The organism is Hydrogenophilus thiooxidans (assembly GCF_019049855.1).
GTDB lineage: Bacteria > Pseudomonadota > Gammaproteobacteria > Burkholderiales > Rhodocyclaceae > Hydrogenophilus > Hydrogenophilus thiooxidans.
This window is the reverse complement of sequence record NZ_JAHLSY010000002.1, coordinates 1-114,471: the sequence shown is the minus strand read 5'-3', so window position 1 is coordinate 114,471 and position 114,471 is coordinate 1. Positions and strand designations below refer to the sequence as shown.

At 63.1% G+C, this 114,471-nt stretch carries 99 protein-coding genes, 4 tRNA genes, 1 other RNA gene, 1 pseudogene and 1 riboswitch (1 of these 106 only partly in view); of the genes and pseudogenes, 59 read left to right on the top strand and 46 right to left on the bottom strand.

Annotated elements, in window-relative coordinates:
* The 8 genes in view from KUL93_RS01485 to KUL93_RS01450 are tightly spaced (at most 55 nt apart) and all read left to right on the top strand, a layout consistent with a single transcriptional unit that may run on beyond the window.
* Nucleotides 1–89, top strand: partial view of a DUF2237 family protein gene (locus tag KUL93_RS01485; RefSeq protein WP_217125356.1) — the final stretch only. The gene continues 322 nt to the left of window position 1, outside the view; only the last 89 of its 411 coding nucleotides appear in the window; its start codon lies off the left edge, out of view; its stop codon occupies nt 87–89.
* A 55-nt stretch (nt 90–144) separates the two neighbouring features.
* Nucleotides 145–864, top strand: coding sequence for a dienelactone hydrolase family protein (locus KUL93_RS01480; protein ID WP_217125355.1), 720 nt, complete (start codon nt 145–147; stop codon nt 862–864).
* Nucleotides 865–911: 47 nt separating this feature from the next.
* Nucleotides 912–1,673: a uracil-DNA glycosylase family protein gene (locus tag KUL93_RS01475; RefSeq protein ID WP_346731612.1), complete on the top strand. Its 762-nt coding sequence runs from the start codon at nt 912–914 to the stop codon at nt 1,671–1,673.
* A gap of 2 nt (nt 1,674–1,675) precedes the next feature.
* Complete coding sequence (locus tag KUL93_RS01470; RefSeq protein WP_217125353.1) at nt 1,676–2,932, top strand: CaiB/BaiF CoA transferase family protein; 1,257 nt, start codon at nt 1,676–1,678, stop codon at nt 2,930–2,932.
* 51 nt (nt 2,933–2,983) lie between these two features.
* The gene (locus KUL93_RS01465) at nt 2,984–3,943 is read left to right on the top strand and encodes a TAXI family TRAP transporter solute-binding subunit (RefSeq protein ID WP_217125352.1); all 960 of its coding nucleotides are present in this window, start codon (nt 2,984–2,986) and stop codon (nt 3,941–3,943) included.
* 32 nt (nt 3,944–3,975) lie between these two features.
* Nucleotides 3,976–6,099 (top strand): TRAP transporter permease, encoded by a 2,124-nt coding sequence (locus tag KUL93_RS01460; RefSeq protein ID WP_217125351.1) that lies wholly within the window; start codon nt 3,976–3,978, stop codon nt 6,097–6,099.
* A 1-nt stretch (nt 6,100) separates the two neighbouring features.
* Nucleotides 6,101–6,571, top strand: coding sequence for a DUF1850 domain-containing protein (locus KUL93_RS01455; RefSeq protein ID WP_217125350.1), 471 nt, complete (start codon nt 6,101–6,103; stop codon nt 6,569–6,571).
* Between the two features lie 13 nt (nt 6,572–6,584).
* Nucleotides 6,585–7,760, top strand: a complete 1,176-nt coding sequence (locus tag KUL93_RS01450; protein WP_217125349.1) for an acyl-CoA dehydrogenase — start codon at nt 6,585–6,587, stop codon at nt 7,758–7,760.
* Between the two features lie 27 nt (nt 7,761–7,787).
* Here KUL93_RS01450 and KUL93_RS01445 read toward each other — a convergent pair whose 3' ends face one another.
* The 6 genes from KUL93_RS01445 to metK form a co-directional block, all read right to left on the bottom strand.
* Nucleotides 7,788–8,933 (bottom strand): C40 family peptidase, encoded by a 1,146-nt coding sequence (locus KUL93_RS01445; protein WP_217125348.1) that lies wholly within the window; start codon nt 8,931–8,933, stop codon nt 7,788–7,790.
* A 39-nt stretch (nt 8,934–8,972) separates the two neighbouring features.
* A complete protein-coding gene (locus KUL93_RS01440; protein WP_217125347.1) occupies nt 8,973–9,782 on the bottom strand; it encodes a methylenetetrahydrofolate reductase in 810 nt (269 codons plus the stop codon).
* A gap of 100 nt (nt 9,783–9,882) precedes the next feature.
* Nucleotides 9,883–10,848: a TlyA family RNA methyltransferase gene (locus KUL93_RS01435; RefSeq protein WP_217125346.1), complete on the bottom strand. Its 966-nt coding sequence runs from the start codon at nt 10,846–10,848 to the stop codon at nt 9,883–9,885.
* Nucleotides 10,849–10,863: 15 nt separating this feature from the next.
* Complete coding sequence (gene ahcY, locus KUL93_RS01430) at nt 10,864–12,294, bottom strand: adenosylhomocysteinase (protein ID WP_217125345.1); 1,431 nt, start codon at nt 12,292–12,294, stop codon at nt 10,864–10,866.
* A 70-nt stretch (nt 12,295–12,364) separates the two neighbouring features.
* A riboswitch (S-adenosyl-L-homocysteine riboswitch) is annotated at nt 12,365–12,431 on the bottom strand.
* Between the two features lie 25 nt (nt 12,432–12,456).
* Nucleotides 12,457–13,548 (bottom strand): calcium/sodium antiporter, encoded by a 1,092-nt coding sequence (locus tag KUL93_RS01425; RefSeq protein WP_217125344.1) that lies wholly within the window; start codon nt 13,546–13,548, stop codon nt 12,457–12,459.
* A 17-nt stretch (nt 13,549–13,565) separates the two neighbouring features.
* Nucleotides 13,566–14,732, bottom strand: a complete 1,167-nt coding sequence (gene metK / locus KUL93_RS01420; RefSeq protein WP_217125343.1) for a methionine adenosyltransferase — start codon at nt 14,730–14,732, stop codon at nt 13,566–13,568.
* 167 nt (nt 14,733–14,899) lie between these two features.
* Here metK and KUL93_RS01415 point away from each other — a divergent pair, with 167 nt between their 5' ends.
* The 5 genes from KUL93_RS01415 to KUL93_RS01395 all read left to right on the top strand — a co-directional run bounded on the left by KUL93_RS01415 (nt 14,900) and on the right by KUL93_RS01395 (nt 17,040).
* Entirely contained in the window at nt 14,900–15,784 is an 885-nt protein-coding gene (locus KUL93_RS01415) for a lysophospholipid acyltransferase family protein (protein WP_217125342.1), read from the top strand.
* A complete protein-coding gene (locus KUL93_RS01410; RefSeq protein ID WP_217125341.1) occupies nt 15,777–16,718 on the top strand; it encodes a lysophospholipid acyltransferase family protein in 942 nt (313 codons plus the stop codon). The genes KUL93_RS01415 and KUL93_RS01410 overlap by 8 nt, the downstream gene beginning before the upstream one ends.
* 73 nt (nt 16,719–16,791) lie before the next feature.
* Nucleotides 16,792–16,867, top strand: a tRNA-Gly gene (locus tag KUL93_RS01405).
* Nucleotides 16,868–16,869: 2 nt separating this feature from the next.
* Nucleotides 16,870–16,943: transfer RNA gene (locus KUL93_RS01400), tRNA-Cys, on the top strand.
* Between the two features lie 21 nt (nt 16,944–16,964).
* Nucleotides 16,965–17,040 (top strand) — tRNA-Gly (locus tag KUL93_RS01395).
* 20 nt (nt 17,041–17,060) lie between these two features.
* Here KUL93_RS01395 and KUL93_RS01390 read toward each other — a convergent pair.
* The gene (locus KUL93_RS01390) at nt 17,061–17,504 is read right to left on the bottom strand and encodes a DUF1178 family protein (protein ID WP_217125340.1); all 444 of its coding nucleotides are present in this window, start codon (nt 17,502–17,504) and stop codon (nt 17,061–17,063) included.
* An 11-nt stretch (nt 17,505–17,515) separates the two neighbouring features.
* On the bottom strand, nt 17,516–18,520 hold the full coding sequence (locus tag KUL93_RS01385; RefSeq protein WP_217125339.1) for a peptidoglycan-binding domain-containing protein: 1,005 nt from the start codon (nt 18,518–18,520) through the stop codon (nt 17,516–17,518).
* Between the two features lie 209 nt (nt 18,521–18,729).
* Between KUL93_RS01385 and KUL93_RS01380 the strand changes: the two genes are divergently transcribed.
* Nucleotides 18,730–19,476 (top strand): hypothetical protein, encoded by a 747-nt coding sequence (locus KUL93_RS01380; RefSeq protein ID WP_217125338.1) that lies wholly within the window; start codon nt 18,730–18,732, stop codon nt 19,474–19,476.
* A gap of 9 nt (nt 19,477–19,485) precedes the next feature.
* On the opposite strand, the gene KUL93_RS01375 is transcribed toward KUL93_RS01380, so the two are convergent.
* The 5 genes from KUL93_RS01375 to KUL93_RS01355 all read right to left on the bottom strand — a co-directional run bounded on the left by KUL93_RS01375 (nt 19,486) and on the right by KUL93_RS01355 (nt 23,011).
* Nucleotides 19,486–19,561: transfer RNA gene (locus tag KUL93_RS01375), tRNA-Phe, on the bottom strand.
* Nucleotides 19,562–19,620: 59 nt separating this feature from the next.
* Nucleotides 19,621–19,994: a transfer-messenger RNA gene (gene ssrA / locus KUL93_RS01370) on the bottom strand.
* Between the two features lie 102 nt (nt 19,995–20,096).
* Nucleotides 20,097–20,804 carry a bifunctional 2-polyprenyl-6-hydroxyphenol methylase/3-demethylubiquinol 3-O-methyltransferase UbiG gene (gene ubiG / locus KUL93_RS01365; RefSeq protein ID WP_217125337.1) on the bottom strand — a complete coding sequence of 236 codons (708 nt, stop codon included), beginning with the start codon at nt 20,802–20,804 and terminating at the stop codon, nt 20,097–20,099.
* Between the two features lie 64 nt (nt 20,805–20,868).
* Nucleotides 20,869–21,558 carry an OmpA family protein gene (locus KUL93_RS01360; protein WP_217125336.1) on the bottom strand — a complete coding sequence of 230 codons (690 nt, stop codon included), beginning with the start codon at nt 21,556–21,558 and terminating at the stop codon, nt 20,869–20,871.
* Between the two features lie 79 nt (nt 21,559–21,637).
* Nucleotides 21,638–23,011 carry a TRZ/ATZ family hydrolase gene (locus tag KUL93_RS01355; RefSeq protein ID WP_217125335.1) on the bottom strand — a complete coding sequence of 458 codons (1,374 nt, stop codon included), beginning with the start codon at nt 23,009–23,011 and terminating at the stop codon, nt 21,638–21,640.
* A gap of 58 nt (nt 23,012–23,069) precedes the next feature.
* On the opposite strand from KUL93_RS01355, the gene gyrA reads away from it, so the two are divergent.
* The 22 genes from gyrA (at nt 23,070) to KUL93_RS01245 (ending at nt 50,623) form a co-directional block, all read left to right on the top strand.
* Entirely contained in the window at nt 23,070–25,649 is a 2,580-nt protein-coding gene (gene gyrA / locus KUL93_RS01350; protein ID WP_217125334.1) for a DNA gyrase subunit A, read from the top strand.
* A 51-nt stretch (nt 25,650–25,700) separates the two neighbouring features.
* A complete protein-coding gene (serC, locus tag KUL93_RS01345; RefSeq protein ID WP_217125333.1) occupies nt 25,701–26,801 on the top strand; it encodes a 3-phosphoserine/phosphohydroxythreonine transaminase in 1,101 nt (366 codons plus the stop codon).
* A gap of 30 nt (nt 26,802–26,831) precedes the next feature.
* On the top strand, nt 26,832–27,938 hold the full coding sequence (gene pheA / locus KUL93_RS01340; RefSeq protein WP_217125332.1) for a prephenate dehydratase: 1,107 nt from the start codon (nt 26,832–26,834) through the stop codon (nt 27,936–27,938).
* A 70-nt stretch (nt 27,939–28,008) separates the two neighbouring features.
* Entirely contained in the window at nt 28,009–29,139 is a 1,131-nt protein-coding gene (gene hisC, locus KUL93_RS01335) for a histidinol-phosphate transaminase (protein WP_430408192.1), read from the top strand.
* Nucleotides 29,136–30,053: a prephenate dehydrogenase gene (locus tag KUL93_RS01330; RefSeq protein ID WP_217125330.1), complete on the top strand. Its 918-nt coding sequence runs from the start codon at nt 29,136–29,138 to the stop codon at nt 30,051–30,053. The genes hisC and KUL93_RS01330 overlap by 4 nt, the downstream gene beginning before the upstream one ends.
* Nucleotides 30,054–30,061: 8 nt before the next feature.
* A complete protein-coding gene (gene aroA, locus KUL93_RS11330) occupies nt 30,062–32,053 on the top strand; it encodes a 3-phosphoshikimate 1-carboxyvinyltransferase (RefSeq protein WP_346731610.1) in 1,992 nt (663 codons plus the stop codon).
* Nucleotides 32,054–32,087: 34 nt separating this feature from the next.
* A complete protein-coding gene (gene rpsA, locus KUL93_RS01320) occupies nt 32,088–33,794 on the top strand; it encodes a 30S ribosomal protein S1 (RefSeq protein ID WP_217125329.1) in 1,707 nt (568 codons plus the stop codon).
* A gap of 12 nt (nt 33,795–33,806) precedes the next feature.
* Nucleotides 33,807–34,103: an integration host factor subunit beta gene (locus KUL93_RS01315; protein ID WP_217125328.1), complete on the top strand. Its 297-nt coding sequence runs from the start codon at nt 33,807–33,809 to the stop codon at nt 34,101–34,103.
* A gap of 9 nt (nt 34,104–34,112) precedes the next feature.
* Complete coding sequence (locus tag KUL93_RS01310) at nt 34,113–34,391, top strand: LapA family protein (RefSeq protein ID WP_217125327.1); 279 nt, start codon at nt 34,113–34,115, stop codon at nt 34,389–34,391.
* Nucleotides 34,392–34,394: 3 nt separating this feature from the next.
* Nucleotides 34,395–35,579, top strand: coding sequence for a hypothetical protein (locus KUL93_RS01305; protein ID WP_217125326.1), 1,185 nt, complete (start codon nt 34,395–34,397; stop codon nt 35,577–35,579).
* A 17-nt stretch (nt 35,580–35,596) separates the two neighbouring features.
* Nucleotides 35,597–36,487 (top strand): cysteine synthase CysM, encoded by an 891-nt coding sequence (gene cysM, locus KUL93_RS01300; protein WP_217125325.1) that lies wholly within the window; start codon nt 35,597–35,599, stop codon nt 36,485–36,487.
* A 66-nt stretch (nt 36,488–36,553) separates the two neighbouring features.
* The gene (locus KUL93_RS01295; protein WP_217125324.1) at nt 36,554–41,236 is read left to right on the top strand and encodes a glutamate synthase-related protein; all 4,683 of its coding nucleotides are present in this window, start codon (nt 36,554–36,556) and stop codon (nt 41,234–41,236) included.
* A 19-nt stretch (nt 41,237–41,255) separates the two neighbouring features.
* Nucleotides 41,256–42,722: a glutamate synthase subunit beta gene (locus KUL93_RS01290; protein WP_217125323.1), complete on the top strand. Its 1,467-nt coding sequence runs from the start codon at nt 41,256–41,258 to the stop codon at nt 42,720–42,722.
* A 79-nt stretch (nt 42,723–42,801) separates the two neighbouring features.
* On the top strand, nt 42,802–44,037 hold the full coding sequence (locus KUL93_RS01285; RefSeq protein ID WP_217125322.1) for an MFS transporter: 1,236 nt from the start codon (nt 42,802–42,804) through the stop codon (nt 44,035–44,037).
* The gene (gene ssb / locus KUL93_RS01280; protein ID WP_217125321.1) at nt 44,021–44,482 is read left to right on the top strand and encodes a single-stranded DNA-binding protein; all 462 of its coding nucleotides are present in this window, start codon (nt 44,021–44,023) and stop codon (nt 44,480–44,482) included. The genes KUL93_RS01285 and ssb overlap by 17 nt, the downstream gene beginning before the upstream one ends.
* Before the next feature lie 5 nt (nt 44,483–44,487).
* Nucleotides 44,488–45,444 (top strand): MBL fold metallo-hydrolase, encoded by a 957-nt coding sequence (locus tag KUL93_RS01275; protein WP_217125320.1) that lies wholly within the window; start codon nt 44,488–44,490, stop codon nt 45,442–45,444.
* The gene (locus tag KUL93_RS01270) at nt 45,414–46,160 is read left to right on the top strand and encodes a tRNA threonylcarbamoyladenosine dehydratase (RefSeq protein ID WP_217125319.1); all 747 of its coding nucleotides are present in this window, start codon (nt 45,414–45,416) and stop codon (nt 46,158–46,160) included. Before KUL93_RS01275 ends, KUL93_RS01270 begins: the two co-directional genes overlap by 31 nt.
* Nucleotides 46,161–46,214: 54 nt before the next feature.
* Entirely contained in the window at nt 46,215–46,952 is a 738-nt protein-coding gene (gene surE, locus KUL93_RS01265) for a 5'/3'-nucleotidase SurE (protein WP_217125318.1), read from the top strand.
* Nucleotides 46,953–46,962: 10 nt separating this feature from the next.
* Entirely contained in the window at nt 46,963–47,646 is a 684-nt protein-coding gene (locus KUL93_RS01260) for a protein-L-isoaspartate(D-aspartate) O-methyltransferase (protein ID WP_217125317.1), read from the top strand.
* Between the two features lie 10 nt (nt 47,647–47,656).
* The gene (locus KUL93_RS01255) at nt 47,657–48,568 is read left to right on the top strand and encodes a M23 family metallopeptidase (RefSeq protein WP_217125316.1); all 912 of its coding nucleotides are present in this window, start codon (nt 47,657–47,659) and stop codon (nt 48,566–48,568) included.
* 38 nt (nt 48,569–48,606) lie between these two features.
* Entirely contained in the window at nt 48,607–49,641 is a 1,035-nt protein-coding gene (locus KUL93_RS01250; RefSeq protein ID WP_217125315.1) for a sigma-70 family RNA polymerase sigma factor, read from the top strand.
* A 49-nt stretch (nt 49,642–49,690) separates the two neighbouring features.
* Nucleotides 49,691–50,623, top strand: a complete 933-nt coding sequence (locus KUL93_RS01245) for a histone deacetylase family protein (RefSeq protein WP_217125314.1) — start codon at nt 49,691–49,693, stop codon at nt 50,621–50,623.
* 14 nt (nt 50,624–50,637) lie between these two features.
* On the opposite strand, the gene KUL93_RS01240 is transcribed toward KUL93_RS01245, so the two are convergent.
* From KUL93_RS01240 to KUL93_RS01230, 3 genes are read right to left on the bottom strand one after another with little or no spacing between them, the layout of a single operon-like run.
* Nucleotides 50,638–51,711, bottom strand: a complete 1,074-nt coding sequence (locus KUL93_RS01240) for a glucokinase (protein WP_217125313.1) — start codon at nt 51,709–51,711, stop codon at nt 50,638–50,640.
* Nucleotides 51,708–52,778, bottom strand: coding sequence for an asparaginase domain-containing protein (locus tag KUL93_RS01235; RefSeq protein WP_170141328.1), 1,071 nt, complete (start codon nt 52,776–52,778; stop codon nt 51,708–51,710). Before KUL93_RS01235 ends, KUL93_RS01240 begins: the two co-directional genes overlap by 4 nt.
* Entirely contained in the window at nt 52,775–54,331 is a 1,557-nt protein-coding gene (locus KUL93_RS01230; protein ID WP_217125312.1) for an alpha-amylase family glycosyl hydrolase, read from the bottom strand. Before KUL93_RS01230 ends, KUL93_RS01235 begins: the two co-directional genes overlap by 4 nt.
* A 65-nt stretch (nt 54,332–54,396) precedes the next feature.
* Between KUL93_RS01230 and KUL93_RS01225 the strand changes: the two genes are divergently transcribed.
* Entirely contained in the window at nt 54,397–55,515 is a 1,119-nt protein-coding gene (locus tag KUL93_RS01225; RefSeq protein WP_217125311.1) for a glycoside hydrolase family 5 protein, read from the top strand.
* Here the strand turns inward: KUL93_RS01225 and KUL93_RS01220 are convergent.
* The 8 genes from KUL93_RS01220 to KUL93_RS01185 are packed head-to-tail and all read right to left on the bottom strand — an operon-like array spanning nt 55,497 to nt 68,239.
* The gene (locus tag KUL93_RS01220; RefSeq protein ID WP_217125310.1) at nt 55,497–57,224 is read right to left on the bottom strand and encodes an ABC transporter ATP-binding protein/permease; all 1,728 of its coding nucleotides are present in this window, start codon (nt 57,222–57,224) and stop codon (nt 55,497–55,499) included. The two genes, KUL93_RS01225 and KUL93_RS01220, sit on opposite strands and share 19 nt — an antisense overlap.
* Nucleotides 57,221–59,059, bottom strand: coding sequence for an ABCB family ABC transporter ATP-binding protein/permease (locus tag KUL93_RS01215; RefSeq protein ID WP_346731608.1), 1,839 nt, complete (start codon nt 59,057–59,059; stop codon nt 57,221–57,223). The genes KUL93_RS01220 and KUL93_RS01215 overlap by 4 nt, the downstream gene beginning before the upstream one ends.
* Before the next feature lies 1 nt (nt 59,060).
* Nucleotides 59,061–64,325 carry an Hpt domain-containing protein gene (locus tag KUL93_RS11325; protein ID WP_217125308.1) on the bottom strand — a complete coding sequence of 1,755 codons (5,265 nt, stop codon included), beginning with the start codon at nt 64,323–64,325 and terminating at the stop codon, nt 59,061–59,063.
* A gap of 18 nt (nt 64,326–64,343) precedes the next feature.
* Nucleotides 64,344–66,413: a methyl-accepting chemotaxis protein gene (locus KUL93_RS01205; RefSeq protein WP_217125307.1), complete on the bottom strand. Its 2,070-nt coding sequence runs from the start codon at nt 66,411–66,413 to the stop codon at nt 64,344–64,346.
* Between the two features lie 27 nt (nt 66,414–66,440).
* Nucleotides 66,441–66,959, bottom strand: a complete 519-nt coding sequence (locus KUL93_RS01200) for a rhodanese-like domain-containing protein (protein WP_217125306.1) — start codon at nt 66,957–66,959, stop codon at nt 66,441–66,443.
* Nucleotides 66,956–67,492, bottom strand: coding sequence for a chemotaxis protein CheW (locus KUL93_RS01195; RefSeq protein WP_217125305.1), 537 nt, complete (start codon nt 67,490–67,492; stop codon nt 66,956–66,958). The genes KUL93_RS01200 and KUL93_RS01195 overlap by 4 nt, the downstream gene beginning before the upstream one ends.
* A gap of 4 nt (nt 67,493–67,496) precedes the next feature.
* Nucleotides 67,497–67,862 (bottom strand): response regulator, encoded by a 366-nt coding sequence (locus KUL93_RS01190; RefSeq protein WP_217125304.1) that lies wholly within the window; start codon nt 67,860–67,862, stop codon nt 67,497–67,499.
* A gap of 14 nt (nt 67,863–67,876) precedes the next feature.
* Nucleotides 67,877–68,239: a response regulator gene (locus KUL93_RS01185; RefSeq protein ID WP_283249531.1), complete on the bottom strand. Its 363-nt coding sequence runs from the start codon at nt 68,237–68,239 to the stop codon at nt 67,877–67,879.
* A gap of 81 nt (nt 68,240–68,320) precedes the next feature.
* On the opposite strand from KUL93_RS01185, the gene KUL93_RS01180 reads away from it, so the two are divergent.
* The gene (locus KUL93_RS01180; protein WP_217125303.1) at nt 68,321–68,998 is read left to right on the top strand and encodes a thiamine phosphate synthase; all 678 of its coding nucleotides are present in this window, start codon (nt 68,321–68,323) and stop codon (nt 68,996–68,998) included.
* 3 nt (nt 68,999–69,001) lie between these two features.
* Entirely contained in the window at nt 69,002–70,288 is a 1,287-nt protein-coding gene (gene hemL, locus KUL93_RS01175) for a glutamate-1-semialdehyde 2,1-aminomutase (RefSeq protein ID WP_217125302.1), read from the top strand.
* On the opposite strand, the gene aroE is transcribed toward hemL, so the two are convergent.
* The 4 genes from aroE to KUL93_RS01155 are packed head-to-tail and all read right to left on the bottom strand — an operon-like array spanning nt 70,274 to nt 74,507.
* Complete coding sequence (gene aroE, locus KUL93_RS01170) at nt 70,274–71,140, bottom strand: shikimate dehydrogenase (RefSeq protein WP_217125301.1); 867 nt, start codon at nt 71,138–71,140, stop codon at nt 70,274–70,276. The two genes, hemL and aroE, sit on opposite strands and share 15 nt — an antisense overlap.
* Before the next feature lie 23 nt (nt 71,141–71,163).
* Entirely contained in the window at nt 71,164–72,093 is a 930-nt protein-coding gene (locus tag KUL93_RS01165) for an energy transducer TonB (protein WP_217125300.1), read from the bottom strand.
* A complete protein-coding gene (locus tag KUL93_RS01160) occupies nt 72,090–73,952 on the bottom strand; it encodes a ribonuclease catalytic domain-containing protein (protein ID WP_217125299.1) in 1,863 nt (620 codons plus the stop codon). Before KUL93_RS01160 ends, KUL93_RS01165 begins: the two co-directional genes overlap by 4 nt.
* A 33-nt stretch (nt 73,953–73,985) precedes the next feature.
* Nucleotides 73,986–74,507, bottom strand: coding sequence for a DUF2478 domain-containing protein (locus KUL93_RS01155; protein ID WP_217125298.1), 522 nt, complete (start codon nt 74,505–74,507; stop codon nt 73,986–73,988).
* Nucleotides 74,508–74,589: 82 nt separating this feature from the next.
* On the opposite strand from KUL93_RS01155, the gene KUL93_RS01150 reads away from it, so the two are divergent.
* A complete protein-coding gene (locus tag KUL93_RS01150) occupies nt 74,590–76,245 on the top strand; it encodes a surface-adhesin E family protein (protein WP_217125297.1) in 1,656 nt (551 codons plus the stop codon).
* A 97-nt stretch (nt 76,246–76,342) separates the two neighbouring features.
* On the opposite strand, the gene KUL93_RS01145 is transcribed toward KUL93_RS01150, so the two are convergent.
* From KUL93_RS01145 to KUL93_RS01120, 6 genes and pseudogenes are all read right to left on the bottom strand, one after another.
* Entirely contained in the window at nt 76,343–77,947 is a 1,605-nt protein-coding gene (locus tag KUL93_RS01145) for a RecQ family ATP-dependent DNA helicase (protein WP_217125296.1), read from the bottom strand.
* A complete protein-coding gene (thiC, locus tag KUL93_RS01140) occupies nt 77,944–79,869 on the bottom strand; it encodes a phosphomethylpyrimidine synthase ThiC (protein ID WP_217125295.1) in 1,926 nt (641 codons plus the stop codon). Before thiC ends, KUL93_RS01145 begins: the two co-directional genes overlap by 4 nt.
* 41 nt (nt 79,870–79,910) lie before the next feature.
* Nucleotides 79,911–81,029 carry an alanine racemase gene (gene alr, locus KUL93_RS01135; RefSeq protein WP_217125294.1) on the bottom strand — a complete coding sequence of 373 codons (1,119 nt, stop codon included), beginning with the start codon at nt 81,027–81,029 and terminating at the stop codon, nt 79,911–79,913.
* Between the two features lie 16 nt (nt 81,030–81,045).
* Complete coding sequence (locus KUL93_RS01130; protein WP_217125293.1) at nt 81,046–82,521, bottom strand: high affinity choline transporter 1; 1,476 nt, start codon at nt 82,519–82,521, stop codon at nt 81,046–81,048.
* Nucleotides 82,522–82,531: 10 nt separating this feature from the next.
* Nucleotides 82,532–82,768 (bottom strand): annotated as a pseudogene (locus tag KUL93_RS11565) (type I phosphoribosyltransferase); the annotation flags it as partial.
* Between the two features lie 94 nt (nt 82,769–82,862).
* Nucleotides 82,863–84,161: an NCS2 family permease gene (locus tag KUL93_RS01120; protein WP_217125291.1), complete on the bottom strand. Its 1,299-nt coding sequence runs from the start codon at nt 84,159–84,161 to the stop codon at nt 82,863–82,865.
* 109 nt (nt 84,162–84,270) lie between these two features.
* On the opposite strand from KUL93_RS01120, the gene KUL93_RS01115 reads away from it, so the two are divergent.
* Nucleotides 84,271–84,813, top strand: a complete 543-nt coding sequence (locus KUL93_RS01115) for a putative metalloprotease CJM1_0395 family protein (RefSeq protein WP_217125290.1) — start codon at nt 84,271–84,273, stop codon at nt 84,811–84,813.
* On the opposite strand, the gene KUL93_RS01110 is transcribed toward KUL93_RS01115, so the two are convergent.
* Nucleotides 84,792–85,331 carry a disulfide bond formation protein B gene (locus KUL93_RS01110; RefSeq protein ID WP_217125289.1) on the bottom strand — a complete coding sequence of 180 codons (540 nt, stop codon included), beginning with the start codon at nt 85,329–85,331 and terminating at the stop codon, nt 84,792–84,794. The genes KUL93_RS01115 and KUL93_RS01110 overlap by 22 nt on opposite strands.
* Nucleotides 85,332–85,399: 68 nt before the next feature.
* Between KUL93_RS01110 and KUL93_RS01105 the strand changes: the two genes are divergently transcribed.
* On the top strand, nt 85,400–86,281 hold the full coding sequence (locus KUL93_RS01105; protein ID WP_217125288.1) for a DNA/RNA non-specific endonuclease: 882 nt from the start codon (nt 85,400–85,402) through the stop codon (nt 86,279–86,281).
* A gap of 38 nt (nt 86,282–86,319) precedes the next feature.
* Here the strand turns inward: KUL93_RS01105 and KUL93_RS01100 are convergent, their stop codons facing one another.
* The 10 genes from KUL93_RS01100 to KUL93_RS01055 all read right to left on the bottom strand — a co-directional run bounded on the left by KUL93_RS01100 (nt 86,320) and on the right by KUL93_RS01055 (nt 94,386).
* On the bottom strand, nt 86,320–86,994 hold the full coding sequence (locus tag KUL93_RS01100) for an MBL fold metallo-hydrolase (RefSeq protein WP_249419167.1): 675 nt from the start codon (nt 86,992–86,994) through the stop codon (nt 86,320–86,322).
* Complete coding sequence (locus tag KUL93_RS01095) at nt 86,991–87,539, bottom strand: FlgO family outer membrane protein (protein ID WP_217125287.1); 549 nt, start codon at nt 87,537–87,539, stop codon at nt 86,991–86,993. The genes KUL93_RS01100 and KUL93_RS01095 overlap by 4 nt, the downstream gene beginning before the upstream one ends.
* 3 nt (nt 87,540–87,542) lie before the next feature.
* A complete protein-coding gene (locus KUL93_RS01090) occupies nt 87,543–88,277 on the bottom strand; it encodes a hypothetical protein (RefSeq protein ID WP_217125286.1) in 735 nt (244 codons plus the stop codon).
* A 79-nt stretch (nt 88,278–88,356) separates the two neighbouring features.
* Nucleotides 88,357–89,046 carry a nucleotide-binding protein gene (locus tag KUL93_RS01085; RefSeq protein WP_217125285.1) on the bottom strand — a complete coding sequence of 230 codons (690 nt, stop codon included), beginning with the start codon at nt 89,044–89,046 and terminating at the stop codon, nt 88,357–88,359.
* Between the two features lie 99 nt (nt 89,047–89,145).
* On the bottom strand, nt 89,146–89,910 hold the full coding sequence (locus tag KUL93_RS01080; RefSeq protein WP_217125284.1) for a class I SAM-dependent methyltransferase: 765 nt from the start codon (nt 89,908–89,910) through the stop codon (nt 89,146–89,148).
* 49 nt (nt 89,911–89,959) lie between these two features.
* On the bottom strand, nt 89,960–90,334 hold the full coding sequence (locus tag KUL93_RS01075) for a hypothetical protein (protein ID WP_217125283.1): 375 nt from the start codon (nt 90,332–90,334) through the stop codon (nt 89,960–89,962).
* A gap of 69 nt (nt 90,335–90,403) precedes the next feature.
* A complete protein-coding gene (locus KUL93_RS01070) occupies nt 90,404–91,303 on the bottom strand; it encodes an AEC family transporter (protein WP_217125282.1) in 900 nt (299 codons plus the stop codon).
* A gap of 47 nt (nt 91,304–91,350) precedes the next feature.
* Nucleotides 91,351–92,733, bottom strand: a complete 1,383-nt coding sequence (hslU, locus tag KUL93_RS01065; protein WP_217125281.1) for an ATP-dependent protease ATPase subunit HslU — start codon at nt 92,731–92,733, stop codon at nt 91,351–91,353.
* Nucleotides 92,730–93,269 carry an ATP-dependent protease subunit HslV gene (gene hslV / locus KUL93_RS01060; RefSeq protein WP_217125280.1) on the bottom strand — a complete coding sequence of 180 codons (540 nt, stop codon included), beginning with the start codon at nt 93,267–93,269 and terminating at the stop codon, nt 92,730–92,732. The genes hslU and hslV overlap by 4 nt, the downstream gene beginning before the upstream one ends.
* Before the next feature lie 19 nt (nt 93,270–93,288).
* Entirely contained in the window at nt 93,289–94,386 is a 1,098-nt protein-coding gene (locus KUL93_RS01055; RefSeq protein ID WP_217125279.1) for a hypothetical protein, read from the bottom strand.
* A gap of 104 nt (nt 94,387–94,490) precedes the next feature.
* Between KUL93_RS01055 and tolQ the strand changes: the two genes are divergently transcribed.
* From tolQ to KUL93_RS00970, 17 genes are all read left to right on the top strand, one after another.
* Nucleotides 94,491–95,156 (top strand): protein TolQ, encoded by a 666-nt coding sequence (gene tolQ, locus KUL93_RS01050; RefSeq protein ID WP_217125278.1) that lies wholly within the window; start codon nt 94,491–94,493, stop codon nt 95,154–95,156.
* A 23-nt stretch (nt 95,157–95,179) separates the two neighbouring features.
* Nucleotides 95,180–95,617 (top strand): ExbD/TolR family protein, encoded by a 438-nt coding sequence (locus KUL93_RS01045; protein WP_217125277.1) that lies wholly within the window; start codon nt 95,180–95,182, stop codon nt 95,615–95,617.
* Nucleotides 95,583–96,443: an energy transducer TonB gene (locus KUL93_RS01040; protein ID WP_217125276.1), complete on the top strand. Its 861-nt coding sequence runs from the start codon at nt 95,583–95,585 to the stop codon at nt 96,441–96,443. The genes KUL93_RS01045 and KUL93_RS01040 overlap by 35 nt, the downstream gene beginning before the upstream one ends.
* A gap of 69 nt (nt 96,444–96,512) precedes the next feature.
* Entirely contained in the window at nt 96,513–97,781 is a 1,269-nt protein-coding gene (gene tolB / locus KUL93_RS01035) for a Tol-Pal system beta propeller repeat protein TolB (RefSeq protein WP_217125275.1), read from the top strand.
* A 38-nt stretch (nt 97,782–97,819) separates the two neighbouring features.
* Nucleotides 97,820–98,344: a peptidoglycan-associated lipoprotein Pal gene (pal, locus tag KUL93_RS01030; RefSeq protein ID WP_217125274.1), complete on the top strand. Its 525-nt coding sequence runs from the start codon at nt 97,820–97,822 to the stop codon at nt 98,342–98,344.
* 19 nt (nt 98,345–98,363) lie between these two features.
* Nucleotides 98,364–99,209 carry a tol-pal system protein YbgF gene (gene ybgF, locus KUL93_RS01025; RefSeq protein WP_217125273.1) on the top strand — a complete coding sequence of 282 codons (846 nt, stop codon included), beginning with the start codon at nt 98,364–98,366 and terminating at the stop codon, nt 99,207–99,209.
* On the top strand, nt 99,206–99,853 hold the full coding sequence (gene queE / locus KUL93_RS01020; RefSeq protein ID WP_217125272.1) for a 7-carboxy-7-deazaguanine synthase QueE: 648 nt from the start codon (nt 99,206–99,208) through the stop codon (nt 99,851–99,853). The genes ybgF and queE overlap by 4 nt, the downstream gene beginning before the upstream one ends.
* Complete coding sequence (queC, locus tag KUL93_RS01015) at nt 99,850–100,563, top strand: 7-cyano-7-deazaguanine synthase QueC (RefSeq protein ID WP_217125271.1); 714 nt, start codon at nt 99,850–99,852, stop codon at nt 100,561–100,563. The genes queE and queC overlap by 4 nt, the downstream gene beginning before the upstream one ends.
* A gap of 6 nt (nt 100,564–100,569) precedes the next feature.
* The gene (locus KUL93_RS01010) at nt 100,570–102,624 is read left to right on the top strand and encodes a PAS-domain containing protein (protein WP_217125270.1); all 2,055 of its coding nucleotides are present in this window, start codon (nt 100,570–100,572) and stop codon (nt 102,622–102,624) included.
* Complete coding sequence (locus KUL93_RS01005) at nt 102,621–103,373, top strand: response regulator transcription factor (RefSeq protein ID WP_217125269.1); 753 nt, start codon at nt 102,621–102,623, stop codon at nt 103,371–103,373. The genes KUL93_RS01010 and KUL93_RS01005 overlap by 4 nt, the downstream gene beginning before the upstream one ends.
* Nucleotides 103,374–103,397: 24 nt before the next feature.
* Nucleotides 103,398–103,895, top strand: a complete 498-nt coding sequence (locus KUL93_RS01000) for a VOC family protein (protein WP_217125268.1) — start codon at nt 103,398–103,400, stop codon at nt 103,893–103,895.
* Between the two features lie 16 nt (nt 103,896–103,911).
* Nucleotides 103,912–105,462, top strand: coding sequence for a class I SAM-dependent DNA methyltransferase (locus tag KUL93_RS00995; protein WP_217125267.1), 1,551 nt, complete (start codon nt 103,912–103,914; stop codon nt 105,460–105,462).
* 1 nt (nt 105,463) lies between these two features.
* Nucleotides 105,464–107,161, top strand: a complete 1,698-nt coding sequence (locus KUL93_RS00990; RefSeq protein ID WP_217125266.1) for an RNA/DNA-binding domain-containing protein — start codon at nt 105,464–105,466, stop codon at nt 107,159–107,161.
* Between the two features lie 198 nt (nt 107,162–107,359).
* Entirely contained in the window at nt 107,360–108,529 is a 1,170-nt protein-coding gene (locus KUL93_RS00985; RefSeq protein WP_217125265.1) for a Fic family protein, read from the top strand.
* 80 nt (nt 108,530–108,609) lie between these two features.
* On the top strand, nt 108,610–109,935 hold the full coding sequence (locus tag KUL93_RS00980) for a restriction endonuclease subunit S (RefSeq protein WP_217125264.1): 1,326 nt from the start codon (nt 108,610–108,612) through the stop codon (nt 109,933–109,935).
* The gene (locus KUL93_RS00975; protein WP_217125263.1) at nt 109,932–110,924 is read left to right on the top strand and encodes a virulence RhuM family protein/type II toxin-antitoxin system death-on-curing family toxin; all 993 of its coding nucleotides are present in this window, start codon (nt 109,932–109,934) and stop codon (nt 110,922–110,924) included. The genes KUL93_RS00980 and KUL93_RS00975 overlap by 4 nt, the downstream gene beginning before the upstream one ends.
* A gap of 12 nt (nt 110,925–110,936) precedes the next feature.
* Nucleotides 110,937–114,128, top strand: a complete 3,192-nt coding sequence (locus tag KUL93_RS00970; protein ID WP_217125262.1) for a type I restriction endonuclease subunit R — start codon at nt 110,937–110,939, stop codon at nt 114,126–114,128.
* Between the two features lie 156 nt (nt 114,129–114,284).
* Here the strand turns inward: KUL93_RS00970 and KUL93_RS00965 are convergent.
* The coding region (locus tag KUL93_RS00965; RefSeq protein WP_217125261.1) for a transposase at nt 114,285–114,471 on the bottom strand (187 nt) is incomplete at its 5' end.

Below are 114,471 nucleotides of genomic sequence, written 5' to 3'. Positions count from 1 at the left end.
CGCCGCCGGTGGTGCTCGAAGCAACCGACCAATCGGTGCTCGACTCTGTGCCGTACGATCTGCTCGTAGCCCACGCGTGGCCCGGTTGAGGGGTGGGTGTCGCGGTCCGTTTCGGGTTTTTCATGACACTGGAAGGAGGGAAAGATGGGCATTCAGACACGCGCGATCGAATACGTGGTCGATGGCAAAACGTTCGAAGGGATCCTGGCGTGGGATGATCGCGCGCACGGCAAGCGCCCGGCGGTTGCGGTGGCGCACGCGTGGGCAGGCCGCAGCGCGTTCGAAATCGACAAGGCCAAGCGCCTTGCCGAATTGGGGTACGTCGGGTTTGCGATGGACGTTTATGGCAAAGGGGTGTTGGGGCGATCGCGCGAGGAGAATGCAGCGCTGATGACCCCCCTGGTGCAGGATCGCGCGCTGCTGCAAAAACGGTTGCAAGCGGCGATTCATGCGTTGGCGGTGCAGCCCGAAGTCGATCCGGAGAAAATCGCAGCGATCGGCTTCTGTTTCGGTGGGCTTTCGGTGCTCGATCTTGCGCGGGTCGGTGCGCCGGTCAAAGGGGTGGTGAGTTTTCATGGACTCTTTACCCCGCCCGGGAATACCGCGGGCAACAAAATTTCGGCAAAGGTACTCGCGTTGCACGGCTGGGACGATCCGATGGTAAAACCGGAGGCCGTTCTCGCTTTTGCCAAAGAGATGACCGACGCGGGGGCCGACTGGCAGCTCCACGCCTACGGCCACACGATGCATGCCTTTACCAATCCGGAGGCAAACGACCCAGGTTTTGGCACAGTCTATGACGCCAAAGCCGATGCCCGGTCGTGGCAAGCGATGCAGAACTTTTTGGCGGAGCTTTTTGCGTGACGCCTGAGGAACCATCGCTCGTTGCGCTCACCCACTGTTTTCGGAACATGACGCTGCCGTGGTCGGATGCGGCAGCGATTGCCGCCCACGCACCGACGATCACCCATGTCTATGCGCCGCTCACCTATGCGTGGGCGCCGCACGAAGCGTACCTAAGTCGCTATGGCAGCGGTCGGAAACGGGTGCTCTTCGTCGGCATGAATCCGGGACCGTTCGGGATGGTCCAGACCGGGATTCCGTTTGGGGACGTTCCGAGTGTTCGCGACTGGTTGGGTATCGTCGCGCCGGTGGATGCGCCGCCCAACCAAGATCCGAAAAAACCGGTGCTCGGGTTTGCCTGTCCGCGTCGCGAAGTTTCTGGGCAGCGCCTTTGGGGGTTGTTCGCCGAACGGTTCGGCACGCCGCAGCGCTTTTTCGCCGACCATTTCGTCCTCAACTACTGTCCGTTGGCGTTCTTGGCGAACGGGCGCAACGTCACACCGGACAGACTGCCCGCTGCGGTGCGGGAGCCGCTCTTGACGCAGTGTGACGCCTATCTGCGCGCGGTGGTCTCGTTGTTGCAACCCGAATGGGTGGTTGGGATTGGGCAATGGGCGGCGAAACGGGCGGCACAGGCGCTTGTGCGCACCGAGGGGGGTGAAACGGCCGCCTTGCCGACAGGAAGCGGTGAACAACCCGATCCGCTGGCGCAGGCGATGCCTATGCCCAAGGTCGTCACGATGCTGCATCCCAGCCCGGCCAGCTCGGCGGCGAACCGGGGTTGGGCGGCGCAGGCCATCGCGCAACTCGAAGCGGCAGGGATCTGGTGACCATGGCGAACGGTTCTGTGACCGATCCCGACGCGTGTCGCAGCGGGCCTTTGACGGGATTGGTCGTGCTCGACCTCTCCCGTATTCTGGCCGGACCGTGGGCGACCCAACTGTTGGCCGACCTGGGGGCGGAGGTGATCAAGGTCGAGCGTCCTGGGCGTGGTGACGATACCCGCCACTGGGGGCCGCCGTGGTTGCGCGATCGGGAGGGTCGAGCAACAGGGGAATCGGCCTATTACCTCTGCGCAAACCGCAACAAGCGCTCAGTGACGGTCGATTTTACGCAGCCCGAAGGGCAAGCGGTGCTTCATCGGCTGGCACAACGCGCGGACGTGGTGGTCGAGAATTTCAAGGTAGGCGGGCTTGCGCCGTATCGCCTCGACTACCCGACACTGGCCGCGTGCAATCCGCGCCTCATCTACTGTTCGATCACCGGCTTTGGTCAAACCGGGCCGTATGCGGGCCGCGCTGGGTACGATTTTCTCATCCAGGGGCTCGGTGGGTTGATGAGCCTCACCGGTCGCCCCGATTCCGAGCCTGGCGGCGGCCCGATGAAGGTTGGCGTTGCGCTGACCGATATTCTCACCGGGTTGTACGCAACGGTCGCGATTCTTGCGGCGCTTGCCGCGCGTGCGCAGACGGGACGGGGTCAGCATATCGACCTCGCGCTCTTGGATGTTCAGGTGGCGTGTCTGGCGAATCAGGCGCTCAATTATCTCGTTTCCGGTAGCGTACCGCAGCGGCTGGGCAACGCCCATCCGAATATTGTCCCGTACCAGGATTTTCCGAGCGCCGACGGCCACATGATCCTCGCGGTGGGGAACGACGCGCAATTTGCGCGGCTTGCCGAGCAACTGGGGCACCCCGAGTGGGCAACGGAACCCCGTTTTGCCACCAACGCGGCGCGGGTTGCCCATCGTGACCTCTTGATTCCGCTCATCGCGCAGGAGACGCGCAGACGACCAACCGCGTACTGGATCCGGGCGTTGGAAGCGGTCGGCGTGCCTTGTGGGCCGATCAACGATCTTGCTGCGGTCTTTTCCGATTCCCAAGTGGTTCATCGTGAAATGAAGCGCATGTTGCCCCATCCGCTTGCGGGTGAAGTTCCACAGGTGGCCAATCCCATTCGCTTTTCCGAAACCCCTGTTACTTATCGGAACGCGCCGCCGCTTCTTGGCGCCGACACCGATGACGTGCTCCGTTCGCTGGGGTATGACGCGTCTGAAATCGCCGCGTTGCGCCAAAAAGGGGTGATTTGAGTTATCCTAATTAGCAATCAAAAAAATTTACCACAACCAAAGGAGACAGCGATGAAAAGACGGGAATTCTTGCAAAGTTCGCTCGCAACCCTGTTGTTGCCGGTTGCGTGGCACGCTCAAGCGCAGGGTCAAACCTTCGTGACGATCCTCACGGGGGGAACGAGCGGTGTCTATTATCCGCTTGGTGTTGCGCTGTCTCAGGTCGTTGGCCAAGTACTGCCCAATGCCAAGGTGAATGTCCAAGCCACCAAGGCCTCTGCCGAGAACCTCAACCTGCTTGCGAAAGGGCGGGGAGAGGTGGCGTTTACGTTGGGGGACACGTTCGCTTACGCATGGAGTGGTGATGCTGAGGCCGGTTTCCCAACGCCGCTCAAACAGTTGCGCACCCTGGCGGCGATCTACCCCAACTACATTCAGATCGTCGCCAGTAAAGATTCGGGGATTCGCTCTCTGACCGATCTCAAAGGGAAACGGGTTGCGGTGGGTGCGCCCCGCAGCGGCACCGAAATCAACGCCCGAACGATCTTTCAGGCAGCAGGGTTCTCCTACGCGGAGTTGGGGAAAGTCGAATATGTCTCGTTCGGCGAATCGGTGGAGTTGATGAAGAATCGTCAACTCGACGCGACTCTGATCTCCGCCGGTTTGGGTGTGGCCGCGGTGCGCGACTTGGGCGCGGCGCTACCGATCGTGCTCGTGCCCGTTCCCGAAGCGGTGGTGGCGAAAATCGGCAACCCAGTCTTCCAACCGGAGACCATTCCAGCGGGAACCTATGAAGGGCAGAGTGAGCCGGTATCGACGGTAGCCATCCGCAACTATCTTGCCACCCATGACGGCGTGGCAGAAGATCTGGTCTATGCAATCACCAAAGCGCTCTTCGAGCATCTCGAGGCGTTGGTCGCAGCGCACAGTGCCGCAAAAGGGGTTCAGCTCGAACGGGCGGCAGAAAATCCCCCCGCTCCGCTCCATCCGGGAGCGGCCCGTTACTACCGCGAACGGGGTGTGCTGCGCTGATCCCCTCCGTGTGACAGAGCGTGGGGGACGCGATGCGTCAAACGAGCGATACGGGTAAGGCGGTTGAGGGTGGGGCGGTTGAGCCGAGTGCCGCACCCCCTCATGTGCCCCACGCCGAAGAGTCGGAAGCGGTGGCGCGCCTTGCGGCACTTGCCCGCGGCTGGCGCTGGTTGGTGGGTGGAGTCGCGCTTGCGTTTTCGTGTTATCAACTGCTGGTCGCGGCGTTCCATCCCTGGTCGTCGCAACTCGTTCGGGAGTGGCACGTTGCGTTTTTGCTCGTCCTTACTTTTCTGCTCTATCCGGCGCGCCGCCGTGTTGTCGAGGCGGCAGCGCCGGTACGGGGCGGTGGGATCGGTGGACTGTTTCTGGCGCTCGTTGCAGCGTCTCTGGCTCTCTATTATGGGGTTTTCGAACACGATCTGATTCTGCGCGCCGGAGATCCGACCCAAGCCGATCTTGCCGTTGGCGTCGCGCTCTTGATCTTGGTATTCGAGGCCGCGCGAAGGGTGTTGGGTTGGCCTCTGCCCCTGCTCTGCGCGCTCTTCTTGGCGTACGCGCTCTTTGGTCAGTGGGCGCCTGGGGCGCTGGCCCATCGCGGTTATGCATGGCAGCAGGTGGTCGAGCAGCTCAGTTTCGGCGCTGAGGGGATCTTCGGAATTCCGATCTACGTTTCCGCGACCTATATCTTTCTCTTCATCCTCTTCGGCGCATTCTTGGAACGGGCCGGGATGGTGCAACTCTTCAACGAGGTGGCGTTGGGGTTGGTGGGTCGCGCAGCGGGCGGCCCCGCGAAAGTTTCGGTGCTTTCGTCGGCGTTGATGGGGACGATTTCCGGTTCAGCGGTGGCAAACGTTTTGACGACCGGACAATTCACGATCCCATTGATGAAACGCGGCGGTTTTTCTCCGACTTTTGCCGCAGCGGTAGAAGCAACCGCGTCGATGGGTGGGCAAGTGATGCCACCCGTGATGGGGGCGGTCGCGTTCATCATGGCGGAAAACATCGGCGTACCCTACGCTGAAATCGTCCGTGCGGCGATCGTGCCGGCGCTGCTCTATTTCGCTACGGTATTCTGGATGGTGCACCTGGAAGCGAAGCGACGCGGCTTAGCGGGGCTTGCGCCCAAGGAGTGCCCCAACGCGTGGCAAGCGTTGCGCGCCCGGTGGTATTTGGTGTTGCCGCTCGTTGGGCTTGTTTGGTTATTGTTCGCGGGGTATACCCCGATGTATGCGGGGATGGCAGGGTTGGCCCTCACCGCGGTGCTCGTCTTGGGAACCGCTGTGGCGGCGATGGTCTCGCGGCAAGCGTTTCGATACCTCTTCTGGATTGCCGTTGGCGTTTGGGGAGCGCTGGTCGTGCGCTGGGGCGTCTTGCCGGTGTTGCTGCTCCTGGCCGCGTTGGGAGTGGTGCTCTTTTGGCGTCGTGAGGGACGAAACACGTTGCATCGGGTGCGTGAGAGTCTCATCGTCGGAGCGATGCAGGCGTTACCCGTTGGGGTGGCTTGTGCGATCGTCGGGGTGATCATTGGCGTACTGACGCTGACGGGTGCTGCTACGTCGCTAGCGGGTTATATCCTCTCTGTCGGGAAGCAGCATCTGTTCCTGGCGCTCGTCTTGACGATGCTGATTTGTCTCGTCTTAGGGATGGGGATCCCGACGATCCCCAATTACATCATCGTGAGTGCGATCGCGGCGCCAGCGCTCCTCGAGTTGGGGGTGCCGCTCATCGTCAGCCATATGTATGTCTTTTATTTCGGCCTGATGGCCGATCTCACCCCTCCTGTGGCGCTCGCGGCGTATGCCGCGTCGAGCATCGCGAAATCCCCGCCGTTACCTACCAGTCTCAAAGCGTTTCAGCTGGGGGCCGCTGGTTTTGTCGTTCCGTATCTTGCCGTTTATGATCCTGCGTTGATGTTGCAAGGCGACCCAGCCTGGTGGGCCGTTTTGTGGGCGATCGTGCGCGCCCTGTTCGCGGTAGGGTGTTGGGGGTACGCGATCATCGGTACCCGTAAGGGTGGTGGTTCCCTTGCTTGGTGGGAGCGGCTTTTGGCCGTAGCGGCGGCGCTTCTTCTGGCGGTACCGTGGTGGGTTGCCGATCTCGCAGGAATTTTTGCGGCCGGGCTGCTCATCGTTCGCGAGATCGGGTTGAATGGATAACATGGCTTGGCTGCTTTGCCTCTCCTGGGCGGCATTCGGTGCCTCGGGGGCGCGTGACGCGTCGCCGCACGCCCCTTCGGCGCCGATTCTGGAGGTATTGGGAGCAGCGGGGACGTTGCGTTGGCGCCATTCCATCGAAAAGAGCTGGTGGGAAGAGGCGTACACGGCCGAACCCGGTGGCGTGCGTCTGCTTGCGGCACGCGTGCGGGGTAGCGGTGCGGGCATGGAACCGCCACCGGAGGCCCATTTTGAGCACGGTGTTTGGGTCTATCGCCCCAACCGGCTGTTGCCGAAAGTGGTTTTGACCCACTCTTCCTTTGCCGCGCCCTATGAATGGTGTGGCGAAGGAAGCGGCTGTCGTGCGTTGTTGCCACCGGCAAGCCGTTTGGATGCCGAGCAGGCTCCGATGACGTCGGTATCTGCTTGGCGTATGGAGATCGCGCCGTGTCGCGGGGAACAAAAAAGCACCTAATGGGAGCCGATCGATGAGCTATCGCCCTTTTTGTTGGGAAGATCCATTTTTATTGGAAAACCAGTTGTCTGATGAGGAGCGCGCCGCGCGCGATACCGCAGCGCGCTACGCGCGGGAGCGCTTGCAGCCGCGGGTGCGTGAAGCGTTTCGCGAAGAGAAGTGCGATCGTGCGATTTTCCGCGAGATGGGGGAACTGGGGCTTTTGGGATGCACGCTGCCTACCGAGTATGGGTGCGCCGCGATGAATGCGGTGAGCTACGGTCTGATCGCGCGGGAGATCGAGCGCATCGATTCCGGCTTTCGCTCGATGTTGAGCGTACAAAGTTCGCTCGTGATGTTACCCATCTATCTCTTTGGCACCGAAGCGCAGCGGCAGAAATTCCTCCCGAAGTTAGCCACAGGCGAGTGGGTTGGCTGTTTCGGCCTTACCGAACCCAACCACGGATCCGACCCCGGCAGTATGGAGAGCCGGGCGCGCGCGGTCCCGGGGGGGTATCGCTTGACGGGCCGCAAGATGTGGATCACCAACAGTCCGATCGCCGACGTCTTCGTCGTTTGGGCGAAAGATGACGCCGGCACCATTCGCGGTTTCGTGCTCGAAAAGGGCTTGAAAGGGTTGAGCGCGCCGGCGATTCACGGCAAAGTGGGGTTGCGAACCTCGATCACCGGTGAGATCGTGATGGATGAGGTGTTCGTCCCCGAAGAGAACGTTTTTCCGGAGATTCGCGGGTTGCGTGGCCCTTTTACGTGCCTCGATTCGGCGCGCTACGGCATCGCTTGGGGCGCTCTGGGCGCAGCGGAATTTTGCTGGCATACCGCGCGGCAGTATGTGCTCGATCGCAAGCAGTTCGGAAAGCCGCTTGCCGCGAACCAACTCATCCAGAAGAAGTTGGCCGATATGCAAACCGAAATCGCAATCGGGTTACAGGCGTGCTTGCGGTTGGGGCGGATGAAAGACGAAGGGATCGCGGCGCCGGAGGTCACCTCGATGCTCAAACGCAACTCCTGCGGCAAAGCGCTCGAAATTGCCCGAATGGCGCGTGACATGCTGGGCGGCAACGGAATTTCGGATGAGTTCGGCGTGATTCGCCATCTGGTCAATCTCGAGGTGGTCAATACCTACGAAGGGACGCACGATATCCACGCGCTCATTCTGGGGCGGGCGCAAACGGGGATCGCCGCGTTTTGACCCAAGCGGTTGCGCCGGAGGGGAAAATCAGCGGGAAGCGGTGGTCGGCGTGAGCGCCGCTTCTTTTTTGTTGCTCGTCTGAGTCCGCTTGACGGTTTCGCTGCGCGTAGCGGGTTTGTTCGATGCCGTTTCGCTCAGTACGCGCTTTATGTTGCGCGCGCCCTCTGGGGTTTTTGCCGTAGCGGTTACCGATTTCCCAGTACGTTCTTTCTGCTTTGCTGCTGTAGCCAGCGCTTTAGCCGGTAGGGTTCGTTGTGGCTCTTTGACCTTTTTGCTCGCTTCCTTTTGCGCGGTTACGTTATGCGCAAGCTGTGCAGTGACTCGGCTCGCGGTGCCGGTAGCGTTTTGGCGGGCAGCGGGGTGTTGCGTCGCCGCGGCGCGTCGAATTTGGTTCGAGGCAAGCTCTTTCGGTTGGTTCGTGGCCGGCGGTTGATGTGGGTGGGTTGAAGGAAGGGTAGCTACCTCTGCCACTTCGGTTTTGCCCACGGTGCGCTCGGTGCTCAGGGGGGGCGCAACGACCTCGGACGGGATGTTCTCGGCAGTGGCACCGGGAACCCGCCCTGCGCCGACAAATCGAGCGGTCCAGTATGCTTCGTTCATCGAGGCGACGGTGACCTCTTTGCCACGGCGCGGCGCGTGGAGAAACTGGTCGTTGCCGATATAGATGCCCACATGATCGACCGCGCGCTTTTTGTTTCGCCCGGTTTTGAAGAAAACCAAATCACCGGGACGCAACGCTTCGCGCGTGATTCGTTCGGTCGCATGAAACTGCTCCTGTGACGAGCGGGGCAGTTTGATGCCAGCGCTTGCAAACGCCACCCACACCAGGCCGCTGCAATCGAGCCCCTGCGCGCTCGTGCCCCCTGAGCGGTACGGGGTGCCTTGCAGATCGAAAGCGGTCTTGAGCGCTTCGCGCAGACGGTTTTCCCGTTGCGGCAGCTCGAATCCATAATTCGGCGAACGATAGGCAAGCGCCTGAAGCCACCCGTCGAGCGCGTCGTTTTCTTCCGCCTCCTCACCATTTTCCTCAGCCTCCTCGGAAGCGTTTTCGGAGGCAACGGTGTAGGGCTCTGCGCTCAGCCATGAGCGGTTATTGCCTACCGTGCTACAAGCCGATAGGGTAAAGAGCGCACCGAGGAGCGCCAAGAGCGCAAGAGGACGGATCGCGGTCATTGCGCGATGATGCCGAAAAAATGGAATTTTGGCAACTGGTTATAGGAGCGCCAACGTCGGCTCGGCTTGGTTCATCGTGTAAAAGTGGAATCCCGGCGCGCCCAAAGCACGCAACCGTTCAAGGAGGTGTGCAACTACCTCGTGACCGAAGGCGCGGATGCTTGCGATGTCGTCGCCAAACCCTTCCATCTTACGCCGGATCCAGCGCGGGATTTCCGCGCCGCAGCTATCCGCGAAACGGGCCAAGCGGAAAAACTGGGTGATCGGCATGATCCCCGGGATGATCGGTTGCGTCACACCACGGCGTGCCGCTTCGTCACGGAAGTGGGCGTACGCGTCCGGGTTGTAGAAAAATTGGGTGATTGCGCAGTCGGCGCCAGCGGCCATTTTTGCGGCGAACGCATCGAGGTCGGCGATCGCGTGTTTTGCTTGGGGGTGGTATTCCGGGTACGCCGCTACCGCAATCCAGAAGGTGTCATCGTAACGGGCGCGCACGAACGTAACGAGATCGCGCGCGTAGCGAAACGGCCCGGGATCGACGACACCAGAGGGGAGATCGCCACGCAACAGCACCAAGCGGCGGATCCCTGCGGCCCGATAGCGGTCGAGAATCGCAACGATCGACGCTTCGGTGGCGCCGATTCCAGAGAGGTGCGGCGCGACCTCCCAGCCGGCAGCTTGCAGCGCGTCGACTGCGGCAAAGGTCCGATCACGGGTGCTGCCACCCGCGCCGTAGGTGACCGAGGCGTAGGCAAAGCGTCCCGTGGTTTGGAGCTTTTGGGCAGTGGCGCACAGTTTTGCCATGCCTTCAGGGGTTTGCGGGGGAAAGAATTCGACTGAGTACTCCATCTTCGGGTTTCCTGTTTCGGGTGGGTAGTGCAGCGACATACGCGATCGAAAGCGGCGTTGGGCAGCGGAGAGCGCTCTCATGGGAACTCGGATCGACCGGCTATGTGGGCGCACCTCGAACCGCTGCGATCAGGAACTCCTGATTTCCCGGCTGGTTGCCGACGCCGCCGCCCCGAATCGGGCTGGGGAACCACGCGACGGTGTGCCAACCGAGTGCGGTGAGCGCTGCAACCATCTGCCGTTGCAGCGCGGGTTCGTGTTGCGCCCAGTCACGAACGATGCCGTTTTTGCCCAATGCCTCTGGACCCAGCTCGAATTGCGGTTTGATGAGCCAGATGAGCCGCGCCACGCTGCGCGCAAGGGGCAGGACCGCTGGCCACACCGTTTGCGCGGAAATAAACGAGAGATCGCCAACGATCAGATCGAACCCAGAAGGGGGAAACGCTGCGCCGAGCTGCGCTGCGGTGACCGTACGGGCATTCACCCCTTCGAATGTGACGATCGGTACCTCACGAACGGCAGCGGCATCCGGCTTCGTGCCAGCGGGAACCACAAGCGCTTGGGTGCGGAGCGGAGCCGCCAACTGATCGTGTCCGACCTCCAAGCCGACAACGCGCCGCACGCCATGGCGCAGCAGGCAGTCGGTGAAACCGCCCGTCGATTGCCCGACGTCAAGCGCCACGCAACCAGCGATCGACCAGCCTAGCGCGGTGAGTGCCGCGTCGAGTTTGTCACCCGCACGAGAAACATAGCGCGGGCGTTCGGTTTCCGCGACGGTGAGAGTGGCGTCGTAGGGCACCAGATGGGCCGCTTTACGGCAGATTGTGCCATCAACCGCCACCGCGCCAGCGGCAATCAACCGCTGCGCCGCGGTGCGCGACGGCGCTAGACCCCGCGCGACCAGCTCCAGGTCGAGGCGACTGAGGCCCGTCGGCGTCGTGCTGGCGTCAAAACGCGAACGATTCGCCTGTAGTGCGGTGGGCACGTCAGCGGATGCCGCATGCCCACGCCGTTGCGACGCCGTGCGGGGGCGTTTGCTGCGCGCGTGAAAGTGGTTCATCGCCATCGCGCGCGGTCCGCACTAGTAGCGGTAGTGCTCCGGTTTGTAGGGGCCTTCCACGGGAACGCCGATGTAGGCCGCTTGCTCCGGCGTCAGTGTCGTGAGTTGCGCATCGAAGCGGGTCAGTTGCAGCCGCGCGACCTTTTCGTCGAGCACCTTCGGCAACCGATAGACCCCCACCGGATAGCGCTCCGGGTGGTTGAAGAGTTCGATTTGCGCCAGGGTCTGGTTCGCGAACGACGAACTCATCACGTAGCTTGGGTGGCCGGTGGCGCACCCGAGATTGACGAGCCGTCCTTCGGCGAGGAGGATGATCCGTTTCCCATCGGGGAAGATCACGTGATCGACCTGCGGTTTGATGTTCTCCCAGCGATACTGGCGCAGGCTGGCGACGTCGATTTCGTTATCGAAGTGGCCGATGTTGCAGACGATCGCCTGGTCTTTCATCCGGACCATGTGGTCGTGGGTAATCACGTGGTAGTTGCCGGTTGCGGTGACGAAGATGTCGGCTTTGTCGCACGCGTAATCCATCGTCACCACGCGGTACCCTTCCATCGCCGCTTGCAGCGCACAGATCGGGTCGATTTCGGTGACCCAGACTTGTGCGCACAGCGCGCGCAGCGCTTGCGCCGAACCCTTACCCACGTCGCCGTAGCCGCAGACCACTGCGATTTTCCCCGCGATCATCACGTCGGTAGCCCGTTTGATGCCGTCGAGCAACGACTCGCGGCAGCCGTAGAGGTTGTCGAATTTCGATTTGGTCACCGAGTCGTTTACGTTGATCGCGGGGAAACGCAATTCGCCCCGTTCGTGCATTTGGTAGAGGCGATGCACGCCGGTGGTGGTCTCTTCGGTGACGCCGCGGATTTCCTGGATTCGCTGCGAATACCAGTTGGGGTCGCGGCGCAGCTGTTCCCGAATCCGAGCAAAGAGGACGCGCTCTTCGTCGCTTTTGGGGGCTTCGAGCACCGAAGGGTCACGTTCCGCTTTGACCCCAAGGTGAAGGAGCAGCGTGGCGTCGCCACCGTCGTCGAGGATCATGTTCGCATAGCGCCCTTCGCCCCAGTCGAAGATGCGGTGGGTGTAGTCCCAGTACTCCTCGAGCGACTCGCCTTTGCGGGCAAAGACGGGAATGCCGCGTGCGGCGATCGCCGCTGCGGCGTGGTCTTGGGTGGAGTAGATGTTGCAGCTCGCCCACCGTACCTCCGCACCGAGTTCGACCAAGGTCTCGATCAGGACCGCGGTTTGGATCGTCATGTGCAGGCTACCGGCGATTCGGGCGCCGGCAAGGGGTTTCTGCGCCGCGTATTCGCGACGGATCGCCATGAGGGCGGGCATTTCGGTTTCGGCGATCGCAATTTCGCGCCGACCCCATGGCGCGAGGGTGGGGTCGGCAATCGCACAGTCGGCAAAGGGCTTGCCGACGAGAGGAAGATCAGCCACAGCGTTCATCGAACCACTCCTTGACGTTGAACGGTGGCCGGGCGGGGGGCTCACCACTCCCCCAACCCGGCGGGTTGGGAATTGGTGAGCGCCGTTTGGGTAAGCCGAGCCTGGGCGGATGACCGCTTGCAGCGCTCCTCGGCACGATAATGATAACACACTGCGCTCGCGCTAGGATGGTGGCGTTTCGCGCGAGGCATGGATGAGATAACGCAGCAGCACGCCGGCAACGATCAGGGGGAGCGCCAGACCCAACGCAAACGTGCGGAATGGCGCAAGAGCGGGGTGGTGCAGGGCGTCGAGCACCAGATGGGTAAGGTAGGCGATATAGAGCGCCACCAAGAGCGCCCCCTCTCGGCGGTTTACGGAGTAGCCGGAAAGCACCACCGGCAGCAGCAGCAAGGTGGCCCCCAGCATCACCCAGAGGTCAGTTGTCGTCACCGAAACTGGCACCGCCAGGCCACCGTGCGGCGTTGCCGCGAGCGCCGACGCGCCCCCTACCGCGAGCAGATTGAAGACGTTGGAGCCGATCACGTTGCCCACTGCCATGTCGCGTTCGCCCTTATAAACGGCCATGAGCGAAGTCGCGATTTCTGGAAGCGACGTGCCCACCGCAACAATCGTCAAACCGATGACCACTTCACTCACTCCAAGCGCTTTGGCGATGGCGACAGCGCCGCTTACTGCAAGGTCGGATCCCCAGACGAGCAACGCCAACCCGCCGACGATGAGCGCGATTTGCACCGGCAGCGGGTCGTCCCAGTGGCTTTTCGGGATCTCTTCGGCGAATTCGGCTTCGGCCGCTTTGTCGGCCAGGCGCGACTGGCGGACGAGAAAGATCGTATAGCCGATGATGAGTGCGGTAAGTAGCGCCCCGTCCAAGGGCGAGAGTGTTCCGTCCAACGCGGTGACGGCAAAAAGCACCGATGTGCCGAGAAGGACCGGAAGCTCCTGTCGGATCACCTGAAGGTGGACGGTCACGGGAGCGATGAGCGCGGAAAGACCGAGTGCGATCAGAATGTTGACGATGTTGGAGCCAACGATGTTGCCCACCGCCATCGCCCCGCTTTCTTTGAGCGCGGCGCCCACCGAAACGGCCAACTCCGGCGCGCTCGTACCGTAGGCGATGATGGTCAGTCCGACAACAAGCGGCGAAATGCCAAAGCGCACGGCGAGTTTGGCGCCACCGCGCACCAAAAGGTCTGCGCCGACCGAAAGGATCACAAGGCCAGCAATGAGAAGCATCCAGGAGGTAGCGTTCATCGGTGCTTCCCAAACGCTCAGAGACCCGCATCGGCCCGCAGCGCGGAGGCTTTGTCGGTCCGCTCCCAGGTGAACTCCGGCTCTTCACGACCGAAGTGCCCGTACGCGGCGGTCTTACTGTAGATGGGGCGGCGCAGATCGAGCGTTTCGATGATCGCCCGCGGGCGCAGGTCGAAGTGGCGAGACACCAACGCTTCGATCTGCTCGTCGGGAATCTTGCCGGTGCCAAAGGTATTGACCATCAGGCTCACGGGGCGCGCAACGCCGATCGCGTAGGCGACCTGCACTTCACACCGCTCGGCAAGACCCGCAGCGACGATGTTTTTCGCAACGTAACGTCCGGCGTACGCAGCGGAGCGGTCGACTTTCGAGGGGTCTTTGCCGCTGAATGCGCCCCCGCCATGGTGTGCGGCGCCACCGTAGGTATCGACGATGATTTTGCGCCCGGTGAGTCCGCAGTCGCCGTGCGGGCCGCCGATTACGAAACGGCCGGTTGGGTTGATGAGATAGCGGATCTCCCCCCGAATCAGCTCGGACGGGAGCACCGGTTTGACGATCTCTTCGATCACCGCTTCCCGAATCTGGTCATAGGTGATGTCGGGGTGGTGTTGGGTCGAGACGACGACGGTGTCGATCGCAGTGGGCTTTCCGTCTTCGTAGCGCACGGTCAACTGGGCTTTCGCATCGGGTCGCAGCCACGGCAGGCGCCCGTCTTTGCGCAGTTGCGCCTGCCGCTCCATGATCCGGTGCGCGTAGTAGATGGGTAGCGGCATCAGGGTCGGCGTTTCGTTGCAGGCAAAGCCAAACATCAACCCTTGATCGCCCGCACCTTGATCGAGGGGATCGTCGTGCGCCTGATTTACCCCTTGCGCGATATCGGGCGATTGGCGGTTGATCGCAACCAGCACCGCGCACGATTTGTAGTCGAAGCCGATCTCGGAGTCGTCGTAGCCGATGCGCTTGACCACCTCTTGCGCGATTTCGCGGTAATTGATGTGGGCACTGGTCGTGATTTCGCCCGAAATGACGACGAGGCCTGTGGAGACCAACGTTTCACAGGCAACGCGCCCGTTCGGGTCTTCGCTGAGAACGGCGTCGAGCACGCCGTCGGAGATTTGGTCGGCGACTTTGTCCGGATGCCCTTCGGAAACCGATTCCGACGTGAAGAGGTAGTGTTTGCCCATGGTATTGCCTCCGATCCCCTTGCTGCCCTGCGTAGGCGGCTCTGAGGGGATCGTGGGCAGAGCTGCCGACGCTTTAGCGGTATTTGCTGTCCGCCCCGCAAGTTGTCGGATTAACTCGGCGGATGGCCAGGTATCATAACAAAATTTTGGGACAAAAGGAACCGCGGTTGACGAAACGGGTGCGGACGGTTTTGTTGCGGAGTCTGCGTTGGGTGTTGGCGCGGCTGTCGCTCGCGGGGGCGCAACGCTTGGGCCGGATGATGGGCTGGGTGTGGTGGCTCGCTTCCGCCCGCTATCGCCGCGATCTCGCGGAAACGCTCGCGTACGCCGGATTTCCGGACCGTGCGTTGCGGCGTCGCGTGATCGGCGAGACGGGCGTTCAAATCGTCGAAGCCTTATGGCTTTGGCTGCAGCCCTATGCGCGGGTGGTGTCACTCGTTCGGTCGGTTGAAGGTTGGGAAGCGGTACGCGCTGCACGAACGGGCGGGAAAGGAATCCTTTTTTTGACACCGCACTTGGGCTCTTTCGAGATTACGTCGCTGTGGGCCGCGCAAACGATGCCGCTCACGGTGCTCTACCGCCCGCCACGCCACCCCGAACTCACGCCCTGGTTGCGCGCGGGGCGAGCGCGCGGTGGGGTGCAGCTTGCGCCAGCCGATCGCAGCGGGGTACGCCAGTTGGTGGCGGCGCTGCGCCGTGGTGAGGCAGTAGGGTTGTTGCCCGACCAGACCCCCAAGGCGGGGGAAGGGGTATGGGCGCCCTTTTTCGGTCGCCCTGCCTGGACGATGACTTTGGCGGCGCGCTTGAGTCTGATGCGGGATGTCGTCACGGTGGTGGTGTGGGGCGAACGGTTGCCAGGGGGTGCCGGATTTCGATTGCATTTCGCGCCGGTGGCGTGGTCGGGTGATGAGGCGGTGGCAACACGCGCCGCGCAGATCAATCGCGTTTTGGAGGAGTGGATCCGGCGCGCTCCTGAGCAGTACCTGTGGGGCTACCCACGCTTCAAGGTGCCCGCTGGAGTAGCCCCGCCGGTGGAAACCTTGCATGGGTAAGTGGTGGCGTTGGCACAAAGATTCGCCGCTGCGGCTTTGGGTGTTGCGTCAGGCGGATCGCGCGGTGGTAGCGCTCATTTGGGCGCTGCATTGGCTGCCGCTACCGGTGTTGGCCAAAGTGGGCGCGCGCTTTGGTACGCTGTTGCGGCTTTTGGCCAAACGGCGGCGACGGATCGCCGAAGTGAATCTTGCGCGCTGTTTTCCGGAATGGACGGAGGAAGCGCGCGCGCGTCTGCTGCGCGAACATTTTCGATTCCTGGGACGGAGTCTCCTGGAGCGGGGCATCGCGTGGTTTGCGCCACCGGAACGGATCCGTCGGCTGGTCCGTTTGGAAGGCTGGGCAGAACATGTCGCGCCGTTGATCGCGGCGGGGAAACCGGTGATTCTGGTCACACCCCATTTTCTGGGTTTGGATCTGGTCGGGACCCGGTTGACGCTTGAAGGGGATTTCGTCAGCGTCTATTCCCGACAGCGCCGCCGCCCGGTCGCTGACCATTGGTTGCGCCACGGTCGGTCGCGGTTTGGGCGGCAACTCTTGGTCGCGCGGCAAGATGGCATTCGATCGGTGGTGCGCGCGCTCAAAGCGGGGCGGCCGTTTTATTATCTGCCAGACCTCGATTACGGAGATAAAGATGCGATTTTCGTCCCCTTTTTCGGAGTGCCGGCGGCAACGATCACGGCGCTGCCGCGCTTAGCGCGTTTGGCAAACGCTGCGGTGGTGTTGTGTATTGCCGAAATCGATCCCGCTGGGCGGGGCTATCGTGCGCGTTTTTCACCGCCATGGCGCGATTATCCAACGGGGGATGAGCGTGCCGATGTGGCGCGGATGAACCGCGAGATCGAGGCTGCGGTCCGTCGTTTGCCCGCGCAATATTTCTGGGTCCATCGCCGCTTCAAAACGCAGCCAGACGGGAAGGGGGCGTGGTACCGATGAGCGGATACCGTGCCTAGAATTGTTGAATTGTTGACTTTGGTGTGCGCTCGACTATAATTGCAAGCCTCGCCGAGCGGGAATAGCTCAGTTGGTAGAGCACAACCTTGCCAAGGTTGGGGTCGCGGGTTCGAGTCCCGTTTCCCGCTCCAGTGGCGCGGTGGCAGAGTGGTTATGCAGAGGACTGCAAATCCTTGGACGTCGGTTCGATTCCGGCCCGCGCCTCCAGGTGTGCGAAAGTCTAGCAACGCGGGAATAGCTCAGTTGGTAGAGCACAACCTTGCCAAGGTTGGGGTCGCGGGTTCGAGTCCCGTTTCCCGCTCCATCTTGCTTTTCTTCGTTTGCTCAGTGCATCTGTTCGGGATCTGGCGGTAGCGGGACGACCAGAATTCCTTCGTCCAACAGAGAAGCCACCTCTTTGCGGCTTGCTTGACCCTTGATCGGGCGAGCGGGCGCCTCACCGGCGTGGATTCGGCGCGCCTCTTCAGGAAATCGATCGCCTACGTCGTGCGCATCTTGTTTGAGTTTTTGCAGAAGCTTCCAGAGGCGCGCCTGGGTTTGTGCTGACGAATCCGGTTCAGTGGTTGGCGTTCTCTGTGACTCCGCTGGGGGTGGCAGCTTCGAAGCGGTATGCACTGCGGGTGCGGGAGGCAAGCGGCGCACTGCTTGCGTGCCGCAATGCGGACAAGTTACCCACCCCTTCGTGATTTGCTGGTCCAGCGCTTCCGCGGAAGGTACCCATAATTCGAAGCGGTGGGCGTTGTCACACGCAAGATCGAAAACAATCATCACGGTTGCGTTTAGGGAAGCGGGATTTGGAAATGCTCGAGCGTTTCCACCGTGAGCGCGCCTGCTGCGAGCCCGTGGTCGCGTTGGTACGCGATCATCGCGCGACTCGTTGCGATGCCGAGCTTGCCATCGATCGGGCCTGGATCGTAACCCGACGCTTGGAGCTTCGCCTGGAGCGCCCGGACCAATTCCGGTGTGATGTCACTGTTGCACAACGCTTGGCGAAGCGCTACTTGTGGCTCGCCTTCGTAGAGCGTCTTGATCAGTTCGATCACTTTGGGCGGCATCGCTCTCTCTTCGACCCGTTCCGGTTGGGCGAGGGTTAGCGCAGGAATTTTCTGAATGGTGGGTTGGATCTCCACCGGTACCGCGCGCGCGGGTTTGTCGAGCACCCAGCGGGTGACCTCTTTGTATTCGGCAGGAATGACTTCGACTTTGGTCGTTGGGGGTTTCACCAGCACGCGCCGCTCGACATTTTTGGTCTTGGCTGGGAGGGTGCGCGCGCAAAGGGGTTGCACTGCGCCTTCGAGCAAACGGTTGACACCAGGTATGCGGCACCGTTCGAGTATCGTGCGTTCGGCTTCGATCACCACCGTCTCGGTTCGGGTCTCATAGACCGGCGGGATCGTGATCGTTCGGCGGATTTCGGGTTTGACCAAAACTTTCTCGGTGACCGCTTTATAGACAGGCGGTTCGATACGATAGGTCGTTCCTCCTTCGCGGATGATGACCTCTTTCTGCGTCTTTGCCAGCTGTGCCGGGGAGACTTCGAACGTTGTCGCGCCATCCTGAACGACGATCGGAAGCGGCTCTTTTTTCGGGAGGGGATAGATCACCGCCTGTACCCAGCATTGCCCCGGGGTGACGCGGGTAGTCAGCAACGGTTGGAGGGGTTGCTGGGAGGGTGATGGCGATGGGGTGGCGGTCTGGTCGGCCGTTTCGGTATGATGGGCGGGGCTGGGTTCCCAGGCGATCCGATTGGGCAACGAATGGGCTTGCGGATTCGGTGCGGGCATGGGCGTTTGTGGTGGCTCGCTGGGGCGCGAAGCGGTGTCTTGTTGTTCGGTGCGCGATGGTGTGGATGTCGATGCATAAGGCAGTTGCGAACACGCAGGGAGGATCGCGGACAAAGCAAGCCACAAGCTTAAACGGGACGTGGTCATTTTTTGCTGCTCCGGCTGGCGGTTACAGATAGAATTGTAACGGAATTTCCAAGGGGTGAAGGGTGGGAAATCATTTGCGTTACATGCCGGGTTGGTTACTGACTGGAGTTGGGGTCGTTTTGGCATTTTGGCTCGGTTTTTTTGGGGTGGTCGCGTGGTGGCACGGGCAGCAACAACCCGACGATCCGAAGCGCGTCTTCGCCGCGAAACCGGTTGCTGAAACGCAAGCGACTTCCGTTTCGCAGTCTCTTCCCCACATGCAGGTTCCAGAGCAGGAAGTCGGAGCCGGAGTCGATACTGCGCCAACGGTATCGTCGTCGTCCGTTCCGAACCCAGGGGATCTGCTGCAGCTGCCCGCGACGCGTCCGGAATCGTCCGCTCCGAATTCCGCCGACGCAACGCAGGAACAGACGTTGTCTGTCGTTTCCAGTACCAAGAGCGAGAAAACTTCCGTTCGACGGCTGTCGCAATCTGCGGCGCCTGTTGACGAGGACGCTTCGCTCGAGGTGGTGCGACACCAATGGTATGCGTGGCAACAGGCGAATCGCTGGGTTTTGATCGTTCGTCGAGGCGTATCGAAAGCGTCGCTCGAAAAAGAACGGTCCCGGTTGCAGCCGATGGTGCCCTCTGGTTTGGAGCTGCTACTCGTACCCACTTCTCGCGGCAATAACCGGCACGTGTGGTTGCTGGTGTTAGGACCCTTTGCGACCCAAGAAGCAGCGCGTTCGACGGTGTTCGCGTTGCCCGTATCTTTTCTGAACGAGGAGATGGATCTGACGCGCGCCAACGCGATTCGTTGGCAGTGGTGAGGATAAAGGTGGTGGCCAGGGGCGGAATCGAACCACCGACACGCGGATTTTCAGTCCGCTGCTCTACCAACTGAGCTACCTGGCCGGGAGACCCGAATGATACGGGAATCCGAGGTTTGGGTCAATGGGTTTCGGAAACCATTTTGGTGGAGCCGGGGGGAGTCGAACCCCCGTCCGGAAGCCCTCCACAGCGAGGACTACATGCTTAGCGCCTTGTTGCGTTTGGCATCGACGCCGGCCAAGACGCGCGCCACGTCGATGCGAGCCGTTTTGGGTTTCGCACAAAGCCGCCAAACGGCCAGGCAACTTTGGCTAGCCTCAAGGGTGACGCTGCACAGGTGACCGAAGTCACCATCCGGCCGTGAGGCTCAGCCGGTGCAGCGCGTCGCCGGGATTAAGCGGCGACGGCGAAACGCTCGTCGTTGGCGTTTGTTTTTTGCCAGTGGATTTACGAGGTGACTGGACCTCGGCATGCCCTCGACTGCTTTGCAGCCCCCGTCGAAGCCAAGTACGGCCCCAGCGAGAACGTCATTATAGACGAGAAATGGGGTTCAAAGTTCCGGCGGCTGGGAAATAATTCCCGTCGCAAATGGCGCTTTCCTCAGCGCGTGCGATCGGCATTACCATTTGGTGAAAGCGATGAGGTAGTTCACGGCAACGTCTTCGGTGAGGAAGTAGCGTTTTGTGAGCGGGTTGTAGCCCATGCCGATGATCGCTTTCGGGGTGAGTGTGGCGGTTTCTGCCCACGCGGTGATTTCGGCGGGTTTGAGGAATTTTCGCCAGTCGTGGGTGCCTTTGGGGAGAAGCTGTAAGAGATACTCCGCGCCGATGATCGCAAAGAGGTAGGATTTCACGGTTCGGTTGAGGGTGGCGAAACAGACGGAACCGCCCGGTTTTGCCAGCTTGGCGCAGGCGCGAATGGTGCTTGCGGGGTCGGGTACGTGTTCGAGCATCTCCATGCAGGTGACGACGTCGAACGTTTCTGGGTGCATTTCGGCTAATGCTTCAGCAGCGATCATTTCGTAGTGCACCGGCGCGCCGCTTTCGAGTGCATGAAGCTTGGCCACGGTGAGCGCTTTTTCCGAAAGGTCGATGCCGGTAACCTCAGCGCCTGCGTGCGCCATCGCCTCGGTGAGGAGGCCGCCGCCGCATCCGACGTCGACCACGCGTTTGTCCGCAAGCCCCCCGCACTGCGCAGCGATCCAGTCGAGACGAAGAGGGTTGATTTCGTGCAGCGGTCGGAATTCACTGGTGGGGTCCCACCAGCGGTGCGCCAATTCACTAAATTTGGCGATTTCGTTGGGATCGACGTTTGCGGTTTCGTTCATGGCGGGGCCCATAACAAAACGCCCTGCTTGGGCAGGGCGTTTTGGGGTGAGCAGTTATTGGTGATTACTTGGTGCCGATCACTTCCACTTCGACGCGGCGGTCCGGCTGCAAGCAGGCGATCAGGGCTTTACGCTCTTTGATCTTGTCGCACTTGTTACCGGTGACCGGCATCTTCTCACCTTTTCCTTCGGTGTAGATGCGGTTCATCGGAACGCCCTTGCTCACCAGGTATTTCTTCACGGCTTCTGCACGACGCTCAGAGAGTTTCTGGTTGTAGGCGTCGGAACCGATCCGGTCGGCGTGACCAACCGCCAAAATGACCTCGACGTTGATATTCTTGATTTGCGCAGCGAGCTCATCGAGCTTGCGCTTCCCTTCGGGCCGGAGGGTTGCTTTGTCGAAATCAAAGAGGGTGTCGGCAGAGAGCTTCACCTTGTTGGAGACCGGTTGCGGCGCCGCTTTCGCAGCAGGAGCCGGTTTGGGCGCTTCGCACTTCTCTTTGGCGATCACCTCGGGGTCACACGAGCAGGCGAGCGGCTTGCCGTTGGTGTCTTTGACTTGCTCGGCAAGCGCCGGCGTCCAATAGCCCGTACGCCAGCAAAGCCCGGTGCCGCTACGCGCCACGACGCCCCGGCTGTCGATTACATAGGGAATCTCCCCTTGTTTGGTATCGACGACAACATCTTGCGCAAATGCAGCCATCGAAGCGCCCGTAACGAGCGCGGCGGCAACGAAATGACGAATTGGGTTCATGGTGCCTTCCTTTCTTTTCTGGGTCACTGATGGGACCATTATAATGGTTGCGCCACTTCATGACAAGCATGGCGCCAGGTCATTTGTGGTTTTGGCGCCATTTTTCGGCGAAAACGGCAAGTTGTGTGTTGCTTTTTTGCAACAGCAGGGTGTGGTCGCGCTTTTTGGGGACCCCGGCGATCCACACGTCACAGACCTGTTCGCGGTCGGCAACCCAAACGAGATGGGAAATGGGGTCGAACAAAGGCCGCGTCAGGAACGATTCGAACGAGACGGTGATGAGGTCTGCGCTTTTCCCTGGGGTGAGGGAGCCGATTTCGTCGGCAAGCCCGAGCGCTTTGGCGCCGCCGAGTGTCGCCATTTCGAGTAGGGTCGCCGCAGGGAGCGCGGCAGCGTCTCGCTGGGTGAGCTTGGCAAGAAGCGCCGCGTGACGCATCTCCCAAAACAGGTCGAGCCGATTGTTGCTCGCGGCGCCGTCGCTGCCAAGCGCCGCGATGATGCCGTGCGCGTGCCATGCGGTGACATCGGCGGCGCCGCTGGCGAGTTTCATATTGGAGGTGGGGCAATGGACGAGCGCGGCTCCGTATTTGCCCAACGTCACCAATTCGTCGCGATCGAGATGGACGCCGTGCGCGGCGATCACTTGCGGCGTTTCCAGGATGCCCGTGCGCGCGAGCCGTTCAAGCGGCGAGACACCGAACTGCGCAAGCGACTGCGGCGTTTCGTTGGCCGTTTCGTTGAGGTGCAGGTGAACTGGGAGTTCCAGTTCGTTGGCGAGCGCCGCGATTCGGGCAAATGTGGCGTCACTGACGGTGTAGGGGGCATGGGGCGCCAGCGCAAAGGAGAGGAGCGGCGTGTCGCGCCATTTTTCCCAAGCGGCCAGCCCCTTTTCGAGGTAGGCGTCGGCGTCGTTGGCGTACGGGGTGGGGAATTCCAGCGCGACGAGCCCAACCATCGCGCGCAGCCCTGCTTCGTGAAACGCTTGCGCGGCGGCGTCGGGGAAGAAGTACATGTCGAGCGCCGTGGTGATGCCGCCGGCGATCATTTCCGCAGCGGCGATCCAGCTTCCTTCATAGACGAATTCGGGTGAAACGAGCGCCTGCTCCCGTGGCCAGATCGCCTCATGGAGCCAGCGTTCGAGCGGCAGATCGTCGGCAACGCCGCGCAAGAGCGTCATTGCGGCGTGGGTATGGGCATTGACGAACCCAGGAAGCGCCACGTGGTTGGGGCGAATGAGCCATGGCCATTGCGGTTGCGGATAGCGCATTTGGGCTTCAGAGGTGGGAAGCAACGCAGCGATGCGCCCCTCGGCGACGACAACGGCGTGGTCGGTGAGGACCGTGCCTGGAGGATCCATCGGGATCACCCAAGCAGCGGCCAAAACGAAGCGTTCCTGTATGGGTGGTTGGGGCGTCGTCGCAGGCCCATTTTGGCGATCTTGCGTGGCCATCATCCGGTGTTCCTTGCTCGGGGTGGTAAAATTGGCGCAACGAATCGCATGAGTGTACCGTATGGAGTCGATTGCGCGTGAAACCCTGGCGGTGAGTCTCGAGGAAGAGATGCGCCGCAGCTATCTCGATTACGCGATGAGCGTCATCGTGGGCCGGGCGCTTCCCGATGCGCGGGATGGTTTGAAGCCGGTCCACCGGCGCGTGCTCTACGCGATGTATGAGCTGGGGAACGACTGGAACAAGCCGTACAAGAAATCGGCGCGCATCGTCGGGGATGTGATCGGTAAGTACCACCCGCACGGTGACTCTGCAGTCTATGACACCATCGTGCGTATGGCGCAGGATTTCAGCCTGCGTTATCCGTTGATCGATGGACAAGGAAACTTCGGTTCCGTAGATGGTGATGCCGCCGCGGCGATGCGCTATACCGAGATCCGTATGGCGCGCATCGGTCACGAGTTGCTGGCCGATATCGACAAAGAGACCGTCGATTTCGGGCCCAACTACGACAACTCCGAGCGTGAACCGCTGGTGTTGCCGACGCGGGTGCCCAATCTGCTGATCAACGGCGCAAGCGGTATCGCAGTCGGGATGGCGACCAATATTCCACCGCACAATTTGGGCGAAGTGGTCGACGGCTGTCTGGCGCTACTCGAAAACCCGGAACTGACCGTCGACGACTTGATGCGTTACATTCCTGCGCCCGATTTTCCCACCGCCGGCTTGATCGTCGGCTTGGAGGGGGTGCGGGAAGGGTATCGCACCGGTCGTGGCCGCGTGGTGATGCGCGCACGTACCCATTTCGAAACCCTGGGCAAGGGGGCATCCGAACGCGAAGCGATCATCATCGACGAGTTACCGTATCAGGTGAACAAGCGCGCCCTGTTGGAGCGCATCGCCGAGCTCGTCAATGAGAAACGCATCGAAGGGATTAGTGAGATCCGTGACGAGTCCGACAAATCGGGCATGCGGGTGGTGATCGAACTCAAGCGCGGCGAACATCCCGAGGTGGTCTTGAACCACCTTTTCAAATTGACGCAGTTGCAAGAGACCTTCGGGATGAATCTGGTTGCGCTCGTCGACGGGCGGCCGCGCACCCTCAATCTCAGGGAGTTGGTCGAATGCTTCCTCGACCATCGGCGTGAGGTGGTGACGCGGCGCACGGTCTTCGAGTTGCGCCAAGCGCGGGAGCGCGCGCATATCCTCGAAGGGTTAGCGGTGGCGCTTGCGAACGTCGATGAGATCATCGCGCTCATCAAAGCGTCCGCTACGCCCGCTGCGGCGAAAGCGGCGTTGTTGGCACGCCGTTGGCGCTCGCCGCTCGTTGAAGCGATGTTGGCCCGCGCCGTTGCCGATGCGCGTGCGTACCGGCCGGAAGGGTTACCGGCCGAGTTTGGTTTGGCAGATGAGGGGTACCGGTTGAGCGAAGCGCAAGCCGATGCGATTCTGGCGCTGCGCTTGCAGCGGCTCACCGGTCTCGAGCAGGAGAGAATCCTCAACGAATACCGCGAGGTGATCGACCGCATCACCGATCTGCTCGATATTTTGGCGCGCCGCGAGCGGGTGACCGCGATCATCGCCGACGAGTTGCGTGACGTGAAAGCGCGTTTCGGTGACCCGCGGCGCAGCGAGATCGTGACCGAAGCGGACGAAATCCGATTGGAGGATTTGATTGCCCCCCACGAAACCGTGGTGACGCTCACCCATTCGGGGTATGTCAAGCGGCAGCCGCTCGACGACTATCGCGCGCAGCGGCGCGGCGGGCGCGGAAAATTGGCAGCGAGCACCAAAGAGGACGATTTTGCCGAACAGCTCTTTGTCGCGAACTCCCACGACTGGCTGCTCTGTTTCTCCAGCCGTGGTCGGGTCTATTGGCTGCGCGTTTTCGACCTGCCCGAAGGGGGGCGGACCGGCCGCGGCAAACCGATCGTCAATTTGTTGCCGATCCAGCCTGGCGAACAGATCCAGGCGGTATTGTCGGTAAAAGCGTTTCGCTGCGATGCGTTCGTCTTGTTCGCGACCGCGCAAGGGGTCGTGAAGAAAACCGCACTCGATGCGTTTGCCAATCCGCGTAAAGCGGGCATCATCGCGTTGGCGCTCGACGACGGCGACCGCCTCATCGGTGTTGCGATCACCGATGGCCAAGCCGATGTGATGCTGCTTTCCGACGCCGGTAAGGCGGTGCGCTTTTCGGAGGACGACGTGCGTCCGATGGGTCGGGAAGCGCGGGGGGTGCGCGGGATGCAGTTGGAAGAGGGGCAGCGGGTCGTGGCGATGGTCGCGGTGGCGCAGCCAGACGAGGATGCGAGTCTGCTTTTGGCAACCGAAAACGGCTTTGGAAAGCGGACCGCGGTTACCGAATTCACCCGCCACAGCCGCGGCACCAAAGGGATGATCGCGATTCAGACGAGCGCGCGCAACGGCAAATTGGTCGGCGCGTGTCTGGTGCGGCCGGGGGATGAGGTGATGCTGATGTCGCAAAACGGGGTCGTGATCCGGACACGTGTGGACGATATCCGCGAATTGGGGCGCGTCACGCAAGGGGTGACGTTGATGGCGCTCGATGCCAACGACCGTTTGGCTGCGGTGGTGAAAGTTGCGAAAGGACCGAACGGTGAAGCGGATGAAAGCAACGGCTGACCCGGGGACGGGCGTGGCAGGATAGCGAGAAACACGGTGAGGGGTGGTGCGATGCGGGTATTCAATTTCAGTGCCGGGCCGGCGATTTTGCCGCAACCCGTGCTTGAACAGGTGCAGCGCGAGCTTTTGGATTGGCACGGCATCGGGTCGAGTCTGATCGAAGTGAGCCACCGCGGGCCGCACTTTTCTGCGGTGCGGGACGAAGCGGAGGTTCGGTTGCGGGCGCTTTTGGCGATTCCGGACGATTACGCGGTGCTGTTTTTGCAAGGTGGCGCGACGTTGCAATTTGCGCAAGTGGCGATGAACCTTTTGCGCGGAGGCTCTGCCGATTACATCGTCACGGGCGCGTGGTCGCAAAAGGCGTACCGCGAAGCGTTGCGGTTGGCGCCAGTGCTGGGCGGAAAGGTGCGGCTTGCGGGTTCCACCGAAGAGAGCGGCTTTACTCGGGCACCGCGTGCCGATGAGCTCGACATCGATCCCAACGCAAGCTACGTGCATGTCTGCACCAACGAAACGATTCATGGTGTCGAATGGCTCGACCTCGACGCGATCGCCGCTACGGGTGTGCCGATCGTCGCCGATATGAGTTCGCACCTTTTGTCGCGGCCGATCGATGTGCGCCAATTCGGTTTGATCTACGCAGGGGCGCAGAAGAACGTCGGCCCCGCTGGGGTGACGATCGTGATCGTGCGCCGTGACCTCATCAACGACCCCTGGGTCGGCACGCCGTCGGTGATGCAGTATGCAGCGCAGGACGCCAACCAGTCGATGTTGAACACCCCGCCCACCTTTGCGATCTACGTCGCGAACCTCGTTTTTGCCTGGCTCGAGGCGCAAGGCGGCGTTGCGGCGATCGAGGCGGTGAACCGCCGAAAAGCGGAAAAACTCTACGCCGCAATCGACGCGCTGCCGCTCTATGAGAATCGAATCGAGCCCCCGTGGCGCAGTCGAATGAACGTGCCTTTCCGGTTGCGGGACGAATCGCTGAACGAACGGTTTTTGTACGAGAGCGACGCAGCGGGGCTCAAATACCTCAAAGGGCACAAAATGGTCGGCGGGATGCGGGCGTCGATCTACAACGCGATGCCTGAAGAGGGGGTCGATGCGTTGGTGGCGTTCCTACACGATTTCGCCGCACGCAACGCCTCGTGACGCGTCGGAAAAAGTAGGGAGCGGGGGATCATGGAAACGTCGGACAAGGCCACCGAAGACCCGGCGTGGCGGGAGCGGGAACTCATAGCGGTTCGGCAGCGGATCGACGCGATCGATGCCGAAATTTTGCGGCTGTTGTCGGAACGAGGCGAATGCGCCCGGCGCATCGGTGTGCTCAAAGGCGGCGGGGTGATCTACCGCCCTGAGCGTGAGGCCGACGTGTTGCGCCGACTGATCGCCGCAAATCCCGGACCTTTGCCGAACGAAGCGGTTCGGGTGATCTTTCGCGAGGTGATGTCGGCGTGTCTGGCGCTCGAACAACCGTTGCAAGTCGGGTTCCTCGGTCCTTGGGGGACCTTTTCCGAGATGGCAGCACGCAAGCACTTCGGTTCGGCGCCCCACTTTCACCCGATGACCACGATCGACGAAGTGTTTCGAGAGGTCGAAGCGGGTAACCTCGACTATGGGGTCGTCCCGATCGAAAATTCGGCCGAAGGGGCGGTGGGGGTGACCCACGATCTGCTGCTTCTGCACCCCCTCAAGATCTGCGGCGAGGCGTTGCTGCGCGTCCACCAACATTTGATGGGACAGGTTCCGTCGCTGCGCGCGGTGAAGCGGGTCTATTCGCATGCGCAAAGCTTGGCGCAATGTCATGAGTGGCTCAACCTTCATCTTCCCGACGCGGCACGGATTCCGGTGGGGAGCAACGCCGAGGCGGCACGGATGGCGGCCGAAGACCCCGACAGCGCAGCGATTGCTGGCGCAGCGGCAGCGGAGCGGTACGGGTTGCCGATCCTGGCGCACAACATCGAAGATGACCCCAACAACACGACGCGCTTTCTGGTGATTGCGAAGCACGACGCCGGGCCTTCGGGCAAAGACAAGACGTCGCTCGTCTGTTCCGCGCCGAATCGCCCCGGAGCGATGCACCGTTTGTTGGAGCCCTTGGCCAAGCATGGCGTATCGATGACGAAACTTCAATCGCGTCCGGCCAAAGGAGGGCTGTGGGAGTATGTCTTCTTCATCGATATCGAAGGGCATCAAAGTGACCCACCGGTTTCGCAGGCGTTGGCGGAGCTCGAGGAGCGTGCTGCATTCGTCAAACGGCTCGGTTCCTATCCCGCCGCAATCGCATGAGCGTCTGCACGGCAGCTCCCTTTATACGACGACAAACTCCGTGAGGTGACACGTGACCCATCAACCACACCTGGAACAGACGAACGGGGCGCAGCGATCGGTACTGACGCATCTCCCCGCAGCGATCCGCGCGCTGGCCCCTTATCAGCCTGGAAAACCGATCGCAGAGTTGGCGCGGGAACGGGGGCTGGATCCCGATCGGATCATCAAATTGGCGTCGAACGAAAATCCGCTGGGGATGAGCCCGAAAGCGATGGCGGCGGTTGGCGCAGCACTGGCCGACGGGGCACGCTATCCCGACGGCAATGGCTTTGTGTTGAAAGCGGCGCTTGCGGAACGTTTTGCTCTGGCACCGGAACAGATCGTTTTGGGGAATGGCTCCAACGATGTGCTGGAGCTGGTGGCACGGCTGGTCCTGCAACCTGGAACGAGCGCGGTTTTTTCCCAATACGCGTTTGCGGTCTACCCCTTGGTGACCCAGGCGTTGGGTGCGCGGGCGATCGTCGTGCCTGCGCGCGATTATGGTCACGATTTGGAAGCGATCGCTGAAGCGATCGCCGATGACACCCGCATCGTTTTCGTCGCCAACCCGAACAACCCCACAGGCACCTTCGTGCCCGGGGAGGCGATCGAGCGGTTTTTGCAGCGCGTCCCTGGCCACGTGCTCGTCGTGCTCGACGAAGCCTATACCGAATACCTCGATCCAGCCGACCGCTACGACAGTTTCGCGTGGCTTGCGCGCTTTCCCAATCTGGTGGTGACGCGCACCTTCTCGAAAGCGTACGGTTTGGCCAGTTTGCGCGTCGGGTACGCGGTGGCAGACCCCGCGGTGGCCGACGCGATGAACCGTATCCGCCAGCCCTTCAACGTCAATAGCTTTGCGCTCGCGGCGGCGACCGCGGCGCTAGCGGACACCTGCTTCTTGGCGGAGAGCGTTGCGGTGAATCGCGAGGGGTTGCGGCAGCTCACCGAAGGGTTCGAAGCGCTCGGTCTCTCCTACCTGCCGTCGAAAGGCAACTTCGTTGCGGTTCGGGTTGGCGATGCGGCGCGGGTAAACGACGCGCTGTTGGACCGCGGCATCATCGTGCGGCCGATAGCCGGTTATGGGATGCCCGAGTGGCTTCGGGTTTCGGTTGGATTGCCGGAAGAGAATGCGCAGTTCTTGGCAGCGCTTGCTGCGATCCTAAAGGAGCAGTCGTGAGCAATCCGGAAGCTGGAGTCACGGCGCCACTCAAGCGGCTCACGGTGGTTGGGGTTGGCCTCATCGGCGGGTCGTTTGCGTTGGCGGTCAAGCGTGCAGGGCTCGTTGCCGAGGTAGTGGGTCTGGGGCGAAGCGAAGCGACGCTCGAGCGCGCGCAGCGCCTCGGTGTGATCGACTGGGGAACGACCGAACTGAAAGCGGCCGTGGCGGGTGCCGATTTGGTCTTCCTGGCGATGCCTGTGGGGCAGACGCACTCGATTGTGCAGGCGATTGCGCCGCATCTGGCGCCGGAGACGATCGTCACCGACGCGGGAAGCACCAAACAAAACGTCGTCGAAGCGTTCTACCGCGATTTGCCGGATCATCTGGCGCGTGCCGTACCGGGTCATCCGATTGCGGGAAAGGAGTTGAGTGGCCCCGAAGCGGCCGATGCGGCGCTCTTTGTGGACCGCAAGGTGGTGCTGACGCCGCTTCCGGAAAACGACCTTGAAGCAGTGGCGCGCGTAGCCGCGCTCTGGGCGGCATGTGGTGCCGAGGTTCGGACGATGACACCGCAGGAGCACGACCGAGTCTTTGCCGCGGTGAGCCACTTGCCCCATGTGCTCTCGTACGCGCTCGTTCATCAATTGGCGGGGCGCGCGAACGCCGAGACGCTCTTTGATTATGCCGCAGGGGGGTTTCGCGACTTTACGCGCATCGCCGGTTCCCACCCGGAGATGTGGCGCGACATTTGCTTGGCCAACCGACAGACGATCCTGGCGGAGCTCGACGAATACCTTTCGGAACTGGCGTGGATTCGAGCGCTCTTGCTAAGCGGCAACGGCGACGGGCTCTATCGTCTGTTTGCCGCAGCAAGTACAGCGCGTAACCGTTGGGCGGCGGCGCGCGAACGGGCAACGGAGGGGCCAGAGTGAACGAACGCATTCCGCATCTCGATCTACCGCCCGCGTGCGCGGCGGCAGGCACGGTCACGTTGCCGGGCAGCAAAAGCATTTCGAACCGGGTGTTGTTGTTGGCGGCACTTGCGCAGGGCACAACCCGTCTTTATGACCTTCTTGACGCGGACGATACCGCACGCATGCGCGACGCGCTCACGATGCTCGGGGTTACGCTGGCGCCGCAACCGGACGGCGCGCTCGACGTTCTCGGCTGTGGCGGCCGCTTTCCCAACCGCGAAGCGTCGCTCTTTCTGGGCAACGCAGGGACCGCGTTTCGGCCTCTGACCGCGGCGCTTGCGGTGCTGGGGGGGAACTATCGCCTCGACGGCGTTGCGCGGATGCGCGAACGCCCGATCGGCGATTTGGTCGATGCCCTGGCGCGGTGGGGGTGCCAGATCGATTATCTGGGGACACCGGGCTATCCGCCGCTGCAGATTGGCGAACGCAAGAGGGTCGCGGCGCCTGCCGTCACCCGGGTTCGGGGCAGCGTCTCGAGCCAGTTCCTGACCGCTTTGCTGATCGCCGCGCCGCTCTTGGGAGACGAGGCGGTGATCGAGGTGGAAGGGACGCTCATCTCCCAACCCTACGTGGCGATGACGATCGCGCTGATGGCGCACTTCGGGGTGACGGTAGATCGCAAAGGGTGGCAGCGCTTCGTCGTTCCCGCGGGCAGTCGCTACCGTTCTCCCGGAACCTGGCACGTCGAAGGAGACGCGTCGTCAGCCTCCTACTTTCTGGCGCTTGGAGCGTTGGGCGGCGGGCCGGTGCGCGTCGTCGGCGTCGGGGAAAAGAGTGTGCAAGGCGACGTCGCGTTTGCCGACGCGCTCGCGCAAATGGGCGCGCGGGTGCGCAAAGGGGAAAATTGGATCGAGGCAGAAGCACCCGAAGGGTTCGATCCAAGGGGCGGTTCTGCGCCACGGCTGCGGGCATTGACCTATGATGCGACCGCGATCCCCGATGCGGCGATGACCTTGGCGGCGCTTGCGCTTTTCGGTGACGGGACCAGCCGCTTGACGGGAATCGGCAGTTGGCGGGTGAAGGAGACCGATCGGATCGCGGCGATGGCTGCCGAGCTCACCAAAGTGGGCGCAACGGTCGCATGTGGCGACGATTGGCTCGAGGTGACGCCGCCTACGTCTTGGCGCGCTGCAACGATTGCCACCTACGACGACCACCGAATGGCGATGGCGTTGTCGCTCGCCGCGTTTGGCGACTGCTACCAGCGGATTCTCGACCCAGCGTGCGTGAACAAAACCTTTCCCACCTATTGGGCGTGTTATCGCGCGATCGTTCGTCCGGTGCCGGTGGTGGCGATCGATGGCCCCAGTGCGTCGGGGAAAGGAACGGTCGCGGCGCGGGTTGCCGCGGCGTTGGGTTGGCACACCCTCGACAGCGGGGCCGTCTACCGGGCGCTTGCATGGCTGGCGCTGGAAAACGGGGTGGCGCTCGACGACCCGGCGGGGCTCGTTGCGCTGGCAGGCACCGTACGGCTCGAATGTCGCGAGGGTGGGGTGGCGGTGAATGGGGTCGCGGTCGGGGATGCGATCCGTACCGAAGCGGTTTCGCAAGCGGCGTCGCGCATCGCGACGCTACCAGCCGTGCGCGACGCGTTGCTGGCGTTGCAGCGCGCCCATCGGCACCGTCCGGGGCTGGTCGCCGACGGGCGCGATATGGGCAGTGTCGTCTTCCCGGACGCGTGCGTCAAGGTCTTTCTCAACGCGTCGCCCGAGGTGCGCGCCGAGCGGCGTTATAAGCAGTTGATCGCAAAAGGATTCGATGCTAACATTGATCAATTGCGTCGGGAACTGGCGGCGCGCGACGCCCAAGATCGGGCGCGCGCCGTGGCTCCGTTGCAAGCGGCACCGGATGCGCGGCACCTCGATACCACGGCGATGACCATCGACGAGGCGGTCGCAACGGTGCTCGAGTGGGTGCGTGCGGCATGCGCCGTGTGCGGTGCCGAACGTGTGGGGTAAACCAAACTTTTTTCACTTTTTGGATAAACGCAACATGGATTCTGTTACCGCAGTCGCTCAACCGACCACCAACGAAAGTTTCGCTCAGCTCTTTGAAGAGAGCCTGATGCAGGAGTTACGTCCTGGGCAAGTGATCACGGCCGAAGTGGTCGATATCGACGACAACTTCGTCGTCGTGAACGCTGGGCTCAAGTCGGAGAGCTTCATTCCAAAAGAAGAGTTCCTCGACGCGAACGGCGAACTCGAGGTGAAGGTTGGCGACTTCGTCAAGGTCGCGATCGAAGCGTTGGAAGACGGCTATGGGGAAACCCGCTTGTCGCGTCGCCGCGCGAAGATGCTGGAAGCGTGGGACGAGATCGAGCGCATCTTCGAAGAAGGGCGGACCGTAACCGGACGGGTCACCGGGCGCGTCAAAGGCGGTTTGACTGTGAATGTGATGGGGCTGCGCGCCTTCTTGCCGGGCTCCCTCGTCGATATTCGTCCGGTGCGTGACACCACGCCGTTCGAAGGGCAAGCGCTCGAATTCAAGATCATCAAAGTCGACCGCAAGCGCAACAACATCGTCGTTTCGCGCCGCGCCGTGCTCGAAGAGCAGATGGGCAGCGAACGGGAGCGGATCCTCGATGCGCTGGAAGAAGGCGCAGTGGTCCAGGGGGTGGTGAAGAACATCACCGATTATGGGGCGTTCGTCGATCTGGGTGGGATCGATGGGCTGCTGCATATCACCGACCTGGCGTGGCGTCGGGTTCGCCATCCGTCCGAAGTGATCGCGGTGGGCGAAGAGGTCACCGTGAAGGTGCTCAAGTTCGACCGCGACAAGATGCGCGTTTCGCTTGGCATGAAGCAGCTCGGTGACGACCCATGGGTTGGGATCGCGCGCCGTTATCCAGCGGGGACCCGCCTCTTCGGTAAGGTGACGAACCTCACCGACTACGGTGCATTCGTCGAGATCGAACCGGGGATCGAAGGGTTGGTGCACGTCTCCGAGATGGATTGGACCAACAAGAATATCCATCCGACCAAAGTGGTCCAAGTGGGCGACGAAGTCGAGGTCATGGTGCTCGAAATCGACGAAGAACGCCGTCGGATTTCGCTCGGGATCAAGCAGTGCAAGCCGAACCCGTGGGAAGAGTTCGCGCACAATCATCAAAAAGGCGACAAAGTGCGCGGTCAGATCAAATCGATCACCGATTTCGGGGTTTTCGTCGGTCTCGAAGGGGGGATCGATGGGCTGGTGCACCTTTCCGACCTTTCTTGGACCGAACCTGGCGAAGTGGCGGTGCGCCGCTACAAGAAGGGCGACGAGGTCGAAGCGGTCGTGTTGGGGATCGACGTCGAACGGGAGCGGATTTCGCTTGGGATCAAGCAGCTTGAGGGTGACCCCTTCACCAACTACATTGCGATGAATCCGAAAGGGACCGTCGTCAAAGGGAAGGTGAAGTCGGTCGAGCCGAAGGGGGCGGTAATCCAGCTCGACGACGAAGTCGAAGGCTACCTGCGCGCTTCCGAGTTCGCGATCCATCGGGTCGACGACCTCACCCAAGAGTTGAAAGAGGGCGACGAGATCGAAGCGGTGATCACCAACGTCGACCGGAAGAACCGCTCGATTCAGTTGTCGGTGAAAGCGAAAGAGCAGGCGGAGCAAGACGAAGCGATGAACCGGATCGCTGCCGAACAGCCTGCGGCGCCGGCGACGCTTGGCGACCTGATCAAAGCCAAGCTGAACGAGCAGAAACGGTAAATTGGCGCAGCGATGACACGATCCGAGCTGATCGCGGCATTGGCTGCTCGGTTTTCCCATTTGCCTCGGCAGGATGTCGACGCCGCGGTGCGCGTGCTGTTGCGCACGATGCGCGACACCCTCGCCCAAGGCGGCCGGATCGAAATTCGCGGCTTCGGCAGCTTCACGCTCCATCGTCGGCCGCCGCGGATGGGGCGTAACCCGAAGACGGGCGAAGTGGTTGCGGTGCCTGCGAAATGGGCGCCCCATTTCAAGCCCGGCAAGACGCTGCGCGAGCGGGTCGATGCGGCAAAATCGGGAAATAATTAAGGAGCAGTGATGAAGCGGCTGATAATCCTCGTCCTCTTCGTGGTGGTGTTCGCGGTCGTGGGCGCGCTTGCGTTTCGCAACCACCACAACGTCTTTTTTCACGCGTTGATCTGGCAGGGCGAGGTGCCGCTCGTTTGGTTGCTCGTGGGGGCATTTGCGTTGGGGGTGGTTCTCACGCTTTTGCTCTTTTTCCCTGCGGCGTTGCGTCAGCGGTGGCAGCTCTGGCGCGCCCGGCGGGAAGTGGCCCGCTTGTCTCGGCAGCAGCTTATGACTCCTGAGACGCACTGACGCATGATCTGGGATCAATGGTGGTACGCGCTCCTCATTGGGGCGCTTTTTTTTGCCTTGGGTTGGATCGCCGGACGGATCGATCTCCGTGCGGTGACACGAGCGGCGAGTCAACTCCCACGCGCCTACCTGACGGGGCTCAACCACCTGTTGCACGGGCGGCGGGATCAAGCGCTCGAGGCCTTACTTGCTGCGGCCGAACTCCACCCGGGACCGGTCGAACTGCAACTTGCGTTGGCGGCGCTGATGCGCGAACGCGGTGAGTACGAGCGGGCACTCGCGATTCATCGGGCGCTGGCGGCGCGATCCGACCTGACGGCGCAGCAGCGTGACGAGGTGATCGCGGAGCTGGCGCTCGACTACCATCGGGCGGGTTTTTTGGATCGCGCCGAAGCGGCGTACCGACAGATGCTGGGCGGTCCGCGCGATGGCTGGGCGCGCGCGGCGCTCGTTGCGATCCTGCAAACCGAACGCGATTGGAACCAGTGTCTCGCGCTGCTCCAAGCGGCACCGGAAGCGTTGCCCCACGCGCAACTTTTGCAGATGCATTTGCACTGTGAACTGGCCCAGGAAGCGATTTCCCGCGAAGACTGGGCGACGGTGGCGCACCATTGGCGAGCCGCGTGTGCAGCGGGGGGCAGTCAAACGCTGCGGACGTTGCTGGTCGAAGGGCAGTGGCGTCTTGCGACACGGGACGACGCGAAAGTGCGGTCGGTCTGGGAACGGATCGAACGCCTGCACCCCGACGGTTTGGCGTTGGTGCTGGACAAATGGCTCAGTGCGCTGCCCGTCGAGCAGTGGCCGACGGTCTTGCCGGTCGTTCGTCGATGGTTTCAGCGTTTTCCGCAGATCGACGCCTGGGCGCGGTACGTCGATGTGGAGCTGCAGTGTGGGTCGGCCGATGAGGCGTTTCGCCGTTTACAGGAAGCGATGCGGGTATCGCCCGACTTGATGGTGCTGGACGCCTATTTGCGCCTTGTCGTCTGGATGGTGCCGGAAGGGTGGCGGGTCGAGGTCGATCGGGTCCGTTCGCTGGTGCATGGGTATGTGGAGCGGCTGGCGCGCTATCATTGCCAAAAGTGCGGGTTCAAAGCCAAGCAGTATCATTGGCGTTGCCCCGCCTGCGGCGAATGGGGCACGTTCCCACCACGGCGAACGGTCGCTTTCGAGGGGCGTCGCGCGCAATGACGGAAAAGGAGTCAAGGATGGAATTTCCAACGATCGAAGCGTTTGTCGGCAATACGCCGCTCGTGCGGTTGCAACGCATCACGGCGGGGAAGAACAATACCATTTTGGCAAAATTGGAAGGGAACAATCCCGCCGGATCGGTGAAGGATCGTCCGGCGCTCTCGATGATCCGTCAGGCCGAAGCACGCGGCCGGATCAAGCCCGGCGATACTCTGATCGAGGCAACCAGCGGCAACACCGGAATCGCGTTGGCGATGGCGGCGGCGATTCGCGGGTACCGGATGATCCTGGTGATGCCGGAAAACCAGAGCGTGGAACGGCGCCAGACGATGCGCGCGTTTGGCGCCGAGCTCGTCCTGACCCCCAAAGATGGCGGCATGGAGTTGGCGCGTGACGTTGCGGAGCAGATGGAGCGTGAAGGTAAGGGGATCATCCTCAACCAGTTCGCCAATCCAGACAATCCGCTAGCGCACTACACCGGCACCGGGCCGGAGATTTGGGAACAGACCCACGGCCGCATCACCCATTTTGTTTCCAGTATGGGAACTACGGGAACGATCATGGGCGTGTCGCGTTTCCTCAAAGAGAAAAACCCGGCGATCCAGATCATCGGGTGTCAGCCGGACGAGGGGTCACAGATTCCCGGGATCCGCAAGTGGCCGCCGGAATACTTACCGAAAATCTACGAGCCCCATCGCGTCGATCGGCTGGAGTATGTCTCGCAAGCCGAGGCCGAGGCGATGACGCGGCGATTGGCGCGCGAAGAGGGAATCTTTGCTGGAATCTCATCGGGCGGCGCGTTGGCAGTGACGCTGCGCATTGCCGAAACCCTATCGGATGCGGTGATCGTGTTCATCGTCTGTGACCGGGGGGATCGGTATTTGTCAACAGGGGTCTTCCCAGCTTGACCGTTTGCGCTAAAATAGACCGGTTTGTCCGTCTTTTGGCTCGATCCGCACTCAGAAGGAAGCACGATGTCCGAGCACGATTGGAATGAAGGGCTCTACCGCCCGCATCTGGAACACGACGCTTGCGGGGTGGGTTTCGTCGCCCATATCCGCGGCGAAAAACGGCACGAATTCATCTTGCAAGGGCTTGAGATCCTCAAGAATCTCGACCACCGCGGCGCAGTAGGCGCCGATCCGCTGCAGGGCGACGGCGCGGGCATTCTGATTCAAATTCCCGACCGCCTCTACCGCGAAGAGATGGCGAAGCAGGGGGTGACCTTGCCACCGGCAGGGGAGTACGGCGTCGGAATGATTTTCCTGCCCAAGGAGCCTGCCGCGCGCCGCGCCTGTGAAGAGGCGCTCGAGCGCGCCGTCGTCGCAGAAGGGCAGGTGGTGCTCGGATGGCGTGACGTCCCGGTCAATCACGAGATGCCGATGTCGCCGGCGGTGAAGGCGAAAGAGCCGGTGATCCGTCAGCTCTTCATCGGCCGCGGCCCCAACATCATGGTGACCGATGCGCTCGAACGCAAGCTCTACGTGATTCGTCGCCGCGCGGCGAACGCGATCCTGTCGCTTAAGCTCGAACACGCCAAAGAGTTCTACGTCCCGTCGTTCTCGGCGCGCACCGTCGTCTATAAAGGGCAACTGTTGGCGCATCAAGTGGGCGAGTACTACCGGGATCTTGTCGATCCGCGCTGCGAATCGGCATTGGCGCTAGTCCATCAGCGCTTTTCGACCAATACCTTCCCCGAGTGGCGCTTGGCGCACCCATTTCGCTTCATCGCCCACAACGGCGAGATCAATACGCTGCGCGGCAACTACAACTGGATGCGCGCGCGCGAGCGCGGGGTCTCCTCTACCCTCCTCGGGCATGACTTGGAGAAGCTCTGGCCGATCATCTATCCCGGTCAGTCCGACTCGGCGTCGTTCGACAATGCGCTGGAACTCCTGGTGATGGCCGGCTATTCGCTTGCGCACGCGATGATGATGCTGATCCCGGAAGCGTGGGAAGCGCACACCAAGATGGAGCCGCGGCGGCGCGCGTTCTACGAATACCACGCCGCGATGATGGAACCGTGGGACGGTCCTGCCGCGGTGGCCTTCACCGACGGGCGCCAGATTGGCGCAACGCTCGACCGCAACGGCTTGCGGCCCGCGCGCTATCTGATCACCGACGACGACGTCGTGGTGATGGCCTCCGAGGCGGGAGTCTTACCGATCCCTGAAGAGCGGATCGTGCGCAAATGGCGGCTACAGCCCGGGCGGATGTTCCTCATCGACATGGCGCAAGGGCGAATCATCGAAGACGAAGAGTTGAAGACGACGCTTGCCAATGCCAAACCGTACCGGGAGTGGTTGGAGCGGATCAACATCCATATCGACTCGTTGCCGGCACCCAGCGCGTCGTCGATCGCGGCAAGCTTGAGCAAGCAGCCGATCCTCGACCTGCAGCAGGCGTTTGGATACACCCAAGAGGATCTCAAATTTATCCTCGAGCCGATGGCGAAAACCGGGGAAGAGGCGGTGGGGTCGATGGGCAACGACGCGCCGCTCGAGGTGCTTTCGAACCGTCCAAAGTTGCTCTACCACTACTTCCGGCAACTTTTTGCGCAGGTGACCAACCCGCCGATCGACCCGATCCGCGAACAGCTGGTGATGTCGCTGGTTTCGTTCATCGGGCCGAAGCCCAACCTCCTCGAACTCAACGAGATCAACCCACCCTACCGGCTCGAAGTGCCGCAGCCGGTGCTCGATTTTGCCGCGATGGCGAAGGTGCGGGAGATTGCCCGTTTTACCGACGGTCGCTTCAAGAGCTTCGAACTCGACCTCACCTACCCCGTTTCCTGGGGCAAAGAGGCGGTCGAAGCGTTCTTGGCGTCGCTGCAGGCGCAGGCCGAGGATGCGGTGCTCAACGGGTACAACATCTTGATCCTTTCCGACCGCAAAGTCGATCGTGAACGGGTTGCGGTGCCGGCGCTTCTTGGCCTCTCGGCGGTGCATCAGCACCTGGTGAACAAAGGGTTACGCACCCGCACCGGGTTGGTGGTCGAAACCGGATCGGCGCGCGAAGTCCACCACTTTGCGGTGCTGGCGGGCTACGGCGCCGAGGCGGTGCACCCTTACCTCGCGCTCATGACGCTCAAAGAGCTCGCCAATGGCGACGAAGCGCTCGAAGCGAAATACATCCAGCACTTCATCAAGGCGGTAGGCAAAGGCCTGATGAAGGTGATGTCGAAAATGGGGATCTCCACCTACATGTCCTATACCGGGGCGCAAATCTTCGAGGCGGTGGGGATCCAACAAGCGGTGTGTGACAAATACTTCACCGGGACGGTCAGTCAGGTGGAGGGGATCGACCTCTTTACGATCATGGAAGAGGCGATCCGCATGCATCAAGCGGCGTACGGAAAAGAGCTGACGCTCGAGAAAATGCTTGATGTCGGCGGGGAATACGCGTGGCGCCATCGCGGCGAAGAGCACATGTGGACGCCCGATGCGATCGCCAAGATGCAGCACGCGGTGCGCACCGGCAAGTTCGAAACCTACGCCGAATACGCGCGGATCATCAACGATCAGTCGAAGCGGCTGATGACCTTGCGCGGGCTCTTCCAGTTCAAGAAAGCGGCCGAGCCGGTGCCGCTCGATGAAGTGGAGCCAGCAAGCGAAATCGTCAAACGGTTTGCAACCGGTGCGATGTCGCTCGGTTCGATTTCGACCGAAGCGCACACGACGCTTGCGATCGCGATGAACCGCATCGGCGGGAAATCGAACACCGGCGAGGGTGGGGAGGACCCGGCGCGGTTTGCCCCGATCACGCGCGACACGACACTCGCGGAAGTGCTTGGCAAAGACCGCGTCGTGCGGGATATTCCGCTCAAAGCGGGGGATAGCCTGCGCTCTGCGATCAAGCAGGTGGCGTCTGGCCGCTTCGGGGTGACCACCGAATACTTGGTGAATGCCGACCAGATCCAGATCAAGATGGCGCAAGGGGCCAAGCCGGGCGAAGGCGGGCAACTGCCGGGGCACAAGGTCTCCGAGTACATCGGGTTCCTCCGCCACTCGGTGCCGGGGGTCGGATTGATTTCGCCGCCGCCGCACCACGACATCTATTCGATCGAGGATCTGGCGCAGCTCATCCACGACCTCAAAAACGTCAATCCGAACGCGTCGATCTCGGTGAAACTGGTCTCCGAAGTGGGGGTCGGCACCGTTGCCGCGGGTGTGGCGAAGGCGAAAGCCGACCACATCGTGATCGCTGGGCACGACGGCGGCACCGGCGCGTCCCCTCTTTCGTCGATCAAACATGCCGGGACGCCGTGGGAACTGGGGCTTGCGGAAACGCAGCAGACGCTCGTGCGCAACCGCTTGCGGGGCCGGGTGCGGCTGCAAGTGGATGGCCAGATGAAGACGGGGCGCGACGTGGTGATCGGGGCGCTTTTAGGGGCCGACGAATTCGGCTTTGCCACCGCGCCGTTGGTTGCCGAAGGGTGCATCATGATGCGCAAGTGCCACTTGAACACCTGTCCGGTGGGGGTGGCGACGCAAGACCCGGAACTGCGCCGCCGTTTCGTCGGGCAACCTGAGCACGTGATCAACTACTTCTTCTTCGTTGCCGAAGAGGTGCGGCAGTTGATGAGCGAGCTCGGGGTGCGCCGCTTCGACGAGCTTATCGGTCGGGCGCACGAACTCCTTGAGATGCGCCCGGCGATCGACCATTGGAAAGCCAAAGGGCTCGACTTTTCGCGCATTCTCGCCAAGCCCAAGGGCTACGGCGAAACTCCCCATTATCACTGCGAAACGCAGGACCATGGGCTCGAAAAGGCGCTCGACCATCAGTTGATCCGCGCCGCGCAACCGGCGCTGACCCGGGGCGACGCCGTGCGCATCGACCTAGCGGTGCGTAACGTCAACCGTACCGTCGGGGCGATGCTCTCCGGGGAGGTGGCGAAGCGTTACGGCCACAAAGGGCTGCCGAACGATACGATCCACGTGACGTTGCGCGGCACCGCGGGCCAAAGCTTCGCAGCGTTCCTCGCACGCGGGATTACCTTCGATCTCATCGGCGAAGCGAACGACTACGTCGGCAAAGGGCTTTCCGGCGGTCGCGTGATCGTGCGTCCGTCGCCGGAGTTCCGGGGCGAACCGACCCAAAACATCATCGTGGGGAATACGGTGCTCTACGGGGCGATCGAAGGGGAGGCCTATTTCTGTGGCGTTGCCGGTGAGCGTTTCGCGGTGCGGAATTCGGGCGCCGTCGCGGTCGTCGAAGGGGTGGGCGATCACGGCTGCGAATATATGACCGGGGGTACGGTGGTCGTTTTGGGACGCACTGGACGCAACTTCGCCGCCGGGATGTCCGGTGGGATCGCTTACGTCCTCGACGAGGATGGCACGTTTGCGGAGCGGTGTAACCTCGCGATGGTGGCGCTGGAACCGTTGCCGGACGAGATCGCTGCGCGCGCCGAGTGTGACTGCGGCCCAGAGCTCGAGTCGCACGGGTTCGTCGAGATCGACCACCTGACGATGGGTGACGAATTGATCCTCAAAGGGTTGATCGAGCGGCATGCCCATTTCACGGGCAGCCGCCGCGCGAAAGAGATCTTGGCCCACTGGAGTCACTGGCGGACCCGTTTCGTCAAAGTCTTCCCGCACGAATACCGTCGCGCACTCGGTGAGATGGCGCAGGCACGGGAAACGCAGTCCGCTTGATCGATAAGGGAAAACAACGATGGGTAAACCAACCGGTTTTCTGGAATTTGCGCGCATTTCCGAGGCGTACGAAGCGCCCGAGGTGCGGGTCCGATCGTTCAAAGAGTTCGTGCATCGCCTCACCGACGAACAGGCGAAGATTCAAGGTGCGCGGTGCATGGATTGTGGGATCCCGTTCTGCAACAACGGTTGTCCGGTGAACAACCTCATCCCTGACTGGAACGACCTCGTCTATCGCGGTAACGTCCGCGAGGCGGTGACGGTGTTGCACAGCACCAACAACTTCCCGGAATTCACCGGCCGCATCTGTCCGGCACCGTGCGAAGCGGCCTGCACGCTCAACCTCGACGACGACCCCGTCGGTATCAAATCGATCGAGCGGTATATCGCCGATACCGGTTGGGAACACTGCTGGATCGTTCCGGAACCGGCGCGCGACAAGTCCGGGAAGCAGATCGCGGTGGTCGGCTCGGGCCCGGCAGGACTGGCGTGTGCCCAGCAGCTGGCGCGTGCCGGACATAGCGTTACCGTGTTCGAAAAGAGCGACCGCATCGGGGGGCTCCTGCGCTACGGGATTCCCGACTTCAAGCTCGAAAAGTGGCTGATCGACCGCCGGATCGCGCAGATGGAAGCAGAAGGGGTGGTCTTCCGCACCCGTGTGCGGGTGGGCCCGCCGCTCCCGGAAGCGGTGAACGACGACGCCACCGAGTCGATCACCCCAGAAGCACTGCGGGCGCAGTTCGACGCCGTGGTCCTTGCGGTGGGGTCGGAAGTGCCGCGGGACCTCGACGTGCCGGGGCGCCAGCTTGCGGGCATTTATTTCGCGATGAAGTTCCTTACGCCGCAAAACAAAGCGGTCGCGGGGGATCGGCCAAACCCCATCGACGCCAAAGGCAAGCACGTGATCGTGATCGGCGGCGGGGATACTGGCGCCGACTGTACCGGGACGAGCCTGCGTCAAGGGGCGCTTTCGGTCACCCAACTCGAGCTGCTCCCCAAACCGCCGGAAAAGGAAGCCAAGCTCGTCACTTGGCCCTATTGGCCGCACAAGCTGCGGACCTCGACCTCGCACGAAGAGGGGCGGGTCGTCCGCGAATGGGCGGTGATGACCAAAGCGTTCCTCGGGGACGAGCAGGGGCGCGTTCGCGCGATTCGCTTGGCGCGGCTCGACTGGTCGAGCGGCAAGCCAGTCGAGATTCCCGATAGCGAATTCGAACTGCCTGCCGACCTTGTCTTCCTCGCGATGGGGTTTGTTCATCCGGCGCAAGAGCTGCTCGATGCGTTCGGGATCGAAAAAGACGCTCGCGGTAACGCGGCTGCGGCCACCGATGGGCCCAACGCCTACGCGACGAACGTGCCCGGCGTCTTCGTCGCAGGGGACTGCCGCCGTGGGCAATCGCTCGTGGTCTGGGCGATTCGCGAAGGCCGGCAGTGCGCGCGGGCCGTCGACGAGGTGCTGATGGGCTCATCGATCCTGCCGCGCTGAGTCCTTCCGGGGTAACGGCATCTCTTGGGGGCGCCTCTTGGCTACAAACGGGGGCGCCTTTGCCATTTATGGAGCAGGCATGACGAATCGAGGAGAGGAGCGAAAGGTTGCGGCGCGCCTGGCGGCGGTCTTTGCGCTGCGCATGGTCGGACTCTTTCTGGTACTCCCGGTGCTTGCCGACTATGCGCGCCACTTGCCGGGCGGCGATTCGGCGTCGATGGTCGGTTTGGCGTTGGGGGTGTATGGATTGACCCAGGCGCTTTTGTTGTTGCCGCTTGGGTGGGCGTCGGACCGTTGGGGACGCAAACCGGTCATCTACTTCGGGTTGGTGTTGTTCGTGCTCGGTGGGCTGTTGGCCGCGTGGGCGCCGACCGTGCACTGGCTGGTTGCGGCGCGCGCCATTCAGGGGGCCGGGGCGATTTCGTCCGCAGTGACCGCGCTCGTCGCCGATTTGACCGCTCCAACGTTTCGCACGCGCGCGATGGCGATGATCGGGGCGTCGATCGGGTTGGCGTTTGCGGGGTCGCTGGCGGTGGCGCCGTGGCTCTACGGAGTGGTCGGGATGCGCGGCATCTTTCTCCTCACCGCGGTGATGGGGGTGCTGGCGCTCGTGATGGTTGCGCGGGGGGTGCCCAACCCATCGCCGCTCACCCCAACGCAAGGTGTGACGCACCAGGAAGCGCAACGCTGCGGGTTTGCGGTCGTGTTACGGGATTCCCGCTTGCTGCGTCTCGATTTCGGCGTCTTTTGCCTGCACTTCGTCCAGATGGCGATGTGGGTAGTCGTTCCCGCCCTGTTGGTCGCACAGGCTGGGTTGCCGGTATCGGCCCACTGGCAGGTCTATGCGGTCGCGGTGGTGGTCGCGTTGCTCGTGATGGTGCCGCTGGTGATCCTCGCCGAGAAGCGGGGGAAAATCGCTGCGGTCTATCGGGGGGCGGTGCTGTTGCTGGTCGCGATGCAACTGGGGTTCGCCCTGTTGGCCTTTTTCCCGGACCGCAGCGGCCTGTGGTCGTTGGGTGTAGCGCTCACGCTTTTTTTCGTCGCGTTCAACGTGCTCGAAGCGACCCAGCCGTCGTGGATTTCGAAAGTGGCACCATCGCGATACAAAGGGGCAGCGTTGGGGGTCTATAACACGCTGCAGTCGTTGGGGCTTTTCGCGGGCGGAGCATTCGGCGGTTGGGTAGCGCAACACTGGGGGAGTGGTGCGCTCTTCCTTGCCTGCGCCCTGGCAGGGGTTTTGTGGTATGCTTCCGCGCAACGGCTCTCTCCCCCGGCAGAGGGCATCGAGGAGGTGAAGCATGGCATCGGTCAATAAAGTCATTCTGGTCGGCAATCTCGGGCGCGACCCCGAAACGCGGTATCTGCCCAGCGGTGAGCCGGTGGTGAATCTCTCCGTGGCGACGTCGGAACGGTGGCGTGACAAGCAAACCGGTGAGATGCGCGAACAGACCGAGTGGCACCGCGTCGTCTTCTTTGGGCGGCAGGCGGAGGTCGCCGCGCAGTATCTAAAAAAAGGGTCCCCCGTCTATATCGAAGGGTCGATTCGCACCCGCAAATGGACCGACCAGAACGGACAAGAGCGTTATACGACCGAAATCCGTGGCGATACCTTCAAAATGCTGGGTTCGCGCGGGGGCAGCGAAGGCGATGTGCCGATGCAACCGGCGGCAGCTCCGGCTGCGCAACCGTCTGGCGCGCCCAGTGCCGCGGCGGCGCCGTTCGTCGATAATGGCTTTGCCGACGACGATATCCCGTTCTGACGATTATGTCCGAAACGGTGGTGTGGGACGATCGTGGCGTTGCCACGATCGATACCGGTTATCTTCGCTCCAATCTCGCTGCAGTCTATCTCTTGGCAGCGGGAAACGAAGCGGCGTTCTTCGATACGGGCGTCAATAGCGCGTTGCCGCGTTACCTGGAAACTCTGGCCAGAAGCGGAATCGCGCCGGAAGCGGTCCGTTATCTTTTTCTCACCCATATCCACCTCGACCATGCGGGGGGGACGGGGCAGTTGTTGGCTGCGCTTCCCAACGCGCAGGTGGTGGTCCATCCGCGCGGCGCGCGCCATCTGATCGACCCTTCGCGCCTGTGGCAGGCAACGTGTGCCGTCTACGGTGAAGCGCAAGCCTTTGCGCTCTACGGTTACCTGATGCCCGTGCCCGAAGAGCGGGTGATCCCGGCAACGGAGGGGCAGCGATTCACCGTTGGCGATCACACCATCGTGGCGTTCGACGCGCCGGGACACGCGCGCCATCACCTCTTTTATTGGGATGAAACGGTGCGGATCGTATTTACGGGCGACACGTTGGGGTTGTCGTACCGGGAGCTCGACGTCGAGGGGCGTCCGACGGTGGTCCCGACCACGACGCCAAGCGAGTTCGACCCGGATGCGCTCGTGGCGACGACGAACCGCATCGCCGCGCTTGCGCCGGAAAAGGCGTACCTCACCCACTTTGGCGGGGTGACCGAAGTGGCGCGTCTGGTTGCGGAACACAACCGCCTGGTCGATGCGTACGTCGGGATCGCCCGTTCGGCGCGCGGCGAGGGGACGACGCGTCACCTCGAGATCTTGGAGGGGCTGCGGGCGTTGATGCTCGAAGAGGGGGAACGCCAAGGGTGGCCGCTTACCGGCGAGATGTTACTCGAGTTCCTCGCGTGGGATCTCGAATTGAACGCGCAGGGGTTGGGCATTTGGCGCGATCGGACCGTCCGCGCCGTCTGACGGCGCTCGCAAATCTCTTTGGCACCGACGGCTTGGCGCGACTCACCGCGGCGCACGTTGTGGTGGTCGGTCTGGGCGGTGTCGGTTCGTGGGCTGCCGAGGCGTTGGCGCGTAGCGGCGTGGGACGCCTCACGCTCATCGACATGGACGTGGTCGTCGAAAGTAACCTCAACCGACAGGTACAGGCGCTGCGCACCACCTGCGGGATGGCCAAAGTGACGGCGCTTGCCGAACGTTTTGCTCAGATTGCGCCTGAGCTTGACGTGCGTCCGGTCGATGCGTTCGTGACCCCGGAAAACGTCGCAACGCTCCTTGCCGAGGCGCCCGATGGCGTGATCGATGCGACCGACGACGGCAAGGCGAAGGTTGCCCTTGCCTGTTGGGCGCGGGAAAGCGGCACCCCGTTGATCCTAGCGGGCGCTGCCGGCGGCAAACGCGACCCGACGCGGATTCGCTGTGCCGATCTCGCGTCGGCGATCCAAGATCCGTTGCTTGCGAAGGTGCGCAGCCGCCTGCGGCGCCTCTACGGTTTTCCCCGCGCGCCGCGCAAAATGGGCGTGAAGGTCGTTTTCAGCGACGAACCGATGGTGCGCGGCGCTGCCTGTGACCCGGCTGCGGGACTGGCGTGTGCCGGATACGGTTCGGTGGTCACCGTGACCGGGGCGATGGGGTTTGCTGCGGCCCAATGGATGCTCGAGCGGCTCATTGCGCGCTGAGCGCCTATGGTAAGATTCCCGAAAGAAGGGCCTTTTCCCTGATTCGAGAGCGCGATGCGGATCCTGATCAGTAACGACGACGGCTATTTTTCCCCGGGTATCGAAGCATTGGCACAAGCACTGCGTGCGTACGGCGAGGTGACGGTGGTCGCTCCGGAGCGCGACCGCAGTGGCGCAAGCAACTCCCTCACCCTCGACCGTCCGCTCATGCTGCGGCGCGCGCCCAATGGGTTCTGGTTCGTCAACGGCACACCGAGCGACTGCGTCCATCTGGCGGTTACCGGGATGCTCGATGTCGTCCCCGATATGGTCGTATCGGGCATCAACCTCGGCGCGAACATGGGCGACGATACCATCTATTCGGGGACCGTCGCCGCTGCGATGGAAGGGTATCTGCTCGGGGTGCCTTCGTTGGCGATCTCACTGGTGAGTAAGAATCCGCAGTCGTTCGTGGCGGCTGCGGCGATTGCCGCCCAGTTGGTGGGGCGGGCACAAACGAACCCGTTGGGTCGGGTGCTTTTGAACGTCAATGTTCCCGACTTGCCGCTCGAGGCGATCAAAGGGATCGAAGTGACGCGGCTGGGGCGGCGCCACAAGGCGGAGCCGCTCATCAAGGGAACCAATCCGCGGGGGGAGACCGTCTATTGGATTGGCCCAGCAGGCGGAGCGGCCGACGCCGGACCGGGTACCGATTTCCATGCGGTGGAACAAGGCTACGTTTCGGTGACGCCGCTCCAGATCGACCTCACCGATTACGAGGGCATCGACGCGCTGCGCGCGTGGCTGGCGTAAGGAGCAGCCCATGGCGCACCAGTTGCGTTGGCAGGAAGCGAACGAAACGGTGCGTGGTGACGCGCCGTTTCGCCGCCAACGCGACGCGCTGGTGCAGCAATTGGCAGCCGAAGGGATTCGTGACGCGCGCGTGCTCGACGCGATGAGGCGGGTACCGCGTCACCAGTTCGTCGATGCGGCGCTCCAATATCAAGCGTATGCGAATGTCGCGTTGCCGATCGGACATCGACAAACCATCTCACAACCCTATATCGTCGCACGGATGTTGGAATTGCTCCTCGCCCCGCCGCAGCCGAACAAGGTGCTCGAAATCGGGGTGGGGTGTGGGTATCAAACGGCCCTGCTCGCCCATTTGGTCCCCGAGGTGTTCGGTGTGGAGCGGATCCAGGCGCTTTTCGAACAGGCGAAAGCCAACTTGCGACCGTTTCGGTTCGCCAACGTGCGCTTGAAGTGGGGAGATGGCGCTGCGGGGTTGCCGGAAGCGGCGCCGTTCGACGCGATCCTCGTTGCGGCAGCGTGCGCGAAGCCTCCTGCGGCGTGGTTCGAACAGCTAGCGCCCCACGGCCGAATCGTCGCGCCGATGGGGGACGAGACGGCGCAGTGGTTGACGGTCTGGCAGCAGAAAAATGGGCAGTGGGTGGCAGAAACCGTCGAGCCGGTGCGGTTCGTGCCGCTCGTTGCCGGCGTGGAATAGGAGAACGGACATGAGGGAACGGATTGCGATGCGAGTCGGATTGTGGGCGACGGTGGCGATGGTCGTGCTCGCTGGGTGTGCAACACCGGTGAAATCCCCGGTGGTCGAGCGCAGTAGCGGGGCGCCAACCGCCCCGACGATGGGGGGCGGAAACGTAGGGACGGCTCCCGCGATTCCCGAATTCCATCAAGTGGCGCCCGGCGAGACGCTCACCGCCATCGCCCGCCGCTATGGGGTCGCGCCCGAGACGTTGGTCCAGCTGAACGGCTTGAGTCGCCCGGACCGCATCTTTGTCGGCCAGCAGCTGCGGTTGCGTCCTGGAACTGCTTCCGATGGTGGCGCAACTGGGGTTCAGGTCTTCCCCGTCGCCCCGAGCGCACCAGCCGAAGCGCCGCAAGCCCAGGTGCGTGGCAGCTCGGCTCCTGCCGCGTCGAACGCGGCCACCGGCGGGCGCTTGAGTGCGCCGCCGCTCACGGCTGCTCCTGCCGCAAGTGCGTCCGAAAGCGGTGCTGCGGCCGCTGGGCAACCTGTGACGGCGCCACTGGCGGCAGGCGCAAGCGGCTGGATGTGGCCCGCGCGGGGGCCGGTGCTTGCGCCGTTCGACGGCAAAACCCGCAAAGGGATCGACATTGGCGGCAATGTGGGGGAACCGGTGGTTGCGGCGATGGACGGGACGGTCTCCTATGTGGGCGAAGGGATCGAAGGGTTTGGGCTGATCGTGATCCTACAGCACGCAGACGACTACGTTTCCGTTTATGCCCACAACGACAAGGTGGTGGTGAAGGAGGGCGATGCGGTCAAGCGGGGACAGACGATCGCGCGGATGGGAAAAAGCGGCAATACCGATCGGCCAAAGCTCCACTTCCAGATCCGTCGCGCGGGTAAAGCGATCGATCCGGAGAGCGTCTTACCCAAATCGTGACCGAACGGTCGCGGCGCACCCAGTGGGAAGGAGGTGTGATGGCCCGTACGAAAACCGCAAAAGACGAACCCAAGCGGGCGCAAGAATACGCCGACGAGGGGCTACTTGAAAGCCTACCGGACGAAATGACCCAGGAAAGCGCGGCTGAGAAGCGTTGGTCCGGCTTGGATACGCCAGAATGGGGTTCCGAGCGGCCGGAGGGCGAAGCGCTCATCGACGGTGCCGACGAGGCGTTGGATGACGAACTCTTTTCCGATCTCGCCTACCGTTACCTGGACGCCATCGGTGCGATCAGTCTCCTTGCCCCCCAAGAGGAGTTGGCGCTTGCCCGCCGCGCCAAAGCCGGGGACGAAGCGGCGCGGCAGCAGATGATCGAAAGCAATTTGCGGCTCGTGGTGAGCATCGCCAAACACTACCAGCATCGGGGGGTGCCCTTCCTGGATCTCATCGAGGAGGGGAACCTGGGGCTCATTCATGCGCTGGAGAAATACGACCCGGAGCGCGGTTTTCGCTTTTCGACCTACGCAACCTGGTGGATTCGCCAGGCGATCGAACGGGCGGTGATCAATCAGAGCCGAACCGTTCGGCTGCCGACCCACATCCACCGCCGGCTGGGACAGATGCGCGCAGCGGAGCGGACTTTGCAAGGGGAAGATTGCAGCGATGGCGAACTGGCCGAAGCGCTTGGGATTGCGCTTGCTGATCTCCATTCGCTGCAAGCAGTCGGGATGACGCCGCGTTCGCTCGACGAGTCGTTGGGCGACGACGACAAACGGCAATGGGTCGACAATCTGCCCGACGAACCCGACGCTCAGCCCGAAACGGTGATCGCGCAACGCGAGGTGACCGAGGTGATCCGGCGCTGGCTCGATACGCTGCCCACCCGTTACGCCTACATCGTGACCCGCCGTTTTGGCTTGGACGGACGCGATCCGGCTACGCTGGAGGAGCTCGCGGAAGAGGTCGGCTTGACGCGGGAGCGGGTGCGGCAGATCCAGATGGAGGCGATTCGCCGTTTGCGCCGGATCGCGCGGCAATCGGGGGTGCGACCGGACGAGATGTTGACCTCTTGACAGAGCTTGCCAGTCCGATAACGAAAAAGAGAGCAAAAGGGAGGGAAGGATGACGATGACGGCGCTGATTACCCATCCGGATTGCGCGCGGCACGAGATGGGGCGCCACCACCCGGAATGCCCGCAGCGTTTGAGTGCGATTCACGACCATCTGATCGCGCAGGGTCTAGACCCCTATCTGGTGCCCTATGAGGCGCCGCTGGTGACGCGGGAAGCGCTCGAGCGGGTCCATGACCCCGCGTATCTCGACGAACTGTGGGCGAGCGCGCCGCTCACCGGGCTGGTGCACCTTGACCCCGATACCGCGATGAACCCCGATACGCTGGTTGCCGCGCAACGCGCCGCCGGTGCAGGGGTGCTCGCCGTGGACCTCGTGCTCGGCGGCGAGGTGGGAAACGCCTTTTGTTTGGTGCGTCCGCCGGGACACCACGCGGGGCGTGCCCGCGCGATGGGGTTCTGTTTCTTCAACAACATTGCGGTTGCTGCGGCACACGCGCTCGCGCACCACGGCCTTGAGCGGGTGACGATCGTCGATTGGGACGTCCATCACGGCAACGGGACCGAGGAAATCTTTCGCGACGACCCGCGCGTGCAGATGGTGAGCATCTTCCAGCATCCGTTTTATCCCTATTCGGGAACCGAGAACCCGCCACCGCACATGGTCAATGTGCCGCTGCCTGCGCGTTCGGGCAGTGACGAATTCCGTCAAGTGGTGACCGACCTTTGGTTGCCGGCGATTCGCGCGCATCAGCCACAGCTGCTTTTGATCTCTGCTGGGTTCGACTCCCATCTGGAAGACGACATGGGTTCATTGGCACTGCGCGAAGGCGATTACGCGTGGGCCACCCATGAGTTGGTGCGCTTGCTGCGCGAGATCACCGGAGGGGCCGCGCCGATCGTCTCGATGCTCGAAGGGGGGTACGTGATGAGTTCGCTCGCCCGTTCGGCCGGGGCGCACATTCGCGCGTTGATCGAGGCGTAGCGCTCGGTTGGTGGTCAGCGCGCCGCGCGTGCCTGGCGAAACGCAACATATGCCGCACCGCGTAGCCCCAAGTCGCTCGCATGCACGAGCCAAAGCGGGGTTGCGGCGAGCGCGTCGCGGTAGCGTGGACCGCTCAGGAACGCGTCATGCCATTCTCGCCGCCGCAGCCACGGCGCGATCGCGTTCGCGAGGCTACCGACCAGCACGACGCCCTGAGTCGCCCACGCCATCAGCGTGGCTTCGGCGGCGAAATGGGCCAGTAAGCGGGAAAAGAGGGTAACGGTGTGGGCGGCGGCACTTTCCGGGTCCTCGTGCGCGGCGGCGACGATCGCTTCGGGCGCGAGCGTCGCGCCGTTGAGGAACTGATGGAGTCGCATGAGTCCCGGGCCGGAAAGGAGCCATTCCCAATAGGGTTGTTGCGCCGGCGCGTCTGCCGCGATCGCTGGCCAGTGAGTCGCCAGTTCGGGCAGAAGCGGTAGGCGCAGATTGCCCGCTTCTGTCGAAAGGACGAGGGGTGCCGGTGTACGCGCCGGTTGCCACAAGAACGCGATCCCGAGCCCGGTTCCCGGGCCGATCACTGCGAGCGGCCGTTCACCGGGTTGGGGAACCGTCGCTTGAGGCGAGCGTGGCGCGGACGCAGCGCTGGTTTCCGGTGCGATCGGTGCCGTTGCTGCAAGCTCAGACGGGTTGCCGAGCCGTTCGCATTCGGCATCGGTGACCGTGAGCAGCCCGTAGGCTTGCGCGGCGAAGTCGTTGAGCAGGGTAACGGGTGCGCCGAGCACGCGGCTGAGCGTTGCCGCGTCGATGCGCCAGGTGGGACGGTTCGTGAGTGTGATCGTTGCGTCGTGTACGGGCCCCGCGGCTGCGATCACGACCTGGGAAAGGGGTTCGGTGACGGGGAGTGCTGTCAGCGCCCGTTGCCACGCTTCGTGAAAGGTCGCGGCATCGTCGTTGCGTCCGATCCAGGTCGTGTCTACGTGCAGGTGTGCGCCGTCGAGACGAAGCCGTTGCCACCGGTTGTGGGTGCCGCCGATGTCGGCGACGAGAAACGTCGCTTGCGGCGTTTTTTGCGCTTCGTTTTCGCTCATGGTGGGTTCGCCGCGTGATGAGGCGCAGGGCAGGACGCGTACGGAACGGTTCCGGCGGCAATCGCACGCCAAAGCGCGTCGCGTGCTTCAGGTAGCGGGGTTGCGTTCGTGACCAACGCGGCGGCGACGCGCGCCTGTGCGGCGCTGAGGATCCCAGCAGGCCAGGTGCCCAGTTCGGCGTCGATCGGGTGGGGAAGCACGGGGCCGAAACTGCAGCGGCTCGCGCGGATGATGGGCGTACCGGAGGCGGTCGCGGCGCGGATCGATTCGTACCAACGCGTGGGGACGCTTCCATGACCCGGGCAGAGCAGGACGAACGCAGCCGCCGCCGGCACGGCCGCGTTGAGAAGCACGGCGTCGTCCCATGCGGTGCAGGAGAGCAGCGGCACAGCGGGCCAATCGGCGGGAAGCGGTAGCGGCAAGGAATCTGGAGGGATGCGGTGGGCGCTGCGGGCCGATGCGGGGGCTGGCGTGTGCGCGGGTTCGGTGGTGGCGGTTTCAAGCGGTTCGACTGCAGCGAAGGCATCGCGCGCGCAGGTGTGCGTTTTGCGCACGCCGAGCGCAGGGAAAATTTTGCCCGCGAACGCAACCCAGACGCCGGGTGGGGTTGCCCGATCGGCAGCGATTGCGAGCGCAGCGCGGAAATTGGCTTCACCATCGGACTCCGGATCGTCGGCGGGACGCATCGCACCGGTGAGAACGACCGGGATTGACGGGGCGAGGGTGAGCGCCAACAGCGCCGCGCTCTCTTCGAGTGTGTCGGTGCCATGGGTGATGAGGATGCCGCAACAGCCAGGGGTGGCGAGTGCCGCAGTGACGGCCTTGTGCAACTGTTGCCACGTTTCGGGGGTAGCCTCTTTCGAATCGATTTGGTAAGGGGTGCGTACGCGCACGGGAAGGGACGAGGTAACCCGCCACCGGGCGGCGAGCGTTTCGGCAGCGATCGCGCCAGCGGTATAGGTGTGGCCTACGCCCGCTCCGGCGATGGTGCCGCCGGTGGCGATCCAGACCAGATGGGGCGTGGCGTCGGGTGGCGCGTGGGTGAGGCGATCGGGTGCGGAACTCACGGCGTTACTCCTTGGTTTCGTTGTCGCCGCCGATGAATCAGGTGTCGGTACCAGTGAAGCGTGGAATGGGGGTCTTCGTACTGCTGTTGCCAGGCAAGCGGCAGGTGCTCCGGGGGAAGCGGCGTCCATGGTGGGGCTGCGGAGAAACCGCCGAAAGGTTGGGTGGCGTCCCACGGGTACGGTGTGCGCACCGCGTCGCGGCCGGTGCGGCTCAGCGCGGCGAGAATCGTACTGTCTGTCTCCCCTTTGGCGCGCAACGCGGCGATCGTCGGCTCTGCGGCACGGTCGTGGATTTGCGCCCAGTGGGTGAGCCGTGCGTTCGGCAGACCCAACTCTTGTCCCTGGTAGAGGATCGGCACCGCCGGTTGGAGCAGTTGCGCCGCCGCGAAGGCTTTCGCGGCGCGTCGCGTGGCGTCGGGATCACGATCGTCCGCCCAGCGCGAAACGACGCGCGGCAGGTCATGGTTTTCGAGGTAGAGGGCGGGGCGTGTTCCCAGCGCCCGTGCGGTTTGCCACCAGCGCACGCAGCTTTCGGAAAAGGCGACGGTGTCGAGCGTCGCGCCCCCTTGCGCCGTGGGGCGGTCGATGTGCCACAGTTCGAAGTGCAAGAGTAGCGACAGAAGCCCGTCGGGCTCGGCGATCCACGGCGCAGCGCGCTCGACGGGCAGACCGTTTGCTTCCCCGAGCGTCAGGTGGTCCCGAGTGAGTCCGGCTCGGCGGACGAAGTCGGCGAAGAGCGCCTCAAGACCGGGTTGGGCCAGGAAATGGCTCCAGGCAGGCTGCGGCAGGAGCGGGCTATTTGGGGATGGGGGTACGGCGGTGTCGGGGGGTACGGCGGTGTCGGCAGGTGCCTCGGCCTCAGGGGTGGCCATGCGGAGTGCCTCCCTCCTTGTTGGGGCGACGGACGGCAACCCCGGCGCTTTCTTGAGGACGGTGAGCGCATCGAAACGAAAGCCGTCGACGCCGCGGTCGAGCCAGAAGCGGGCGACTTCGGCAAGCGCGGCGCGCACGTCGGGGTTTTCCCAATTGAGATCCGGCTGTTGGGGGAGGAAGAGGTGGAGGTAGTACTGTTGCGCGGTTTCGCTCCACGACCACGCAGAGCCGCCAAAGATCGCTTCCCAGTCGTTCGGTGCGTCGCGCCAGTAGTACCACGCCCGGTAAGAGGCTTTGCCCCGTTCGGCAGCGCGAAACCAGGGGTGGTCGCAGCTCGAGTGGTTGATCACCAGATCGAGCACCAGCCGCATGCCGCGGCGGTGCAGTTCAGCAACGAGCGCGTCGAAGTCGGCGAGTGTGCCGAAATCGGGATGGATCGCGCAGTAGTCGGTGACGTCGTAGCCGAAATCGGCGTTCGGGGAGGGGTGGATCGGTGTGAGCCAGAGCGTGTCGACGCCCAGCCACGCAAGGGCGTCGAGGCGGGAGAGAAGGCCAAGTAGATCGCCGATGCCGTCGCCGTTACCGTCGGCAAAACTCCGCACCCAGACCGTGTAAATCACCGCGTCGTGCCACCAGCGGGGGCGGTAAGGAGGAGCAGCGGGGGTGGGCAAAGCAGCCATGTGGGCAACTGGCTTGGGAAGAGGCTACAATGATAGCGTAGGTAACCAAAAGAAAGGAGGCGGTGATGGGGGCGCTCCGTGGGGTCAATCTCGGGTCCTGGCTGGTGCTCGAAAAGTGGATGGTGCCAAGTCTCTTCGAGGGGCTTGCGGCAACGGATGAAACCACGTGGTGTGTGGAGCTGGGGTCTGCTGCCCACGAGCGGCTCCGGGCCCACTGGGCACGCTGGATTACGCGCGACGATTTTGCTTGGCTTGCTGAGCGGGGGATCGATCTGGTACGGATCCCATTCGGCCATTGGGTGATGGGGCCGCCCTACCCATACCACCCGAAATATGGGGAGAATCCTTACCCGTTCGTTCCGGGCGGAATCGAGGTGATCGACCGGGCGCTCGAGTGGGCCGAAGCCTATGGGCTCAAGGTACTTTTGGATCTGCACGCCGCTCCGGGGTGCCAAAACGGGTTCGATAACGGCGGGATGCTCAATGTCTGTGAATGGCACACCCAAGCGGAATACATCGATTTTTCGGTCGATCTTTTGGACCGGATTGCCGAGCGCTACCGGGCAAGCCGGGCGCTTTGGGGGATTGAGCTTTTGAACGAACCGCGCTGGGATGTCCCCACGGCGATTTTGCTCGACTATTACCGCCGCGCCTATCACGCGGTGCGCCGCCACCTGCCGGCAGAACGGGCCGCGGTAATGTTTCACGACGGTTTTCGCGATTGGCGCGAATATCTGGGGGCGTTTCCGCCCGGCGAATACCGGAACCTTTGGTTTGATGTGCACCGCTACCAGTGCTTTACCCGCGAAGATCTCGACGCCGATATCTTTGAGCACCTCCGTAAGACGGCGGTCGATTTGCGCCAAGAGGCCGATGCGATCCGGGAAACTTTGCAGTTGCCGACGATCTGCGGCGAGTGGAGCTTGGGGCTTGATCTCGAGGTGGTGTCGCTCTGGGCTGAGGGGCCGTTCAACCATCCGCTCGAACGGCTCGATCCTTTCCAGCAAGAGGTGGCGATGCGGGCGTTTGCTGCGACCCAGCTCCTGGCGTTTGAGCGCTACGACGGTTGGTGTTTTTGGAACTACAAGACCGAGACGACGCCTGCCTGGTCGTTGCGCGCTGCGGTGGAGCGTGGGTGGCTGCCGCCGTCGTTTGCGGAAAACGCCTATCCGTCGCTTGATTGAGCGTGACTCCGGGGCTGGTCGGCGTGGTTAGTCGGTTGTGGCGCGGTTGCGCTGCTGTGGGGGCTGCTTGTGGTATCGTGCGCAGTGACGATCACCACGCTTGGGGGTTGGGCGCGGGTGCGACACGCGTAGGCGATCGCCTCAAGGACCAGGGGGTCTGGCCAGTGGTCGCACTCGATCACCCACCAGGTTGCGTCGCTGAGCACGAGGCGAACAAGGGCAAGCTGCCGCTGTTTGAGCGGCGGTAAGGTGCGGTTCCAATCTTCGCGCTGGTCGAGTCGCGAGCGGAACGGTTCGAGGTGGAGGTCCACAAGCGCTGCTTCGAGCGCTTCGCGCGCGCGTGGGGTGGGATCGTTCGGGTAAGTGAGCGCGGCAAGAAGCGTCCCTTCTGGCAGGTACGGGCGAAGCGGCACGATTGCGATCGTAGCTCCTTCGGGGTAGAGGATGCGACCGCTTCCCCATGACCAGAGGCCAGCGAGCGATTTCAGGAGCGGCAGCTTTCCCTCTTCGGGGAGCGCCCAGATGGTAAGCGCATGTGGCGGGGCGGTCGCGGAAAAATCGGCAAGAAGATTCTGGCCATTGAGGGTTGTGAGCGTCAGGTGTTCGACCGTGAGCGCGGTGACGGTCGTAGCGCTGACGCACGGCGCGTCGAGGGGGCAGAGTTGATCCTGGGCGTCGAGCTGCTCCAGGTTTTCCCAGAGCTGGGTGAGTCGCTCGATTGAGGCGCGGCAGCGAGCGATCTCCCCTTGGTTGTTGATCGGCCACGACAAAGCGTTGGTGAGGCGCTCAAACGCCTGCGCTGCCTGCATCAAAAGCCCAAGCGTGATCGCCCCCGTGATATAGGGGGAAGCGAGCACCAGAAGGGGAAAGACCGGAAGGAGTGTTCCGTAGGCGGTCGAGAAGGCGACGATTCCGAAGTAGCCGCGGGTCTGCGCCCGCCACGCTTGCGCAAGCGACGCAAAGAGGCGGGCGACCAGGTTCCGTTCGTGGCGCTCCCCCTGCGCGATCGCGATCGCTTCCGATTTTTCGCGAACGTGCGCCAGCGCGAAGCGAAAATCGGCTTCCGCCGTTTGCAGCCGATGGGTAGCGCGGCTAAGCGGCAGACCGAGGTACCAGCCGATGAGGCTCCCAATGCCGGCGTAGAGGAGCGCCAGGAGAATCATCAGCCCGGGGGGGCCATAGTCGAGGTCCAGGGTAATGCGCCACAAAATCTCGGCAAAGAGGGCGATCGAAAGCATTGAGTAGAGCAGCGAGTGAAAAAGTTCGATCGCCACTTCGGTGGCGATCCGAGCATCTTCGGCGATGCGTGCGTCGGGGTTATCCGCGGCGTTTGTCAGATGGCGAAGCCGGTGGTAGTGCCCCTTCTCTAGCCAATGGGCGAGGAACCGTTCGGTGAGGAACTGACGCCAAGCAAGTTGCCAAACCCGTTTGACCCAGAGGTGGGCGCCGGTGACGGCAACAACGGCGGTCAGAAGCAAAGCGAAGTGCCCGGTCAGTTGTGGGAGCTGCTCGAGCGCGCGCGCTTCGAACGCATCGAAGAGCGTGCGCAAGAATCGGTTGATCGCAACAGCAAGAAGCACCTGCAGGACGGTGAGCAGAGTGAGCCCGGCGGTAACGCTCCACGCGCGCCATGCCGTCGGACCGCGATAGAAGGCAAAAAAGAGCGCCAGCAAGATCCGCCACTGGGAACCCACCCCTGCTGAGCTCATCGCTGCACTTCCTCGTCGTCTGAGGAAGGTGCGGATGCGTTGGGGCTTGCTTCGCTCCGGCTTTGCTGCTGCCACAGGGCGGCGTAACGGCCATTGTGCGCCAAGAGCGTGTCGTGGGTGCCCCGTTCGACGATGCGCCCCTCTTCCAAGACCAGGATTTCGTCGGCGTCGCGTACGGTAGAGAGCCGGTGGGCGATCATCAAGGTGGTGCGTCCAGCTCGCGCGGCGGCAAGTTCGGCTTGGATCTCGCGTTCGGTTTGGCTGTCAAGCGCCGAGGTCGCTTCGTCGAGCACCAGAATGCGCGGATTTTTGAGGAGGACGCGGGCGATTGCCACCCGTTGCTTTTCGCCGCCGGAGAGTTTGAGCCCCCGTTCGCCGACCACGGTCTGCAACCCGTCCGGGAGACGCGCTACCAAAGCGTCGAGGCGGGCAGCGCGGATCGCTGCCCAGAGCGCTTCGTCCGAAGCCTCTGGGTTGCCGTAGCGGATGTTGTATTCGAGCGTGTCGTTAAAGAGCACGGTATCTTGCGGGACGATCCCGATCGCGCGTCGCAACTCCGCTTGCGCGAGGTGGCGCACGTCGACGCCGCCGACGCGCACAGCACCCGCCTGCACGTCGTAGAAGCGAAAGAGGAGTCGCACCAGGGTCGATTTGCCGCTCCCGGAACTGCCTACGACCGCGACGGTTTTCCCCGCCGGAATCGTGAAGGTGACGTCGTGGAGGATCGGGCGGCGGGGGTCGTAGGCGAACGAGACGGCGTCGAAGGTGACCGTAAGGGGCCCTTCGGGCAACGGCACAGGGTGGTCGGGGTCGCGCACTTCGGGTGGGATGGTAAAGAGGGCAAAAAGGCGTTCGAGATCGACAAGACTTTGCCGGATTTCGCGATAGACCACGCCGAGGAAGTTGAGCGGCAGGTAGAGTTGCAGCATCAGGCCGTTGATGAGGACGAGGTCGCCCACCGTCATCGTGCCCGCTTCGACGCGCGTGACTGCTTGCAGCAACAGCAGGGTGACGCCGGTGGCGATGATCAGCGCCTGGCCGAGGTTGAGCGCGGAGAGCGAATATTGGTTCTTGATCGCGACTTCTTGCCATTGCGCGAGATCCCGGTCGTAGCGCGCCGCCTCCCACGCTTCGTTGTTGAAGTATTTCACCGTCTCGTAGTTGAGGAGCGCATCGACCGCGCGGGTATGGGTCTGCGCGTCGAGCCGGTTGAGGTGGCGTCGCAAGACGGTGCGCCAGTTGGTGACGATCACGGTAAAGAGGATATAGAGTGCGAGGGTTGCCGCGACGATCGTCCCGAAGCGGGCGTCGTATTGGCTGAAGAGGAGGGTGAGGACCAGCGCGATCTCGACGAGCGTCGGCGCGATCGAGTAGATGGTGAAGTTGATGAGGGTGCCGATCGCGCGCGTGCCCCGTTCGATGTCGCGGGTGATCGCGCCCGTTTGCCGTTCGAGATGAAAGCGCAGCGACAACGCGTGCAAATGGTTGAAGACCGCGAGCGACAGCTGACGGCTGATGCGCTGGATCACGCGCGCAAAGAGGATTTCGCGCAGTTCGGTGAAGAGCGAGACCCCGGCGCGCGCAATCCCATACGCGATGACGAGCGCCGCAGGCGCGGCCCAAAACGCCGGTTGCGGCGGTGCCGGCGCGAGCGCATCGACGATCCCTTTGATGAGCACGGGGTTCGCAACGAGCGCCACTTTCGCGGCAATGAGCGCGACGAAGCCCAAGAGGACGCGCGCCCGATACCGCCAGAGGTGTTTGAGCAGTTGCTTGACTGCTTGCCACGGGGCGGTGGCTTGGGTCGCGGCTGGCGGGGGCAACGCGGAATGCATCTCAACCGGCAGCGGGTGCGCTCAGGGGCGCATGCCGAGCAAGCAGCGCCAAGAGCGTCTCTTCTTGATAGGGTTTGCCCAAATAGTCGGTGGCGCCCAGCTCGAACGCGTGGGTGCGGTGTTTTTCGGCAAGGCGCGAGGTGATCATGATCACCGGGGTATTTCGGGTGGTCGGGTGTGCCCGGAGGTGGCGCAGGAGCTCGAATCCATCCATGCGGGGCATTTCGATGTCCGATAGAATCGCAGCCGGTGCGGCGTCTTGGAGTTTTTCGAGCGCCTCTTGGCCATCTTTCGCAGTCAGGACGCGATAGCCTTGGCGTTCGAGCAACCGCTGCGTAAGGCGCCGGACGGTGAGGGAGTCGTCGACGACCAGAATGAGGGGCGCAGCGCGTTGGGTTTCGGGGGTGGTGTCGCTCTGGGCCCCAGAGGGTGTGGCAGCCCTGCGAGCGGAAGCGTGCGCTGCTCTGGGCTGCTGCGCGGTCGTCTGACGCGCCGTTTGGAAGAGCTGGGTGGGGTGGAGGATCAAGGTGATCTCCCCGTCGGGGAGCAGCACGGCGCCGAGAATCCCGCCGACACGGCGCAGGAACGGCCCGGTCGGCTTCGCGGCGAGCTCTTGGCGACCGGCGATCGCTTCGACCCACATTGCGATCCGTTCGTCGCCGATCCGCGTGAGAATCACCCAATGGCGCCCTTCGCGCGCCGGTTCCGGTGCGGCAATCAGGGTGTGGAGCCCAACGAGCGGGTAGGTTTCGCCCCGATGTTCGATCGTTCCGGCCGCCCAAAGGGATTCGAGCGCTTCGGCTTTGAATTGTTGCGTATGGACGATCCATTCGGTGGGGATCCCCCAACGGCGCCCGTGACCCGTGACCAGGAGCAGTTGCGTGAGCGCCAGTTCCGTGGGAATCCGAATCTGGAAACGGACGCCGCGGCCGGGTTCGCTGGCGACATCGATGCGCCCGCCCAACGCGGCGATTTCGGCCTGCACGACGTCGAGCCCGACCCCACGCCCTGCGATCTGGGAGACCGTGTCGGCGGTGGAGAAGCCCGAACGGAAGATGAATCGCAAGAGCTCGCTTTCGGTCGGCGACTCATTGGGGGCCAGCCACCCTTTTTCCCGCGCTTTGGCGGCGATCCGCTCGGCGTCGAGGCCGCGACCGTCGTCGGCGAGCGTCCACTGCGTCTCCCCTTGGGTGGCGTAAACGGTGAGGGTGATGCGTCCGGTGGGGGATTTGCCGAGCGCTTGCCGTTCGGCGGGGGTTTCGATCCCGTGGGCGACGGCATTGCGCAAGAGGTGTTCGAGCGCCGGGGTGAGCCGTTCGAGCGCTGCGCGGTCAACGCGAGTTTCGCCCCCGAAGAGCGCGAATTCGACCCGTTTGCCAAGGGTTTCTGCGGTTTGTGCAACGAGGCGCGTGAAGCGCTCGTAGAGCGTCGCGACGGGCACTGCGCGCAGTGCGGTGATCTCTGCTTGCAGGTCGCGCGTTTGCCGCGATTGCCGATGGAGGCTCACCTCCGCGGCATCGACGGTGCGCACGATCGATTGTTGCAACGTGCCAACGTCGGCGATCCCTTCGGCGAGGATCCGGGTGAGCTCCTGAAGCCGCGTGTAGCGGTCCATTTCGAGCGGGTCGAATTCGGTGTGGTGCGTTTCCGCGACTTGGATCCGCGCTTGGAGTTGCGCTTCGGCTTGGATTTCGAGTTCGCGCAGGTGGTGGCGCAGCCGTTGGACGTTTTCGGTGAGGTCGTTGGCGGCCTGGCGCAGGGTGACGAGTTCGCTTTCGGCTCGCGCCCGTTGGATCGCGATCTCGCTGAGTTCATTGACCCAGCGGTCGATCGTTGGCGCGGGAATGCGGAGGGTCATCGGCAGCACCGCAGAAGCGGCAAGCGGCGCTTCGGTCTTGGGCTCGTCGGTGGGTGGCGTAAGGGGTTGGGTTTCGGGGTGTGCCGCGGCAGGGGGTTCGGTCGGTTGGGTGAGAAGTTGGAGGAAATGGGCGCGCGCAGCGGCAATGAGGTCGGGGAGCGCGTGCTGCGCGGTGGTAAGCGGCGCCTCTTTCAGGTGCTGTTCGATCTGGTGGATGCGGTCGCCCAGCGCGAGCGCCCCCGCCATTCGGGCGCTCCCTTTGAGGGTATGCAAGAGCCGCAGGATCGGTTCGAAGGTTTCGGGGCGCGCCGCAGCCGGTTCCGGGAGCTGCGCGAGCGCCGCTTCGAGTTGCGCGAAGAGATCGCGCCCCTCTTCGGCGAAGATCGGCAGAAGCGCGGTGTCGAGGTGATCCTCCGTTTCGCCACTGGGTTCGGTTTCCGGTTGTCGGCTGGGTTCCTGATGGGGTTCGAGGGAAACAGCAGAGGGAAGAGCTGCTGACGGCGTTTCTGGCGTGCCCTCGGAGGAAGCTGCAGCGGGCGCTTCTGCTGGGACTGCGAAGGTGGCGACAATGGGCGCTTCTGATGGGACTGCGGAGGTGGCCGCAGCAGACGGTTCTGGCGCAGCGGCGGGTGGCGTTTCGAGCGTGGCGATCAAATCGTCGCGCCGTGGCGGGATTTTCCCGTCTTCGACAGTGACGAGGTCGGTGTGCAGCGCCGTATGCACCGCGTGGAAAAGGGTGAGGTCTTGATCGTTCGGGGCTTCGCCTGCGCGTTGCATCGCAAGGAGCCGCAATTCCCACGCCCGCGCGAGGTCGTGCATTTCGGGGATCTGCGCGGTACCGCAAATGCTGGCAAGCGTATGGGCTGCGCGAACGACGGCATCCGAAGGGGTTTCCGGGTCGTGCAGGAAGCGCGCGAGCGAGGCCAGATGTTCGCGCGCTTCGGTGCGGAAAATCTCGAAGATGGTGCGCGAGACTTTGCGGTCGCCAAAGGTGAAGTAGCGGTCGGGTTGGGGGGGCGCAGGTTGGCTTGGAACGGGTTGTGGCGCTGCGGCAGCCTCCGGTTCGAAATCGATGGCGTGCCAATCGGGATGTTGACCGAACGCTGCTTCGGCAGGGGTGGAGGGTTCCTGCGATTGCGGTGCCACGCGTTCGGGTGTGGGCGCTTCGCGAGGCGCTGCGCCGCTTGCGGCGTGCGGGGGGGTGGGTTGGGGGGGAGCGCCTTCGCTTTCTGATCGTGGCGTTGCGCGCCAGCGCTGTGCCGCTTCGACCAGTTCCGCGATGGGGGCGGGAAGGTCTTCGCCACTTTGGGCGATCGTTGTGGCGGCTTGCGCGAACGCGTTTTCCGCACCAGCCAGAAACGCAAGAAAGTCGGCCGAGGGGACGAAGTCGGGGTGGCGCAGGCAGTGGTTGAGGGTCTGTTCGACCTCCCACGCCGTTTCCCCGAGTTGGGTCAAGCCGACGATGCGGCTGCTGCCTTTGAGGGTATGGACTTGCCTCCGCCACTGGGTAAGCGCGTCACGATGGGTCGGTTGCCGCTCGAGCTGCGCACGGGCCTCATGCATCGCCGCAAGGATTTCGTCGCATTCGGCGAGAAAGATCGCGCGCAGCTCGGCCGTTTCGTCGCTATCCGTCTCGCTAGCCCTCGTGTCGTCCGCTGTGGCTACGGGGGTGGCAGAGGGTTCCGGTTGGGGCGCGTCGCGGGTGGTTTCGTCTGCTTCGGAGCGCGGTTCGTGCGGTGGCGCCGGTTCGAGCGTGGGCTGGACCGCGTCGGTGGCGGTGGCGTCTGTCGCCAGGAGAGATGCCAGGTGCTGGGGAAAGAGGCGATCCCACGGAATGGGGGTGGGATGCGGTTCGCTTTCGCTTGGGGGGGCAGGTTGGCTGATCCGTTGCCCCCAGGTAGCGATTTGGGCGATCAGCGGGTTTTGCGGGTCGAAGCGCTGTTTGCCCGCTGCGACGGTTTGCAACCAGGTACGAACCGCGTCGATTTCGGAAAGGAGCGCGGTGTGGTCGGTGACGACACAGATGGCGGCCAACTGGTCGAGCGCTTTCTTGATCGCGTCAAGGGGCAGGGTCGCCTCTGGGGTGCGCCAAAAGGTGTCGAGCGCGTGCTCGATCTCGCCGCAGAGCTGCGTCACTTCGGCGGTGAGGGTCTGCGTGAGCGATTCGTCCGATTCGACCCAAGCGGGGGCGCCCGTGTGGGGTTGCTGCCCGGAAAGCGCTGCGTGCCATTCATCGACGAGCGGGCGGCATCGCGCTGCGGTGAGTGTGCCTGCTTGGGCGTCTTGTTTGAGCGCAAGCAGCGTGGTTGCAAGCAGAAGCGCGCGCGCTGGGTCGGTCGCCGCAGCGTCGGGTAACTGCTGAGCAAAGGCCTCCAACGCGGCTGCCAGCGCTTGGATCTCGGGGTCTGGGCGGTCGTAGAGTGCGCGGGCTACCGCAAAGAGCGCTTCGATCCGCTCCGGCCAGGCAGCTTCCTCTTCCCAGAGCGTTTGGGCGTGTTGCGCTGCCGCGACCAATGCCTGGTCAAGCTCGATCAACGGCTGCTCGGGAAGGGGAAGAGCGGCGTCCTGGAGCCAATCGCGCGGACGCCAATATTGGTGGATGAGGCGCTGCAGGCGCGTTTGCGGCGCAACTGCCGCGAGCGGCAAAAGCAATTGGCGAAAAAGCGCCAGACGGGATTCTGCGGTGAGGAGTTCTTTTTGCGCCCGCTGCAGAAGGCGCAGAAGGCGTTGTGATTCGTTGTCTCGGTGAAGCTGCTTGCGGATGAGCGCTTCGACGAATGCGGTCGCGGCAATCCAGAGGGGTTCGTCATCCCGTCCCGCCTCGAGCATGAGGCGACCAACCAGCGCTTCGCGCACGGGTAAGAGCGCGACTGGGTCGCCGGTTTTGAGCCAACGCGCAAGGCCCTGGGTGAAGCGGTGCCGCAGTTTCGTGCGGGCTGTCTGTTCCACTTCGGGTGGGCGGATCTGCGGCGTACCCCCCGGTTCGGGAAGCGGAAAGAGCCAAAGGTCGGTTGGGTGCGCGTGGGTCGCTTTCGCAAGTGGCGCAAGTGCCAGGTAGGGATCTCGGAGCCGTAACGGCTGCCAACGGTGGTGGTGGGTCAGTTCATACCAGAGGTTCTCGATCGCCACAAGTGCGCGCTGGAGCGTTGCGAGGGTTGCCGACGAGAGATTTGGCGCGTCGACCAGGGTATCGATCGCTTTTTCCAGCAGGGCCAGGTAACGCGGCAGGGGGTGGATTTCGGCGACTTCGAGGACGCTTTTTGCGGCGAAGAGGTGGGTTTGCGCTTCGCGCAGATTCGCAGGGTCGAAGTGGGTGGCGCATGCCGCAACGAGGGTGCGCGCCGTTTGCAACGCGCGGGAAATTTCGTCAGCGATCCAGGAGAGCGCGTCGAAGTCGAGGCGAGCCACGTCGCAACACTCCCTCGGTTAGACCCGGAACCCGGCAACCGAGCCGCGCAATTCCGCGGCAAGGTCAGCAAGCCGCGCGATCTCTTCGGCGGTTTGTTCGGTACCGGCGCGGGTGGTCTGGGTCAGTGTCAAGACGTCGCGCATCAGGCGCGAAATGGTTTCGCCGCGCTGCGCTTGGGTTTGGATCTCTTGCGTCACCCGCGCGATCTGCGCGGCCGTTTCGCGCGAGGTTTTCGCGATCTCGTCGAGCGCGCGGCGGGCCTCTTCCGAAAGCGCTGCCCCTTGCACCACCTCTTGCGTCGTCGCTTCCATCGCGGCGATGGTTTCGTGGGTGTCGGTCTGAATGGTGCGCACGATCGCAGCGATCTGTTTCGTCGCTTCCGCCGAGCGTTCGGCAAGGCGTTGCACCTCTTCGGCAACCACCGAGAAGCCCCGTCCCGCTTCCCCGGCAGCGGCGGCCTGAATCGCAGCGTTCAGCGCCAGCACGTTGGTCTGCTCGGTAATGTCGGAGATGAGTTCGACGATCTCACCGATCTCCTGCGACGATTCGCCCAACCGTTTGATCCGTTTCGCCGTCTCTTGGATCTGCTCACGGATCCGGTCCATCCCTTCCACCGACTGGTTCACCGCAAGCGTCCCTTTTTGCGAGGCTTCGAGCGAGCGGCGTGCGGCCTGCGCCGCTTGGTTGGCGCTCTCTGCCGCGCGGGAAAGCGCTTGCGCCACCTCTTGGGTGATTGCGTCCGCCTCTTCGATCTCTTCCGATTGTTGCTGGGCGGTGGCCAAGAGATTCGTCGAGCGCTCTTGCGTCTGTGTCGTTGCTTGCGCGACCTGTTCGGCGGTTTCATTGATTCGGCGCACGAGGTTGCCGAGCTCTTCGATCGCGAAGTTCACCGAGTCGGCGATTGCGCCCGTTACGTCCTCGGTCACGGTTGCGCGAATGGTGAGGTCCCCTTCGGCAAGGTCGGCCATTTCGTTGAGGAGGCGCAAAATCGCCTCTTGCGTCCGCCGGTTTTCCGCTTCGGCTTTGGCCCGTTCGGCCTGCTCGAGGGCGCGCTGCGACGCCTGAAGGTCAAGGTAGTTTTTGATGAGTTGCACGACGATTCCAACGAACGCGACCCCAACCAGCATCAGGATGAGGTTGACCGCTGAGCGGGCGGTTTCGAGCTCTTTTTCGACCGCTTTGTAGAGCGCCCCAGCGCCCTTTTGCAGCTGCGGGAGGCGCTTTTGCACGACGATCAGGTTATCGGTCTGGGCAAAGTAACGAGGGGTATCGTGGATGAGCTCTGAGACGCGCTCTTGCAGGAGACGGGTCGCGTCGACCAGTTCGCGCAGTCGTGCCGCAACGGTGGGCGCTTCCCCTGCGACGTCGATGGCGGGGGCCAGTTCTCCGAGCGCGTCGCGGTCGCTTGCCAACGCCTCGAGTAGCGCTCCCCGCTCGGTGGGGGGCACGGTAAGCAAGCGGTTTACACGCTGCGCGATCCGTTCCGCCAAAAGCGCGACGAAGAGCGGCCGTTGCGCGCGGCGCGGGTCGGCTACTTGAGCGGAAAGGGACGTAGCGAGCGCGGCGATCGCTTGCGCAGTTTGCTCGATTTCCACGAGTGTCTGGCGAAAGGCGTCCACGGGCCGTTCGCTATTCATCGCTTCGCTGAGGCTTCCCTCCGTTTGGCGCCACAGTTGCGCGAGCTGTTCCAAAAGCCCTTCGACCTCCTGTTGTCGCCCCTCTTCAAACGCAGTCCAAAAAGCAAAGCCGAGCGACTCACGCAGCGCTTGGGCCGACTGGTGCAAGCGCTCGATCCGCGCCCGCTGTTCCTGGGCAATCGCGCGTAATTCCGCGCGGGCGTCCGTTCCGGCAGCCATCTGAGTAACCGCCGCTTGGAGCGGTAAGAGGGCGTTTTCAAAGTTGCGCAACAACGTATCCTGCTCTTCAGCAAGACGCAACGGTGTCGCGATGAGGAGAAAACCGAACATCGCAAGCAGAACGGTGAGAACGGTTGCGAGGATCGGGCCGCGGAAGGTACGCCACCACGCCGGAGCCGCGCGGGGGGTGCTTGTGGTCTTGGAGGTTTTACGTAACAGCGAGGTCAGCATGGCCGATGGTTCCTTTCGTCCAAATCGTCAATTTTTTGGCGACGAGGGGGTCTCCATCGAGGAGGCGCCCTTTTGGGTGGGGTAGCCAGCGCGTTGCCACGACGGGAGACCGTCGCGGAACCAATAAACGGCGGTGTAGCCCGCTTCGATTGCCCGTTGCGCTGCTTTATATCCTTTCCAACAGGGTGATCCGTTGCAGAAGAAGGTCAGCGGTGTGGCTTTGTTTGCGGGAAGTTGCGCAACGTCGAAGCGATCTTCTGGTCCGACGAGACGGGTGCGCGGGAACTGCTCGTGATAGGGAACGTGGCGCGCGCCCGGGAGGGTCTCCGCCTGATATTCGCTGGCGCTGCGGGTATCGATGAAGAGGGCACCTTCTATCTGGAGTTGTCGGGCGCTACTGGCATCGACGAGGGTGCCCCCCGGAATGGAGTGGGGGGTATGGTCGACGAAATAGTCGGCAGGGTTCTCAGCAGCTGCTGCGATGATGGGGAGTGTTGCGAGCACCGCGGTGACCCATGTGAACACCAGTCGAAAAAGCCCATTCATGGTTGTAGCTCCGCTGCAGGTTGGAAAAGGAGCGCGGCTCTTTTCAGCCAGAAGGCGAGGTCGATTTCCAGCCATTCGATGGGATTGGGTCCTGCTTCACGCCAGCGGGCAATGATTCCACTTGCTTCTGGAGCCGCCAAGCGGTGGGCGAGCGATTCCTCGCGGCGCAGCCCTACGACCCGGGCAACCAAGAGCGCAGTGCGCGGTGTGCGTGCCGGTTGCAGCACCACGAGCCGGGCCGAGGAGCTGGGCGCGGATGCGGCTTCGGTAAGGAGCGGCGCAAGGTCGATCACGTCGTGGAGCTCCCCCCGGACATTGGTGACACCGGCGAAATGAGCTGGAGCAAAAGGCACGGACGTCAGTGTGAATTCTTGGATCACCCCAGCAGTGGCCGCAAGCGGGAGCAGTACCGGTTGGGATCCGATCATCACGCCGAGCCAGCGCGCGGCGATCCCTTCGCTTCTTTGCTGCGCCGCTGCGAGCTTTTGCGCGAGCGCTTCCTGAAAGCGGCGGATGTCGGTCCGTTTGGCCATGGGATCAACCGAGTTGCTTGAGCGCGTCCAAAAGCGTTGCGCGATCGACCGGTTTGACGAGGTAGGCGATCGCTCCTTGGCGCAAGCCCCAGATCTTGTCCGTCTCTTGGCCTTTGGTGGTGCACATGATGACCGGGATCGCGCGGGTGGCTTCGTCGCGCGCAAGTTGCCGCGTTGCTTGAAAGCCGTTGAGGCCCGGCATCACGACGTCCATGATGATCGCATCGGGTTTTTCGCTCTTTGCAAGCGCAATCCCCTCTTCGCCCGAGGCGGCAAGGAGCGTTTCATACCCCGCTTCGCTCAGGATCTCCTGGAACGCAGCGCGTTCCGTGGGGGAATCGTCGACAATGAGGATACGTTTGATGGCCATAGCGGATTGACTCCTTACGTGGTGTGGCGGGCGACCGCCGCCAACAATTCACTTTTGGTAAATGGTTTCGTGAGGTATTCGTCACAACCGACCAACGCGCCGCGGGCGCGATCGAAAACACCGTCTTTCGAGGTGAGCATGATCACGGGAATGTGCCGGAAACGGTCGTTCTTTTTGAGGAGGGCGCAGGTTTGGTAGCCGTCAAGCCGTGGCATCATCACATCGATGAAGATCACATCGGGAGGATTGCCGACGATTTTGGTGAGCGCGTCGAAGCCATCCGTTGCGAGGATGACCTGGTGCCCCGCCGAGGTCAGGAAGAGTTCGGCGCTGCGGCGGATGGTGTTGCTGTCATCGATGACGAGCACGGTGGCCAACGCGTCCTCCAGGCAGTGGGGGGAGGGGATCCGGTATAATAAGAAATAATCGGCGCTTTGCCAAGATCGATGACGTCATTCATGCGCGCTACCGTCACGTGCCCGTTTTGGTACCTGATAACCCCAGACGACCCCGACACGGCGCAGTGGCGGGCGCGGGTTGCTGCGGCGCTCGAAGCGCGTCCCGATTGGGTGCAATACCGCAACAAAGCAGCGGCGCCACTGGTGCGCCGCAAAGAGGCGGAATGGCTCTGTGCCCGTGCCGCAGCGGTAGGGGTGGCGGTGGTGGTGATCAACGACGATGGGTCTCTGGCGCAGGCGCTGGGGGTGGGTCTGCATTTGGGGCGGGACGATGGTTCGCTGCGTGCGGCCCGCGAGCGGTTGGGGCCGGCGGCGGTGATCGGAGCAAGCTGCTATGCGTCGCGTGAGCGCGCCGAAGCGGCGGTTGCCGAAGGGGCGAGTTACGTCGCGTTTGGGGCGGTTTTTCCCTCCCAGACGAAACCCGATGCGGTAGCGGCGCCGCTCGCCCTCTTTGCCGCTTCAAAGGGGTTGGGTGTGCCGCGGGTGGCGATCGGTGGGGTGACGCTGGCGCGAGTGCCGGAGTTGCTCGCGGCGGGTGTGGACGGCGTTGCGGTGATCGGGGACCTTTTCGCGCCGCGGTCGCTTGCGGCGGTTGCCGCACGCGCTGCCGCGTGGCGGGAAGCGTTCGACCGGTGGCAACGCGGCTTCGCAGCGGATCGAACCGTAACGAGGAGCTAAAGCATGGATCGCAATGAGGTGTGGTTTGCCCGAGCGCAGCGGGTGATTCCCGGCGGGGTCAATTCGCCGGTGCGGGCGTTTCGCTCCGTGGGGGGGACGCCGCGATTCTTGCGCCGGGGGGAGGGACCGTTCGTCTGGGACGAAGCGGGCGTGCGCTACATCGACTACGTGGGTTCTTGGGGGCCAGCGATTGCTGGCCATGCGCACCCGAAGATCGTCGAAGCGGTTCAGAAGGCTGCGTGCGACGGGTTGTCGTTCGGAGCGCCGACGGTGCGCGAAGTGGAATTTGCCGAGCGGTTGTGTGCCCTCATGCCGTCGCTCGAGATGGTTCGGCTGGTGAGTTCCGGCACCGAAGCGACGATGAGTGCAATTCGTCTGGCGCGCGGCGTGACGGGGCGACCGCTCTTGGTGAAGTTCGAAGGGTGTTACCACGGCCACGCCGACAGTTTGTTGGTGAAGGCGGGCTCCGGGGCGCTCACTTTCGGTCATCCCAGCTCTGCGGGCGTGCCGGAGGCGATCGCGCAGCAGACCGTGGTGCTGCCCTACAACGACGCGGCAGCCGCCGAAGCGCTCTTTGCCGAGCGCGGTGACGCGATCGCCGCGGTGATCGTCGAACCGATCGCGGGCAACATGAATCTGGTGCGGCCGGTTCCGGGTTTTTTGGAGACGCTGCGTCGGCTGTGCGATCGCGCCGGGGCGGTATTGATTTTCGACGAGGTGATGACCGGTTTTCGCGTGGGGCTCACCGGGGCGCAGGGACTTACCGGGGTGACGCCCGACCTCACGACGTTGGGCAAGGTGGTTGGCGGCGGGATGCCGCTGGCCGCGTTTGGCGGCAAACGGGCGTTGATGGAGCATCTGGCGCCGCTTGGGCCCGTTTATCAAGCCGGAACGCTGTCGGGCTCCCCCGTTGCGGTCGCAGCGGGACTTGCGGCGATCGATCTGATCACGCAGCCCGGTTTTTATGATGCGTTAGCGGCCAACGCAGCGAAACTGGTTGCTGGTCTGACGCAAGCGGCCACGGCCGCCGGCGTGCCGTTTGCTGCCGACAGCGTCGGGGGGATGTTTGGGATCTACTTCGCTGCGAAGGTGCCGATCCGCTACGCCGAGGTCACCGCGTGTGATGGCGAACGCTTCAAGCGGTTCTTTCACGGGATGTTGGCGCGGGGGCACTATTTTGCCCCGTCGGCGTTCGAAGCGGGATTTGTCTCCGCAGCGCACGGTGACGCGGAGATCGCGGCGACGATCGCGGCAGCCGAAGCGGTCTTTGCCGAACTAGCGCGCGGCTAAAGCGCCCAATTGCGCCCGGAGCGCCTGGTACACCGGTTCGGTCTCAGGGCGCACGCCGCGCCATAACCAGAAGCTTTCGGCCGCCTGTTCGACGAGCATCCCAAGGCCGTCGATCGTCCGCGCGGCCCCCTGGTGCTGTGCGGCAACGAGAAAAGGCGTGGGGGTGGCGCCGTACATCAGGTCGTATGCGGTCGCATCCGGTGCCCAGAGGGTGGGGGAAAGTGGCGGCGCACTGCCTGTGAGGCTCGCGCTCGTGGCGTTGAGCACCAGGTCAAAGGGTGGCGTTGCTGCGGGGTGCGCAAGCTGCGCCCACGGGAGCGTGGTGAGGCTAACGCCAAGTTGCGCGGCGCGCGGTGCAAACGCCGCAACAAGCGCTTCGGCGCGCGCTGCGGTGCGGTTGGCGAGCATGATCGCGCACGGTCGCGCAGCGATGAGCGGGGCGAGGATCCCTTTGGCAGCGCCACCTGCGCCAAGGAGCAGGATCCTTTTCCCTTCGAGCGCTAGGCCCCAGCGGTTCGTGAGGTCACGAATGAGGCCAACGCCGTCGGTGTTGTCGGCGCAAATGGCTCCGTCTGCGGTGAGGAAAAGCGTATTGGCGGCGCCGGCTTCTTGCGCGCGCGGCGTTGCGTCGGCGGCGAGCGCCAGCGCCGCCTCTTTGTGCGGAACGGTAACGTTCGCCCCTTTGCCCCCTTCGGTGAAAAAGGTCCGAACCGTTGCGGCAAAGTGTTCCGGTGAGGCGTCGATTGCGGTGTACTCCAGATCCTGCCCCGTCTGCGCGGCAAACGCACGGTGGATGAACGGGGATTTGCTGTGGTGGATGGGGTGGCCAAAGACGGCGTAACGGTCAGGCATCGGTCGTACTCCCAAAATCGTCGCTATTGCGTCGCGAAACGGGCGTTGCGGGTGAAGGTCCAGCGGCGGGTGATCACGAGGATATCGGTTTCTTGGGCGATTTCGGGCGGAAAACGGGCAAACGGTGCGGCAAGACGGACGATTTTGAGCGCCGCTTCGTCCAGCACCTTATGTCCGGAGCTTTGAACGACCTTCGCGTCGCGCAGCGTCCCGTCGCGATCGATCGCCACTTGCAGAATGAGCGAACCGTAGATTCTGCCTTTTGCTTCACTTGGATAGTTGAGCGTTCCGATCCGCTCCACTTTTTGCCGCCACGCTTCGAGGTAGAGCGCATAGAGGTGCGATTGCGTCGAAGCGCCGATGTGGCGTACCCGAGGGCGTTCCGCGATCGCGCGGGTTTCCCGATCGATCTGTGCCTGCAATTGTGCGATCGTCTGCGCGGCGTTGAGAAGGTCGATGCCGCGCAGCGGCTCGGGGGGGTGCGGCGCGCGGCCGGTTTCTGTTCGGGCTGGCGCGGGATCGGTTCGCTTCGAGGGCTTTGGAGGTGTCGGTTTCGGTTGTGGTTGCGGTGCGGGGCGGGAAAGCGGGGCGGTTGGCGACGATGCCGAGTGCGGTGCGAGATCGACTTCGGTGGGTTCTGCGGCTTCCGGGGCGGCCCGTTGTTCGACGAGGGTCGTTTCCGCGTGCGCGTCGGGTAGCGGCGGCAGCGGCGCGGTCGGGGTTGCTGGGGTGGGCGAGTCGCCCCCGCCGTCGAGGTCGGCCTGGGCAAACCGTTTTGCCGTTTCGGGTGCGTGCTGGGTGCGGGCATTGACCAGAACGACCTGTAACGAGTCGTCGCGGCGCACTGCCGGTTGTGGCGGTGGCGCAACGAAGGTAAGGGAGAAGAGAAGCGCGTGCGCCGCAGTGGAAACCAGCAAGAAGCGAACCAGGGTGGGGGGGCGCGCGCCGCTCATACGGTGGTGACGTACCGAACTTTGAGGTCGAGGTCGACGAGATCGACCGTTTCGATCGCAACGCGGACCCGTGTGCCGGACGCAAGGGGGGGGAGCGAGGGTGCTTTCACCGCAAGCGGCGCGTTTTCGAGCCGGACCCAGTTTTCGCGCTGCACAAGTGCGGTGGTGGTTTCAACGCGCTCTTGCCGCAGCCAACGCAACGCCCAGTAGCGCTCCATGTGGCGTTGCCACTCTTGGTACTGCGCGTAGCGGGTTTCAAACGTCGGGATGATCTCGGCAAGCCGCTCCGCGGCAAGCGGTTCGCCGTGCCCCAGGGTGGCGAGCAACTGCCGCTGGTTGGCAAGATCGACGTAACGGCGTAGTGGCGAGGTCGCCCACAAGTAGCACGGAACGCCCAGCCCTTCATGCGGTTCGGCGAAGATCGACATCCGGACCTTCTCGCCGGGCGGCTGGCCGCGGTAGATCCCCGCGACGTCGTGCGCACGCAGCCATTCGCCCCAGCGGACGTTGGTGGCGATCGCCCATTCGCTGACCAGTTTGTCGAGCGGCGCGCCGCGGGGGCGAGGTACCAGCGTGACGAACCCCGGGCCGTCTTCGGTGGTGACCGCCCAATCGACGTAAAAGAGAAAGTCGACGATGCCGTTGGATACCGAGGGTTTGCCCCGTCCCGCTTCGAAGACGGTGGCGACGTCCCAAAGGAGTTTCAGTTCGTCGCGCCAGGGAAAAGGTTCCGGGAGCCCGTTGCTCAGGGTCTCTTCGTTGAAGTGGGGCTCCAGCGAGTTGAGACGCAGATTGGCGGCGATGAAGACCCGTTCGAGTCGGGTTTCGGTGCGTTCGAGCGCAAGCGACGGCGCAAGGTCGAAATAGAGCGAGAGCGCCGGAACCCATTGGTTTTCGGCGAGGGTATGGGGGGCAATCGCGCTGGCGGGGAGCATCGTGATTTTGCGCCCCGGCATATAGATGGTCGAGAGTCGCTCGCGCGCCCAGCGGTCGAGTTCGGTGCCGTCGGCGATCGAGAGCGCAGGGGCGGCGATGTGGACCCCCACGCGCCAACCGCCGTCGGCACGGCGGCGTACCGAGAACACGTCGTCGATTTCAGTGGTCGTGTGGTCGTCGATCGAAAAGGCGGGCGCATCGGCTTGCGGCAACGACGACCAAGCGGCGGCAAGCGCCTCGTCCCAGTGTGGGGGGGCGGCGTCTTCGGGGAGGAGTTCCCGCGCAAAACGCCCGAAGTGGTACTCGTGGGTTGAGGCAACGGCACCCAGCTCGATCAACAGCCGCGTCGGGGTAGTGTTTCGTTCGTTCGCGGCCGCTTCGAGCGCTTGGGTTTCGCTCTGGTTGCGGTCGGGCGCGTAGAGGATCTGAGGCAGAAGCGGCGCCCATTCGGGGGGGATCTTCCCCGCAAGCAGTTCGGCGCGCCACGCATCGATCTGTGCTTGGCGCTTGCGTTTTTTTTCGAGTCCAGCCAGTGCCGCTTGCAGGATCTCCGCTGGCGCTTTGCGAAAAAGCCCCTTGCCTTTGCGGTGGAAGTAGATCGGGGCGCTGTGGAGCTTGAGCAACATCGCAGCCCGTTCGACCGCCGATGGGGAACTGCCGAAATACTCCGCAGCAAGGGTCTCGAACGAGATCGTCTCGTCGGGGCTCACTTCCCAGAGAAAATCGATATCGAGGGTTTCGGCAAGCGCTTCGGCTTGGGTCAGGAGTTGCGCGGGATTGGGTTCGCGAAAGCGCAGCAACACGTTGGTTGGTTTGATTTTGACGCGGCGGCCGCTTGGGAGTTCGACCTGGACCGAGGCATCCGTTGCGGTCAGTTCGATTCCGGTTTTGAACGCACCCGCTTCTTCGAAAAGGAGATACATAGCGCCTTGTCGTTCGCCGAAGAAAGGGAGAGTTTACCGTACTTGCGCGCAGACGCCCGCGCGGCGGCACCAATCGAGCACTGCGTCGAACGCAAAGGGAAGGGTTTCGGCGAAGCCCCCAGTGAATTGCTGCCAGGCCGGCAACCAGACGTCGGAAACCGCGGTCAGAACCGGTAGGCCCAAGTCGAGCGCATAGACGATTTCGTCACAGAAGCCCTCGCCTTGTGCCTCGCTTTCGCCGAATTTGCTGAAGACGACGAGGTCGGGAGGGGGAAGCTCCGACAAGATCGTGCGCACACGCGCCGATGCGCGCGCGAGCGCGGCCGGATCGAGGCGGCACGATTGGGCATGGCGCCCCAAATCTTGCGAAAGCGAAAAACGCTCGCCGGTGGGGAGTACCTCGAGCGCCATCGCGCAGGGATCGTCCGGAATGCAGAGCCAGTGTTGCAAGGTGCCATAGACGGAGACGTTCTGCCGCCGTAATTCGGCAACGACCTCTGCAAGCAGCGTGTCGGCGTGCTCCCCTTTGCGATAGCCGATTGCGGCAAGTTTCATCGCACTGCTCAAGTTTTTTCTCCAAGTGCCGATAATAGCGTCACTGGGCACAATGTGCACTCCGTTGCTCGAGGTGCGCACGATGGGGGAAACGACCGTGGGGAAAGGGTGGGTGTCGCTCGCTGTGATGGTTGCTTTGTTGAGTTGGGGAAGGGGCACGTGGGCAGCGTGGGTGACGGTGGCCAAAGACCGCGAGCGCGAAGTGCAGGTCGACACCGAAACGATTTTGCCTGCGGAGGCCGGCGTCAAGGTGGCGTGGGGGCGGGTGCTCCTTGCGCCAAGTGAAGCAGAGCGTCTGGGGTTTGCGATGATTCGGGCGCTCAACCGTTTCGATTGTCAGCGCCGGACGTTTACCACCGTCAAACGGGTCTATCTCGATGCCGAAGGGTTACCGATTCGGGACGAAGCCGTCGTTCAGGAACAGGCGGTGCCTGTGGTCAAAGGGAGCGTCGATGAGCGGTTGTGGCGGGCGGTCTGTGAGCCGATGTCGCCGCAAGCGTTGCAACAGGTGGCAGCGCAGGCGCTCGCTTCGGCAAAAAGCGCGATGGAACCAGGGGACCCAACGACGCCCCAGGAGGCTTTGCGCAAGTCCCCCCCTAATCCCCACACAACGCCAACCGCTGCGCAGACGGCACCTGAGCTGAAGGCTGTAAAAGGAACCGAAGAAACCGATGAAAAGAGCAGGGGGGCCATCCCCCTCGGTGTCGACTTGGCCGATCCCAGTCAATTACCCCCCGAAATCGCGCAAGCGCCAGTGCCCAATCTGCTGCCGAAAAAACCGCAGCTTGCCGCTGCGGTGCCGGTGCCTAAGGAGAACCCCCCTTTGCCGCCACCCCAAAAAACGGCGCCGGTTCCCGAGCGTCGCGCCGAGACGAAGCAACAAGCTAGTGGCTCGACATCCCTCAACGCAAAAAAACCGGAAGCCGCGCCGCAACCAAAGGGTGCGTCCCCGGCGTTGCCGCAACCCCCCGCACGTGCGACCAACCCCCGAACCCGCACGGAGCAGCGAACGGAGCCTCTGCGCCGATCCTCCGAACTCCCGCTTTCTCGCGCCAAACTCCCCCCGCCGCAGGGGTGGCGGTATGAAGGGGCGGGGGGGCCGGCGGTGTGGGATCGGATAGATCCCGCGTGGCGCCTCTGTCGTACGGGGCTGCGGCAATCGCCGATCACGCTCGAAGGGGCGCTTCCCTCATCGGTCTCTCCGCCGGAATGGTTCGTCACCCCCTCTTGGCACACCGCGTCGCGTACGCCGCAAGGGGAGATCGTACTGGTGCCCGAAGCGCCTCAGAGCCTGCGTTGGCGCGGCGTCGTTTGGCAGTTGCAGCGCGCTTCGTGGCACCATCCCGTGCTCCATCCGGGGCGCAGCGGTGGGCCTTGGCTGGGGTCGTGGGTGTTACAGTTCGCGGCGAATGGGGCGCGCCTCTTCGTCGAGATCCCCGTGGCGCAGAGCACCCGCACCGCGCCAGAGTTGGAAGCGTTGGCGAAGTGGGCGCAGGGTGGGCGTAACGCATCGCGGTTGCGGTGGGATTGGCGTTCGCTGTTGCCGGTTTTCGATACCTTTTATCTCTACGAAGGGTCTGAGCCGTGGCCGCCGTGTCGCGAAGGGGTGGTGTGGCTGGTCTATCAGAGCGGAACGGAAGCGGAGGGGGCGGTGATTGCGCCACTCTTGGCCGGACCGCGAACCAGCCGCCCGCCGCAACCCGCCAAGGAACGCCTGCTCCTTGAGGCGACCCGGTGACTGAGGCGACACGGTGACCGCGCACGGGGGGAACGCGCAGGCCCAAAGCGCGGGTGAAGGTGGCGGGTATGCACCCCTTTGGGTCCGCACACTGGGCTTAGTGGTGGGGAAGGGGCAGCCAGAACGGCGCCTCTCCTTTGAGGAGTGGCCGCGCCCGTTCGGTGAGCGCGTAGCCGCCACCGTCTGTGAGCGTTAGCGCCCCGGTGAGCAACAGCGCCTGGAAGAGCCAGTGCCACCGTTCGGGGGGAATGCGCACACCGACGCCGAAGGTTTTGACGCGGTCGTACCCGGCGGCGACCACGCGGCTCGTGGCGTTGCCGCGCAAGACGTCGACAAGAAGCTGCGCGCCATGCCGCTGGCCGGTGCGATAGACTGCCGAAAGGGCCATTTGCGCCGCTTCACGCGCGTCCCACCGTTTCGGCGGTGCCAGGCAATGGTCGCAGCAGCCGCACGGCCCGATTCGCTCCCCAAAATAGGCAAGAAGCGGTTGGCGGCGGCAGCCTGAGGCGAGCACGACCTCAGCCAGAGCATCGAGCCGCGCCGACGCGGCGCTCCGCTGTTCGGGGTCGAGCTGTCCGTTGGCGGCGATTGCGATCCGCCAGCGCGCTGCATCTTCACCGCGCCAAAAAAGCTGTGCGAACGCCGCAGCGCCGTCTCGTCCGGCGCGACCGGTCTCTTGATAATACCCTTCCAGGCTCCGGGGCAGATCGAGGTGGGCGACGAAACGGACGTCCGGTTTGTCGATCCCCATGCCAAACGCGATCGTCGCGACCATCACCATGCCGTCGCGGTGCAAGAATTGGTGTTGGCGGGTGCGCCGAGTGGTGGCGTCGAGCCCGGCATGGTAGGCAAGCGCGGGGATGCCGTGCGCAGCAAGCCAGGCGGCGATGCGTTCGGTTTTCGCGCGACTGCCGCAATAGACGATGCCGCTGCCTTCGAGCGGGCGCGCGCGCAATGCGGCAAGAAGCTGCCGTTTCCCGTCGCCACTGCGCGGCGTCATCGCGTAGAAGAGGTTGCTGCGGTCGAAGCTGGTGAGAAAGATGCGGGCGCGGTGGAGGTTGAGCCGGGCGATGATCTCGTCGCGCGCCACGCAGTCGGCGGTTGCGGTGAGCGCAACGCGCGGCACCGTGGGGTAGCGGGTAGCCAAATGCGCCAACTGCAGATACTCGGGGCGAAAGTCGTGTCCCCACTGCCAGACGCAATGCGCCTCGTCGACCGCAAAAAGCGCGAGCCGGTTGCGTTCGTGGAGCGCGTCGAGGAGTGCCAAAAAACGCGGCGTGGGGAGGCGTTCAGGAGCGACGAACAGGAGTTTGAGCCGCCCTTCGAACGCCGCGTCGAGCACCGCATCCTGTGCTGCTTCGTCCAACCCGGAATGGAGCGCTGCGGCAGGGATCTTTCGTGCGGTGAGCGCGCGTACCTGATCGTCCATCAGCGCAATGAGCGGAGAGAAGACGACCGCAAGCCCCGCGCGCAGCAACGCAGGCAGTTGGTAGCAGAGCGATTTGCCGCCCCCGGTTGGCATCAAGACGAGCGCATCGCCGCCTGCGGCGATATGGCACACGATCTCCTCTTGCTGGGGGCGGAACGACGCAAGACCGAAGCGCGTGCGCAGCAAGCGCCGCGCCCGTTCCGCGAGCGTCGGATCGGCCCCGTCCGCCGGGGCAGAGGCGGGCGGACGGTCACGCAACTGCGCTTCGCTCACGAAGCGTCGGACGCAGGAACGTAGAGTTCGCCCCCCAGCTTCTTGAACGTTTCGGCCTGGTTTTTCATCCCCGCGGTAAGCGCGTCGGCTTCGTCGAGGCCAGCTTGCTCAGCGAACTGCCGCACCTCCTGCGTGATCTTCATACTGCAGAAATGGGGGCCGCACATCGAGCAGAAGTGGGCGACCTTCGCCGACTCCTTCGGCAGGGTCTCGTCATGGAATTCACGCGCTTTGTCGGGGTCGAGCGAGAGGTTGAATTGGTCGACCCAGCGAAACTCGAAGCGCGCCTTGGAGAGCGCGTTGTCGCGGATCTGCGCGCCAGGGTGTCCTTTGGCGAGGTCGGCGGCGTGCGCGGCGATCTTGTACGCGATGATCCCTTCTTTGACGTCGTCCTTGTTCGGGAGTCCCAAATGCTCTTTGGGCGTGACGTAGCAGAGCATCGCGGTGCCGTACCAGCCGATTTGCGCAGCACCGATCGCGCTCGCCAGATGGTCGTAGCCGGGCGAAATGTCGGTGACGAGCGGGCCAAGGGTGTAGAACGGGGCTTCATGACACCACGCCAACTCTTTCTCGACGTTCTCGGCGATGAGCTGCATCGGTACGTGACCAGGGCCTTCGATCATCACTTGGACGTCGTGTCTCCAGGCGATTTGGGTCAATTCTCCCAGCGTCTTGAGTTCGGCAAGCTGCGCTTCGTCGTTGGCGTCGTAGATCGAGCCGGGGCGCAGTCCGTCGCCCAAGCTGAACGCGACGTCGTACGCCTTCATGATTTCGCAGATCTCTTCGAAGTGGGTGTAGAGGAAGTTCTCTTGGTGGTGGGCCAGGCACCATTTCGCCATGATCGACCCACCGCGGGAGACGATTCCCGTAAGCCGATCTGCGGTGAGCGGAATGTAGCGCAGCAGCACGCCAGCGTGGATCGTGAAGTAGTCCACCCCTTGTTCTGCTTGCTCGATCAAGGTGTCGCGGAAGATTTCCCACGTCAGCTCTTCGGCTTTGCCGTCGACCTTTTCCAGCGCCTGGTAGATGGGCACAGTGCCGATCGGGACGGGGCTATTGCGGATGATCCATTCGCGGGTTTCGTGAATGTGCTTGCCGGTGGAGAGGTCCATCACGGTATCGGCACCCCAACGGATCGCCCACGTCATTTTGTCGACTTCGGTTTGAATGTCGGAAGCAAGCGCCGAATTGCCGATATTGGCGTTTACTTTCACCAGGAAGTTGCGGCCGATGATCATCGGCTCCGATTCGGGGTGGTTGATGTTCGCTGGGATGATCGCGCGCCCCGCGGCGACCTCCTGGCGGACGAACTCAGGGGTGATCGTTTCGGGAATGCGCGCTCCGAACCCTTGGCCCTTGTGCTGACGGGTGAGGCGCTCGGCAAGTTTTTGACCCATCGGTCCGGCGGCGCGAAGCGACTCCAGGTAGGCTTGCCGGTTGAGGTTTTCGCGAATCGCGACGAACTCCATCTCCGGGGTGATGATGCCGCGCCGCGCATAGTGCATTTGGGTGACGTTACACCCCGGTTTCGCGCGTCGCGGTGTGCGTTTCAATCCGGGAAAGCGTAAGGGTTCGGTCGCCGGGTCGGCAAGGCGCGCGCGACCGTATTGGCTGGTCGGCTGGGGGAGCAGTTCGGTGTCGCCACGCGCTTCGATCCAACCCGCACGCAGTGGCGGTAGGCCCTGGCGGATGTCGATCTGGGCGTCCGGGTCGGTGTATGGGCCCGAGGTGTCATAGACGTAAATGGGCGGGTTGGGTTCGAAACCGCCGCCAGGAAGCGGGGTGGGTGACTGGTGGATTTCGCGCATCGGAACACGGATGTCGGGCCGCGACCCGGTGACGTAGATTTTTCTGCTGTTGGGGAAGGGTTGAACCGCAGCGGCGTCCGGTTTCGCCAAGCGGGCATCGAAGGGTGCGTTCATCGCGCAACTCCGTTGTTGGGAAAATGGTACGTTAGCGCAACTCAGCTGGCGGTGCAAGGGGCCGGAGCATAGCGCAAGGGCACACGGCGCACGCGACACAACAGCTCATAGCCGATGGTGCCTGCGGCGCGTGCGACCTCATCGACCCAGACTTGCCGCCCCCACAGTTCGACCGCGGCGCCCACCCCTACCGATTCGGGGAGATCGGTGAGATCCACGGTGACGAGATCCATCGAGACTCGCCCAATGAGCCGCGTGCGGTAGCCCGCCACGGCAACGGGCGTTCCGGTCGGTGCGGTACGCGGATACCCATCGCCATATCCGATTGCGACCACACCGACGCGCGTCGCGCGCTCGGCAACGAAGGCCGCGCCGTACCCAACCGCTTCCCCCGCGGCGATCCAACGGGTTGCGATGATCTCTGAGCGCAGTGTCATCACCGGCGTCAATGCGGCGGGCAACGGTTCCGTGGCCAAGGGGTTCGCGCCGTAAAGCGCGATCCCGGGGCGCGCCCAGTCGCCATGCGCGGCTGGCCACGCAAGGAGCGCAGCCGAATTGGCGATGCTGCGTGGTACTTGGGCGTAGCGTTCGGGAAGTGCCTCCAATGCTTGGGCGAACCGTTCGAGCTGCGCGGCGGTGTGGGGGTGTTTGGGTTGGTCGGCGCACGCGAGATGGGTCATCCAGACGAGATGTCGGGGTTCGACTGCAAGGCGCTCCAGGCGGGCGATCACGCCAGAGAGCGCTTCCGGAGCAAAACCCAAGCGGTGCATGCCGCTATCGACCTTGACCCAGATACGCTCGGGGTGTGGCGCGCCGCGTCGGGCGTGGGCTTCGAGCCAGGCGAGTTGCGGTTCGCAGTGGACTACCGTCCAGAGCCGGTGCGCGCAACACGCGGCGTACTCGTCGGCTGCCAGACACCCTTCCAAGACGAGGATCGGCGCAGTGATGCCGTTTTCCCGCAGCGTCAGCGCCTCTTCAAGGAACGCAACCGCAAAGCCGTCGACGAAAGGCGCGAGCGCTGTCGCACAACGCACCGCGCCATGACCGTAGGCGTTGGCCTTGATTACCGCCAACGTGCGCCCTGGTTTGCCACGCGCCTGCAGCCAGCGAGTGTTGGCCACGAGCGCATCGAGGTCGATCGTTGCTACCGCAGGGCGCACGGTTCGATCCGTCGCGTCAGTACGGGACGTGGTGGGTTGCGGCCGCGGCGTGATGGGTGCGGTGGCGCGGCACTTCATCCGGTGGCGTGGGCGCTTTCGGCCCGAAGAGGCTTCCTACGACCATCGCTACCGCTGCGGCAAGCATTCCGATCACTTGCGGCTCGATCGCCATCTCGGGGAGATAAAATTCGCCGAAGAGCCAGACGCCCAGCCCCGTGACCACCGCCATCGTTGCGCCGAAGTTGGTTGCGCGCCGCCAGAAGATCCCGAACGCCAAGGGCACGAACGCGCCCGCCAACGTGACGCGATAGGCATTCTCCACCATTTTGTGGATCGAGTCGTTGGTGGAAAGCGCGTACGCGGTGACGAGCGCTGCAAACGCGACGACCGTCCAGCGGGTGGTGCGCAGCAGTTTTTGGTCGCTCATCCCGGGCCAGACGCTTTTGACGACGTTTTCGGTGAAGGTCACCGACGGCGCCAGCAGGGTGCCGCTTGCGGTACTCATGATCACCGAAAGAAGCGCGCCGAAGAAGACGATCTGCAACCACAGCGGCATCTCCACGGTCACGAGCGTCGGCAGAATCAACTGCGGGTCTTCTTGAAGCAATTTCGCCGTAGTCTCCGGGTCGATCACCGTTGCGCTGTAGGCGATGAAAAGGGGCACCGCGGCAAAGAGGAAATAGGCAACGCCTCCGAGTGTCGTTCCCCAAACCGCGACGAATTCATTCTTCGAACTGTTTACCCGTTGAAAGACGTCCTGCTGCGGGATCGAACCGAGCGCCATCGTGACGAGCGCCGCAAACCAAGTGACTACCGCTTGCGGATCGGCAAGGGAGGGGAACCCTTCGAGCTTGCCTGCCGCTTTGGCGTGGTCGAGCACTGCGGCGACGCCGCCAGCCTTTTCCCCAGCAAAATAGGCGACGAGCAGCAACCCGACGACGATTAGAATCATCTGGATGAAGGTAGTCCACGCCACCGACCACATGCCACCGAAGACCGTATAGACGAGCACCACTGCGCCGCCGATGAGTATGCCCGCATTTTGCGAAATCGCGCCGTCGGAAAGCACGTTGAAAACGACCCCCAGTGCGGCGAATTGTGCGCCGACCCATCCCAAATAGGAGATCACGATGCAAAAGGAGAGGACGATCTCGATGGTGGGGCTGAAGCGGCGACGAAAAAAGTCGCCCAACGTCAGGAGGTTCATGCGGTAGAGCGGCCGCGCAAAGATCAGACCGAAGAGCACGAGACAGAGCGATGCACCCAACGGGTCAGAGGCAAGTCCCACCAACCCTTCCTTCAAAAAGGTCGCGCTGATACCCAGCACCGTTTCCGAACCGAACCAAGTGGCGAAAACCATCGCCAGCACGACGATGAAGGGGAGATTGCGCCCCGCGACGATGTAGTCGCGGGCGTTATGCACCTTGGTTGCGGCCCAGAGACCGATCGCAACCGAAACCAAAAGGTAGAGAATGACGAACGCTAGGAGCATCTCGGCCTCCTCAGAACGCGTACAAGGTGAACACGGAAAAACCCGCTGCCCGCAATCGAGCGCTGCCGCCCAACGCCGGCAGGTCGATGATCGCCGCGGTCTCGACCACGGTCGCGCCCAGACGGGTGCGCAGATGGGCAGCGGCGAGCATCGTACCGCCGGTTGCGATCAGGTCGTCGATCGGCAAAGCGCGCGCGCCCGGCTCGATCGCATCGGTATGGATTTCGACTTCGGCTTCGCCATATTCCGGGTTTGGGCCAATCGGGAATCGTCCGGATGCGCGCAACGAGCGGCGCTGGATCGGGTAATGGGGGCGGCAGCGCACTCATGGGCGGGTCTCCTTACCACAGCGCGAATTTGACGAGGAAAAGCGCTGCGATCACCGCAACCGCGATCGGCAGCTCTTGGATGCGGCCGCTCAAAATCTTGAGCGTCGCGTAGGTGATGAAGCCGAACGCGATCCCGTGCGCGATGGAGAAGGTGAAGGGCATCGTGATCGCGGTGACCGCCGCAGGGGCGGCTTCGGTGAGATCGTGCCAATCGACTTCGGCAAGACCACGCGCCATCAAGATCGCCACGTAGAGGAGCGCTGGCGCCGTCGCGTACGCCGGAACCATCGCCGCAAGCGGCGAGAAAAAGAGCGCCAAGAGAAACAGCACCGCGACCACCACGGCGGTGAGCCCCGTTCGCCCTCCCACCGCGGTGCCCGCAGCCGATTCGATGTACGCGGTGGTCGACGAAGTACCGAGCGTTGCCCCGACCACGATCGCGGACGAATCGGCAAGGAGCGCTCGCCCCATCCGGGGGAGCTTCCCTTCGGCGTCGAGGAGTCCCGCGCGGTGTGCCACCCCGATGAGCGTTCCCGAAGCGTCGAAGAGCTCGACCAAGAAGAATGTCATCACGACGGAAACCAGGCCGACATGCAGGGCTGCGGCAATATCCATCGCCAGGAACGTTGGCGTGAGCGACGGCGGCGCGGCGATCACGCCCTGGAACGGGGTCAACCCCAGTCCAACGGAAAGGAAGGTGATCGCCAGGATCCCGATCAAGATCGCCCCTTTGACGCGGCGCGCCTCCAGCGCCAAAATGAGCACGAAACCAAGGCAAGCCAACAACACCGGGGTTTGATGCAGGTCGCCCAAGGTGACGAGGGTTGCGGGATGGTCGACGACGACCCCAGCGTTCTTCAACCCGATGATCGCAAGGAAAAGGCCGATACCTGCGGAAATCGCGTATTTGAGGCTTTTGGGAATCGCGTTGATCACCCATTCACGGATCCGAAAGAGCGAAACCAGAATGAAGAGGACCCCCGAGAGGAACACGGCACCCAACGCTTGCTGCCACGTGAAACCGAGCGTTCCTACCACCACGAACGCAAAATAGGCGTTGAGCCCCATCCCTGGGGCGAGCGCAATCGGCAGGTTGGCCCACCATCCCATGATGAAGGAGCCGATCGCGGCGGCGAGACAGGTGGCGACGAAAACGGCGCTTTTTGGCATTCCGGTGGTCGAAAGGATTTCCGGGTTGACGAAGAGGATATACGCCATCGTCAAAAACGTGGTCACACCCGCAAGGAGTTCGGTGCGCAGCGTCGTTTGGTGCGCGGCGAGCGCGAACTGCCGTTCCAGGAAAGTCGGCATGGTCGTTTGCTCACGCAAGGAGTTGATCGCGGAGTGAATTGTACCGATTCTTGGGCGCGACTTGTCATCAGGGGTTTCCCGGGCTATGATATTCGCGAAGGAGTGCGTCATGGCGATCTCGGCAGTTTCCGCTATCGCTTCGCTGCCACCCGGCGTCGGTTCGGTGCAATACGGTGCTGCCGATGCGCCAAGGGCGCGCACGCCGGTGCGGCAAGAGGACGAAACGGCGCAAAAGGTGGCCCGGTTGCGCGAAATCGACCGCAAAGTGCGCGCGCACGAAGCGGCGCATGTTGCTGCGGGCGGTGGACTGGTGACGCGGGGGGCGCAGTTCACTACGGTGCGCGGTCCCGATGGCCAGCAATATGCCGTTGCTGGCGACGTGCGCATCGACGTTTCGCCAGGCAAGACGCCGGAAGAGACCCTTCAGAAAGCGGAGCGGATTCGTGCTGCGGCGCTGGCGCCACCCGATCCCTCTCCGCAGGACCGCATGGTGGCCGCGAAGGCCGCGCAAATGGCCGCAGCGGCGCGGATCGAATTGGCCAAAGCGCAGCAGCAAGAGGCAAAGCGCGCGCAAGATGCCACCGAGCCTTCGGACCCGACCCGTTTTCAAGCGCAACGCGCGCTCGCCCGCTACCGCGTCAATGGCGCCTGAATGCGCACAAACGCCCAAAAGCCCACCGCTGCAATCCCCGCGTACGCCAAAAACGCCCAATTTGCAAGCGTAAGCCCAAAAAGCACCAAACCGGGGTCGCTGCAAAAACCGGTGGGGAGAAAAAGCGTCTCCGAAAGCGACGCAAGCCACTCCACGAATCGTTCCAGGGGCGACAATTCCGCGCCTCCACACGTGAACGATTCGGGTCGCCACTGTAAGAGCGATTGATACCCTGCAACGCCCAGGCCAAAGAGGGCGGTGAGAATGGTGCCGACCGCGGTGAAGCGATAGAGCAAGCGGGGCCGTGCGCTGCTCAACGCCGCGGTGCTTGCGAAAACGGCGAGTACCAGGAACAGAAACCGTTGCAGGATACACAAATGGCACGGCGCCAAACGCAAAAGATGGGTGAGCACGAGGCTGGCAAGGGCCAGGGCGCACGCGAGCGCAGCGATCCCCCACCACAGTGGGGCAGGGTTGCAGCAAAGCAGGGTGCCGAAAAATGAGCGCCATCGCGCCATGAGTTTCTGTCCGCTGTACTCGGAGTTTCGGGATAATAGCGCGTTTTGACGCAGACAAGGATGCGCGGATGCGCAGAGGCAAGACGACGACGCAAACGGTTCGATGGCCACGCCGCTTGGTGGCGCTGATCGCCGCAGGCCTATTGGCGCTTGCCGCTTGGTTTGTGCCCAGCGCGCCGCTACCCAACGACGACCCCTACGGTTGGCCGCGCGGTGGGAGCCGGTTCGCTACGACCCTGGTGAACCCCGGTTTCGTCGTACGCTACAGCGAATGGCACGGCGCGCCCGAGTGGGTGGCGTACCGTGCCGATCCCCCGCCCCGCTATCGTTTGGCGCCGCGTCCCGATCGGTTTGTTCCTGATGCGCGCACCTGGCGCTGCCGACTCCATCTGGGGTGCGTGACGCACGAAAGTTATAGCCGCTCCGGGTTCGATCGCGGCCACATGGCGCCCAACTTCATGATCGGGACCCGTTACGGGCGTGACGCCCAGCATGCGACCTTTCTCATGAGCAACATCGCGCCGCAAAAACCGGAGCACAACCGCGGCAGTTGGGAGCGGCTCGAGCGGCTCGAAGCAAACCGCTTTGCGCCCGGTGCCAGCAAACTTTGGGTGATCGTCGGCCCGGTGTGGGGGAAGCACCCCTCGCGCTTTTCTTCGGAGTGGGTGGCGGTTCCAGAGGCCTTTTACCGCATCTTGATGCGCGAAGAAACGGACGGTTCGCGACATGCGATCGCGTTTCTCGTGCCGCAGGATGCTCCTGCTGACAGCGACTTACGCGACTTCATCGTCGCGATCGACAGAGTCGAGGCGCTCACCGGCTTGGATTTTTTCCCCGCGCTTCCCGAAAGTGAAGCGGCGCGGTTGGAGTCCGTCGAAGCCGACCCCGCACAGTGGGGGCTCGACGACGCTTGGGCCCGGCAACCCGCACGCTACGTGGAGCGTAACTAACGGCGCCGCGTGCCAGGGGATTGTGCTTGGGGGCGCGTTTATACACGGACGAAAGGGTTGTGGGCGCGCTCTTCGCCAAAAGTGCTCTGGGGGCCATGCCCCGGAATGAAAACGATGTCATCGCCAAGCGCAAAGAGCTTTTTCTGGATGCCGTCGATGAGCGCCTGGTGGTCGCTGCCCGGAAAGTCGGTGCGGCCGATCGAACCGGCAAAGAGTACATCCCCCACCAACGCTAGCCGATAGTCCGGTTGGAAGAAAACCACGTGGCCAGGGGTATGACCCGGGAGGTGGAGCACCTGAAACGGAATCGCTCCCACCATCACCTCTTGGTTTTCGTCGAGCCATTCGTCGGGTGTGAACGCCACCGTGGGGGGGAAGCCAAAATAGGTGGCTTGTTGCGGCAAGCCTTGCAGCCAGTAGTGGTCTGCTGAGTGGGGGCCCAGAATGGGAACACCGCCTAAGGCTTTGGCAAGCTGAGGCGCGCCTGCGGCATGGTCGATATGGCCGTGCGTCAGCCATATGGCGCGCAGCGTGATCGCATGCGATTGCGCGGCGTCCAAGATCTTGGGGATCTCTCCGCCCGGGTCGACCGCTACCCCTTCATGGGTTTCGCGATCCCACAGCAGCGTGCAATTCTGCGCAAACGGCGTGACGGGAATGACGATCGTCCCCAGACGGCTCTTTTCTTGGCTTTGGGCGAATCGACGACTCATCGCAACAAGCTCTTGACGTGGTTGTCGAGCGCGAGCACACTGTCTTGCGCCGCCAGAATCGTGCCCTGGGTGGGGTCGACCAGTTTGGCGTTGATATGGACTGCCCGTTTCCCAACCGCGTAGGTGCCGACCAAAACGGCTCGTGCCGCTTGTTCACGAGCGATCTGGCCGATTTCGCGGCTGAGGAGCAATTCGCCCGTATCCTGCTTGACGAAGAGGCTTGCGCGCAGTTTGACCTCCACCACGGGAAAGCCCAGTTGCACCAAACGGGTGCTCGCCTGTTCGGTGATCGCGCGGCCCAAGGTCGAAGAGTGCTCCAACTGGTCGACATCGACGAAGGTCGCGACCAGCACCGGGCCGCTTTTGACCCAGGCGGGCGCCTGTTGCGCGATTGCGTCGATCAGCCCATAGGTGGTGTCGAGCACGGCGCTCGGGTTTTCCTCAGGGGCGCGCAGCGGCTCAGGCTGCGTGGTGAGACAGCCGCTCAAAAGGGCAGCACCCATCAAAAGGAAAGCAGCGGTTCGATTGCGGCGGTTCTGGCTCATGGCTCAGCTCCCACGTACCGGCAATACCGTTGGGGCAGGGAGCGGCGCAGGCGGCGGGGTGTAGAGCGCCAGATCGCTGTCGGCGATATAGAAGACCTCAGAGGTGCGCGCCAGATAGACCCCCTCCCGAACGGCGGAGACATGGACCATCAGTTCGACTTCTGGTGTCGGCCCTTGCGCGAACTGACTCGTCTGCCAGCGCCACAGGTCTGCTGCGGCAAGGCCGATGAGCGCAGAAGCGCCGGGAGAGACGTGTTCCCATACGCCGATGTTTTTGTCGTCGCTCAACACCCAAAGACCCGCCCCCAAAACAGCGGCGCTGGTGAATCTGCCGTCGGCAGGGCGGTTGCGAAAGCGGTTTGCCTGCACCTCCAAGCGCAGCGTGATCTCGGCGGGCAGTTCGGTTCGTACTTTCCAGCCCTGGCGCACCAATTCGGTGGTGATCGCCGCAATCAGCGCGCGCTCAAACGGTGAAGGGCGATCCGGCGAAGCGAACGCAAGCGTCGGGCACGCAAGCGGCGCACTGCGGCACCCTTGCTCTTGTTGCAGCGCCTGGGTGATTTGCGCCGCGATCCCTTCGGCGATTACCTGCCAGTGGTGTGCCGATTGCAGTTTTTCTTGGGTGGTGGTCGGAAAATTGGTGGCGACGGGCACTTCGCTAAAGGGCGTCGTACAAGCAGCTACGCCAAAGGCGATCGCGCCAACGAGCAGCGCACGCGCGACGATTGGGCGGTTCATCGATTCGCTCTCCTCGTTTCTGTACTGCTATCGTACTGCGAAAGGGGGGCTTTCGGCAAGAGCAGGCCGCGAGTACCGGTCAGCGGCGGTAACGCATTGGCATCTCTTCCTCTGGAATGCGGTATTCGTGCGCGTCGGGTTCGGCGGTTTCGGGCGTTTCCTCCGTGAGCGCAAGCAGTTCGACCATTTGGCGTGCGAATTGCCGCGCGGCATTGTTGAGTGGGGTCGGCAGGTGTGCCGGGATCTGCTTCAGCAACAGCAATTTGGTCGCTGAAAGCGCCGGAACAGGCCGTAAGATCCGGTGGCGATAGGGGCCCATCATCTGCGCAACCAGTTTGTCTGCGGCCTGCTGCTGCCAACGGTTGCTGACGGGCCATTGCGACGGCACGGCGTACGCGCGGGGGTACTGTTCGAGGTCGCGGATCACCGTGCGGATATCCTCGGCCGATTCGCGAAAGGGCAGAAGCGCCAAGTCGGCGATACCATAGAGCCGTTTGTCGACCTCGGGGCGGTTGCCGCCGCCATCGAGCACGCCCACCCAGTCGTCGAGCGTGCGCAGCTTGGTGACGATGCGCTCGAGCGTTGCCGCGGAACGGGCGTCGGCGATGACGTAGCGGCGCCCTTCGGGGCTCAATGGCTCACGCGCCGTGTCGGTGAGGATACAGGCCGATTTGTATCCGAGCAACCCCAGACCGTGGCAGAGCAGATGAGAGAGGGTGGTTTTGCCGGTTCCCCCTTTGTTGCCGATGATCGCGATCAAAATGGCCATGGCCGCGGCTCCTCTTCATCCGTAGTCTACGCTTCCGAGTAGACTATCGGCAACTGCAGGCGGTTCTTGAGCGAAAAAGTGGGGGAAAAGCGGGGCAAATCAGAATGGGTACCAATAGAGAGTGCGTCGTCCGGCTGCGTCGAGTGGCTGAACCCGGCTGGGTTCCTGGTCGGGTAAGGGGAAGGAGTTGCTGATCAGCACCGCGCCAGGCGCGAGTTCGTTGCGCGCTTTACGCGCCACCCGTGCCATCGGCGCGGGCGAAAGGAACGCATAGACGAAATCGTACCCCCGCCACGATTCGGAAAAGATATCACCGCTCAGATAAACGAGATTGGATTGTCCCTGCGCTTGCCAGCGCGCCAACCAAAGCGGCAAGGGTGCGCTTTCGATGCCGACGAAGGTGCCGTTGGGAAAGCGGCGCGCAAGCGGCAGAAGGAGCGCACCGGTGCCGCTCCCCAGATCGAGAAAGCGAAAAGGGCGATCGGAGGGGAGCTGCTCTGCGATCGCCTCGACCGCTTGCGCGTTGGAGAGGTAGAGCGGAACGCGCGTCCGGATGGTGTTGCGAAAGATGAGCCACGACGCAACGAATGCCACGAGGTACCAGTACGGGGCGATCGCGAGCTGTTGCGCGGCGATGATCGCGGGCGTGAAGGCCAGATGGATCGGGATCCACCAGCGGTCGCTCGCAAGCCACCAGGCAAGGGCCGCAGCGCAAACGGCTTGGATGGTGATGATTCCAGCCGAGGAGAGGCCACTTTCGCCGAGCGTACCCAGCCGCGCTGAGACGTAGGCAAAGAGCCACCCCCCCAGTTGCGCGATGAGCGCTTTTGCAAGGGGGGGAAGTGCCAGGAGCGAAAAAGGCATGCGCAAGCGTGCGGTTTGCTTTCGTCAGCTACTGGGGTGGCGCCGCGCGTCAGCGCAGTGTCTTCGCGCCATTTTGGGTGGTGTCATTCATGCTGACTGGCCCGTTGGCGTTGAGCGCATAGAGATTCTGCGCTCGCTGAACCGCAAACGACATCTGGGTTGCTTCCGGGCGCGCACTCGATGCGGTGTTGGGCGGTGGCGGGGTGGGTGTGCCGCTACTTGCTTGCTGTGCGGACGTTGAGAGGGTGACCCGCACCCCAGTAGAGGGTTGACTCGGTTGGTTTACAGACGAGGGTTGACCCGCCGCCGGGTTGGAACGGACCGGTTGCGGCTGCGTGAGCCGCTGCACCTCGGCCGGTGACGCCGCCGAGGTGTTGAGCCGCTCACCCGTAGGGCCGATGATGCCGAAGCCAGCAATGGACATATTTCGCTCCTCACTCTCTGGTTGCTCTGTAGTATAGGAGTGAACGCCAAGAAAGGCAAGTTCGATGACTCAATAGGCAAGAACGAGCGCCAGCGCCATGGGGAGCACGACCAGCGCCGCGGCGTTGCCGACGAGCACCATCGAAGCGACGATTTCCGGCTCTTGGTGATAGCGTTCCGCGAACAGGTAATTGAGGACCGCGGGAGGGAGCGCGCCAAAGAGGAGGATTTGTGCGGCGTCCCGTGGCGAGAAGGGGTGCCCCAATGCGTCTGCTGCGAACAAGACGCCGATCGCCAGTGCCATTCCCGAAAGGGGACGCGCGATCGCGACGATCAAACCGTCGAGGAACGCCGTGATCTGCGCGGTGGCAAGGCGAACCCCCAACGCAAAGAGCATCAAGGGGATCGCGATCTGACCCACCATCTCGATCGCGGTGTTGAGCGGTGGCCAAAGCGTCACGCCGCTCATACCCACCGCAACGCCGGCGAACGAGGCGAGCACCACCGGAACCCGCCAAACCTGCCACCAGCGGAAGCGGTGGTCGAGCAGCCAAACGCCGTACGAGAAGTGGAGCAGGTTGCTGACCAAAAAGAGCGTGACGGCAGCGGGTACGGCCCTTTCTCCAAACGCGAGGAGTGCAAGCGGAATGCCCAGGTTGCCACAGTTGTTGAACATCATGGGTGGTACGACGGTCTTGGCGGGGCGCTGCATCGCTTTCGCCAGGAGCCAACCGGCGGCGCCCGAGCCGATCACCAGCACAAGGGCTGCAAGCGCCAACGGACCAAACTGCGACCAGTCGAGCGGTTTGCTTGCAAGCGCGTGAAAAACGAGCGCCGGAACGAAAACATCCATGTTGAGGCGGTTTGTTACGCCCATCTCCGGACGTTGTCGGACCCCTACCCAAATCCCCAGAGCGACGATCGCAAAAAGGGGAAAAAGAATGGCGACGATCCGCTGCGCAAGTTCCATCGCCGTCTGCTGTCACGAACGCAGTGGCAAAACCGTAGGGCGGGGCGTCACAGGACGTAACGCGCGAGATCTTCGCTCTGCGCGAGATCGCTCAGGCGTTGGTCGACGTCCGATGCATCGATCGTCACCTCACTGGGACATTCCGGGGTGCCCGCAAGGAACGCAATCTCTTCGAGAAGTTTTTCCATTACGGTATAGAGGCGACGAGCGCCGATGTTTTCGACGCGCTCGTTCACCAGCCAGGCGATTTCGGCCAAGCGGCGCACCGCCTCCTCGGTAATGGTGAGGATAACGCCTTCGGTGGCGAGCAGCGCCTGGTATTGGGTAATGAGGTTCGCCTCGGTTCGGGTCAGGATATGGACGAAGTCGTCGACGGTGAGCGGCTCGAGTTCGACGCGTATCGGGAACCGTCCTTGCAGTTCCGGGATGAGGTCGCTCGGTTTGCTGAGGTGAAACGCTCCCGAGGCGATGAAGAGGATGTGGTCGGTGCGCACCGTACCGTATTTGGTGGTGACGCTGGTCCCTTCGACGAGCGGCAGGAGGTCACGCTGCACCCCTTGGCGCGAGACGTCGGGGCCGCGTCCGCCGTCGGAGCCTGCCACTTTGTCGATCTCGTCGAGAAAGACGATGCCATTTTGTTCCGCGTTCGCGATCGCGCGGCGCTTGATCTCTTCTTCGTCGAGGAGTTTTGCGGCCTCCTCTTCGGTGAGCACCGCTTTGGCTTGGGCGATCGTCATTTTGCGCCGTTTTTTCTTGCCGCCGATCGCTTGGAAGAGTCCTTGGAGCTGTTCGGTGATCTCTTCCATGCCCGGTGGTCCCATCACGTGCGCTGCAAGTGCCGCTTCACGCACTTCGACCTCGATCTCCTTGTCGTCGAGCGCGCCCTGGAGGAGCTTTTCGCGAAATTTGGCGCGGGTGGCGCTCTCTTCCCGTGGAGGGGGGGCAGGGGTTTCGTCGGCTAGATTGGCAAAGAGGGCGGCCAGTCCGGTTGCTTCGGGTTCTTTGCGGGGGGGCGGAAGGAGAATATCGAGAATCCGCTCGATTGCCGCGGCCTGTGCTTTTTCACGGACCGCGGCGATTGCGCGCTCGCGCTCTTCTTTGACGGCGACTTCAACAAGATCGCGGATGATGGTATCGACGTCTTTGCCAACGTAACCGACTTCGGTGAATTTGGTCGCTTCTACCTTGATAAAAGGCGCTTGAACCAGCCGCGCAAGGCGTCGGGCGATCTCGGTTTTTCCGACACCGGTCGGGCCGATCATCAGGATGTTCTTCGGCGTGATCTCGTGGCGGAGGGGCTCCGGAACCCGGGCGCGCCGCCAGCGACTCCGCAGGGCAAGCGCCACCGCGCGTTTGGCGGCGTGTTGCCCGACGATGTATTTGTCCAGTTCGGCGACGATCGCACGACAGGTGGGGGTCTGGTCACTCATTCCAGCACCTCGATTACGTGGTTTTCGTTGGTGTAGATGCAGATCTCTCCTGCGACTTTGAGCGCTTCAGCGACGATCGCTCGGGCCGAAAGTTCGCTGTGGCGCAGAAGCGCCTTTGCTGCGGCAAGCGCGTAGGCGCCGCCCGAGCCGATCGCGACCACGTCGTCTTCGGGTTCGAGCACGTCGCCCGTGCCGGTGAGGATGAGGAGGTGTTCGCGATCTGCTACCGCAAGCATCGCCTCGAGCCGCCGAAGGACGCGGTCGGTGCGCCAATCCTTGGAAAGCGCCACCGCAGCGCGCAGGAGATGCCCTTGGTGTTTTTCGAGTTGCGCTTCGAAGCGCTCAAAGAGGGTGAAGGCATCGGCCGTGGCACCCGCAAAGCCGGCGAGCACTTTGCCGTGGTAGAGGGTGCGGACTTTGCGGGCGGTTCCTTTGACGACGATTGCGCCCAGTGTCACTTGTCCGTCGCCGCCCAGTGCGACTTGGCCGTTGCGGCGCACGCCGACGATCGTGGTGCCGTGAAGGATCGGGGTCATGAGAAAAGCGGATCTGGGTTCACTGAGAGGAAGCGTTATTGTCGGCGAATTGCAGGAATGGCGCAAGGCCAGCTAGTGGCACGACCAATTGGAACCAGAGCGGCGCATGGTGCAGTTGCAGCAGAACGGATTGTGCGGTGGGCTGAAGCGGCGAGGTGGCTTGGCGGCGGATGAAGTGGCCCAAGCGCACAAGGCTACGAAACGGCCACCTCTGGAGCCGCCGCGCCTCACAGGGGATCGGCAGCGTGCCGGTGGAAGCGGCGCTCTGGATTCGTTTGAGGATTGCGATGGCGTGGTGCTCCGTCATCTGTGCCGGTAAGACCAACAGGTTGTCAGCGGCGGCGTCTCGTTCCGGTGCCAGCTTCGTTGTTCCCGGCTCTTCGGCGCTTTGGTTGGCGTCGTGGTTGAAGCACCAGTCAGGTGGGGTGCTATCAAAGCGCAGCGCGTATTCGAGCGCGAGCGCTTCGGCTTCCTCTTCCCGCTTCGCAGCGCTGAGCCAGAGGAGCAGCAATTGGATCTCTTCAGCAGAAGACAAAAGGGTGTTCGGGGCGTGCAACACCAAGATGCCGTTCTCGAGGCCGCGCCAGCGCAGGTGCCCCCCGGCGCGCAGCTTTTCGGCGAGCGCCCGGGTTAGTTCCGCTGCGGCTTCCGGGGCGATGGCGCGCACGTCCGCAAGGTCGAAGTGAAGCGAGGGGTTGTTGGGCCAGTGGGTGACGAAATCGCGCGCGTTTTGTGCGGTCAGTTCTGACGGCCACCGGATCCAGCGTCGTCGCTCGCCGTGCGGCTGTGCCTTATCGCTCTGAGTAAGCGCGAAAGGGGCCAGTTTGCCGAAAATGGCGGCGTATTGTTCCGAAAGTTGCTCCAGCGCTTCGGCAGATCCGTCGAGCGTCAGCAGTTCATAGGCCAGTTGCCACAATGCGTGGTTCTCGGTTTTTGCGCTGATGCGGGGCTTGAGCAGCGCCCACGCACTGGCGGTATCGCCATTGGCGATGTCAAGGGCGATCGCTTCGGTTTCCGTGGCGGAAAGACGAACGATCGCTTCGACCCCTTCCGCAAGCGCGGTGAGGTAGGGGGGCGGTGCGCCGAGCGCCCCTCCGATCGTGGCAAACCCGTCCATGCGCACAATCCTAGCACGAGGAAAGGCACAAGCGCCAGTAGGCCAAAAAATGGAGCCTTTTTCGCTATAATTACGCACTCTTTGCCTTCCCCTTGCTGGTTACGATGACGCAGACAGCCGATCTTTCGCTTACCCACCTTATCTTACAGGCAAGCCTGCCGGTACAGCTGGTGATGGCGCTGCTGGTTGCCCTGTCCTTGTTTTCGTGGTACTGGATCTTTCTCAAAACGATGCAGATTCGGGCTGCGCGCCGTGCGACGCAGCGCTTTGAAACGCAATTTTGGAACGCAGCCCGCTTGGATCAGTTGGCGGAACGGGTGGAGGCGCGGCTCGATCACGCCGGGCCGATGGAGCTGGTTTTTCTGGCGGGGTATCGCGAATGGCTGCGACAAAGGGAGCGGGGCGGTGCGATCGACAGCATCCGACGGGCGATGCTGGTGGCGTATCAGCGCGAGTTGGACGCGCTCGAAGCGCATCTGGCGTTTTTGGCTTCAGTCGGGTCGGTGTCGCCGTATATTGGGCTATTTGGAACGGTCTGGGGCATTATGAACGCGTTTCGCGGGTTGGCGAATATGGCCTCCGCTACGCTTGCTCATGTGGCGCCAGGCATTGCCGAAGCCCTCATCGCGACCGCGATCGGCCTCTTTGCCGCGATTCCCGCGGTGATCGCCTATAACCGCTTTACCCACGATATCGAGCGGCTCTCGGTGAAAATCGAAACCTTCATCGACGAGATGACCAATTTGTTGCAGCGCCAGATCGGGCGTTGACGGAGAGGCAAGGGGACGAAGCGATGGCGCGTCGGCGGGCGTTGATGAGTCAGATGAACGTCGTGCCCTACATCGACGTGATGCTGGTGCTGCTCGTGATCTTCATGGTCACCGCGCCGATGATGCAACTTGGCGAGGTTCAGCTTCCAAGCGTCGCGCAACTTCCTGCGCCGAGCTCGGAAGCCGCAGTGGTGGTGATCCACGCCGACGGTTCGATCGGCTTGAAAAAGAGCGCGACGGCCCCAGAAGTGGCGATGGAGCCGCTCGCGCTGTTGCGCGCCTTGCGGGCGATGCAGGCCGAGCATCCCGAATTGGCGGTGGTGATTGCTGCAGATCGGCGGGTGACCTACGAAACCGTGATGGGGATGCTCGATCGCCTGCGCGGGGCGGGTTTTACGCGGGTGGGGCTACAGACAAGTACCGGCGATGGTCGGGACAAAGCGCCGCGGCCCGCGTCGTGACTGGCAAACGATGAACGCACCGCGCCGTTCTGAGGGGTTTCGTCGCGCGCTGGCGTGGACGCTGGCGCTGGCGGTCCATCTTTTTTTCGCGGCGCTTTTGCTGGTTTCGCTCGACTGGCAAAACGCGCCGCCTGCACCGGTGGTGGTTGATCTGGTGGCGCCGATCGCTGCGACCACGGAACGGGCACGAACCGCGACGCCTGGAGAGGGCGCTGCGGCGCGTGCTACCCCGAAGCCGGAACCCAAGCCAGAGCCGAAGCCTGAGCCAAAACCAGAACCGAAGCCTGAACCGAAGGCGGAACCCAAGCCTGAGCCGCAGCCGAAAGCTGAGCCCAAGCCGGAGCCGAAACCGGAACCCAAACCGAAGCCAGAACCCAAACCTCAGCCGAAACCCGAGCCGATCGACGATTTTCAGCAGCTGGTGCAGCGGCGTCTGACCGCGGAACAGAAGCCGCCGCAGCCAGAACCACCGCGTTCCGACCCGGTTCAGGAGCGTTTGATGGCGCTTGCGCAGGGTCGCAGTGGGGCGCCTTCAGGGATCAGTGAGGTGGCGCGGGCCAGCTACATCGACGCGATTCGCGCCAAGGTGCGCCAACACGTCGTGGTGCCGCCCGGCGTGGTCGGTAACCCGGAAGCGGTTTTCGACGTGGTGCAACTGCCCGATGGCACGGTCGTTGAGGTGCGTCTGGTGCGCTCGTCGGGGTTTGCGTCGCTCGATGCGGCGCTCGAGCGAGCGATTCGGGCCGCGAGCCCCTTGCCAACGCCGCCAGACCGGCGTCTTTTCGAGCGGGAATTGCGTTTGATTCTGCGGCCCCTGGCTCAGTGATATCATATTTAGTTCGCTATAATGTCCCCCTTCGATTCGAAGGATACCGGTGAGGTACCAATGGTCGGCATGACGCGCACTTTGACCTGTTGGGTGTTGCTTTGGTGGTTGGGGATTCAGGTTGCTGCGGCCCAGCTCGCGATCGAAATCACGGGGGCGAGCGGCCGGCAGATCGCGGTGGCCGTCCCCTATCTGGTGAATGAGGAGGCGCTGCCGCAATCTGTGACTGAGGTCGTCCGTGCCGACCTTGAGCGGAGCGCCCTTTTTCGCTTGATCGATGTCGGCTGGATGCGGGTACCGGAAGACCTGATTCCCGACTATGCGGCGCTCACGCAGCGGGGTGCCGAAGCGGTGCTTGCCGGTTCGGTGCACGCCATTGCCCCTGGCCTTTGGGAGGTGCGGGTGCGTCTGTTCGATACGGTGCGGCGTAGCGAATTGACAAGCCGCGCGATCCAATTCAATGCAGCGCAGGTGCGCGTGACGGCACATCGCATCGCCGATCTGGTCTATGAAGCGCTTGCCGGGGTGCCAGGGTATTTTGCGACCCGTCTGGCCTATGTCGTAAAAAGCGGCAACCGCTACGAGCTCAAGGTTGGGGAGTATGACGGCAGCCATGCGGCCACCGCGCTCGTCTCCCCTGAGCCGATCATCTCGCCGGCCTGGTCGCCCGATGGGCATCAGCTTGCGTACGTTTCGTTCGAAAACAAAAAGCCGGTGGTCTATATCCATGAGGTGGCAACTGGCAAGCGGCGGGTCGCGGCCAATTTCCGCGGATCGAATTCGGCGCCGGCCTGGTCGCCCGATGGGCGCAAATTGGCGGTGACGCTCACCCAGGATGGGATTTCGCAGATCTATGTGCTCGATCTTACGCTCAACCGGGCGTTTCGCGTTTCGCGTTCCGGTTCGATCGACACCGAACCGGTCTTTTCTCCGGATGGGCAATGGCTCTATTTCACCTCGGATCGCGGCGGGTCACCCCAGATCTACCGCATGCCGGCAACCGGGGGCGACGCGCAGCGCATCACCTTCGAAGGCAGCTACAATGTGAGCCCAGATGTCTCGTCTGATGGTCGAGCGCTCACCTATATCACCCGCATCGATGGGCGGTTTCGGGTCGTTCACCACGATTTGACCACCGGCTATCGTCAAATCCTGACCGATTCGGAGCGGGACGAATCGCCTGCGTTCGCGCCGACGGGTCATATGATCGTCTATGCCACCGAGGTCGGTGGCAGAGGGGTTCTGGCTGCGGTTTCGACCGATGGGCGGGTGCGTTTGCGTCTGAGCGCTTCCGGCGCCGACGTGCGCGAACCTGCCTGGGGGCGTTTGCCGCGATGAACAGAGTGTTCAACTTGTGCTACGAAAGGAGCTGATTGATGGGTCTTCGTCTGAAGCAGTGGATGGTGGTGATGGTCGCGCCAGCTGTTCTGGCAGCCTGTTCGTCGACACCAACCGAAGAGGGTAATGTTGGGGTGTCTGATCGAGACGTGTCGACGTCTGCGGTCGCAAGCGGTTCTCCGTCCGAGGCGCTCTTGGCCGAGATCAAGAATCCCGCCCATCCCGCCCATAAGCGGAGCATCTATTTCGATTTCGACCGCTACGAGATCAAGCCCGAGTACCAGTCGCTCGTGGTGGCGCACGCGCAACTGATGCAGAAATACCCGACGGTCAAGGTGCTGATTCAGGGCAACGCCGACGAACGGGGAAGCCGCGAATACAACCTGGCGCTGGGGCAGAAACGTGCCGAAGCGGTGAAGCAGGCGCTTGCGGCGCTCGGGGTTGCGGCTGAGCGCATCGAAGCGGTGAGCTTGGGCGAAGAGAAACCGGTCTGTACCGAACGGAACGAATCGTGCTATGCACAGAACCGGCGTGCCGATATCCTCTACGAAGGGGAGTTTTGAAGCAAAAGGGGTCAAGCGTATGAGCGCGAAACGGTGGGGAATGGTCATCGCCCTCTCGTTGGCGAACCTGTCGCCTGCGTGGGCGCTCTTTGGTGACGACGCCAAACGGCTCGAAGCCCTACAGGGGCAGGTGCAGGCGTTCGAGGAGCGGGTCAACCGTCTCGCGCTCGATGCAGCAAACCGCGAAAACGCTCGGCAGCAGGAGTTAGCCCGGCTGCAGGGAGCGATCGAAGAGCTGCGCTACCGCTTAGAACAGCTCGAGAAGCGGCAGAAAGATTTCTACCTCGATCTCGATCAGCGGCTGCGGGCAGTCAGTGCCGCTGGTTCTGCCTCTGCGGGTACGCCGCCGCTTTCTGCGGCGCCCGGCAGTGAAATGGGAGGGGCAGCCGGTGGCAGCACGGGTGCGCCCGCGGCTACTGCGGCCGCTGCATCTCCGGCTCCGGCATCCCCGACTTCCGCAGCTTCTGCGACTGCAAATGCGCCTCAGTCGGGGCGCGCCGAGGCGGCAGCGCTCTTTGGGCAAGCGTTGCGCGAGCTGCAAGCGCAGAAAACGGACGCGGCGCTCAAGGATTTCGAGACGTTCCTGGCTCGGTATCCGTCGGACCCGCAGGCGGTCGAAGCGCACTTCTGGGCCGGGACGGCTGCGTTGCAACACAAACAGTATGAAAAGGCGCGGCAACACTTTGCGCGGGTGGTCTTCGACCATCCGGGGCACGAGCTCGTTCCCGACGCGATGCTGGGATTGGCCAATGCCTTGCAAGGGCTGGGCGATCGCAAAGAGGCCACCGATATGTTGCGTCGGTTGACGGAGCGCTATCCGAACACGCCAGCGGGTAAGATCGCGCGCGAGCGGCTGGGGCGATGAGTGAAGCGGTCCTGCGCGTCAGCGAAATTTTTACGTCGATTCAAGGGGAGTCGTCGCGTGTCGGATTGCCGACGACCTTCGTTCGGCTGACCGGTTGTCCGCTGCGCTGCCGCTGGTGCGATACCCCTTATGCGTTTCAAGGCGGCACGCGGCAGACGGTAGCCGAGGTGGTCGCCGAAGTGGCGGCGCGCGGCGTGCGTACCGTCTGTGTCACCGGTGGTGAACCGTTGGCGCAACCGGCAGTGCATCGGCTGCTGCGTGCGCTTGCCGACGCGGGGTTCGACGTTTCGTTGGAAACGAGCGGGGCGTTGTCGATTGCTGACGTCGACCCGCGCGTTGCGGTGGTGATGGACCTCAAAGCCCCCGGCTCCGGAGAGCAGGAGAAGAACCTTTGGCAAAACCTCGGTGCGCTCAAACCCACCGATGAGATCAAGATCGTGATCGCCGATCGCGCCGATTACGAATGGGCGAAAACGGTACTCACCGAACATCGGCTCAGGGAACGGTGTGCCGTGCTCCTGTCGCCCGTTGCCAACAGCCTTCCTCCCCACCTGTTGGCCGAGTGGATCGTTGCCGACCGGCTCCCCGTACGGTTTCAGCTGCAATTGCACAAAGTTCTGTGGGGTGAGGAGCGTGGGCGATGACCGCGTACGCGAAACCCAAAGCGGTGGTGCTCCTATCCGGGGGGTTGGACTCGACGACGGTGCTCGCCGAAGCCGCAGCGCGTGGTTTTGAGCTCTACGCCCTCACGGTGGCCTATGGGCAACGGCACGCTGCCGAAATCGCCGCAGCGAAACGGGTCGCGCGTGCGTTTGCGGTTGCCGAACATCGTATCGCGCAGGCCTCACTCGATGCGTTTGGCGGCTCGGCGCTCACCGATCCGGCACTGCCGGTACCCGAAGGGGCGCTGCGATCCGCAGGCGAAACGGCACGCTCGACGATCCCCATCACCTATGTCCCGGCACGCAACACCGTGCTGTTGGCGCTTGCGCTCGCGTGGGCGGAAGTGGTGGGCGCAACCGATCTCTTCATCGGCGCGAACGCGGTCGATTATTCAGGATACCCCGATTGCCGCCCACCATTCCTCGCGGCGTTCGAGCACTTGGCCAACGTTGCGACGAAAGCGGGGGTCGAGGGGGCGCGTTATCGGGTGCATGCGCCGTTGCTCTATCTCTCCAAGGCCGAGATCATCCGTCGCGGCGTGGCGCTTGGGGTCGACTACGGGCTCACTGTGAGCTGTTATCAGGCCGACGCCGAGGGGCGCGCGTGCGGCCGCTGCGATTCCTGCCGTTTGCGTGCCGCCGGCTTTGCTGCGGCTGGTTTGCCCGATCCCACTCGCTATCAGACGGGGTGACGCCCGATGCCCTCGCCCCAGGATCGCCGTCGCTACGATCTGTTGCTCGCGGGGCTCGACCTCCTCGATCAGGCGATCGCGGTCTTCGATGCCGAACCGAAACTGGTGGCGTGGAACCAAGCGCTCTCCCGATTGCTCGATTTTCCGCCGGAGCTGGTCCGCGAAGGGACGCCCTTTGAGGCGTTCGTGCGCTTCAACGCCGAGCGGGGGGAATATGGGGACGGCGCGATCGAAAAGCTGGTCGCAGAACGAATGGCGGCGGCGCGCTCCTTTCAACCTCACTATTTCGAACGGCAACGCCCAAACGGTCGGATTCTTGCGGTGCGGGGGGTCCCAATCCCCAACCTTGGGTTTGTCTCCCTTTGGACCGACATCACCGAACTGCGGCAAAACGAGCGGCTGATCGAAGAGCAGAACCAGCAGCTCGAGGCGCGCGTGCGCGAACGGACCCAGGAGCTCGCGCGGGCGTATCAGGAGTTGCGCGAAGCGCAGCGTGAACTCGAAGCCACCGCTGAGGCGCTGGCCTATTCGGAAGCGCGGTTGCGCTTGATCCTCGATTCGATCCCGGCGATGGTCGCCTACGTCGATCGCGAGCAGCGCTACCGCTACGCAAACCGCGTCTATGCCGACTGGTTCGAGACGACGCCCGAGGCGATCGTCGGGCAGACGATCGCTGAGGTGGTTGGCGCAGAAGTGTTTGCACAAATCGAAACCCATCTCGAGCGGGCGCTGACTGGGGAGCGGGTCACCTACGAATACCACCGCACCCGCGCCAATGGCAAACGGGTCTTTGCCCGTAGTACCGTCGTTCCGGAAAAGCGGGGCGATGAGGTGGTTGGTTTCTTCGTGCTCTCGTTTGATATCTCGGAACAGCGGGCGCAACAAGAGGCGCTCATCCAGGCACAGAAGATGGAGGCGGTGGGGCAGCTCACCGGCGGTATCGCGCACGATTTCAACAACTTGCTGACGATCATTCTCGGCAATTTGGAAGCGCTCGACGAAGCGCTGACCGCGCGGAGCTTGGCGTCGCTGGCGCGCGAGCACATCGCACCAGCCGTTCGCGCAACCCGTCGCGGCGTCGATCTGGTCAAGCGTTTGCTCACCTTCTCCCGGCGGCAACCGATGGCGCTGGCGCCCGTAGAAGTGGGCGAGCGGGTGCGTGGGCTTGGGGTGCTCTTGGCGCGGACCTTGGGCGAACTGGTCACGCTCGACCTGCGCTTGCCTGAAGCACCGCTCTACGCGCACACCGACGGCCACCAATTGGAAAACGCCCTGTTGAACCTGGCGCTCAATGCGCGCGACGCGATGTCGCCAGCGGGCGGAACCCTGACGATCCGCGTATTGCCGTGCGAAATCCTGGCCGATTTAGCGCAGCGTTACGGCCTGACGCCTGGGCGTTACGTGCAGTTCGACGTGATCGACACCGGCTGCGGGATGGCGCCGGAAGTACTGGCGCACGTGTTCGAACCGTTCTTCACCACCAAACCTTTCGGTCGCGGTAGCGGTCTTGGGCTTGCGATGGTCTATGGCTTCGTTCGCCAGTCGGGCGGCGCGATCCGCATCCGTAGCGAACCGGGGGTCGGCACGACGGTCACCTTTGTCCTGCCGCGGTGCGAACCGCCCGCGCCATCCAGTGACCCTGGACCTGCCGCACAACCAGGAACCGTGCCCCGCTCCCTCACGATTCTGTTGGTCGAAGACGAACCGGAGGTCCGTCACCTCTTGCGTCAGATGGTGATGCGCCTCGGGCACCGCGTGCTCGAAGCCGAAAACGGCGCCGAAGCGTTGGAACTCATCGAACACGTGGCCGAAATCGACGTCGTGGTGACCGACGCGGTGATGCCGGGCGGCTGCGACGGTGGCACCCTGATCGCCCGAGCGCGGGCCCTGCGTCCTGGGCTGCCTGCGGTGCTGGTGAGTGGTTACTGGCACGAAGCGCCAACGTTACCCGACGTCCCGGCGTTGGCAAAACCGGTGAGCCAAGCGGCGTTGGCGGAGGCGCTGCGATCGGTTACCATCCGCAACGTGGCCCATCCGGCAACGCAAAAGGAGGAGCGGTGAGTGCGATCCCCACGCTGGTCGTCGAAGACGAACCCGACATCGCGCAGTTGATCGCCCGTGCCCTCGCACCGTTCGGCTTTGCGGTGACCCAGGTTGGCACCGCGAGCGCTGCGCTTGCCCATTGCGAAAGTGCGCCACCGGAGTTAGCGATCATCGATCTCGGGCTGCCCGACCGCGACGGGTTGGATCTGCTGCGGGAACTGCAGACCCGCCACCCTTGCGCGGTAATCATCCTCACCGGCCGTGCTGCAGTGGCCGACCGGGTACTCGGCCTCGAATTGGGGGCTGACGACTATCTGGTCAAACCCTTCGACCCGCGCGAACTTGCCGCGCGCGCCAAAACGGTGATGCGGCGCTACCAAGCTGCCGGCAGCGGCGAGAAGGGGACAGCACCGTCTGGCGCGCACGCAGCGACGAACGGCGCGGACGAACGGCAGGTAGCGCACTTCGGCCCGTGGCGTTTCGATGCCGCTACCTTCGCGTTGGTCCGTGACGGCAGTGAGCCGCTCACCCTCTCCACCGCCGAAGCGGAACTTCTGCTCCGTTTTCTGCGGCAACCCAACCGCATTCTGTCGCGCGAGCAGTTGGCCGGCGTTCGCGCGCTCGAAGCGTACGACCGCAGTATCGACGTGCGGGTTTCTCGCCTGCGCAAAAAACTAGGGGATGACCCTCACGCACCGAAGATGATCAAGACGGTTTATGGCGCGGGGTACCTCTTCGCGCTGCCCGTCACGTGGCAAGTCACCTGAAGGCCCATTCGCTAGGAGCTTCTCATGAGTCAAACGGAGCAACGACCTTTTCGCATTCTTGGTGTGCAGCAGATCGCTCTGGGGGCGCTCGATCGCACCCGGCTAGAGCGACTTTGGGTGGACTGTTTCGGGCTGCCGATCACGGGAACGTTTCGTTCCGAGCGGGAAAACGTCGACGAGGCGATTCTTGCGCTGGGTAGCGGCCCGTGCAAGGTCGAGGTCGATTTGATGCAGCCGCTCGACCCCGAAAAAAAACCGGCAGTCCATCAGACTCCGCTCAACCATGTCGGTCTGTGGGTCGACGACCTCCCCGCGGCGGTTGCCTGGCTGAGCGCGAAAGGGGTGCGCTTTGCGCCAGGCGGAATCCGCAAAGGGGCAGCCGGGTTCGACATCTGCTTTATCCACCCGAAAGGCAGCGACGAAGCGCCGATCAGCGGGGAAGGGGTGTTGATCGAGCTCGTTCAAGCCCCGCCGGAGGTTGTTGCGGCGTTTGACCGGTTGGCCGGGGGCGATGGGGGGTGACCGGAGTCGTAGCGCGATGGCAAAAAAAGCAACCGCAACGAACCGCAACGGCGCGAACCTCGGTTTCGAAGCCGAACTCTTCAAGGCCGCCGACAAGCTGCGCGGCAACATGGAGCCGTCCGACTACAAACACGTCGTGCTCGGCCTGATCTTCCTGAAATACATTTCCGACGCCTTCGAGGCCAAGCACCGGGCGCTTCTTGCCGAAGACCCGCAGGCCGCCGAGGACAAGGACGAGTACCTGGCCGACAACATCTTCTGGGTGCCGAAGGAAGCGCGCTGGTCGCATCTGCAGGCGGGCGCCAAGCGCCCCGAGATCGGCCTTTTGATCGACGAGGCGATGCGCGCCATCGAGAAGGACAACGAGTCCTTGAAGGGCGTGTTGCCCAAGGACTACGCGCGCCCTGCGCTCAACAAGGTGATGCTCGGGGAACTCATCGACCTGATCTCCGGCATTGCGCTCAACGAGGAAGGCAATCGTTCCAAGGACATCCTGGGGCGCGTGTACGAATACTTCCTCGGCCAGTTCGCGGGCGCGGAGGGTAAGCGCGGCGGCGAGTTCTATACGCCCCGCTCGGTCGTGCGTGTGCTGGTGGAGATGCTCGAACCCTACCGCGGCCGCGTCTATGACCCCTGCTGCGGCTCGGGCGGCATGTTCGTGCAGAGTGAGAAATTCGTGCAGGAGCACGGCGGGCGCATTGGCGACATCGCCATCTACGGGCAGGAGAGCAACTACACCACCTGGCGGCTCGCCAAAATGAACCTCGCGGTGCGGGGGATCGACGCCGACATCCGCTGGAACAGCGAAGGCAGCTTTCACAAGGACGAATTCCCGCAGCTCAAGTTCGACTACATCCTTGCCAATCCGCCGTTCAACATCTCCGACTGGGGCGGCGAGCGCCTGCGCGAGGATGTGCGCTGGGCTTTCGGTGTGCCGCCCGTGGGCAACGCCAACTTCGCCTGGCTGCAGCATATCTACCACCACCTCGCCCCCAACGGCACCGCAGGCGTGGTGCTGGCCAACGGCTCGATGAGCTCCAACCAGTCGGGCGAAGGCGAGATTCGCAAGGCCATGATCGAGGCTGACGTGGTGGACTGCATGGTGGCCCTGCCCGGGCAGCTCTTCTACTCTACGCAGATTCCCGCCTGCCTGTGGTTTCTCGCCCGCAACAAAAACCCCGGCAAGGGCTGGCGCGACCGGCGCGGACAGGTGCTGTTCATCGACGCGCGCCAGATGGGCGTGCTGGTGGACCGCACCCGGCGCGAACTCACCGACGAGGAAATCCAGAAGATCGCGGATACCTACCACGCCTGGCGCGGCGAGCCCGGCGCGGGCGACTACGCCGACATCCCCGGTTTCTGCAAATCAGCTTCGCTCGATGAAATCCGCCAGCACGGCCATGTCCTCACCCCCGGGCGCTATGTGGGCGCGGCACAGCAGGAGGACGACGGCGAACCGTTTGCGGAAAAGATGGCGCGCCTGGCCGCCCAGTGGCGGCAGCAGCGCGAGGAAGCAGCGCGGTTGGACGCCGCGATCGAGGCGAATTTGCGGGAGTTGGGGTTTTGAGATGACTTCCGAGCAACTCCTATCGATGATTGCCTCCGGTGAAACCCTCGCGGTCGAATTCAAGGGCGAGGAGCGGGTGCCACTCAACGACCGTGATCTCGTCGAAGCGGTCGTGTGTCTGGCCAACCGTAGCAGCACCGAACCCGCTTATTTGATGATCGGCGTGGAAGATGATGGCTGCATCACCGGCGCACGCCCAAGGCACGGCTACGGCACCGATACGGACAAACTCGCCGCCCTGATCGCCAACCGGACTCGCCCAAACCTCGCGGTCACCGTCCAGACGGTCACCATCGGTGAAAAGCCTGTGCTCGTCATCGAAATTCCCCCTCAGCGGCAAGCCGTTGCGACGAGTGAGGGCGTCTTTCTCCGCCGCACCCTGGGCGGTGATGGCAAACCTGCCTGCGTGCCGATGGATGGCTTTGCCGTGCAGTCCCTGCAGGCGGACCGGGGGCTGCTTGATCCTTCGGCGCAGATCGTGCCCGGCGCGGCTTGGGAACATCTCGACCCCCTGGAGTTCGAGCGCTTTCGGCGCAGCGTGCGCGAACGGCGTGGGCGCAGCGACGAGGCGCTCCTTGCTCTGTCGGATCTCGAGCTTGCCAAGGCGCTCGGAGTCGTGGAGGCCAATGGGTCGGTGCGCGGCGTACGGCTTGCCGCCTTATTGCTCTTTGGCCAAGAGGAAGCGCTGCGCCGTTTCGTTCCCAGCCACGAGGTCGCCTTTCAGGTGTTGCGGGGGCTAGACGTCGAGGTAAACGACTTCTTCCGCTGGCCGCTGTTGCGGGTGATGGAGGAGATCGAAGCACGCATCCGCGCCCGCAATCGAGAAGAAGAGCTGATGGTGGGTCTTTTGCGCGTCGGCGTGCCCGACTATCCTGAGCGGGCGCTACGGGAAGCACTCGCCAATGCCCTGATCCACCGCGACTACCAGCGCCTGGGGGCGGTACATTTTCAGTGGCAGCGGGATCAGATCGAGATCATGAGCCCCGGCGGTTTTCCCGAAGGGGTGCGGCTCGATAACCTGCTGGTCACTGCGCCCCGACCGCGCAACCCCCTGCTTGCCGACGCGTTCAAGCGGGCCGGCATCGTCGAACGCACCGCGCGCGGCATCGACACCATCTTCTACGAACAACTGCGCAATGGCCGACCTGCCCCCTCCTACGTGCGAAGCAACGAAGCGACGGTAAGTGTCGTCATTCCAGGCGGCGCGGCCAATCTCGACTTCGTGCGCCTGCTCGTGACCGAGGCTCAGCAGGGACGTGACCTGGGGCTGGATGAACTGCTCATCCTCAACGTCCTGTGGCAGACGCGCAGTCTGACCACCGATGAGGCGTCGCGCCTGACGCAAAAGCCCGAGAGCCAGGCGCGCGCCGTGCTGCATCGCCTGCTCGAAGCAGGGCTCATCGAAGAACGCGGCCAGAAGAAGGGGCGCAGTTGGCACCTCTCGGCGGCGATTTACCGGCTGCTCGGCGACAAGGCCGGCTACGTTCGCCAGCGCGGCTTCGAGCCCCTGCAGCAGGAACAGATGGTACTGCAATACGTGGAAAAGCACGGCCGCATCACACGCCGGGAAGCGGCGGAGTTGTGTCGGATTGGCCCGTATCAAGCCTCGCGCCTGCTGGCGCGGCTGGTCGAAGCCGGTCGACTGAATCGCCACGGCGAGCGCAAAGGCACCTGGTATGAGCGAGGCGCAAAAATATGAGCGCGCGCATAAATCGACCCGTCGCGCTCATAAATTTGAGCGCCCACCACAACAACGTCGCGTAAACAAATGCCTTGATCGGGGCGAACTTGCGGGAGTTGGGGTTTTGAAGGACGTCATGTTGAACGCTGTGTTGTCCAGGACACGAAAACGCCTCCATAATAAACGCTACGTTAATCAGGAAAGCCTTTCGCCGCCATGAGCAACGCTGATGAAAATAAGGCTGGACGCGCCGGACGCTACCTTCGTCAACCCACCGGCTACCGCGCCTTCATCCCGTCGCCCCTGCCACCCAACCCGCCGCTCGATCTCACGGGCGTGCTGCGCGAGAAACTCTCTGCTGCCGACTACGCGCTGGGTCGGCTCGACGGCGCGGTGCTCACGCTGCCCAACCCGGACCTCTTCGTCTTCATGTACGTGCGCAAGGAGGCGGTGCTTTCCAGCCAGATCGAAGGCACCCAGTCGTCCCTGCAAAACCTCCTGGCCGCCGAAGCCCAACTCTTCGACCCCGACACGCCCAAGGACGTGAACGAAGTCGCCAACTACGTCCGGGCCATGAACCACGGCCTGGTGCGCCTGGCCGAGCTGCCCGTCTCCGTGCGGCTGATCCGCGAAATCCACGCCGAGCTCATGCAAGGGGTGCGCGGCAGCCGCTTGCAACCGGGTGAGCTGCGCAGCAGCCAGAACTGGATCGGCCCGGCTGGATGTACCCTCGCCACCGCCACCTTTGTGCCGCCGCCGCCCCACGAAGTCCCGCAGGCGCTCGCTGATCTGGAACGCTTCCTGCACGATGGCGGCGGCCTACCCCCGCTGGTGCAGGTGGGCCTTGCGCACGCCCAGTTCGAGACCATCCACCCGTTTCTGGACGGCAACGGCCGCATCGGGCGGCTACTCATCGCTTTTCTGCTAACCGAAAAGCGGCTGCTGGCCAAACCCGTACTTTATCTGTCGCACCACTTCAAACAGCACCGGGCTGAGTACTACGAACGCCTGCAGGCTGTGCGCGACGTCGGCGACTGGGAAGGCTGGCTCGCCTTCTTCCTCGACGGTGTGGCCGAGGTCAGCCAGCAGGCCACGCACACCGCCGCCGCCATCCTGCGCATGCGTGAGGACTACCGCACCAGGATCACCGAGCAACTGGGCCGCGCCGCCGCCAACGGCCAACGCGTGATGGACCGCCTGTTCGACCACCCCATCGTCACCGTCGCCACCGTGCGCGAATGGCTGGGCATCACCCCCGCGGGCGCCAACCAGATCGTCGCGCGGCTGGAAGACATCGGCCTGCTGCGCGAGATCACGGGCTATGCGCGCAACCGGCGCTTCCGCTTCGAGCCTTACTTGCGGCTGTTCGAGGAGACGCAGGAATGAAAAAATCGGCACTGGCGGGACGGCAGGGGAAGGCGGTGTGGGGGATGCGGCGATTGAAGCCAGCTTGAAGGAGATTGGGAATGACGGGTGAGTGGAAACGACTGTCGCTTGCTGATGCGGTTGATGTAATCAGTGGTGGCACACCAAAGACCAGCGTTGCCGAATATTGGAATGGCGATATCCCGTGGCTTTCCGTAGCCGACTTTAATAATGGTTATCGATGGGTAAATTCCGCAGAGAAATCCATTACAGAACGCGGACTCCTTGAAAGCGCAACAACAGTTCTTAATAGAGGCGACATCATTATTTCAGCCAGGGGAACGGTTGGCGTTGTAGCTCAGGTTGCAAAGCCAATGGCATTTAACCAATCCTGCTACGGAATCAGAGGCAGGAAAGGATTGGCGGACACAAATTTCATTTACTACGCATTACGCCATGCCGTTTTGGGTATGAAACAGGTTGCGCATGGAGGTGTCTTCGATACGATAACGCGAGATACATTTAAGATTATCGAGGTAAATCTCCCGCCTCTCTCTGAACAGCGCGCCATCGCCCACATCCTCGGCACGCTGGACGACAAGATCGAGAACCTGCGCCGCCAGAACGAAACGCTGGAGGCCATGGCACGCGCCCTGTTCCGCGCGTGGTTCGTGGACTTCGAGCCAGTGCGCGCCAAGCTGGAAGGCCGCTGGCGCCGCGGCGAATCGCTACCGGGGCTACCCGCCCACCTCTACGACCTCTTTCCCGACCGCCTCGTCGATTCGGAGTTGGGCGAGATTCCGGAGGGGTGGAGCCTATCAACCATAGGCGAAGAGGTCACGGTCTGTGGTGGCTCTACACCCAGCACCAAGGAATCGGAATTCTGGGAGGGCGGTAAACACTGCTGGGCAACACCCAAGGATCTGTCCGCACTAAAGTTTCCAGTCTTGCTCGATACGGAGCGAAAGATTACGGACGCTGGTCTTGCAAAGATCAGCTCGGGACTCTTGCCAGTCGGCACGGTGTTACTCTCTTCACGTGCGCCCATCGGCTATTTGGCGATTGCCGAAGTACCGACGGCGATCAACCAGGGTTTCATCGCGATGAAATGCAATGGCACCCTGCCAAGCGTTTTCATGCTGCTATGGTGCAAGGAAAATATGGATGCCATCATCGGCAACGCCAACGGTTCGACTTTCCAAGAGATCAGCAAAGGTAACTTCCGGCCTCTTCGCGTCGTAGTTCCTTCCGATCCGGTGCTGACAAGTTTTACAAGGTCAGCTGTCTCCCTCTATCAACAACTGGTGCAAAACGAACGGGAATCCCGCACCCTCGCCCAACTCCGCGACACCCTCCTGCCCAAGCTGATCTCCGGCGAACTGCGCATCCGGGACGCCGAAGCCTTCCTCAAGGAGCGCGGACTATGAAACCTAAATCGGATTTCATCATCTACGAAGGCGACCATGTCCGCGTCGAGGTGCGCGTAGAGCAAGAGAACGTATGGCTGAGCTTGCAGCAGTTGGCCGACCTCTTCGACCGGGACAAGTCGGTGATCTCGCGCCACTTGCGCAACATCTTTGCTAGCGGCGAGCTGGAGCGTGAGGCAACTGTTGCAAAAACTGCAACAGTTCAACGTGAGGGCGAGCGCGAAGTGGTGCGCGAGATCGAGTATTACAACCTCGACGCCATCATCTCCGTCGGCTACCGCGTCAATTCCACCCGTGCCACGCGCTTCCGCCAATGGGCCACGCGCGTGCTGCGCGAGTACCTTACCCAGGGCTATGCGCTCGACCGCCAGCGCTTCGAGAAAAACGCCGCCGAGTTGGAAGCGGCGCTGGCGCTGGTGAGGAAGGCCGCCGCGGGCGAAGCGCTCACCGCCGAACAAGGCCGCGGGCTGGTGGATGTGATCGCCCGCTACACCCAGACCTTTCTGTGGCTGCAACGCTACGACGAGGGGTTGCTCACCACCCCGGCGGGCAGCCCCGGCGGCGTCTTGCCGACGCTGGCCGAGGCACGCGACGCGATTGCGCGCCTCAAAGCCGATCTGCAGGCACGCGGCGAGGCCTCCGACCTCTTCGGGCGCGAGCGCGAGGACGCCTTCGCCGCCATCCTCGGCAACCTGGAACAGACGGTGTTTGGTGAACCAGCTTATCCCACCATTGAGACCAAGGCGGCGCACCTGCTCTATTTCATCATCAAGAACCATCCGTTCTCGGATGGCAACAAGCGCTGCGGGGCCATGCTGTTCGTCGATTTTCTCGCCCGCAATGGGCGGCTTTTCCGCGCAGGCGAGCCGGTGATCAACGACGTAGGGCTCGCCGCGCTCGCCTTGCTTGTGGCGGAGTCGGACGCCAAGAACAAGGATGTCATGATCCGGCTGATCGAAAACATGCTGGCTCTGCCCAGCGCGCAATAGGAGGGGTGAGCGATGGCATTTCTCTCGGAAGCCAACGTCGAGGAAGCCTTACTCGACCAGTTCCGCTCGCTCGGCTATCAGATTGCGCGTGAGGAGGAGATCGGCCCCGATGGTACGCGCCCGGAGCGCCTAAGCTACCAGGATGTGCTGCTTAAGCGGCGGCTGGAAGAAGCCGTAGCGTGCCTCAATCCCGGCATGCCGGAGGAGGCCCGCCAGGAGGCGATCCGCAAGGTGACCCATGCCGAGCTGCCGTGTCTGCTCGAAGAAAACCGCCGCCTGCATAAGCTCATGACCGAAGGCGTGGACGTGGAATACCACGCCGACGATGGCACGCTCACCGCGGGCAAGGTGTGGTTGATCAATTTCGAGCGCCCGGAAGCCAACGACTGGCTGGCGGTGCGCCAGTTCACCGTGGTTCACGGTGAGCATCGCCGCCGCGCCGATACGGTGGTGTTCGTCAATGGGCTGCCGCTTGCGGTGATTGAGCTGAAAGCGCCAGGGGCGAAGCAGGCCACCCTGGTTGGCGCGTTCAACCAGTTGCAGACCTACAAGCAACAAATTGCCCCGCTCTTTCACACCAATGCGCTGCTCGTGGCTTCCGACGGCATCGCGGCGCGGGTGGGGTCGCTGTCAGCCGACTTCGAGCGCTTCATGCCGTGGCGCACCACCGACGGAACGGACATTGCCCCGAAGGGCGCACCGGAACTCCCGACGCTGATCGAGGGGTTGTTCCAACGGCGGCGGCTGTTGGAGCTCATGCGCGATTTCACCGTCTTTGGGCAGACGGGCGCGGGGCTCGTCAAGATCATCGCCGGTTACCACCAGTTTCACGCGGTCAAAAAGGCAGTGGAGCAGACGCTGCGCGCGCTGCCGCCGAAGGACGTGGTGCGGGAGGATCCGGCGCACTATGGGCTGCCGTCGGCGCGCGCGCAAAAGCCGGGGGATCGCCGCGTCGGGGTGATCTGGCATACGCAGGGGTCGGGCAAGAGCCTGTTGATGGCGTTCTACGCAGGTCTTCTGGTTAAACACCCGGGGATGGAAAACCCGACGCTGGTGGTGATTACCGACCGCAATGATCTCGATGATCAGCTTTTTGCCACCTTTTCGATGTGCCGCGACCTGATCCGCCAGACGCCGGTGCAGGCGCAAAGCCGCGAGGATTTGCAACGGCTGCTCGACCGCGCAGCGGGCGGGGTGATTTTCACGACCTTGCAGAAGTTCGGCGAGGTGGCTGGGCCGCTCACCACGCGGCGCAACGTGGTGGTGATCGCCGACGAAGCGCACCGCAGCCAGTATGGCTTCAAGGCCAAGGTGGATGGCAAAAGCGGCGAGATTTCCTATGGCTTTGCCAAATACCTGCGCGATGCCCTGCCCAATGCCTCGTTCATCGGCTTTACCGGCACGCCCATCGAGGCCGACGACAAGAACACGCCGGCCGTCTTTGGCCATTACATCGACATCTACGACATCAGCCGCGCGGTCGAGGATGGCGCAACGGTGCCGATCTACTACGAATCGCGGCTGGCGCGCATCGAACTCGACGAGGACGAGAAACCGAAGATCGACGCCGAGATCGAGGAGATCCTGGAAGAGGAGGAAGAACCCACCCGCGAACGCCTCAAGCAGAAATGGGCGACGGTGGAAGCGCTGGTCGGCAGCGACAAGCGCCTCATGCAAGTGGCGCAGGACATCGTGCAGCACTTCGAGGCGCGCGTGGCGGCGCTCGACGGCAAGGGCATGATCGTCTGCATGAGCCGGCGCATCTGCGTGAAGCTCTACGACGCGATCGTGCGGCTGCGCCCGCAGTGGCACAGCGACGACGATGCCCAGGGCGCGATCAAGATCGTGATGACCGGCGCAGCAAGCGACCCGCCCGAGTGGCAAAAACACATCGGCAACAAGGCGCGGCGCGAGCTGCTGGCCAAACGCGCGCGCGACCCGAACGACCCCTTGAAGCTGGTGATCGTGCGCGACATGTGGCTCACCGGCTTCGACGCGCCGTGCATGCATACGATGTACGTGGACAAGCCCATGCGCGGCCACGGGCTGATGCAAGCGATTGCGCGGGTGAATCGGGTGTTTCGCGACAAGCCCGCGGGGCTGATCGTCGATTACATCGGCATCGCGCAAAACCTGAAAAACGCACTCGCCCAGTACTCGCCGCGCGACCGCGCGCAGACCGGCATCGACGAGGCCGAGGCGGTGGCCGTGCTGCAAGAGAAGCTCGAAATCGTGCGCGCGATGTTCTATGGATTCGACTACCGCGCGGCGCTCGATGGTTCGCCCCAGGCGCGGCTCTCGATGATGGCCGGCGCCATCGAGTGGATTCTCGACAAACAGCAGCAATGGGCAGCGCAGGAGACGACGCCCGAAGGCAAGAAGGCGGCGCACCGGCGCTTTTCGGACGCGGTGCTCGCACTTTCCAAGGCCTATGCGCTGGCGGCGGCAAGCGACGAGGCCCGCGCCGTGCGCGAGGAGGTGGGCTTTTTCCAGGCCATCCGCGCCGCGCTGGTCAAGAGCGCGACCGGTTCAGGCAAGACCTTGCAGGAGCGCGAGTTGGCGATCCAGCAGATCGTCAGCCGCGCGGTGGTCTCCACCGAGATCGTGGACATCCTGAAAGCCAGCGGGCTCAAGAGCCCGGACATCTCCATCCTCTCCGACGAATTCCTCGCCGAAGTGCAGCAGATGGAGCAGAAAAACCTGGCGCTGGAGGCTTTGAAGAAGCTCATCGATGACGGCATTCGCTCGCGCGCCAAGGCCAATGTCGTCGAGACCCGGGCCTTCTCCGAACGGCTGGAAAATGCCGTGGCGCGCTACCACGCCAACGCCATCACCACCGCCGAGGTGCTGCAGGAGCTGATCCAGCTGGCCAAAGACATCCGCGCCGCCCGAAGCCGGGGCGAAGAGGCCGGATTGTCCGACGAGGAGATCGCCTTCTACGACGCGCTGGCCGAGAACGAGTCCGCGATTCAGGTGATGGGCGACGCAAAACTGCGCGTCATCGCGCACGAGCTGCTCATGCGCCTGAAAGAGAACATCACGGTCGACTGGGCGCACCGCGAATCGGCCCGCGCGCGGCTCAGGGTGCTGGTCAAGCGCATCCTGCGCCAATACGGTTATCCACCCGATCTGCAGGATGCCGCGGTGCAGACGGTGCTGGCGCAGGCCGAAGCGATTCTCTCGGGTTGGTGCCAAGAGGCCTAGGGACGCGCTGAACAAATCAGCATTTGATTGAAAATGAGCGAGACAGACCGCATCCCTTCGACATTGACACCTCGGTGGGCAAGAAATGGCTTTTCCGCTGCCGTTTTTGGCTGGTTTCGGCCCCGTTTCTCGGCGTATTTCCTCATTTCGCCCCTCTCAGGACGCACCTTGGGCGTTGAGTGCAAACAATCGCCGCTTGGCGATCAGCAGATTCGCCAACCCAAAGAGCGTGTAGAGCTGCGCGGTGTTCTTCGCCAATCCCTTGTAGCGTACCTTCTTCATGCCGAAGATGTTCTTGACGATGTGAAACGGGTGCTCGACCTTGGCGCGCACGCTTGCCTTG

Excerpts from the sequence above, each read along its gene's own strand:
- KUL93_RS01460 (WP_217125351.1), top strand. The coding sequence starts at position 3,976 with ATGCGTCAAACGAGCGATACGGGTAAGGCGGTTGAGGGTGGGGCGGTT.
- KUL93_RS01180 (WP_217125303.1), top strand. The coding sequence starts at position 68,321 with ATGCGCGCTACCGTCACGTGCCCGTTTTGGTACCTGATAACCCCAGAC.
- KUL93_RS00995 (WP_217125267.1), top strand. The coding sequence starts at position 103,912 with ATGGCAAAAAAAGCAACCGCAACGAACCGCAACGGCGCGAACCTCGGT.
- KUL93_RS01165 (WP_217125300.1), bottom strand. The coding sequence starts at position 72,093 with ATGAGCGGCGCGCGCCCCCCCACCCTGGTTCGCTTCTTGCTGGTTTCC.
- tolB (WP_217125275.1), top strand. The coding sequence starts at position 96,513 with ATGACGCGCACTTTGACCTGTTGGGTGTTGCTTTGGTGGTTGGGGATT.
- KUL93_RS01070 (WP_217125282.1), bottom strand. The coding sequence starts at position 91,303 with ATGGAACTTGCGCAGCGGATCGTCGCCATTCTTTTTCCCCTTTTTGCG.
- KUL93_RS01440 (WP_217125347.1), bottom strand. The coding sequence starts at position 9,782 with ATGGAGTACTCAGTCGAATTCTTTCCCCCGCAAACCCCTGAAGGCATG.
- thiC (WP_217125295.1), bottom strand. The coding sequence starts at position 79,869 with ATGAACGCACCCTTCGATGCCCGCTTGGCGAAACCGGACGCCGCTGCG.
- serC (WP_217125333.1), top strand. The coding sequence starts at position 25,701 with ATGCGGGTATTCAATTTCAGTGCCGGGCCGGCGATTTTGCCGCAACCC.
- KUL93_RS01230 (WP_217125312.1), bottom strand. The coding sequence starts at position 54,331 with ATGGCTGCTTTGCCCACCCCCGCTGCTCCTCCTTACCGCCCCCGCTGG.
- KUL93_RS01285 (WP_217125322.1), top strand. The coding sequence starts at position 42,802 with ATGACGAATCGAGGAGAGGAGCGAAAGGTTGCGGCGCGCCTGGCGGCG.
- KUL93_RS01435 (WP_217125346.1), bottom strand. The coding sequence starts at position 10,848 with ATGGCGATGAACCACTTTCACGCGCGCAGCAAACGCCCCCGCACGGCG.
- KUL93_RS01190 (WP_217125304.1), bottom strand. The coding sequence starts at position 67,862 with ATGGCCATCAAACGTATCCTCATTGTCGACGATTCCCCCACGGAACGC.
- KUL93_RS01010 (WP_217125270.1), top strand. The coding sequence starts at position 100,570 with ATGCCCTCGCCCCAGGATCGCCGTCGCTACGATCTGTTGCTCGCGGGG.
- KUL93_RS00985 (WP_217125265.1), top strand. The coding sequence starts at position 107,360 with ATGAGCAACGCTGATGAAAATAAGGCTGGACGCGCCGGACGCTACCTT.
- KUL93_RS01425 (WP_217125344.1), bottom strand. The coding sequence starts at position 13,548 with ATGAACGCTACCTCCTGGATGCTTCTCATTGCTGGCCTTGTGATCCTT.
- KUL93_RS01310 (WP_217125327.1), top strand. The coding sequence starts at position 34,113 with ATGAAGCGGCTGATAATCCTCGTCCTCTTCGTGGTGGTGTTCGCGGTC.
- KUL93_RS01080 (WP_217125284.1), bottom strand. The coding sequence starts at position 89,910 with ATGCCTTTTTCGCTCCTGGCACTTCCCCCCCTTGCAAAAGCGCTCATC.
- KUL93_RS01245 (WP_217125314.1), top strand. The coding sequence starts at position 49,691 with ATGACGATGACGGCGCTGATTACCCATCCGGATTGCGCGCGGCACGAG.
- KUL93_RS01410 (WP_217125341.1), top strand. The coding sequence starts at position 15,777 with ATGGGTAAGTGGTGGCGTTGGCACAAAGATTCGCCGCTGCGGCTTTGG.
- KUL93_RS01250 (WP_217125315.1), top strand. The coding sequence starts at position 48,607 with ATGGCCCGTACGAAAACCGCAAAAGACGAACCCAAGCGGGCGCAAGAA.
- pheA (WP_217125332.1), top strand. The coding sequence starts at position 26,832 with ATGGAAACGTCGGACAAGGCCACCGAAGACCCGGCGTGGCGGGAGCGG.
- KUL93_RS00980 (WP_217125264.1), top strand. The coding sequence starts at position 108,610 with ATGACGGGTGAGTGGAAACGACTGTCGCTTGCTGATGCGGTTGATGTA.
- KUL93_RS01240 (WP_217125313.1), bottom strand. The coding sequence starts at position 51,711 with ATGAGCGAAAACGAAGCGCAAAAAACGCCGCAAGCGACGTTTCTCGTC.
- KUL93_RS01130 (WP_217125293.1), bottom strand. The coding sequence starts at position 82,521 with ATGCTCCTAGCGTTCGTCATTCTCTACCTTTTGGTTTCGGTTGCGATC.
- KUL93_RS01290 (WP_217125323.1), top strand. The coding sequence starts at position 41,256 with ATGGGTAAACCAACCGGTTTTCTGGAATTTGCGCGCATTTCCGAGGCG.
- KUL93_RS01455 (WP_217125350.1), top strand. The coding sequence starts at position 6,101 with ATGGCTTGGCTGCTTTGCCTCTCCTGGGCGGCATTCGGTGCCTCGGGG.
- KUL93_RS00975 (WP_217125263.1), top strand. The coding sequence starts at position 109,932 with ATGAAACCTAAATCGGATTTCATCATCTACGAAGGCGACCATGTCCGC.
- KUL93_RS01205 (WP_217125307.1), bottom strand. The coding sequence starts at position 66,413 with ATGCTGACCTCGCTGTTACGTAAAACCTCCAAGACCACAAGCACCCCC.
- KUL93_RS01445 (WP_217125348.1), bottom strand. The coding sequence starts at position 8,933 with ATGACCGCGATCCGTCCTCTTGCGCTCTTGGCGCTCCTCGGTGCGCTC.
- KUL93_RS01040 (WP_217125276.1), top strand. The coding sequence starts at position 95,583 with ATGGTCGGGACAAAGCGCCGCGGCCCGCGTCGTGACTGGCAAACGATG.
- KUL93_RS01000 (WP_217125268.1), top strand. The coding sequence starts at position 103,398 with ATGAGTCAAACGGAGCAACGACCTTTTCGCATTCTTGGTGTGCAGCAG.
- KUL93_RS01045 (WP_217125277.1), top strand. The coding sequence starts at position 95,180 with ATGGCGCGTCGGCGGGCGTTGATGAGTCAGATGAACGTCGTGCCCTAC.
- tolQ (WP_217125278.1), top strand. The coding sequence starts at position 94,491 with ATGACGCAGACAGCCGATCTTTCGCTTACCCACCTTATCTTACAGGCA.
- ahcY (WP_217125345.1), bottom strand. The coding sequence starts at position 12,294 with ATGAACGCTGTGGCTGATCTTCCTCTCGTCGGCAAGCCCTTTGCCGAC.
- KUL93_RS01295 (WP_217125324.1), top strand. The coding sequence starts at position 36,554 with ATGTCCGAGCACGATTGGAATGAAGGGCTCTACCGCCCGCATCTGGAA.
- KUL93_RS01200 (WP_217125306.1), bottom strand. The coding sequence starts at position 66,959 with ATGAATGGGCTTTTTCGACTGGTGTTCACATGGGTCACCGCGGTGCTC.
- hslU (WP_217125281.1), bottom strand. The coding sequence starts at position 92,733 with ATGAGTGACCAGACCCCCACCTGTCGTGCGATCGTCGCCGAACTGGAC.
- KUL93_RS01465 (WP_217125352.1), top strand. The coding sequence starts at position 2,984 with ATGAAAAGACGGGAATTCTTGCAAAGTTCGCTCGCAACCCTGTTGTTG.
- rpsA (WP_217125329.1), top strand. The coding sequence starts at position 32,088 with ATGGATTCTGTTACCGCAGTCGCTCAACCGACCACCAACGAAAGTTTC.
- KUL93_RS00970 (WP_217125262.1), top strand. The coding sequence starts at position 110,937 with ATGGCATTTCTCTCGGAAGCCAACGTCGAGGAAGCCTTACTCGACCAG.
- KUL93_RS01390 (WP_217125340.1), bottom strand. The coding sequence starts at position 17,504 with ATGATTGTTTTCGATCTTGCGTGTGACAACGCCCACCGCTTCGAATTA.
- KUL93_RS01160 (WP_217125299.1), bottom strand. The coding sequence starts at position 73,952 with ATGTATCTCCTTTTCGAAGAAGCGGGTGCGTTCAAAACCGGAATCGAA.
- KUL93_RS01260 (WP_217125317.1), top strand. The coding sequence starts at position 46,963 with ATGGCGCACCAGTTGCGTTGGCAGGAAGCGAACGAAACGGTGCGTGGT.
- KUL93_RS01215 (WP_346731608.1), bottom strand. The coding sequence starts at position 59,059 with ATGCATTCCGCGTTGCCCCCGCCAGCCGCGACCCAAGCCACCGCCCCG.
- KUL93_RS01150 (WP_217125297.1), top strand. The coding sequence starts at position 74,590 with ATGGGGGAAACGACCGTGGGGAAAGGGTGGGTGTCGCTCGCTGTGATG.
- KUL93_RS01115 (WP_217125290.1), top strand. The coding sequence starts at position 84,271 with ATGGCGATCTCGGCAGTTTCCGCTATCGCTTCGCTGCCACCCGGCGTC.
- KUL93_RS01470 (WP_217125353.1), top strand. The coding sequence starts at position 1,676 with ATGGCGAACGGTTCTGTGACCGATCCCGACGCGTGTCGCAGCGGGCCT.
- KUL93_RS01255 (WP_217125316.1), top strand. The coding sequence starts at position 47,657 with ATGAGGGAACGGATTGCGATGCGAGTCGGATTGTGGGCGACGGTGGCG.
- KUL93_RS01085 (WP_217125285.1), bottom strand. The coding sequence starts at position 89,046 with ATGGCCATTTTGATCGCGATCATCGGCAACAAAGGGGGAACCGGCAAA.
- KUL93_RS01095 (WP_217125287.1), bottom strand. The coding sequence starts at position 87,539 with ATGAGCCAGAACCGCCGCAATCGAACCGCTGCTTTCCTTTTGATGGGT.
- aroE (WP_217125301.1), bottom strand. The coding sequence starts at position 71,140 with ATGCCTGACCGTTACGCCGTCTTTGGCCACCCCATCCACCACAGCAAA.
- KUL93_RS00990 (WP_217125266.1), top strand. The coding sequence starts at position 105,464 with ATGACTTCCGAGCAACTCCTATCGATGATTGCCTCCGGTGAAACCCTC.
- hslV (WP_217125280.1), bottom strand. The coding sequence starts at position 93,269 with ATGACCCCGATCCTTCACGGCACCACGATCGTCGGCGTGCGCCGCAAC.
- KUL93_RS01055 (WP_217125279.1), bottom strand. The coding sequence starts at position 94,386 with ATGGACGGGTTTGCCACGATCGGAGGGGCGCTCGGCGCACCGCCCCCC.
- KUL93_RS01220 (WP_217125310.1), bottom strand. The coding sequence starts at position 57,224 with ATGAGCTCAGCAGGGGTGGGTTCCCAGTGGCGGATCTTGCTGGCGCTC.
- KUL93_RS01120 (WP_217125291.1), bottom strand. The coding sequence starts at position 84,161 with ATGCCGACTTTCCTGGAACGGCAGTTCGCGCTCGCCGCGCACCAAACG.
- KUL93_RS01100 (WP_249419167.1), bottom strand. The coding sequence starts at position 86,994 with ATGAGTCGTCGATTCGCCCAAAGCCAAGAAAAGAGCCGTCTGGGGACG.
- KUL93_RS01450 (WP_217125349.1), top strand. The coding sequence starts at position 6,585 with ATGAGCTATCGCCCTTTTTGTTGGGAAGATCCATTTTTATTGGAAAAC.
- KUL93_RS01090 (WP_217125286.1), bottom strand. The coding sequence starts at position 88,277 with ATGAACCGCCCAATCGTCGCGCGTGCGCTGCTCGTTGGCGCGATCGCC.
- KUL93_RS01155 (WP_217125298.1), bottom strand. The coding sequence starts at position 74,507 with ATGAAACTTGCCGCAATCGGCTATCGCAAAGGGGAGCACGCCGACACG.
- queE (WP_217125272.1), top strand. The coding sequence starts at position 99,206 with ATGAGTGAAGCGGTCCTGCGCGTCAGCGAAATTTTTACGTCGATTCAA.
- KUL93_RS01195 (WP_217125305.1), bottom strand. The coding sequence starts at position 67,492 with ATGGCCAAACGGACCGACATCCGCCGCTTTCAGGAAGCGCTCGCGCAA.
- KUL93_RS01475 (WP_346731612.1), top strand. The coding sequence starts at position 912 with ATGACGCTGCCGTGGTCGGATGCGGCAGCGATTGCCGCCCACGCACCG.
- ybgF (WP_217125273.1), top strand. The coding sequence starts at position 98,364 with ATGAGCGCGAAACGGTGGGGAATGGTCATCGCCCTCTCGTTGGCGAAC.
- pal (WP_217125274.1), top strand. The coding sequence starts at position 97,820 with ATGGGTCTTCGTCTGAAGCAGTGGATGGTGGTGATGGTCGCGCCAGCT.
- KUL93_RS01355 (WP_217125335.1), bottom strand. The coding sequence starts at position 23,011 with ATGATGGCCACGCAAGATCGCCAAAATGGGCCTGCGACGACGCCCCAA.
- KUL93_RS01385 (WP_217125339.1), bottom strand. The coding sequence starts at position 18,520 with ATGCCCGCACCGAATCCGCAAGCCCATTCGTTGCCCAATCGGATCGCC.
- gyrA (WP_217125334.1), top strand. The coding sequence starts at position 23,070 with ATGGAGTCGATTGCGCGTGAAACCCTGGCGGTGAGTCTCGAGGAAGAG.
- KUL93_RS01360 (WP_217125336.1), bottom strand. The coding sequence starts at position 21,558 with ATGAACCCAATTCGTCATTTCGTTGCCGCCGCGCTCGTTACGGGCGCT.
- KUL93_RS01315 (WP_217125328.1), top strand. The coding sequence starts at position 33,807 with ATGACACGATCCGAGCTGATCGCGGCATTGGCTGCTCGGTTTTCCCAT.
- KUL93_RS01480 (WP_217125355.1), top strand. The coding sequence starts at position 145 with ATGGGCATTCAGACACGCGCGATCGAATACGTGGTCGATGGCAAAACG.
- hemL (WP_217125302.1), top strand. The coding sequence starts at position 69,002 with ATGGATCGCAATGAGGTGTGGTTTGCCCGAGCGCAGCGGGTGATTCCC.
- KUL93_RS01105 (WP_217125288.1), top strand. The coding sequence starts at position 85,400 with ATGCGCAGAGGCAAGACGACGACGCAAACGGTTCGATGGCCACGCCGC.
- KUL93_RS01110 (WP_217125289.1), bottom strand. The coding sequence starts at position 85,331 with ATGGCGCGATGGCGCTCATTTTTCGGCACCCTGCTTTGCTGCAACCCT.
- metK (WP_217125343.1), bottom strand. The coding sequence starts at position 14,732 with ATGGGCAAACACTACCTCTTCACGTCGGAATCGGTTTCCGAAGGGCAT.
- queC (WP_217125271.1), top strand. The coding sequence starts at position 99,850 with ATGACCGCGTACGCGAAACCCAAAGCGGTGGTGCTCCTATCCGGGGGG.
- surE (WP_217125318.1), top strand. The coding sequence starts at position 46,215 with ATGCGGATCCTGATCAGTAACGACGACGGCTATTTTTCCCCGGGTATC.
- cysM (WP_217125325.1), top strand. The coding sequence starts at position 35,597 with ATGGAATTTCCAACGATCGAAGCGTTTGTCGGCAATACGCCGCTCGTG.
- KUL93_RS01075 (WP_217125283.1), bottom strand. The coding sequence starts at position 90,334 with ATGTCCATTGCTGGCTTCGGCATCATCGGCCCTACGGGTGAGCGGCTC.
- KUL93_RS01275 (WP_217125320.1), top strand. The coding sequence starts at position 44,488 with ATGTCCGAAACGGTGGTGTGGGACGATCGTGGCGTTGCCACGATCGAT.
- KUL93_RS01305 (WP_217125326.1), top strand. The coding sequence starts at position 34,395 with ATGATCTGGGATCAATGGTGGTACGCGCTCCTCATTGGGGCGCTTTTT.
- ssb (WP_217125321.1), top strand. The coding sequence starts at position 44,021 with ATGGCATCGGTCAATAAAGTCATTCTGGTCGGCAATCTCGGGCGCGAC.
- ubiG (WP_217125337.1), bottom strand. The coding sequence starts at position 20,804 with ATGAACGAAACCGCAAACGTCGATCCCAACGAAATCGCCAAATTTAGT.
- KUL93_RS01225 (WP_217125311.1), top strand. The coding sequence starts at position 54,397 with ATGGGGGCGCTCCGTGGGGTCAATCTCGGGTCCTGGCTGGTGCTCGAA.